The organism is Paenibacillus sp. J5C2022, from assembly GCF_025567625.1.
In the GTDB taxonomy this organism is placed as follows: domain Bacteria; phylum Bacillota; class Bacilli; order Paenibacillales; family Paenibacillaceae; genus Pristimantibacillus.
Genome location: NZ_JAOQJC010000005.1, coordinates 115,343 through 230,685, shown reverse-complemented (window position 1 = coordinate 230,685; position 115,343 = coordinate 115,343). Strand labels below are relative to the sequence as shown.

Below are 115,343 nucleotides of genomic sequence, written 5' to 3'. Positions count from 1 at the left end.
AAGATATGGAGGGAATTGCAGTGGGCATTTCTTTTTTCTGGAGCCGGGCATTTCTGTTGGACCGCCGCTTTTTATGGCTGCTGTTCATCGTCAATTTGCTCGGAACGATATATGGATACATTTGGTATGGCCATCAGCTGCAGGTAACGGCAGCAACGAAGCCGGCATGGATGCTGCCGTTTGTGCCGGATTCGCCTACCGCAAGCTTGTTTTTTACTTTGGCTTTGCTTTACTTGCTGTTTCCTCCCGCTCGGCTGTCCAAGCTTGCTTCTGCCGGCAGGCTCATCATTGAAGCGCTGGCCATCGTCTGTTCCGTGAAATACGGAGTATGGGCAGTTGTCATGATATTTGCGGGTCAAGCGCAAGGGGATGTGCTGAACTGGCAGCATTATATGCTGGTCGCTTCCCATCTCGGCATGGCTGCAGAGGCATTATTGTACTTTCGATTTATGAAGGCGCGGCTAGGCGCATTGGCTGTAGCCGCATGCTGGCTGTTCCTTAATGATACGGTAGATTACACCTATGGCGTATATCCCTACTTGCCGAACGAACTAGAGGATGATGTGACGACAGTGAAGTGGTTTACAGTGGGTCTGTCTGCAGCCAGCTTCCTCTGCGCATGGCTGTCTCTGGCATTCAGGAAGCCGTCATAACTTGTCCATGCCGCTCATACAGTATGGTATGGGGGGATGAACATGTTGGTACGTATCCTATTGCCTTTCCTGTCGACCGTCATTATGGCTCTGGGGGCTACAGGTATGCTTGGCGGCTATGCAGCTTCCGATATTTCCGTACATGCTGGTCAGGATGCGCGATTCGACAAGCTGATGAAGCTGGATGCGATCGCAGCATCATTATATACGGCGTCATACTCGCATAATCGTCAAGCGGCTTATTCGCATCTGTTGAAGCTGAGACGATATATGGAAGACGAGATGATTCACGGGTATGGCGCAGAAGAAGGCTGGATATTGTTGAATGAGGATGCCGATAATGTAGAGCGCGCACTGACAGAAGGGCAGGCCGACATGAGCTGGCTCGACAATGTGGCGCGTATCCGACTTGCAGTCGATGCGATGGCAAGACCCGACAGAGCGCTATGGCGGCCATATGAGCAGCTTCTGCGCGATGACGTAAGCTCGATTCGCCAGGCGTGGCACAGAGGCGACGGGGCAGAGGGAGCGGCCGCGGCAGCGATGCTCCAGCGCATGCATGGGCATGCCATTCGGATAGAAACGGCGGCGAACATGGCGGGTCAGCAGTTGAGAATGCGTGAGCTGATGGAACGCATTCAATACGGCAATCGCGTATTAAGCACAATGAATGCGCACGGGGCGGGAATGTGGACGATCTCCAATCGGGAAGTAGAACGTACATTACAGACGATGGAGAACGTCATTTCTGCCATATATAGCGGGGATGACGGGACGTCTTACCCTGCCATAGCTTCGCCAGCAGAGGGGACTCCGATAAGATGGATCTTTATGATCGGCACGCTAATCTCGGCTGTACTTACTTATGCGGGCTGGCGCAAGTACAGATCAAGACCGTATGGCATCAAACCTTTGCCATAGACCGGACGCAGCCCCATGCGATCCGGTTTTTTTGTTTTCCGGCAGCCGGAACGAAAAACGTTGATTTATGGAACGCGCTTACGGTAACATAGATAGCATATATACAGCCTGAGACAAGGAGTGGAATGTGAGGTCATGGAGGAGAAGTCATTAGCGGAAATACAACGAGAAGTCGACGCATACATCTCCCAGTTCAAAGAAGGTTATTTCAGTCCGCTCGCACTGATGGCGAGATTGTCCGAAGAAGTCGGCGAGCTGGCGAGGGAAGTGAATCATGCTTACGGCGAGAAGCCCAAGAAGCCGGAAGAAGCAGATAACTCCGTAGAGATGGAGCTTGGCGACATCCTGTTCATTTTGAACTGCTTTGCCAATTCGCTCAACATCGATTTGACGGAAGCGCATAACAAGGTGATGAACAAGTTCAATACGCGCGATGCGGATAGATGGACCAGGATTAGCGACGAACCGTAAGCAATCTCCTTACATATGCTGTACCATCGAGCCCCCGTACAAGGAGGATGGGCATATGGATGGTGCAAGCAGTGTGAAGAAAGCCTATGAGCTCATTTTGCAAAATGACTTTGAAGGTGCAATTTACTGGTTCGAGCAAGCGATTGCTGCCGATCCCGGCAATGCAAGCTATTACCACCGATGCGCTGTATCATGTGCCAGAAGCGAGAAGTGGCAGCAAGCAAAAGTATATGCCGATACCGCAGAGCAGATGGAGCCGGACAACGAAGAGTACCGCTATCACGCAAGGGTGGTGCAAGCGAAGCTGCTTATCATAGAAGTGAATCATCTGCTGGCTACAGAGCCGCCTTCCTGGAAGGACGCGGAAGACTTGCTTATGCAGGCGATATCGCTGGACCCTATATGCTTCGAAGGCTATTATACGTTGGCGCTGGTATACGGTGAGCTTGGCCGTCTGGATGAAGCGGCAGCCAATGCGCGAGAAGCGCTTCGACTGGAGCCCCAGCACGCCGCCGCCAGAAGATTGTTCGCCGATCTCAACCGCAAGCGGCGCATGCAGCGAAATCGGACTATTAATAGAAGAAAATAAGGAACAGGTGATGAATTATGTCGAATGAACAAATAAAAGTTGCAGTAACCGGTGCGGGAGGAAGAATGGGGAAAGAAGTCGTTAAAATGGTGCTGGAGGATGAAGCGTTGCAGCTTGTGGCAGCGATTGATCCTTCCGCAGGCCCCCTAGATGCAGGCGCGCTTGTTGGCGCTGGAGTGACAGGCGTGACGGTTAGCTCTACGCTGGCGGAAGCTCTGGATGCCGTGCAAGCGGATGTGCTTGTCGATTTCACTGTTCCGCAAGCGGCGTATAGCAATACGAGAACGGCGATCGAATATGGCGTTCGTCCCGTTATCGGGACAACGGGGTTCACGCCTGAGCAGATCGCAGAGCTGGACGAGCTATGCCAGAAGCAAGGAATCGGAGCACTTATCGCGCCGAACTTCTCGATCGGCGCAATTCTTATGATGAAATTCGCAGCGGAAGCGGCCAAATATATGCCGCACGTCGAGATTATAGAATATCACGGCGATCAGAAGCTTGACGCACCGTCGGGCACGTCGATCAAGACCGCTGAGCTGATCTCCGAGACGCGTAAGGAGCTTCGTCAGGGCAATCCCAAGGAAGAAGAGACGATCGAAGGGGCAAGAGGCGGCTACTATAACGGTTTCCGCATACATAGCGTACGTCTTCCAGGCGTATTCGCCCAACAGGAGGTTATCTTCGGCGGTCACGGCCAGACTTTGAAGATCAGACACGATTCTTACGAGCGTGCCGGCTATATGCCAGGCGTCAATCTTGCCGTCAAGAAGGTTATGACTTACAGCGGCTTGATTTATGGGTTCGAACATGTAATGGATTAACATAGGATTGACAGCCAACGGAAAGAGGAGATCTCACATGTTGAATATCGCATTTATAGCGCATGATCGAAAGAAAGATGAAATGGTTAATTTCGTAACCGCCTACGAGCATGTATTTCAACCGCATTCGCTGTATTCCACGGGAACGACAGGAATGCGAATTATGGAGCAGACGTCTCTGAACATACACCGCTTTATGTCCGGTCCGCTTGGCGGCGACCAGCAGATCGGTGCAATGGTCGCGCAAAATGAGATGGATCTGATCGTTTTCTTGCGCGATCCCTTAATGGCCCAGCCTCACGAACCGGATATCATCGCTTTGCTTCGCTTGTGCGATGTGCAGGGGATACCGGTGGCTACGAATATTGCGACAGCCGAGCTGCTGGTGAAAGCGGTAGAGCGAGGAGACTTTGCATGGCGAGAGCTGGTGCACAAGTACAAGCCGGGGGCTGAGCTGTAATGGAACCGCTGGATATTCTCGTATTCGGCGCACATCCGGACGATGCAGAGATAGGCATGGGCGGGACGATTGCGAAGCATACCGCCGCAGGCGATCGCGTCGGCATATGCGACTTGACCGAAGCGGAGTTGTCTTCCAACGGAACGGTGCAGCTGCGCAAGAAGGAAGCCGAAGCGGCATCTGCTGAGCTCCGTTTAAGTTATCGGAGTAATCTGGGACTGCCTGACCGCGGAATCGTTCAGACAGCGGATCAGCTGGACCGGATTGTGATGGAAATAAGGAAGTGCAAGCCGCGGCTTGTCTTCGCTCCCTATTGGATCGACCGGCATCCTGATCACATCGCATGCAGCCGGATTGTTGAGGAGGCTGTGTTTAATGCGAAGCTTCGCAATTACAAGCCCGAGCTTGGCAAGGCTGTAACAGTCCAAGAGCTTCTATTTTATTATATTAACGATTGTCAAGACGTAACCTTGCTTGTGGATGTATCGGACCATTATGAGCAGAAGCGGCAAGCGTTGCGGGCCTATCGTTCCCAATTCGATCTATCTGCCACGGACAATGCAGTAGAGACACCTTTGACCGGCGGTTATCTGGAACGTGTAGAGGCGCGCGATGCGTTGCTTGGCGGACCCAAGGGGATGGTTTTCGGAGAAGGATTTGCGACGAAAAAACCGTATCCCGTCAATTTGTTTTGACAAGTTGAACGACCCTATGGGAATACAATAGCTTGACGATCATTCCCGGATAGGAGATGCGATTGCCATGACGAGAAAATTGAAAATTGGCATTACCTGTTACCCGACGCTTGGCGGCTCAGGTGTCGTTGCCACCGAGCTTGGCAAGCTGCTGGCGGAGCGAGGGCATGAAATTCATTTTATTACACATAGCATGCCGTTCCGACTAGGCAAATATCATAAAAATATTTTTTTTCACGAAGTGGAAGTCAACGATTACTATGTGTTTCGATATCCGCCGTACGATTTGTCGCTTGCCAGCAAGATGGCTCAAGTAGCGACGATGCAGCAGCTGGATCTGCTGCATGTGCATTATGCCATTCCCCATGCCGTATGCGCCTACCTGGCGAAGCAAATGATGAACAATGGCCTGAAAACAGTGACAACGCTGCATGGAACGGATATTACCGTTCTTGCGCAGGATGAATCGCTCAAGGATCTGATCAGATTGGCCATACATCAGAGCGACGCAGTCACGGCAGTGTCGAATGACCTGATCCAAGAAACGAGACGGTTGCTGGATATTGTTACGCCGATTGATCTCACTTATAATTTCGTGGACAAGAGGGTGTATTATCCGCGTGACGTGGGCAGTCTGAGAGGAGACTATGCGGAGCCGCACGAAAAAATACTGATGCATATATCCAACTTCAGGCCCGTAAAACGCGTGGCTGACGTGATCGATATATTCCATCGCGTGCAAGATGCCGTGCCTGCGAAGCTTCTGCTGGTAGGCGAAGGTCCGGAACTGTCCAAAATGCAATGCAAAATCAAAAATATGGGCTTGGAAGATTCCGTTGTCTTCCTGGGCAAGCAGGAAGACGTCGCCCAGGTGATCTCGCTTGCGGATGTACTCCTTCTTCCGTCGGAGAAAGAAAGCTTCGGTCTGGTCGCATTGGAAGCGATGGCTTGCGGCGTGCCGACGATCGGTTCTCGAGCCGGCGGTATACCCGAGCTTGTCGTACACGGGGAGACCGGCTTCCTGTCGGATATCGGCGACGTGACGGATATGTCGCGGAATGCCATTGCTTTGCTGAAGGACGAGAAGATGCACCAGAGGTTCAAAGCCGCCTGTATGGAACGGGCGCGCCATGAATTTTGCAATGATCTGATTACGATGCAATATGAGGATATTTATTATCGCGTGCTCGGTATTGCCCGAGAGTCCGATCCAGCTCAGCAGTCTGTCGCAATATGCAATGACCAGGGCTAAGCAAAACTTGGTGATTGCTGCAGACAGCAAATTTATGATGAATGTTCAATAACAGAAAGGTGCTATTGTTATGTTGCAATTGCCGCCGACAATGACGGCTGCGCTGCCGTTGCTTCACCGATTACATGACCATCAATTCGAAGCCGTATTCGTAGGAGGGGCGGTCCGGGACACTGTTCTGGGCTTGCCCCTTCAAGACATTGACATTGCGACTTCGGCATCCCCCGAGCAAGTGATGGCCATATTTCCGAAGTGCATTCCTACAGGTCTGACGCATGGCACCGTTACTGTCGTGCATGACGGAATAGGATACGAGGTCACAACTTATCGAATCGAGTCGGCATATACGGATCGCCGGAAGCCGGATCAAGTGGCGTTCGTCGACAATCTGGATGAGGATTTAATACGGCGCGACTTTACGATGAATGCGATGGCGATTCGGCAAGATGGCGCCTTATACGATCCATATGGAGGATTGGAAGATCTTCGTCGTCATCGACTTCGACCCGTTGGCTCCGGGGAGGAGCGATTCCAGGAGGATGCGCTTCGCATGCTGAGAGCCATACGCTTCCTGGCGGTGTATAGGCTTCATCCCACGGCAAGCTTGTGGCGCGCTCTGATCAGACATCGGGAGTTGATGCGCCATATTGCGATGGAGAGAGTGCAAGCGGAGCTGGACAAGATGATCGGCAGCGATGCGCCAGCAAGAGCGATTGGCTGGTTGGGTGCCAGCGGGCTGCTGCACTATACGAAGGAAGAACTCCCTCGGACGCCGCAAGACCATGAGGCTGTAAGGTCTTCAAGGCTGGACTTGCTGGACAGTATTGATGAACGCTGGGCTTCCATATTCATCGTTCTGTCTTATACCGCAGAGAAGGTCAAGTCTGCTTTGAAGTCGCTGCGCTTCGGCAATCGCAGAATCGACTTCATCTGCAGCATAGTCCATGTCGATGGCATAATGGCAGCGACAGCGGGAGAGAGCGAGCGAAGAAGCGCGTGGCTGAATGCCGTTCTCGCGAATGGAGAAGCAATCGCTCTCAGCTGGCTTCGCTGTGCGCAGGCGGCCGGCTGTCTTCCGCTGCATAGAGATACCGAGCAACTGGAAGAATTGCGGCGGCAACTTCAGGAGATGCCTGTGAAGACGTTGAAGGAGCTGCAGGTGAACGGCAACGATCTATGCCGCTCGTTGGGCATGCGCAAGGGTCCATGGGTGCGGGAGCTTCTACAGCGATTACTGAGCGAGGCGGCATCCGGCGAATTGCCGAATATGGAAGCTGAATTACTCGAAAGAGCTAATATATGGAAAATCGAGGTAAACATTGATGAGCAATAAAACCCATGAGACGATGCTGGAGATGTTCAGGCAATCTCGGGATGAGTTCATATCCGGTATGATGTTAAGCGAGAAGCTTCAAGTCAGCCGCACGGCGATATGGAAGCATATTCGCAAGCTGGAGGCGGCAGGTTATGAATTCGAAGCGTCGACCAAGCTCGGCTACCGGCTGACTTTCGAACCGGATTATTGGAATTTGGAGTGTCTCAAGCATGTATTGTCGAGATCGTCAGAGAGGAAGCGGGATATTACTCTGCTTGACGAGGTCGCTTCCACGCAAAATGTAGCCAAAGCGCTTGCTGAGGAAGGAGCGCCGGAAGGTACTCTTGTCATTGCCGAGCAGCAGCTGAACGGAAGAGGCCGCATGGGCCGCAGCTGGGTATCCCCGAAAGGAAAAGGGATTTGGATGAGCATGGTGCTGAGGCCATCCATGCCTATTCATTGTGCGCCACAATTGACTTTACTGACTGCAGTGGCGCTATGTCAAGGCTTGCGTGAGGCGACCTCTCTGCCCATTGGCATCAAGTGGCCAAATGACCTGTTGATCGAGGGCAAAAAAATTAGCGGAATTTTGCTGGAATCTTCTGCCGAGGACGAGCGCTTGAAATATGTCATTGCTGGAATTGGCATAAGCGTCAATTTGAACGCAGCGGATTACGGGGACGAATCGCTGCTGGAGCGGGCCACATCCTTGCGGCTGGCAGCCGGAGAGCCGCTTGACAGAGAGCGGATGATTACCGCATTTATTGCCCGATGGGAACACTTATATGAGCTCTACAAGAGGGAAGGCTTCGAGCCTATCCGCGAATTATGGCAATCGCTGTCCGTCTCCATCGGCAAGCCGGTGAGATTGACCACGCCAATGGAATCGTTCCTCGGGACGCCGCTGGAGCTGCTGCCAAGCGGTGCTTTATCCGTCAAGCGCGAGGATGGCTCCATCATTCCGGTATTCTCCGCGGAGATGGGAGAACCGCATTAAATCTCGTTTACGAATGGAAACAATTTTGATAAACTACAATTACAGGCGGTATTCAGCAATGAAACTGCACTGGAGCAAGGCAATGCCTCATGACAAGAGTAACATCATTTGGAAATGCCCACTCTGCTCTGAGCCGTAGGGACCGAGACAGAAGGAAGCATATCTGCACTTCGTTTCCTTTTTACGTTCGGGAACCTTTTTAGCGGCGGCTAAAAGGTTTTTTTGTGTTCACAATAACCGTAAGGAGGAAAACGGATGAAAAAAAGACTAACGATTGCAAGCATGCAAAAAATGAAACAAAAACAAGAGCCAATCACGATGCTGACTGCCTACGATTATCCCTCTGCGAGGCTTGCCCAGGAAGCGGGCATTGATATGATTCTGGTGGGAGATTCGCTCGGCAACGTCGTGCTTGGATACGATACGACAATTCCCGTAACGATTGATGATATTGTATATCACACACGTGCAGTGGCAAGAGGTGCAGCAGACACGTTCATCGTATCGGATATGCCATTCATGACTTACGGAGTCAGCAGGGAAGCAACATTGAATAACGCCGCGGTCATTATGCAGAAGGGCGGCGCACAGGCAGTCAAGCTGGAAGGCGGCGCGGAAATTGCCGATGATGTCAGAGCATTGGTGAAGGCAGGCATTCCTGTCATGGGCCATATCGGTCTTACGCCGCAATCCGTTCATCAGTTGAGCGGATACAGAGTGCAGGGCAAAGTGGAGCAAGAAGCGAAAGCATTGATGGAAGACGCGCTGGCGCTGGAGCAGGCAGGAGCGTTCAGCATCGTGCTGGAGCTGATAACAGAGCCGATCGCCGCTGCCATTGGAGAAGCGCTGACGATTCCTGTCATAGGGATCGGAGCCGGTCGTGGTTGCGACGGGCAAGTGATCGTCTATCACGACTTGCTGCAATATGCTTCCCCTTATATCGAGAAGAGATTCGTGAAGCCTTATGCCGACGTTGCGTCAACGGTAAGGCAAGCGATCGAACAATATGTCGATGAAGTGAAGACGGGACAATTTCCTGCGGAAGAGCATGTGTTCCAGCCGCAGACGCAATCGCCGTCAGCTTCATCCGCTTCCCAGGAAGCGTCGCAAGCGCTGTACGGCGGGAGGAGCCAATAAATATGATCATAGCCCGTACGAAAGAAGATTTGCGGCACGCTATGCGGGAGATGGCAGGCGACGGACGATCGATAGGATTTGTTCCTACGATGGGGTACCTGCATGAAGGCCATGCCAGTCTCTTGACAGCGGCCCGGGAGCAGTGTGAGGTGACGGTGCTGAGCATATTCGTCAATCCGCTGCAATTCGGCGTCAATGAAGATCTGGAAGTGTACCCCAGAGATGAAGCAAGAGATGTAGCGATAGCGGAGTCATGCCATACCGATATCGTATTCATCCCGTCGGTTCAGGAGATGTATCCGACGCGGCCGCTGACAAGCGTGAAGGTGAGCGAAATAACCGAGGAGCTATGCGGCGCTTCCCGACCGGGTCACTTCGACGGCGTTGGCATTGTCATCGCCAAGCTGTTCCATCTCGTGAAGCCGCATCGCGCTTACTTCGGCATGAAGGACGCGCAGCAAGTTGCCGTAATTGAGCAGATGGTGCATGATCTGGACTTCGATGTCGAGATCGTTCGGATGCCGACGGTAAGAGAAGCGGACGGTCTGGCGATGAGCTCCAGGAATGTGCGCTTGTCAGCGGAGCAGCGGCATCAGGCGCTAGTCCTGTCCAACGTGCTGAAGGATGCCGGGTTCTGGCTGAAACAGCCGGAGATGACGGTTGACAGCTTGCTGGAGGCTGTCAGAACGGAGATCGGGAAGATGGACGAAGCGGAGATCGATTACGTCGAGCTGATGCAGTATCCTTCCCTGCAGAGGGTGCCTGCGAATCAACGCTTGCTGGAAGCAAGCGGTACAGTTATTTTGGCGTTGGCCGTCAAGTTCGGAGCGACGAGACTGATCGACAATGCTTTGTATACTATCGGCGAGAGGTGAGAAGCCATGTTTAGAACGATGATGAAATCCAAGCTTCACCGTGCGACGGTGACGGAAGCGAATTTAAACTATGTAGGCAGCATTACGATAGATGAAGACTTGATGGATGCGGCCGATCTGCTGGAAAATGAGAAGGTTCAAATTGTCAATAACAACAACGGCGCCAGGTTTGAAACTTATGTAATTACAGGAGAACGCGGTTCTGGCGTTATCTGCTTGAACGGCGCTGCTGCAAGGCTGGTTCAGCCCGGGGATCAGGTTATCATCATCTCGTATGCTGCGATGTCGGATGAGCAAGCACGAAGCTATAAGCCGGTTGTCACTATTCTTGATGAGAACAACAAACCTGTGCAAGTGCTCTCTCAAGAGCTGCACGCCACCGTGTTGTAATAACTGGCACCTAATCGCTAGTCGCGAATTCCTGCATTATGTAACGGCTGGATGACGGTATGAAAAGCCTGCCGAAAACAAAAAATGACCGTGACACTCCTTAATTCAAAACGAAGGCGGGATGCGGTATGTTCCAGCATATGTTCATGACGATGCACAAGCAGCTCGACGGCATTATGAGACAGTATCCCACTGCGTCGGAGCAGGAGCGACAGCAATTTGAGCTTCAGCTCAGTGAGTTGAAGAAAGCCAGCGATTGCTTTATTGAATTGTGGCTGAATTTCGAGGAGAAGCTTTCCCAGTTCCAACAAAAAAAAGCGAATGATGGCGGCAATGCGGTAAGCGTCGCTGCTGCAAGCGCACAGCAAGGTTCTGACGTTGCGGCAGACGAAAGCCAGCATGAAGCTGCTGCTCACGCTCCCGGCTTTGAAAGCATGACCTGCAGCGCAGCGGATCTGTATATTCCCGATGACATTGCAGGTGATGTGAGCAAAGGCCAGGGTTACTATAAGCTGTTTATGTTTCCGCAAGCGGCAACGATCTTTCATGACGTTCTTGCACAAGCTCCGGAATGCAATCTGGCACGGCTTTACTTGGGGATGAGCTTGATGCATACGCGAAGCTGGAATGAGGCGCAGCGGCAATTTCAACTGCTCATTGTGCTGTCGGACTTTCCGAAGTGGCTCGCTTTAGGCTATAATGCTCTTGGATGCATTCAGGCGATCCACATGAATTTGGCACAAGCGGAGAAGCTGTTCAAGAAAGCCTATGAAGTTTATCCCGGCTTCGCCGACTCTTTAAGCAATTTGAAGTCGTGTCAGGAAACGCCTAAGCAATTATCCCTATATTTTGGTAGCACGGAGCTGTGCTGTATGTGAAAGGTCGGGGAAGCAAATGAAATATGCCGTATTGGATTTGGAGACGACTGGACATGGCACAGAAGATCAAATTATTCAGGTGGGGCTTGTCATCGTCAATGATGAGCTGCAAATAACGGATAAGTTCAGCACTTTTGTCAAACCAAGGATTGCCATCCCGGAATTTATTACGAATTTAACCGGTATTGATCATGCCATGACGAAGCATTCACCGGAATGGGATGAAGTTGCACTGAAGCTGCTGCCTTTTCTGGAGGACGCGGTTCTTGTCGCTCATAATGTAGGCTTCGATGCTTCCTTCCTGGATCGGGCTCTGCAGGAGAGCGGGTATATGCCTTTCCTGGGACGAAAGCTGGATACGATCGAGCTTCTTCGCATCCTGTATCCGTCGCTTACGTCCTATCAGCTCGGCATGGTGACGGAGCAGTTCGGCATTGCGCACGATCATCATCATCGGGCGGATAGCGATGCGGCGGCTACAGCGGAGATATTCATCACATGTGCCAGGAAGTTAAGATCCTTGCCGCTGCTTACTGTGCAGCGGCTGTCTTCATTAATTGATGAGAGCAAGGATATGCAGTGGTTTCTAGCGGAGCAAGCCGCTCGCATGGAGCAGCATACCGTATTCGAAGCAAGCGATTACGATTATTATCGGCAATTTGCGCTTCAGGCAGGGGAATGGAGCGAGGAGAAGGCTCCGCGGCAAGAAGAAGGCACGGATGCCGAATGGCTCGCTGACACGTCCTTCGAGCAATACTTGAACGATGTGAAGAGGCGATTCCAGGAGCTGTTCCCCGGCTATGAGGAGCGAGAAGCGCAATCCCGCATGTTCCAGGAGGTGCATCAGTCCTTCGAAGAAGGGAAGCACTTGCTGATAGAGGCAGGCACAGGCACGGGCAAGTCGCTCGGTTATCTGATTCCGGCATTATATTACAGTATTCGCCATCATACGAAGATGGTGGTCAGCACCCATACGATCAACTTGCAGGAGCAGCTGCGCCATCGCGATCTGCCGTTGCTCGCTCAAGTGCTGCCTTTTCCATTCAAGGCATCCATCTTGAAGGGGCGCGGCAACTATCTCTGTATGCGCAAGTTCGAACATAAATTGAATGCGAGAGATTATATGGCCAAGGGAGAAGACGGGATAACCGCCGCCTCCATGGTCGTATGGTTGAGCGAGACTGAGACAGGCGATCAGGAAGAGCTGAACTTCAGCGGCAGAGGAGCTGAGTTCTGGTCGACTGTAGCCAGTGACGCCAATTCCTGTCTGAACCGTGCATGTCCCTGGTTCAAGAGATGCTATTATCATCGCGCCAAGCACGAATCCAACATCGCCGATGTCTGCATTACGAACCATTCCATGCTGTTCACCGATGTGCAAGCCGACCACCGTCTCCTTCCAGCTTACAACCACCTGGTCATCGACGAAGCTCATCATGTGGAAGAGGTGGCAGGCAAGCATCTGGGAACGCAAGTGAACTATTTCACGCTCATTAGCTCATTAACTCGCATGCAGAAGGATGCCCGCTCCGGGATTCTACATACGCTTCGGCATAAGCTTAGAGATGATGGAGACGATCATGCGGAAGCTTGGGTAGAAACGATTGACGATTGCATTCCCAAGCTTGGCGAGTTGAAGGAGCAATGGGACAAACTGTTCGAATTCCTGTTCAACGATATAGCTTCCGTTCAGGCCGAAGGCGACGGTACGCTTGTGAAGCGGTTAAGTACGGGCGAGACCTCGGAACACTGGCAGGAAGCGGTCGCAATTGAAGGCAATATCCATGTCGAGCTTGCACGAATGATCAAGACGCTTGAGAAGCTTATTGGCGATGTAAAAGAGCGAAGCGAAGAACAGAGTGTGCAAGGCGTATTGACGGACCTGAACGGCTGCCTGCGGGACTTAAGCAGATTGAAGGACGAATTGCGGATGATGACGAAGCTGGAACAAGAAGATTTCGTGTTCTGGCTCGAAGGTAACAGCGCTTACCGGCACCGCTCCATTCAATTGTATGCCGCACCGATCGATGTCAGCCGCAAGCTGCAGCAGTACTTTTTCGATACGAAAGAAAGCATTGTACTGACTTCGGCGACGCTGACGGTCAAGAAGACATTTCAATATGCGGAGGAACAGCTTGGACTTGCCGGCTACGAGGAGAAGGGCAAGCTTCGAGCCGTTCAGCTGCCGTCGCCGTTCCAATATCGCGAGCAAGCGCTGGTCATCGTTCCGAGAGACTTCCCGCTGCTGAAGGGAGCTTCCTACAACGACGACTATCTGAATAAGCTCGTGCGATCGTTAAGGGATGTGGCAAGCGGAACAAGGGGCAGAATGCTGGTGCTGTTCACTTCTTACCGGATGCTGCGCAGTGTATATGACCCCCTTAAGGAATCTCTCGCCGAAGCAGGCATTAATGTGCTGGGTCAAGGGATTGACAGCAGCAACCGCACGAAGCTGACACGGCGATTCCTGCAGCAGCCGGAATCGGTTCTGCTTGGCACGAGCAGCTTCTGGGAAGGGGTGGACATTCCCGGCGAATCCTTGATCTGTCTTGCCATTGTGAGGTTGCCCTTTCAGCCGCCGAGTCATCCTGTACTGGAAGCGAAAGCCGAGTTGCTGCAGCGGCGGAACCAGAATCCCTTCATGAAGCTGTCCATTCCGGGTGCGGTTATCAAGTTCAAGCAAGGCTTCGGACGATTGGTCCGCTCTTCGCAAGACAAGGGCATCGTCATTATATACGACACAAGAGTAATCGAAACGTTCTACGGCAAGCACTTCCTGTACTCCTTGCCCGGACCGAAAATAGAGACGATGCATGCGGACCAGATGGTGCCCAGAATGGAAGAGTGGCTGTCGGACCGGATTGTTGCGGCGGATAGCGAAGCGAGAATCGTGCCAGCGATGGAGGAGGAATAGCAGAAATGAAGCAAACCAGAATATCCGAAGCTGTAGTCAGACGGCTCCCGTTGTACTTGCAAGTGTTGAACGAGCTTCATGCTCGTGAGGTGCAGACGGTGTCTTCACAGGAGTTGGGAGTGAAGCTTGACCTGAATCCCGCTCAAATTCGCAAAGATCTGGCTTACTTCGGGGAGTTCGGCAGGAAAGGCGTTGGTTACGACGTCGTCTACTTGATCGAGAAAATCCGCCAAATATTAAAGGTGAACCAGACGATAAAGGTCGCATTGATTGGCGCAGGCAATCTGGGTCTCGCACTCTGCAACTACACGAAATACTCCAAAGACAATATGCACATTGCCGCGGTGTTCGACAATCATCCCGCGAAGGTGGGAAGCAGCATCGGAAGTTTGACCGTACAGCCGATGAGCAAGCTTGCCGAATCCATTAAGGAGCATAATATCCGAATCGGCATTATTACCGTTCCCGCCCATGAGGCGCAAAATGTGGCGAATGAGCTGACGAATGCGGGGATTGAAGGCATACTGAATTTCGCGCCGGCTATTCTTCGCGTCCCAGATGAAATCCGCATTCACCATGCGGACTTTACGAAGGAATTGTTGAGCCTGGCTTACTACTTGAATCATGAAGGAGATGAGAACGATGAGTCAGCTATGGATACAGAATAGTCTGTTCGTCACGATGGACGATGATAAGCCTGTTATTAAACGGGGGCACATGTTGGTATCGGACGATCGCATCGCTTATATCGGCGAAGAGGAGCCGCAGACGCAATGGCTGCAATCCGATGTGAAGAAGTTCGATGGAAGCCGCCACGCCATCATGCCTGGCCTCATTAATACGCACGGCCATTCACCGATGACGCTGCTGCGGGGGTATTCGGACGATGAGGCGCTGCAAGTGTGGCTCGAGCAAAAAATGTGGCCGATGGAAGCGCGTTACAGAATCGAAGATGCGCGTATCGGAAGCGGCCTTGCAATCGCCGAGATGCTGCTGAGCGGCACGACGACGTTCGTCGATATGTACGACCGGATGGAGCAGGTGGCGCTTATGACGGAGCAGGCCGGCATGCGCGGCGTGCTGATGCGGGGCGTCATAGGATTGTGCTCGGAGGAAGAGCAGCGCACGAAGCTGATGGAGTCTGTCCAATTCGCGAAGGAATGGAACGGGGGAGCGGGGGGCCGCATCACGACGATGCTGTCGCCGCATGCGCCATACACATGTCCCCCGGCATTCATAGAGCAATTCGTGCAGGCTGCGCACGATTATAACTTGCCGCTGCACACCCATATGTCAGAGACGGCTGCAGAGGTGGAGCAGAACGTTCGCGATTACGGGATCAGGCCGGTGGAGCATCTGGATTCGCTTGGCTTCTTCTCGCGTCCAGCGCTTCTTGCCCATGCCGTACATCTGAACGATGAGGAGATCGCGCTTCTCGCGGAGAGAGGCGCCTCAATATCCCATAATCCTGTCAGCAATCTGAAGCTGGCCAGCGGCATTGCCAGAGTGCCGGATCTGATGAAGGCCGGCGTGAAGGTGTCTCTCGGCACCGATAGCGTCGCAAGCAACAATAACCTGGACCTGTTCCAGGAGATAGCTATGGCGGCCCTGCTTCATAAGGGAGTGTCCGGCGATCCCACTGCCGTGCCTGCCATGGAAGCTCTCAAGCTGGGAACGGTGTACGGCGCGAAGGCGCTGTGGCGCGAAGATATCGGCGTGCTTAGGGAAGGGATGAAGGCGGACTTTATCGCTCTTGATATCGATCAGCCTCACTACTATCCGCTGACGGATATCGTCTCCCACCTGGTGTATGCGGGAAGCGGACGTGATGTGACCGATGTGTGGGTTGACGGCAAGCAGGTCGTTGCCGGACGGAAGTGTCTGTTCCTGGACGAGGAGAAGCTGCGACGCGATGCGCAGGCCAGCTTCGAGCGGTTGCTGCAAGCAACATGAGGGTGATTGACAGGAAGTCACCGCCGCTGATGAATAAGAAGCGATGGCTGGTATTGATTACGGCGTGCCTGCTGGCACTCGCTGTATGGGGCGTATTCTATTATCGCAGCGTTCAAATGCCGAATTGGACCGTAACGCGGGAAGTGAGGCAAGCTGTGACGGAAACGGCAGGCCTGGAGCATATCGATTCTTTGACCAAGCATATCTGGGATGAGGTAACCTGGATCGCGCAAGGGTCGGACGCTTCCGGGCAGTCCGTAATTGTATTTCTGCAGAACGGCGAAGTTATCTTCCGAACGGAAGAAGAGAATGCGATGACGAAGGAAGACATGCTGCAATTATTCGATAGACAGCATGCGGATGCGAAGCTGGTCGCCATTAAGCCGGGATGGTTCAGGGATCAGCCTGCTTGGGAAATGCAATATAAGCAGCAAGGGAGTAATGGCGTGTTTTATCACTTTTATTCCCTTCGAAATGGAGAAGCGCTGGATCATTTTTTCATAGCGACTTACTAGGGCGTGTCTGAAAACCCGCTCAGTGGCACCTTTCACCGCCTTTCCGCCCCCTGCTTCGTTCCGTTTGCTTGACGTACCCCGGGTACGCCTTCACAAACGCGCCTTGCATGGAACGGAAATTCGGCAAAATTTGCTGTCCTCAGAGTTCTCAGACACGCCCTAGACAGAAGCGGAGCGATTATGCTCCGCTTCCTGTTTTTACACCCACTTGATCCCCTCAAGATGTGATATACTTTGATATATCGTCGTTGTATATATTATTATCTATCAAATAGAGACATCGGGAGGGGAAAGCCTTGCAAAAACCGCGTTTGATACCTGTAGTGCTGACAGCGGCTGCTACTGCAGTTCTCCTGTTCGGCGGATGGGGAATATATAAGCAAGTAGCGGTATCTGCTCCCTTGCATGATATGCTGCATGAAGTGAATGGCATTGCTTATGCAGCGGAACCCGTCATTGACAAGGATAAGGTAGCCGTTACTGTGCAATTGTCGGAAGACGCAAGCTTGCGGGAAGTGTACGGGGATATCGCTCGCGAAGTGAAAGATATCGCCGGAGACAAGCAGCTTGAAGTGACGATCAGAGATGAAGCCGATGAAGAGCTGGAACGATTATGGCACGCCTCCTTGTTCGATATTGCAGAGGCGATGGAGACGAAGACCTATTCCGCGATTCCTGCAGCCATGGAGAAGGTCGTACAAGGATCAAATCATATTGAAGTGGATACAGAGATGGACAATAGCAATGTATATATTACAATGAAGAACGGAGCGGCAACCAAGCATGTTGTCTTGCCGCGTACGCCGCAGAAGCTTGGGGTGTGGCCGAATGCGTAAAAGATGGCTAGAGCTTGTCATAGGCGCCGTTCCCGTTGCGATTCTGTTCATGGCTTTCATGGGAGTTAATGTGCTGCCGCTGTTGTTCGCCCTAATGATTGGAGCCGTTCTGTTCCTGGCGATTAGCGGCAAGGGCAAGCTTGCCGCGATGCCGGGCGGAGCCGGCCGAAGCGAATCCAGGATTGCGCCGCTGTCGTTCGATGAGATCGGTGGACAGGAACGAGCGAAGAAAGAGCTTGTCGAAGCGCTTGACTTCCTGGTCAAGCGGGAACAGATCGAGAAGCTCGGAATCCGTCCGCTCAAGGGGATATTGCTGTCCGGGCCTCCCGGAACGGGCAAGACGCTGCTGGCGAAAGCGGCTGCGCAGCATACGGATTCGGTGTATGTCGCCGCATCGGGCAGTGAATTCGTCGAGATGTACGTCGGCGTAGGAGCGGGCCGCATCCGCGAGCTGTTCAAGGATGCCAGAGCGAAGGCGAAGAAGGAGAACAAGGGCAGCGCCATTATCTTCATCGATGAGATTGAAGTGATCGGCGGGAAGCGCGACGGCGGTCAGCATCGCGAATACGATCAGACGTTGAATCAGTTGCTCACGGAGATGGATGGCATCTACGGCAATGAATCGCCGCGTATCTTGCTAATTGCCGCTACTAACCGGAAGGAGATGCTGGATAGCGCCTTGCTGAGGCCCGGAAGATTCGACAGGCATATCGAAGTTACACTGCCTGACAAGAAGGGCAGGCTGCATATTCTGAACATTCATGCGAAGAACAAGCCGCTTCACGAAGGAAGCGATCTCTCGTCTGTCGCTTCACAGGCGTTCAATTTCTCCGGTGCACAGCTGGAGTCGGTCATGAACGAAGCTGCTATCTATGCCATGCGTGAGAACGAAGCGTTCATTACGAACAAGCATTTGACGATGGCGATCGACAAGGTGATGCTTGGCGAACGCACCGATCGCGAGACGACGCATGAAGAGAAGGAACGGGTAGCGCTGCATGAGCTGGGCCATGCGATTATGGCCGAGCTGCTGCGGCCGGGCAGCGTATCGCAAGTCGCCTTGTCGCCCAGAGGCGGAGCGCTCGGTTACGTCCGCCAGCATCCGCAGGATGATCAATATTTGTACACGAAGCGATTCCTGGAATCGCAAATTATGATTGCATTAGGCGGCGCAGCAGCCGAGGAAATCTTCTATGGCGAGCGAAGCACCGGCTCGCGAGGCGACTTCGAGCAAGCGCTGGATCTGGTGAAAACGCTGGTGGAATCCGGCCTGACGGATCTGGGCATCGTAGATGCGGGCATGATTACCAAAATGCAATGGAGCAAGGTGACCGGCGGGATTCTTGACGATTTAATGCAGCGGACGAAGGACATGCTCCAGAAGAAGCAAGATGTCTTCCGTACCTCCTTGCATATTCTGATGGAAGAGGAACAACTATCCGGAGACGAATTCCGGAGCCTGCTGAGCCGACATTCCGCCGCGTAAGCGTTCAACTTTCTAACAATTTGAAGGCAGTGACAGTGACTGCCTTCTTTTTTTATTGAAAACCGTTATAATAAAGGTGCGTGTGAAATTTATGACTTGAAGGAGCATTATCACTACATGATTAAAAAGGTTGGCGTAATCGGCGTAGGCACGATGGGACAAGGCATCGCGGAAATGCTTGCCGCGAACGGACTGGATGTTGTGCTCGTGGAGCAGACTCCGGAGCGTCTCGCTTACGGATTACAAATGATTGAAGTAAGCTTGGATAAGCAAATTGAAAAATGGGCGCTGACGGCTTCCGAAAAGAAGCTGATCTTGTCACGCATTCATACAGAAGGCGGTTACGATGCGTTAGCGAATTGCGAGCTCGTTATCGAGACGATCTCGGAGGATCTGGAAGCCAAGAAAGAAGTATTCCGCCACATTGACGGCATTTGCGCGCAGAATGCCATCTTGGCGAGCAATACCTCGACGCTGAGCTTGACGGAATTGGCCAGTGTAACGAAGCGTCCCGATCGGGTAATCGGCATTCATTTCATATATCCTGTATTCAAGATTGATCTGGTGGAAATTGTGCGTGGACTGAAAACCTCTGACGAAACGTTCAAGGAAACGAAGCATTTCGTAGAGGAGATTATTCAGAAGAAAGGTGTCATGGTATTCGAATCGCCCGGCTTCGTCACGACAAGGCTCATCTGTCTATTCATTAATGAGGCGCTGCATGTGCTGGAAGAAGGCGTCGCCTATGCCGAAGATATCGACGATGCGATGCGAATCGGCTATTCGTTCCAGCACGGGCCGCTGGAGATGGCTGACCGGTTCGGCCTCGATTCCGTCCTCGCTGCGCTGGAGCGTATGTTCAGGGAATATGGCGAGCTGAAGTACCGTCCTTCGATCGTGTTAAAGAAGATGGTGCGTGCAGGCCAGTTGGGCGTGAAGTCCGGCTCTGGATTTTTCAAATACGATAAGGATGGGGACCGGATCTCATGAAAGTACTCGTAATTAACGCAGGAAGCTCTTCATTGAAATATCAGCTGTACGACATGTCGGACGAGTCCGTACTCGCAAGCGGACGGGTTGAACGGATCGGGATGGACTCCTCGATCGTCACGCATGAGCCTGTCGGCGCTCCCGAGGTTCGCGACGTCAGCGAAATACTGGATCATGTAACGGCAGTGAAGCGGGTTATCGATATGCTCACGCACAAGGAGCATGGCGTCGTCACTTCCATGTCGGAGATCGAGGCGGTCGGCCATCGGATCGTGCACGGCGGCGAGGTGTTCAAGAGCTCTGCTCTCGTCACGACGGAAGTGAAGAAGGAGATTAAACGGCTGTTCGATCTTGCACCGCTTCACAATCCGGCTCATATGATGGGCATTACTGCTGTCGAGAATGTATTGCCCGGGGTGCCGCAAGCGGTCGTCTTCGATACGGCGTTCCATCAGACGATGCCGGACACCTCCTATCTGTATCCGATTCCGACCGTATTGTATCGCAGACACGGCGTTCGCCGCTACGGCTTCCACGGCACTTCGCACGCCTACGTGAGCAATAAAGCGGCTCGCGTGCTGAATAAGCCGCTGGAATCGATCAAGATGGTTACCTGCCATATCGGCAACGGTGCCAGCTGCACCGCGATTATGGACGGCAAGTCGATGGATACCAGCATGGGCATGACGCCGTTGGAAGGGCTAATGATGGGGACGCGCAGCGGCGATATCGATCCCGCCATCGTGCCCTACGTCATGAACAAGGAGGAGCTGACGCTGAACGAAGCCAGCTCCATGCTGAACAAGCACAGCGGCATGCTGGCGATATCCGGACTTAGCAGCGACATGAGAGAAGTGACGGAAGCAATGAACGAAGGGGACAAGAATGCGAAGCTGGCATTCGATATGTATGTCTACCGCGTGAAGAAATATATCGGCGCATATGCTGCAGCCATGAACGGAATGGACGTGCTCGTATTCACAGCAGGGGTCGGCGAGAACTCCGCTGTATTGCGTCAAGCCGTTGTGGAAGGATTGACATTCCTCGGAATGGAGCTGGATGAAGAGCGGAATGCCGTACGAAGCAAGGAAGCGCGCGAAATATCGACGGACAATTCCAGGGTGAAGGTGCTGGTCGTGCCGACGAATGAGGAATTGCTCATTGCCCGGGACACCTATGCGCTTGTGAAAGCAGCTCAATAGCAGCAATGGCATGCATGCTTGTATCTTCTGCAGGGGATGCAAGCATGTATTGCATTCGGGGGCCGAAGTGAGATGAGAAGAGGAGAGTGCTGGAATTGAGTGACGAGCTATGGAAGGCCTATTCTCACGGCATGGCGGCCGCAATGGGAGATGGCGGCGCTTACTTGCCGTCCGTTCTGCTGCGCAGCTACAAGGAGCTGGGGCTGTCGGACACGGAGGTTATATTGCTGCTGCAGCTGATGATGTTCCGCGAAGCGGAGCATAATGATTTCCCGACGCCGGAGCAGCTGGCAGTACGGATGGGTGCCAGCGAGAAGAACGTTAGTGCCTGGATCGGAAGACTGATGAAGGACGGCTTCCTCACGATCGACGAATACATAGACGAGACGAATGGGATGCAAGCGGAGCGGTATAATTGGAACGGCTGGCTGCTGAAGGCCGCAGAATGGTCGTCTGATCGGAAGCGTCAATCCAAGCGGGCCGACTACAAGCCGAACGCTTCGCACGTGAAGCGTCAGCTGGAGAACGATCTGTTCACCGTATTCGAGCAAGAGCTGGGCAGGCTGCTGTCGCCGATGGAATGCGAGACGATCAGCAGCTGGCTGGATGTGGACGGCTATACGGAGGAGATTATCCGATTCGCATTGAAGGAAGCGGTATTCGCAGGCAAGCTGAACTTGCGCTATATCGACCGTATTCTGTTCGAGTGGAGCCGCAATCGTGTGACCAATCCCGACGAGGCCAGAGCCCACGCGAAGCAGCACTACGGAACAAGCAAGCAGTAAGAGCGTAATTCGATTAATTATGTGGTTCAACTTTGATCCAGAAACAAAAGCTGACGAAAGATTTCTATATTTCAAGAATGTTATAAGATGATTTCTGTATGTATCAGAGGTCATCTTTTTTCTTCGGCATGAGTGCTGTATCTACAGGGTGAAGTTCCTCATGTGATAGGCACTACCTGAAAGATGGCGGTATAATTCCATGAATCTCATATAAGGCTAACGTTTGTTGGAGAAGTATACTATTCAACGCAAAGTTCTTATTGCAGAAGGCGGAGAGAGCCAATTAGGCAAATGATTGAAGAGAAAGATTACTTTCCAACTGACCGTTTTTTCTTTTTCAGACATTTATAAATCTAGTGCAACCTGATGGGTCATTTCCGGGTTTCTATTTATAAGTTAGGAATGATCAGGGTACTTTTTTAGTTTTTTATGTAGCTGCATTTTCGTAATTTAGGTTGAAAAAATAGTTCTGTTCGCCTAGTGACATTTAATAGAGTTTGAACTAATATTAATTTGGGTACCCAAAAATAAACAAAAAAGTAAATTGATGGAGGGAAAATTTAAAATGAAGAAAAAAGGTAAACTGATGGCTATCGCCACACTAGCATTTTCCGTAGTGTTTGCAACTTCAGCTTTTGCTGTCACAGCTACTTTCACGGGCAGTCTACCTGCTAATCAAGGCGATACTGAGATTAGTACCGCAGCGAGAGCTAATGATGCTACTGCTGTGAAGTATTTCAGCATCAAAATCACAAAATTAGACAGCGGAACAGCCGTGAGAGCATGGACAGAAAAGGAAGGTGCTTGGGGAAGTCACCCTAATCTTTCAGATCCATATAATCAAGTAGCTTACGATAAGGCATATCACACGATAAGCTATGACACAGTACCTGCTAAAGGTACTAACGTAATTTTAAACCTCGACAACCCTATCGTTACATCTTCTTCAGTTGCTGTTGAGGGTGAATGGAGTCCTAACTAATAGGATCGATTTATGTTTTTGAGATTTGGAACAAACATGGGGACATGTAATTTATGTTGCCATGTTTGTTCATTTTACAACTTGGGGGGGACTCCTCATAAAACGATCTTGTCGAAGGAGAGGAAAAATCGAGTGAGGAATTCGCTTGTGAATTATCTGAAAATTGATTTCAAAAGACTGATAACAGATAAAAAAATAGTAATCACAGTTTTGATATTGCTTATTATTGCTGTGATTGATCCCATCACAGTAGCTAGACATTTTTCTAATAATGCTCAAGCAGCTCAGACAATTGGGCAGAACCCGTTCCAATTCTGGATGTTAATGAATTCTGTAAGTTGGGGGAATCATATATACAATACTGCATTTTGGATATTTGCTGTGCTATTTACCGGGTTAATCTATCATGAAGATAAGAACACTTCATTGTATATGTATCAAATTACTAGAGGAGGTAAAGGTGCGTATTTTATTTCAAAGTTCATTTCAACGAGTACACTGTCGTTCCTTGCAGTATTCGTTACTTTGGAGATTAATGTTTTAATGACCTATACGCTATTCCCTGACACAGTCCATAAGACAGAGCAATATAGTTTCTCCATTCCGCAAAAAGGAAGCTTTGTATATGATGCTTTTTTGTCGAATCCAATGAATATGGTTCAAATTTATACATTGATGAATGCCTTAGCCATCTCTATGTTCGTTGTGTTTTCACTTTGCATTAGTATGTTATTAAATTTAAAGAATAGGTACGTTATACTTATCATTCCTGTCATTATCCTATATGGCATTAGCTATATCGCTGATTCCTACCCGAGTCTATCCCTCTATAACATTCGGATCATATTGCAGCCTCTAGCGGCAGTTGGGATAACAGGGATAAACTGGCAAGTTGTGATCTTCGTTATTGGAGGATGGATGTTGGTGAATGTATTGTTAATGGGTGCAGTTTTTTATAAAACGAGAAATTGTTATGATTAGATTTCTATTTGTCTGCGCGTTCACCATCTATATCGCAATGAGCGGAATCGTATTCTTGTTTAAATTGCCTGCTGGTCATATTTGGTTCAATCAATGGATATTTGATAAGTTCTATGTGTTTCAATTTATTTCTGTCATTACTGTTGGCTTGGCTATTGAAGGCAGCTACTTTAATCAGTTATCGTATGTCCGAATGGAAAATAGAAGACAAATACTCAAAAGAGAATTGCTCGGATATTATACATTAGGGTTGCTCTGTCTAAGTATTATGTTCCTGTTTATTATACTCGGAGCATTGTTACTTAGAGAACAGAGTTTTATGCTGCAGCTGACAGACTGGTATTTCAGATATTTATTAGGGGTTATCATATTTGCAAATATAATGTCTTGTTTGAAGTGTACTAACAACAGGAGTTTGAGAAGACATTGCACAATAATGGTGTTTTCATGGATGGCTTTAGAACTTCTGGTGTTTATACCATTTATCGAGAAATTCTCTTCACTAGATACAGGCTTGTTATTTTCATGGGTCTTTCACAAAGGATCGGCATCTTATTACTGGATGATAGGTATAGTTTTGATTACACTACTATTAAACATCAGGATTAATGAGAAGAGGGATTTTATATGATCAGCGTGTTCAGGCATGTAAAACCATTCTCTCTTATTACTTTAGTGGGAAGCATTCTGATTAGTTACGGTTATTTGAAAAGTACTGGCATCAGTGATCCTGCAACAATGTTTCAAACTGTGTTTGGAGGTAAGCCTTTAAATGAAATATTATTAAAAAGCTTATTCGTTATGATAGTTTTATTATTGCAGGTTACACTTATTGACTATATTGCCTTTTATGTTGATAATTCTGACAACTTATTAGTTCGATATGGGAATAAAAACGCTTGGTTAAAAGCTTTATTAAAAGGAGCTTTAATGATTACCGCAGCATTTGTTATACTGTTTTATTTGATAGCATTGCTTTTTGACATCGTTTCAAATGATTTCAAAGGGTTTCAAACCATCAATATGAATACGGTTGAGGTTATAGCGCGAGTCTACTTGTTTTGTGTAATTATAGCTTTTGCTCAGGTATATCTATTACTGAAGTTTACGAAAGCAAATACGTTTATGATAATGGTGAGCATTTTAATTTTTTTAGCTTTGACCAATCATTATCAGGACGCTTTTTTTTATATTTTGCCTCGATCCAGTAGCCCAATGACTACAATATTACATGTTCTTGAAAGTATAGTCCTTGTTATCGTGCTAGTTGTCCTTATTCAAAGAAATATGATTACGAAGGAGTTGTCCTTTCATGAAGATTGAAACAACCAATTTCACCAAGGTAATCGGTAAAGTTAATGTTCTTGACAATATAAATGTGTCTTTAGAAAGTGGAAATATATACGGAGTAGTGGGTAGGAACGGAAGCGGTAAAACCATGCTTTTGAGAATGGTCGCTGGCCTAATACTGCCCACTAATGGAGAGGTTAGAATAGATGGGAAAGTGTTGGGGAAGGATATTTCATTTCCTGATAAGTTAGGCATATTACTTGAAAAACCAAGCTTCCTAGGTCATCTAACGGGATATGCGAATTTACAAATGTTAGCTAAAATAAGAAATGTAACTAAAAATGAAGATATCCAATATTATATGAACATGCTTGGATTAGATTGGGAAAATGATAAAAAATTCAAAAAGTACTCATTAGGAATGAAGCAAAAATTAGGGATTATTCAGGCTATCATGGAAAACCAACAAATTATCATATTAGATGAACCTTTTAATGCCTTGGACGAAACTTCTGTGGGAACATTAAGAGAGGTGTTAGAGAAGCTGAGAGCAGAGCAAAAGCTAATCGTAATGACATCTCATAACAAAGAAGATATCCAATTATTATGTGACCACACCTTTACGATCTCTGATGGAAAAATAATAAGTACTCATAAAAATATAAAACACGAGAATGATCTGATCACTGCTAGAGACGCATAATGGTTCCCCGCTTTTACATTTTCACAGCAATAATAATGTGAATCGACTCCGTTATATGCCGGGAGACAACATCATAATGATGCTGCTTTAGCCAGCCCGTCAGCTCAGACAGAGTGGAAGGTGTGATGGCATGAGCAGCTTCTTCGTGATTCGGGCTTTTAGGCTTATCTGCCTGTTGACTCCCGCTTTCAATCGCCATTAATCCCGAAATGACCAGTCTTCCGCCGACCAGCAGCACACGGTCCATCTCTTGGAGTGCAAGCAGCTGCTGCTGGCGGTCAAGATATTGCATGGCAAAGCTGGTTGCGATGAAGTTGTAATGGCTTGAAGCAACAGGTAAGCTGAGCATATTGCCGCGCCGTGCCGTAACTTGTGGCACTCGCTGGCGTAAAATGGCTAGCATCCCCACCGATTGCTCCACAATTGTCAACTGCGCTCCCGATTCGGCCAGCAGCATCGTTAAATTGCCGCTGCCCGCTCCCAGCTCAAGTCCCTTTTCTTCCATTTGCGGATCAAGCCATTCCAGTGTTTGCGCCAGTGCTGCGTCATAAGCGGACGGGCTGATGAAATGTTGCAGGACGGTCAGAGGAGCATGCGTACCGTATTGCCGCGCAATGCCGTCAAAGTCCCACTTATCGCTCCACTTATCGCGCAGGCTGCGGATGGAGCGAATGTTCTCAGCGGCTGCTTCTGCTTCATCTAACGATATGTTTTCCTTTTGATGCCATCGCGCTAATGTTTCATCGAAGGCACGCAGCATTTGCGAAGCAGCAAGCCATTCTTCGTAAAGCTTTCCCCGGGCGGCATCCACTTTCTCCAAAAAGGCACTCGGCTTATCGATTGAAGCAAGCGCATTTTTAATTTGGGCGATGGATAATCCAAGCTCTCTCAGCGCGACAATCCACCGCAGCCGATCCACATCGGTATCCTTGTATATTCTGTAGCCGTTATTGTCTTGTTTGACCGGGGCAATGAGACCCTTCTCTTCATAGAAGCGCAAAGCCCGGGGGCTTGCTCCTACCTTGGCGGCCGCTTCATGCACTCTCACCTGTCACACCTCCTGTCCTTCATTGTGAACGTTGACGCTGCGTCAAGGTCAAGCGGATAAGCAAAACTCCTCATCTCCGGGATTCGCCGGGATGAGGAGTTCTGCTGTCTTATTACTGGCCGCTTCGCTTCAGCAGCTCCCAGCGATACACATATTCGAAAATGAATTCAAATGCCTCCAGATGCCGCTTCGCTTCGAAAGCGTTGGCGCCCCAGGCGTAAATGCCGTGCTTCCTGAGCAGAATGCCGGGAATATGCTTCTGGATGCGTTCCGTCACCTCAGGAATGATGGAAGGGATATGGGCGAAATTGGATACGATCGGAATGTCAATATGCGCTTCCTCGTCCCAAATATTAAAGCCCTTGATCAGCTCTACGCCATCGACTGGCACGGAATTCCGGTCCCAGAAGTATTCGGAGATGACGTTGTTCCATACGGTGTGCACATGGAATATGGCACCAGCGCCCGTCAGACGATAGATTTCGCAATGAATGAGCGTCTCGGCGGATGGCTTAAGCGAGGTCTGCTCGCATGGCTTGCCGTGCTGATCCACGAACAGGTAGTCTTCGGGCGTATGCACTGTCTTGTCCTTGCCGCTTGCCGTAATCGCGAATTGGAAATTATTGGGCTGATAGTCGCCCACCCGAATGGACAGATTGCCGCTCGTACCCGGGAACCAGCCGCGGGATGCGAATAGCTCCTTCACTTCACGAAGCTCCAGCAGCGCGCGTTGCTTGTCTTCTAACGCAATTTGTTCAAAGCTCATGTTACATTAATCCTTTCTGCTTCCAAGGCGTGAATGATATCGTGGAATGTCTCATATTCGTTATGCGGTATGCCGAGCTCCCGGCATTTCTCGGTCAGATGAGAGCGGGAGAAGACGATATCCGCCTGCTTGGCGCCTTCGAAATCCGTGACGCTGTCTCCGATAATAATCCGCTCGTACCGGCTTGCCGGATAACGGCGCATAATCGTCGTCTTGCACATGCCGCAATCGTTCGCACAGTGCTCATCGCATGGATGCGGCCACAGGATCTCCGTCTGCGCGCTGCTGAAGTCGCTGCCGTTGCAGAATATATGCTCCTTCGGAATGCCGAACGGCTCCAGCAAAGGAAAGACAAAGAAATCAATCCCCCCGCTCGTCACGAGCACTTGGATATCATTCGAATTACAGTAATCGAGAAATGTCTGGAAACCTTCTCGAATGCGTGCGTTGGATATACTGTATTGAATCATCTCTTCTTTCATGGAAGAGGGGAGGAGACGGAACATATGTCCTACCCCTTCTTTGATCGAGAGCTCGGTAGCGATAGTACGGCTAGCGATGTCTTCCCAGCCTGGCGGATTGAAATGCTTGATAAGCGCGATGATGTTGTCATTGACGGTGATGGTTCCGTCGAAGTCGCAAAATACGATGCGTTTCTTGTCTGTTTTTTGCTTGATGCTCATGATGTCTTGATCCCCCATGCTTCAATTGCTGCCTTCAAAGGCTCATGGCCCGCTTGACTCGCGGCTTCTACCAGCGGCACGCCGTTCATGGCGGCTGCAATCGCTTGACGGAATGCGGCACCGCCGGCTTCCGTACCCATAGGATGACCGTGAATGCCGCCGCCGGCATTGACTACGACTTCATGGCCGAAGTCCTGCAGGATAAGCGGCACGAGACCGGGATGAATGCCGGCAGATGGAACGGGGAGGCTTGTCCGCAAGTTGTGCAGCGGCTGCAACAAGGCTTCCTTAATAGCCAGATTCTCCTCCTTCGGCATGACGACAGAGCCGTAAGGGGAAGGGAACAGCACCAGATCGGCACCGGACAATCGCATCAGCTTGCCGAGCAAGAGCGAAGCGCTCATTCCGTAATGGGGCGAAGGATAGATCGCCCCGGCCATTGCGGGATGGGCCGCAATGGGAACGGAGATGGAAGGATCGCTGCTCAGCTCGTGCAATACGTCGTAGCCGTATGCCAGTACGTTGAACAGCAGCGCGTTCGCGCCTGCTGCAATCGCTCTGCGGGCGTTGTCCGCCAGCTTGGAGGTCGGTCCGGTCAAATTGACGGCATATAGCAGCTTTTGGCCCGTCTGTTCCTCGGTTTGCCGCGCCGCTGCCATACAGGCTTCCACGCGCTTCTCCAGCGGGGTAAGCGGGTTCTCGAATAATATTTCGTCATCCTTGATCAAGTCGACACCGCCCATTGCCTGCCGGTAAAACTGCTCCTTCAAATTCGCCAGATCGTGACCGACGACCGATTTGAAGATGCTCATCAGCAGAGGGCGGTCATGCACGCCAAGCAGTTGTCTGACGCCTTGCAGTCCGAGCTTGGGGCCCGGGAACGCGGATGCGAACGATTCCGACACGTCAAGATCCATGAGCTTGATGCGTCCATCCATGCTCAGCTTGCCGAATACGGTGACGAGCAGCGCCGGCAGATCCCTGCTGAAGTTCAGGTCCGGATAAGCGATGGCAATATCGGCATAGCGACTGCCGGGGACCATATCTTCAGGCTCGTGTACGGTAACGGACACCACCTTTCCCAGATGCTTCTCCATTTCCGCTTTTTTCGCTTGCGGCAGCTCCGTCCAGCTTCCCACCGTAAGACCGACCGCGATGGACTGGGCTTTCTTGTGGAAATCGGCCTTGTCGTCATAAGCTCTGTAAGTTGCAATACATACGCTGCTTGTTGTCATTGCGCAATACTCCTTTCAATCGCTTCGCCCAGCTCGTCGGCTCTGTCCGCGCTGCGGCGCATCCCGCTGACGACCGTGTGCGCCAGCTGGCCTTCCGCCATCACGCGAAGCGCCGCTTCTGTCGTCCCGTTCGGCGACGTAACCTTCCTGCGCAGCTCGGCAGGATGCTCTCCGGTCGTCCGGGCCATCTGGGCTGCGCCAAGTACGGTCTGTATGACGAGCTCGCGCGCCGCATCCTCCGTCAAGCCGAGCTCGCTGGCGCCTTGCATCATCGCTTCCATGAAGGCGTACACATACGCGGGTCCGCTGCCGGATACGCCGGTGATGGCGGACTGAAGCGATTCCGCCACTACGGTAATGATGCCTATGGATTGGAATATCGCTTCTGCGATTCCTCGCTGTTGTTCCGACACCGCTGTCGAATAGCTAATGCCTGTCGCGCCCAGCCCGATCGTGCTGGAGGTGTTGGGCATCGCTCTGACAATTGGCTGATCGCCGCCAAGCAGCTGTTCCATCGATGCGATAGACAGTCCGGCGATGACGGATACAACGAGCTGGCGCGGCGACAGGAGAGGCTTCAGCTCATCCAGCGCCTCCGCCGCATCCTTGGGCTTCATGGCCAGGAAGATAATGTCGGCTTCGCGAAGGCTGCCTTCGTGGGAACAACCCTGCAGCTTCGTTCGTACGCCGTACTGTTGATGGAGCTCCGCCAGACGGTCTTCATTGCTCCGGTTCAGCATCGTAATGCGATCGGCTTGAATCAGTTCATTGCTAATGACGCCGCGGGCGATCGCTTCCGCCATGGAGCCAGCGCCGTAGAAGCATATTTGCATGGAGGCAATGCTGCCTTGTGTAAGTGTAGACATGATGATTTCCCTCCTTGGTAGCTTTATGTGGTTATCCTCTTATTTGGCCGGAGCCGGCAATCCGGTATTTCATGGACGTCAAGGCAGGCAAGCCCATAGGTCCGCGCGCATGCAGCTTCTGCGTGCTGATGCCTATCTCTGCGCCGAACCCGAATTCGAAGCCGTCGGTGAAGCGAGTGGAGGCGTTGTGGTATACAGCCGCCGCATCCACTTCCTGCATGAACCGCTCTGCATGCTCTGCATTCTCTGTCACGATGCATTCGGAATGCTTCGTGCCGAATTGGCGAATATGGGCCAGCGCTTCGTCCAGGTTCTCCACAATCCGTATGTTCAAAATATAGTCGTTGTATTCCGTCGCGTAATCGGATTCCTCCGCAGTCGAGAGGCCATCAACGATCGCTTGCGACTTGCTGCAGCCCTTCAGTTCAACACCTGCTTCACGCAGCCGCGCTGCGAGAGCGGGAAGGTGCTTGCCGGCATGGCTGCTGTGTACAAGCAGCGTCTCCATCGCATTGCAGACGGAGGGGCGCTGCACCTTGGCGTTGAAGGCAATGTCGGACCCCATGTCGGGCAGGGCGGATTCGTCGATATAAGTATGGCAGATGCCGGCTCCCGTCTCAATGACCGGGACAGTCGCATTCTCCACGACGTTGCGAATGAGCGATGCGCCTCCGCGGGGAATCACGACGTCGAGCAGACCGTTCAATTTCAGCATTTCGTTGACGGAAGCGCGATCGGAATCTTCAATGAGAGCAATTGCATCCTGTGGCAATCCCGCCGCTTCAAGCGCCTGCTTTAATATAGCCACGATCGCGCGATTGGATTCCAGCGCGGCTGAGCCGCCTCGCAGCACGACGCAGTTGCCCGTCTTCAAGCAGAGACCCGCAGCATCGACAGTCACATTGGGGCGCGCTTCGTAGATCATCCCGATGACGCCTAGCGGCACACGCACGGCTCGGATGGATAATCCGTTAGGTCGCTGGAAGTCGTCCAGCACAGTTCCTACCGGATCGGGCAGCGCGGCAATCTGACGCAATCCCTCGGCAATTCCGGCGATACGAGCGCTGTCCAGCGCCAGCCGGTCGAGCAGGGAGACGCTTGTGCCGTTGTCGCGGCCGCGGGACAAGTCTTGCCCGTTCGCGGCAATAATGTGTTCCTGATGCTCCAGCAGGGCATCGGCCATCATGAGCAGAGCCTTGTTCTTCTGTTCCGTTGTCATACGATTCATTATGGCAGCTGCTTCTTGCGCCAGCATCGCCTTCTCTCTTACCTCGCTTACAGTCATGTGATAGCCTCCTGTCATTACATGAAATAAAACGCAAATGAACTAAAGCGTTACCCACTCGTCGCGATGAATAACTTCCAGCCTAGCTACCTCTACGCGGCGCGACACATCATCGGAGCATAATCCGGCTGCCGCCTGCAGCTGCCAGGTGGCATAATTAACGACGCCTCTGCCGATCGGGTTCCCGCTGCTGCTCCGGACCTCGACGACATCGCCGGGATGGAAGTCTCCTTCACAGCTCGTTACGCCTGCGGGCAGCAAGCTTCTGCCCGCAGTGAGCAGCGCTTGCTCGGCTCCTTCATCCACTGTGATCACACCGGTGGGTATGGAATGGAAGCCCAGCCACTGCTTCTTCATCGGCAAGCTGTGCAGCTTCGTGTCGAAGTAGGTGCCTCGTCCTTGTCCGTTGACGGCGAGTCTCAATTCGCCATCCTGCTGCACTTTGCCGATGAAGGCGGAGACGCCGCCCCGCATGGCGATACGCGCGGCTTCAATCTTGGACCGCATGCCGCCTGTGCCGATCGCTGAACCGGCACCGCCGGCTAGCTTGAGGATATCTTCCGATATCCGGTCGACTCGCTCAATCTTGACCGCTTGCGGGTTTTTGCGAGGGTCTTCCGTATACAGGCCGTCCATATCGGTAATGATGACCAGCTTGGCAGCGCGGGTCATGGCCGCGACAAGCGCGGACAAATGATCGTTGTCTCCAAATTTTAGCACAAGTTCATCCGTAGCAACGGTATCGTTTTCGTTAATAATAGGAATAATGCGCTGCTTCAGCAATTCATCAACCGTCATTAAGGCATTGTTCATTCTGCGGCGGTTGGAGAAGTCGGCCCGCGTCAGCAGGATCTGGGCAGCGACAAGCTCGTAGCGGGCCAGCTCCTCCTGATAAGCCTGCATGAGCAGCGCCTGACCGACTGCGGCAGCGGCTTGCTTCTCATGTACGGCCTTCGGACGAGCCGTATAACCGATTCTCCGGAATCCGGCCGCCACGGCTCCGGAGGTGACGAGCAGCACTTCGCAGCCCTGCCTGTGAAGCGAGGCCAGCTCTCTGGCGAAGTAGGCAATTCGCTCCCGGTTCAATCCGCCTTCTTCCGTGTTAAGCGAGCTGCTTCCGATTTTAACCACTATTCGTTCCATCATCATCGATCCCGTCCCAATCCATAATCAGATGTATATTCCTTGCGCAGCAAAAAAAAAAAGACCCCCGTCCCCATAAAAGGACGAAAGTCTCGGCTTCCGCGGTACCACCTTTGTTGATGAGCGCTCTTAAAAAGGCATTCATCCAGCTCTGGCCTGATAACAGTAGGCGCTGTCCGGCTTGTCGCCGGCCGTTCGGGGATAGGCTTCGGCAATGGCCTCTCGGTAAATTCTCGCAGCCAATGGAATTTACTCTCTGCACGCGGCTCAACTTGCTTACTGGTCCCGTCGTTACGTTATGTGTTCAATTGTAATAAGAATATCACGATCTCAGGGTGCTGTAAAGAAAGGCAAACGCACGATTGCCGCGGATCCGTGACCGCTGCACGCCGACTGTAACAGGTAACGAACAATGAGGCAGAAAGGACGGTCAGAACAAGCCGAGCTTGCCGATCCGCCGAACAGCCTCGCGCAAACGCGCTTCGTCGGCCAGCAGCCCCAGCCGGACGTAGCCTTCGCCATGCACGCCGAAGCCGTTCCCGGGAGCGACGACCACGTTCGCTTCCTGCAGCAGCTTGTCGGCGAAGCTCTCCGACGTGTAGCCTTGCGGCACCGGCAGCCAGCAGAAGAAGGAGCCGCTTGGCTTCTTCGCACGCCAGCCGATACTGTCCAGCTCCTGGAACAGGGCATCGCGGCGCTGCTCGTAGCGAGCGGTCAAGTCGGAGACGCATTGCTGCGGTCCGGTCAATGCCAGCGCGGCGGCCTCCTGAATACCGCCGAACAGACTGCAATAATAATGATCCTGAATCGTGTTGATGAGGGCGATGATGTCGCGATTGCCCAGCGCGAATCCGACGCGCCAGCCGGCCATATTGTATGTCTTCGACAACGTGTAGAATTCAATGCCGACTTCCTTGGCCCCCGGTGTCTGCAGGAAGCTGACCGGTCTGGCTCCGTCGTAGCCGATTGCTCCGTAAGCGAAGTCGCTGGCCGCCACGATTCCGTGCTTCCGTGCGAACGCCACGACCTCCTCATAGAAGGAAGCGTCTGCAGTCGCTCCTGTGGGATTGTTCGGATAGTTCATGAACATCAGCTTGGCCTTGCGAGCCGTCTCTTCATCAACGGCGTGAAGATCGGGCAGGAAGGCATGTGCTTCCTTCAAGGGCATGAAGAACATCTCTGCACCTGCAAGCGCTACGCCGGACCAGTAATCGGGATAGCCGGGATCGGGGACGAGACAGACGTCGCCCGGGTTCAGCAGGCATTGGCTGATTTCGACCAATCCCGTCTTGCCGCCGAACAGAATGGCCACTTCGGTCTGCGGGTCCAGTTCGACGTTGTAATCCGCCTTGTAACGCTCCGCCACCGCATTCTTCAAGAACGGGTAACCGCTGAAGGGAGGGTATTTATGGTAGAGCGGATTGGCAGCCGCCTCTTGCAGCCTGGCGACAATATGGGCGGGAGTCGGCTGATCGGGATTGCCTTGCCCCAGATTGATTACGTCATGCCCTTCCGCAATTCGGTCATTGGCCTTTGCGACCAGATTGGCGAAAAATTGCTTCGGCAGTGCCGACATTCTGTCGGCTGGCGCCGCTTTCCATTGCATATCCATCAAAACATCATCACTCTCCGCGCACGCTACTTTTTGTGTTCAAATATAAATAATGTAGCATGAACGCGACAAGATTTGAAGAACAACCCCGCAAAATCGGCTCTAGCCGGCAGGTATGCCTATCTTCTTGATAAAAGGAGCGATATCTGCATTGAACAGGAACAGATAGGGCCGTTTGTTTTGGTCAAACAATAGCAGGGTCGGCGGTTTGTCCTTACAATAGAACAGGAACAAGTCATTCGACACGATAGAGATGTCTCCTGCCTTCACTGTCGCGGGGGATGACAGAGGCAAGCGGTATACATAACTGCAGCTGTCATCGGCCGTTAGTTGGGGAGCAAGACCCGTTACGGATTTCAGCCAGGACATCGCCATCTCCTGGAACTCGCTGTCGTTAGGCACGCTTTTGATGACTTTCCCTGCAGCTACGTCGAACGCTTGCACAGGCAATAGCGGAGCTGCGGTCATTTCCTTCGCGGATACCGGTACCGCGCAGCATGCAAGCAATATTGCGGCAGATAAGAGCATTCCATATATTTTGCGCAATGGATAACGCCTCCTTATAATTAAATTTCGCCATGACTGATGGCATTCATTGCTTCTTCTGTTACGTTGCCCATCTTGACAGGGAACCATGAGCCGGTATGATTAGGGAAATAAACCAACTGGGGAGGAACTGCATCATGAGTAAAAAATTGCGGCTCGCGATGATACAAATGGGTATTAATGCCGGAAATCCGGAAGCCAACTTCGCATCGCTGGAACGAAAGCTGAACGAGGCGGTGGGAGCCGATCATAAACCGGACGTTATCCTGTTCCCGGAAATGTGGAATACGGGTTACGCCTTGACTGAAATCAGACAATTGGCCGACCCGGAAGGTAAGCGGACGAGGGAATTGCTATCGGAATTCAGCAAGCGGCACAGCGTCTATATCGTAGGGGGATCGGTCGCAGAGCTGCGTGACGGCGAAGTATTCAATACGATCTATGCATTCGATCGCGAGGGAGAGCAGATTGGCGATTACTCCAAAATGCATCTGTTCCGTCTTATGGATGAAGAGAAATACTTGGCTGCGGGGGACAAGCACGGCAAACTGACGATCGATGGAGAACAGGCAGGCATGATGATCTGCTATGACATCAGATTCCCGGAGCTGGCGCGCGGACTTGCGCTCGAAGGCGCCAAGCTGCTGTTCGTGCCCGCGGAATGGCCGAATCCGAGGCTCCATCACTGGAGAACGCTGTTGACCGCGCGCGCAATCGAGAATCAAATGTACGTCATTGCCTGCAATCGTATGGGGCAGAGCGGAGATACGACTTTCTTCGGCCATTCCATCGTTGTCGACCCGTGGGGGGAGATCGTGGCCGAGGCAGGGGAAGAAGAGACCATATTGCATGCCGAGATCGACATGTCGCTCGTGGATTCCGTTCGCGCTACGATTCCTGTATTTGAGGATAGACGTCCGGCGTTGTATTCGAAAAACTGAATGTAAAAGACGATGGGCAGCTGCCATGCTATACATGGTAGCTGCCCATCGTCTTGTTGAGCGTCTCGATGAAGGCTTGTGCTGCTTTGGACAGGTAACGCCCTTTTCGGCTTGCTACCACAAGTGTCCTGGTCGGCTTGGCGCCGAGCGGCAAGTATACGGGGGCGAACTCCTCTCCGCGGGAGCGCGTCAGCATCTTCGGTACGAAGCCGATACCCATACCGCCCGCTACAAGCGATTGAACAGTCTCGATATTGCTGCTTTCGAATACGATGCGGGGGGTGAAGCCGGCCTGCTGGCACAGCTCCACCGTAATCTGCCTGAAGCCCTGGCCTCGCTTCAATCCGATGAACGGCTCATCGGCGAGCCGCGAGATGTCCACCGGACTCTTCTCTGCCGCGAGAGCATGCTGCGGGGGGACAGCCAGACAGATTTCTTCCTCCAGATACGGCGTCCAAGCCAGCGAGCTGTCGATGAGCGGCAAGGACAGCAGGCTCAGGTCCGTTCCGCCGCTGGCGGTCAGCTGCTCCAGCTTCGCTGTAGTATCCTCTACCAGCGAGACTTCAATCTGGGGATACATGGCTCCGAAGACGGGCAGCACGAGCGGCAGCACATGGGAGCCGGTGATGGGCAGTGTGCCGACGATCAGCCTGCCGCGGCGCATCTCGCCCATGTCATCCATCTCTTGCTTGAGCTGCTCCACGGCATCCAATATATGCTGTGCCTTCTGAACGAATACTTCGCCTGCATGCGTCAGCTCGACGGAGTTGGTCGTGCGCCGGAATAGCATCAGTCCCAGCTCCTGCTCCAGCTTGGACAGCTGCTGGCTTAGCGAGGGCTGTGCAATATGCAGCTTGTCGGCGGCCCGGGAGAAGTTTTTCTCCTGGGCGATATGAATGACATAATTCAGTTGACGGAGTTCCAACACGACGCCTCCCTTTCGTATGAGATAAAGGTCAGGCTTTTTGAACAACTTCTAATAGGAATTATCTATAGCCATTATAGATATTATATCTTAGATCAATCAAGAAAGACATGGTATGATGGCAATAATTCAAATGAAACGCTGAAACAGAAAAGAATTCATGGGGTGAGCATAATGTCGAAAAAGACAATGTTTGAAAAAATTTGGGACAATCACGTCATTCATCAGGAAGAAGGCAAGCCAAGCATTATCTATATTGACTTGCATCTCGTTCACGAAGTAACCTCTCCGCAAGCGTTCGAAGGGCTTCGCTTGTCCGGCCGCCAAGTGCGCCGTCCGGAGCTGACGTTCGCTACGATGGACCACAACGTTCCGACGAAGGACCGTTACAACATTACGGACCCGATCTCCAAGCAGCAGATCGATACCTTGACGCAGAATTGTAAAGACTTCGGCGTGAAGCTGTACGATCTGGACAATATCGATCAAGGCGTCGTGCACGTTATGGGACCTGAGCTCGGCCTTACCCATCCCGGCAAAACGATTGTGTGCGGCGACAGCCATACTTCAACGCACGGCGCGTTCGGCGCACTGGCATTCGGCATCGGCACGAGCGAAGTGGAGCATGTGCTTGCTACGCAATGTCTGCAGCAATCCAAGCCGAAGACAATGGAAGTACGCTTCAGCGGCAAGCGCAAGCCGGGCGTAACCGCGAAAGACTTGATCCTTGGCGTTATTGCCAAGTACGGCACGGACTTCGCTACGGGTTATGTCATTGAATATACAGGGGAAGCGATCAAGAGCTTGACGATGGAGGAGCGCATGACGGTGTGCAACATGTCCATTGAAGCGGGCGCCCGCGCAGGTCTGATCGCGCCGGACGAGACAACTTACAACTACCTGAAGGGCCGCGAGTACGCGCCAGCCGATTACGAGGCGGCGGTTGCAGCGTGGTCGAATCTGACGACAGATGAAGGCGCGGCGTTCGACAAGATCGTACCGTTCGACGTCGATTCCCTTATTCCGCAAGTGACCTGGGGAACAAGCCCGGGCATGGGTACGGACATTACGGCAGCTGTTCCCAATCCGGTCGACATGACGACGGACAATGAGCGCAAGGCGGCGGAGAAGGCTCTTGAGTATATGGACTTGAAGCCGGGAACGCCAATGACGGATATCGCGATCGACTATGTGTTCATCGGCTCTTGCACGAACGGCCGCATCGAGGATCTTCGCGCCGCTGCGGAGATTGCGAGAGGCTACAAGGTGAACGAGAACGTAACGGCGATTGTCGTGCCGGGCTCCGGACGCGTCAAGATGCAGGCGGAGAAGGAAGGGCTGCATGAAGTATTCATCGAAGCGGGCTTCGAATGGCGCGAGGCGGGCTGCTCCATGTGTCTGGCGATGAATCCGGACGTCCTGCAGCCGGGACAACGATGCGCATCCACATCCAACCGCAACTTCGAGGGCCGTCAAGGCCGCGGCGGCAGAACGCATCTGGTATCTCCTGCGATGGCTGCGGCTGCAGCCGTGAAGGGACGCTTCACCGATGTGCGGGAATGGGAGCTTAAAGCCGAGGTTGTCAACTAATTGCGATAAATAGAGGATACAATACAGGTTTAGTCTGATTTGATCAAAGAGAGGGGATCTACTCACATGGAACCATTTTTGCAGCATTCGGGCATTGTAGCTCCAGTCGACCGTGTCAACGTGGACACGGATGCCATTATACCGAAACAATTTCTTAAGCGGATTGAGCGCAGCGGCTTCGGCCAGTTCCTGTTCTACGAATGGCGCTTTCACGAGAACGGAGAAGTGAACGAGAGCTTCGAACCGAACAAGCCGCGTTACGAGGGAGCTTCCGTGCTGATCTCCCGCGCCAATTTCGGCTGCGGCTCGTCTCGCGAGCATGCGCCTTGGGCGATTCTGGATTACGGCTACAAGGTTGTCATTGCGCCTTCTTTTGCCGACATTTTCTACAACAACTGCTTCAAGAACGGCATTCTGCCCATCAAGCTCAGCGAAGAGCAAGTGGAGGAGCTGTTCCAGCGCACCGCCGGCACAGAAGGCTACAGCCTGACGGTGGACCTGGAGAACAAGCTGCTGACGGATAATGCGGGCCTTTCCATCGCTTTCTATCTGGATGAGCACCGCCGCCAATTCCTGCTGCAAGGTCTCGACGATATCGGCCTCACGCTTCAGCACGAGGACAAAATCGCAGCTTACGAGCAGGAGCGCGCCGCCAAGCTGGCCTAGTCATAATCTACTACAGAGGACATTTCCTGCGAAAGGCGGATAATGTCCTCTTTTTCCATTCCGTTCGCAACTTTTTCCGACAGAATGCGTCTATTACTTAGCCTGTCCATGTCGATGACTAGCAATGGATTCATTCGGCTGCGGGCAATTCAGTCATCGAGGTGGGAAATGAAGAAAAGGTTATCCATTCTGTTGTTAATGTCCATGTTGTTTACGTTGTTCGCTTCCGTCGGACATGCTGCTTCACCCCCGCCAAAACTATTTCTGAACGGCAAGCCGATTATTTCCGATGTAGAGCCGCGAATCGTGGAAGGAAGCACGCTGGTGCCTCTGGCCGTGCTCTCGGAAGATCTGGGCTATGAGGTGGACTGGGACGGCACGATACGGAAAGTGACCGTGAAGGATGACAGCACCCAGATCGAAATGATTATCGGGGAATCGGCTGTCCTCGTCAATGGCGACATTGTCGAGACGAACGTGAAGCCTCAACTCATCAATTGGCGCACGATGGTGCCGGTCCGGTTCGTTGGACAGCTGCTTGGTCTGGACTTCGAGTGGAAAGAGACCGAGCGCGAAGTACATATGTTCGATAAGCAGCCGGAGCAGCCGAAGCCCGATCCGGAACAGCCTGGAACCGATCAACCCGGAACGGAACAGCCGGGTGAAGAGGGAACGAATGGGGAAGGCTCGGAGACGGATACGCCGGATACGGGCGAGACGGACAAGCCTGACGAGGGAGAGTCGACAGATCCGGAGCAAGAGCCGCAGTTGGAGACGGGATACATATCATCGATTTCATTGCGTGAAGACAATGTCATTCACATTACGAATTCAGGCATTCATCTGCCGAAAGCTCCGCTGCAGCTGGAGGAACCGCGCCGCCTGGTATTTGACTTCCCGGCCACTTCCTATATCCCGGACTTAATGGCCGGATTCGTGAACGGACAGACCGGAGTCAAGGTGGAAGACAATCCGCATATTACCGGGTACCGCTTCTCGCAGTTCAGTGCAGATCCGCTTACAGCCAGGCTGGTATTGGAAATAGGCGAAGATACCGGCTACGTCGTCAAGGAATCTCGCGGTCTGGTAGAGATCGCATTAATGCCTGCCGATCAGGTGCCGGTCCCGGAACCTGAGCCAGATCCGGAACCGAATCTGCCGGAGCCGGACGACGGCGTGTTCGATATTGTGATCGACGCCGGACACGGAGGCAGCGATCCCGGCTCGGAGAGCAAATCGTTGAACCGCTGGGAGAAGGAATTCAATCTGACGGTTGCCCTGATGCTGCAAGCCGAGCTGGAGAAGCTGGACAACGTTCGCGTGCATATGACGCGTACGGACGACACCTATATAGCACTGCTTGACCGTGTCGCCTTCGCGGAGGAGAAGAAAGCGGACATGTTCATCTCCATTCACGCCAACAGCTATACGAAGACTTCGGTCAGCGGGACGGAGACGTATTTCGAGCGCGAGAACAGCAAGGGACTTGCGGAGATTATGCACAAGCATTTGCTTGGCGCAACAGGCTTTAACGACCGCGGCGTAAGACAAGCGGCTTACAAGGTTATCAAGGAGACGACGATGCCTGCCGTCCTGCTGGAATCCGGCTATTTATCCAATCCGGAAGAAGCGAAGAAGCTGTTCGATAAAAATAAGCAAAAGGATATAGTGCAAGCAATCGTAAAAGGCGTTAAAGAGTACTGGAATCTGAAGTAGAGAGGGGCGTGCGACGCGTCATGAAAGCCAAAACCACCATTAGCTTGCTGCTAGCGACCGGCCTGATGCTTGCAGCCCTGAGCGGCTGCGGTGCGCAGTCGAAACCGGAGGATGCCTCCCAAGGAGCGAAGCCGGATGCAAATGCCGCCGAAGGCTCCGCCAACGACAACAAACAAACGTCGGATGACGAATCGAAAGGCGAGCTTCAGGAGGAAGCTGTGCAGGAGGAAGCTTCGCAAGAGACGGAAGTTGTCATATACGGCTCGGACGACGAACTGCTGCAGCTGACGGAACGCAAGGCGACGATCGAATCCGAAGACGGCCAGGACTTGATCGTGAAGGCTGTAGCCGAGCTTCAGAAGGATGGGGAAGACGGTCAGTTGTCGTTGTGGTCGCGCATCGTGATCAAGGAAATCCAGTTGGACGACGACGGGGCAGTGACAATTGACATACACATCCCCGATGAAGCAAGGCTTGGAGCCCCTGGCGAGAGGCTGCTGGTGGACTCGCTCCTCAATACGCTGTTCCAGTTCCCGGAGGTGCATACGATTGAGTTGCTTGTCGATGGAGAAGTCATGGAGAGCTTGATGGGACATGTCGAGCTGACGCATCCGTTCGCCAGACCATAATCCAAGCGAAGTTGAAGAGACTATATTATAGATAAGGGGAATTATTACTATGCCAATGCACATGACCTGGAAGAAAATCATGACAGGAGCGCTTGCATTCTCCATCGCTGCAGGCAGCGGAACGATGGCGCTCACTTCCTCCCCGGCTGTCGTCAGCGCGGAACAGCAGCGGGCAACGAAGTTCCAGGATGTTGAAGGGGGACATTGGGCGGAGAAGCATATTGCCAAGCTGGCATTGCAGGGTATTATTACGGGATACAAGATGGATGACGAGACCTTCACATTCGAACCCGCCAAGAGCGTATCCCAGCAGGAAGCGGTATTAATGGCGATTCGCTTCGCTGGGCTATATGATTATGTGGATCGGAGCACGCAAGTCGTATTCGGCGATTCCTTCAAAGTGGGCGAGTTCTATATTCCGATCATCGAGCTGGCTTTCCGCGAAGGTCTGCTGGACAAGAAAGAAGAGTTCGAACTGGCTGCAGCCGACCCGGATGTGGAATGGGGCAAGAAGCCTGCGAGCCGCGAATGGGTGACGAAGCTGATCGTGAAGGCGATCGGTGAAGAAGAAGCGGCAAGGGAGCTAATGGAGGAGCCATCCTCCTTCCACGATGCCGCGGATATCGACGACCGTTATCTGGGCTTCGTGAATGCAGCCGTGGAGATGGGGCTTGTTACCGGGAAGACGCCGACAAGGTTCGATCCCGTTGCTCCGGTCAACCGGGCAAGCCTGGCGACCTTATTCAGCAGGGCGCAGGGACAGTATCCCGTCGCCTTCGAGAACCAGCATGAAGGTGTCGTAACGTCATACACCGAAGATGCCATTACGATCTATCACGATGGGGAAGAGATGACGTTCGGCATGGACGAGAATACGAATTACTTTCATTACGCCTCCGATTCCCCGGTAGATCTGGACAGTATTCTGGAGTACGGCGACATTATGATCATCGAAGAAGATGGAGTCGCTCGCTACGTAGAAGTGCAAGGAGATGTTCAGCATATTGAGACGATCGAAGGCACTTTCGAACGGTATAATGCGGACGATCAGCAATTCTACATATGGCAGGGCAACGAGCTGGTGAAGATTAACAACCATGAAGGCGTCATTATCGAGGATACGGAAGGCATGCCGCTCACGATAGAGGATCTGCGAAGCGACGCGAAGCTAAGCATTGTGCAAGATAACTTCCGCGCGCAGCCTGTAGCCTTGAAGATTATTACCGAGGCTCCTCCGGAGACGACGACGGTGGAAGGGCAGCTTATTAGCGCTGACACCAGGCTGATTACGATTCAAATAGACGGTAAGCCGATGGCTTATTATATGACGCCTAATGCTGCCATTCAGATCGAAGGACTGTCCGGCGCAATGGTAGAGGATCTGGTGAAGGAACAAGATCGGCTGCAGCTTACATTGAATATGGAGGAGAAGGTTGTAGGCGTTAAAGTGCTGAACAGGCAGGTGCAGACGCTCGCCGGCGTCGAGATTGAAGGCTATAACGAAGATCGGAATTATATTACGATATACGATTATACGAATAACAAGTCCCAGCTGCTTACGCTGACCGACAAGACGAGATTCGACTATCTTGGCACAAAGCTTGATACGAAAAGTGCGATGGCGATGATGGAGCAAAATAAAAACGTCATTATTCGCTATACGGACGGTAATGTCGTATCGATTCAGTTCGTCATGAATTATACGGGTACGGTGTACGAGATTGATACAAAAAACAAACAGATTACAATTCGTCTTCAGGAAGGCGAGCTGGTGAAGGTACCTTATATGAGCGAGAATGCCGTAAGCACGATCGTTCGCCCGTTAGCCAGCCATCTGGATCTGAGAATTGGCGATACGGTTACGCTGAACATGCGGATGGACAAAGTGGAAGCTACGCTTATTCAGCTTCATGAACAGCTGCAATATGAAATCGTGTCGATCGATTCCGTTAAGAAGACGATTAAAGTGAAAAACGCCTCTGTCAAATCGGACGACTTGAAGGTAGATAAAGCAGAGCTTCTTCATGCGGACGGAAGCAAAGCGTTGCTGAAGGACTTGAAAGTCGGCTCGTGGATTACCGTCGATTTCGTCGGCACAAATCCGGTGAAGATTCAAGCGAATACGAATAACTCCAACGGTTAACGGCTTGTTCTGACATAAAGAAGGAATGTTTTGTGAAAAACTGCCCCTCGGGGCAGTTTTTTTTGGAATTATTCCGAATAATAGTTGCGCAGCGTGACAAATTTCGCTACACTTTGAACGACAGTAATGAAGTGGAGGCTAATGGATGAATGCGAAGCAGAAGATGCGTCATATATTGGATACAATAGCCGACATGTTTCCTGATGCAGAATGCGAGCTCGTTCACAGCAATCCGTTCGAGCTGACCATAGCCGTACTGCTGTCCGCGCAATGCACGGATGCAACCGTGAATAAGGTAACGGCTACCCTGTTCCAGAAGTACAAATCGCCTCAGGATTATTTGAGCGTGCCTTTGGAGGAGCTGGAAGGGGATATTAGAAGAATCGGCCTCTTCAGAAGCAAAGCATCCAATATTCAGAAGCTATGCCGTATTCTTATGGATAAATACGATGGTGAAGTGCCCGCAAGTCACAAGCAGCTGACAGAGCTGCCGGGAGTAGGGCGCAAGACGGCCAACGTTGTCATGTCGGTAGCGTTCGGCGTGCCGGCCATCGCCGTCGATACGCATGTGGAACGTGTGTCGAAGCGGCTAGGCATCGCGAAGCCGGACGATTCCGTGCTGAAGGTCGAGGAGACGCTGATGCGCCGTATTCCGAAAGAGGAATGGAGCGACACTCATCACCGGCTCATCTTCTTCGGACGTTACCATTGCAAGGCGCAAAGCCCGCAATGTCCGATCTGTCCGCTGCTGGATGTATGCAAGGAAGGCAAGCAACGTATGAAGCCTGCCGCCAGAACCAAAAATAGTAAAAGCAAAACCAAAATTGCGAACGAAGGATGATGAAAGATGAAATGTATTTCCGTGTACACGAATAGCTTCGAGCTGTTCTCCGACATCTATGAGCAAGTGCTGCAAACTCCGCCACAGGAGAATGAGGATATCGTCATTGAGGGCGTTACCGTAAGCGGCTCCGGCCACGTGCCGGACCAGTATATCGAAAGAATGCGCGTGAAGCCCGAAGTTGTGGTCATGAAGGAGAAATCCCGCAATATTATGATTTTGCAGCATGGCGACGTATTCGAAATATGCCTTCCTTCCGACGAAGAGGAAGCTGTATAGGAGCAGTATGGAATGACAATAAAAACGATGCACAGCATGACAGGAACATTGGAAGAGATTGCAAGTGTCATGTCCGCAGCGGGCGATGCCATCCGTTCCGAGCAGATGAAGGAGCTAAGCAGTAAGCTGACCGAAGGTCGGCTTACTGTTGCATTATGCGGACATTTCTCGGCTGGCAAGTCAACGCTTATCAATACGCTATGCGGCGCGCGGCTGCTCCCGTCCAGCCCGATTCCCACGAGCGCGAATGTCGTTACGATTAAAGGCGGCGAGCCGGCTCGCGCGTCCGTGGAGATGGTCAGAGACGGCAGGCAGCATAATGCGGAAGTTGAACTGGATGAGCTGGACCGCTATTGCGTCGATGGCGAACAGTTCTCGTCCGTCACAATCACGTATCCCAGTCCGTTGCTGGGCAGCCGGATTGTGCTGCTGGATACGCCAGGAATCGATTCTACCGACGATGCCCACCGGATGGCTACGGAATCCGCCCTTCACCTTGCGGATGTCGTGTTCTACGTAATGGATTACAATCATGTCCAATCCGAGATCAATTTCTCCTTCGCCAAGGAGCTGAAGGATTGGGGCAAGCCCTTATATCTTATCGTTAATCAGATCGACAAGCACAGAGAGCGGGAATTGAGCTTCCAAGCATACAGGCAAAGCGTGGAGGAGGCGTTCCAGGCATGGCATCTTCAGCCGTCCGGCATTCTCTATCTGTCGCTGCGTCAGCCGGAGCACCCGCACCATGAATGGAACAAGCTGACGGGACTTCTGCAGGAGCTGGCTGAGCGAAGAGAGGAGCTATGCGCATACAGCGTAGATCAGTCTCTCAGACATATGATGGAAGGCCATCTGGCTTGGCGGCATGAGCAGCAAGAGCCTGAGAGAGCAGCGCTGCAAGAGCAAGCGGGAGGGGAAAGCGCAGCCGCAGCCAATGAAATTGCAGAGATCAAGCGGGATATCGACCGCATCCGGCAAGAGAGCGAGGGCTGGATCGTCGGCAGACGGGCGGAGCTGCAGACTATGCTGGACAACGCCAATATTACGCCGGCCGCGCTTCGGGATCTGGCACAGCACTTCCTGGAGAGCCGCAAGCCCGGCTTCAAGGCAGGTCTGTTGTTCGCTGCGGCGAAGACGGCTGCGGAGCAAGAGAAGCGATTGAAAGCGTTCCACGACGAGCTGGCTACGCTCATTCGCGCTTCAATCGAATGGCATGCCAAGGCGATGCTGAGGAAAGCCGGCGAGGAAGTCCGCTACGACAGCGAGCAGCTGGAAGCGCTGCTGGAGCAAGGGCTAAGCTGGTCTCCCGATGAAGCATGGCTTGTGAACCGTGTCAATGCAAAGGCGGAATTCGGCAATGCCTATACGATAGTCTATTGCCGGGAACTGGCGCAAGACGTGAAGGGAGAGTTCAGACGCAGAGCGATGGAACTGATCGAGCGCCTTGCGGCGCAGAGAGCCGCCGAAGGCCAGTCGATTGTGGCGGAGAAGCAGCATCGTCTTGACGAGCTTGCAGAGGCGGCGATTGCGCTGGAGCAACTGGAAGCGCTGGAGCGTCAGGATGCAGGTTATCGGAGCAAGCTTCAGGCTATGCTGTCACAGCGGCCGGAAGCTCCGATGCTGCCCAAGCCGTCATCCATTGCTTCTGGCGCTGATGCGTCGGCATTGTCGGGCAATTATACGACGGCTGGGCAAGCGGAAGCGCACTCGAAGCCGGAGAAGCCGAGTAAAGTAAGCGGCGACGAGACCGACATATCGTCTTCGATACAGGAAGCGTCGAAGGATACGCTGGACATGACGCAGCAATATGAGGCGGCTGCCCGGCTGAAGCGGGCTGCATCGCTTCTGGAGCCGTATCCGTCGATGCGGGACACGATCGCGTCGATGCTGGAGAAGTCAGATAGGCTAAGCGATAGCTCGTTCACGATCGCGCTGTTCGGCGCCTTCAGCGCGGGCAAGTCTTCGCTTGCGAATGCCTTGATCGGGGAAGACATACTGCCGGTATCGCCGAATCCGACTACCGCGGCGATCAACCGGCTCGTGCCGCCCAGTGCTCTGAACCCCCATAATACGGCGCTCATTACGATGAAAGAACGCGAGGCCATTACGGCCGATCTCCGCTACTCGCTGGCGCTCCTGGGGCTGGAAGCTTCCAGGGAGAAGCTGCCGGACAGCGAGACCTTGCTGCGCGTAATCGGCAAGCTGAGTCCGGAATCGATACCGGCGGGCGGGCGTCCGCATTACAGCTTCCTGAAGGCGGCAGCCGCAGGATGGCAGCTTCACGAAGCACACCTGGGCAAGCAATTGACTGTTGATGCGGAACAATATCGGGCTTATGTGGCGGATGAGACGCGATCCTGCTTCGTTAGCGAGATTGACTTCCATTACGATTGTCCGCTGACGAAGCAAGGAATCGTGCTGGTGGATACGCCCGGCGCAGATTCCGTTAACGCGAGACATACGGGCGTCGCTTTCAACTATATCAAAAATGCGGATGCCGTACTGTTCGTCACTTATTACAATCATGCGTTCTCACAGGCGGATCGGCAGTTCCTGGATCAGTTGGGCCGCGTGAAGGATCAATTCGAGCTGGATAAAATGTTCTTCCTTGTGAACGCCGCCGATCTGGCCGCGAGTGAAGAGGAACTGCAAGGCGTACAGGAGCATGTGAAGGCCAATCTGCAGCAGCATGGCATTCTGAAGCCGCGTCTATATGCCGTATCCAGCTTGCAGGCGCTTGACGGCAAGCTGGACCACGATCATGCGTTGCTGATGTCGTCAGGAATGCCGGTCTTCGAGAAGGCGTTCTTCTCCTTCATCCGTCACGACCTCGGCGGATTGGCGATTGAGGCGGCTGCAGGCGAGCTGCAGCGTGCTGAAGGCATGGTGTCGCAATGGCTGCGCAGCGCACAGGGAGACAAGGCGACGAAGGACAGAGAGCTGAAGCAACTGGACGCGGCGATGGAAGCGGCGTATGGATCGCTGCAGGAGCTGGCAGACAGCGGCATGCCGGACGAGTTGAAGCAAGAGCTGAAGGAGCTACTGTTCTATGTCGTGCAGAGAGTGCAGTTCCGCTTCGGCGACTTCTATAACTACGCGTTCAATCCTGCGTCGTTGAAGGACGACGGCAGCGACTTGAAGCGAGCGCTATGGGCAGCCTGGCTGGAGCTTCAGCGCATTATACAGCGGGAGCTGTCTCAGGAACTGCTCGCAACATCACTGCGCATGGAGAAGGGATTGCTTGCCGTATGGAAGAAGCCGTACGGACGTTGCGTGCAGTGGTTGGCCGAGCTACTGGACGGATATGCCGGCAAGTCGCCTGCGGAGGCTGCCTTGACAACCCCGGAGGAGTCGGCTGTCTGGGAAGGAAGCGGAGTGGACGCCAAGTGGCTCTGGAGCCGATTCAAGTCTCCGCGCCACTTCTTCGAGGGTGAGGGGAAATCCGTATTGCGGAAGGAACTGGAGACGATGCTGCCGCCCGGCATGCAGCAATGGATGGACAATGTTGCACTGGACTGGATGAAGCATTATGAAGAGCTGTGGGCCGAGCATGCGGCGACGGACAGCGCATTGCTGCGCAGCGATGCGGAAGCTTATGCGGAAGGCAAGCGGAATTCGCTGCGTGAGGGCGCCGATATAAGGGCAATGACGGAGCTTCATGAGCAATTGCAGGAGCTGTGTGCGAAGCCGAAGCTGTCCGGATCATAAGCGGATCGGCAATCGATACTTTTTTTCAATCATAACGGACTGAATTCATCTCACATGCAGCTGAATGCTTCCAGGTTGGCGTTAACCGCCTGCTTGGAAGCTTTTTTTGTACATCAAGCGTATAGGTTCCGGTATCCCCGCATAGTACCTGACAAAGCTTCGAAGCCACCCCCCCCCCCCTTTTTGCGGGGTTATTTTGTATAGGCAGATGGAGGATTATATTTTGCGGATTTTTTTTGTTTTTTGTGTGTTTCTGTGCAAAAACGGAGGAATACACACATGTAGATGTTCAACCGAGATGATTATGAAGCAATTCCCCCTTCCCATTCAACTTTTCCCTTATTTCGCGAAAACGGTGTGTTTTTGACCGGATTATCGTGTTTGCTCCTCTATAGCGATGCTGATAATATTCATTCATAACTTATGAAATCAAAATATTGGGGATAGGGAGAGGGATTTCGTTGGACGTTCTGAGGCGGCTTAAAGCCTTCTACATGCCGGAGAGGAAGAAACTGATTGCATCGATTTTCTTCCTGATGTGCGCCACAGCGCTGGGATTGGTATACCCCAATCTATTGCGCTATCTAATTGATGAGGTGATTACGCCGAAGCGATTCGAGCAGGTGCCGATGCTTGCGCTCGCTGTCGTCGGCGTCATATCGCTGAAGGCGCTTAATCAATTTCTGCACGGCTTCTTCGGTGGCCGATTGGGCAATCAGGTTGCGTACAGCATGCGCAATGAGCTGTACAACAAGCTGCAGCATTTATCTTTTCAGTATTACGACAGAGCAAAGACAGGAGATCTGATGTCCAGGCTGACCGCGGATCTGGAAGCGATCCGCAACTTTATCGGCTTCGGCTTCGCCCAAATACTCAATATGATTCTGATGGTGCTGTTCGGCGGAATTATGATGCTGTCCATCCATTGGCAGCTAACCTTGTTCACGTTGCTGACGATTCCGCTCCTGGGGTATCTGGCCATTCGCTTCGAGCGTCATATTCATCCCGCATTCCGTGAGATGCGCCAGGCGATGAGCAACTTGACGACTGCTGTACAGGAGAATATCACCGGAGTACGCACCGTGAAGTCGTATGCCAGAGAAGAGCATGAAGTGTCCAAATTCTCGGTTCGAAGCGAAGCCTATCAGAGTAATCAGATCGGGGCAGCGGCCATCTGGGCACGTTACTTCCCGGTGATGGAGCTGGTGGCCAACATGAGCGCAGTCATTCTGCTAGTAGCAGGCGGACTGCTCGTCATTCAGAAGTCGCTGCTGCTGGGGGAATTCGTTGCCTTCTTTAGCTTGATCTGGTTCATTATCGGACCGATGTGGGGCCTTGGCTTCCACATTAACAACTACACACAATTCAAGGCTTCCGGGGAACGGGTGCTCGGATTGCTGGATGAGCATGTTCATATCAAAAATGAAGCTGACGCGCTTGTGCTGGACGAATCGGCAGTGAAAGGACATGTCAAATTCAACGATGTCGTGTTCCATTATCCAGACAAATCGCCTGCGCTGACGAATATCGATATTGATGCCTCTCCAGGCAGCGTGATCGGTCTGCTGGGAGCCACCGGCTCAGGGAAATCGACGATCATCCAGCTGCTTATGCGGGCTTACGATGTGAAGAAGGGCAGCATTACGCTCGACGGCATCGACATACGCCACCTGGACGTGGCATCGCTGCGGCGCCAGATTGCGCCGGTCTTCCAGGAGACATTCCTGTTCTCCGCTTCCATTCGCGACAACATTGCTTACGGCGTCGCAGGCATCAGCGACGAGGAGATTGTCCAGGCGGCGAAGCTGGCGAAAGCCCATGATTTCATCATGGAGATGCCCCTCGGCTACGATACGATCGTAGGCGAGCGGGGGATGGGCTTATCGGGCGGTCAGAAGCAGCGGATAGCGATAGCAAGAGCGTTTATTAAAAATCCGCGCATTCTCGTACTGGATGATGCCACAAGCGCAGTCGACATGGAGACGGAGCAGGAGATTCAGGCGGGCTTCAAGCAGCTGATGGCAGGCAGAACGACGTTCATTATCGCCCACCGCATCTCATCGCTTAAGCATGCGGACGAGATCATTGTACTGGACGGCGGACATATCGCCCAGCGCGGCAAGCACGAGCAATTGATTCGCGAGCCTGGATTATACCGGGAAACCTACAATATCCAATATGCCGATTTCCTCAACGATGAAGCTGCATTCGTCGGAAGCGAATCGGCGCGAAGAAGGAGTATGACGTCATGAGTGCGGGAACGAATGTGAAAGGCCGCAGCCGGAATGAACGCTTTGTGTATCAAGACGACGAGGCGATTGAAAAGCCGTTTAATTGGTCACAGCTGCGCCGATTGTTCGCATATATGAAGCCTTACAGGAAGCAACTGATGCCTGTCATCGCCATGATGATTGTCGGAACGTTGACCAGGCTGTCCATCCCGTTCCTGATGATGCTGGTCATCGACAGGATCATCGATCCGGTGAAGGGCTCCGGCAGCAAGCTGGAACTGGTGCTGATGGGAGCGGCCATGCTGCTCCTCTACGGCATCCAGTGGGCGGCCAATACGTATCGGATCAAGCATACGAGCATTATCGGACAGAAGGTCATATTCGATCTGCGGCAGCATCTGTTCCAGCACATTCAGCAGCTGTCGTTCCGCTTCTACGACAAGCGCCCGGCGGGCTCGGTCCTCGTCAGAGTCACGAACGATGTGAACGCACTGCAGGATCTGTTCACGAACGGCGTCGTCAACCTGCTGATGGACTGCATTCAGCTTGTCGGCATCGTAATCATCTTGCTTATGCTTAATGTGAAGCTGGGGCTTGCCATCATGATTACCGTCCCGCTCATGTTCATTGTGTCGACCTCGCTGCGCAAGCGCATCCGGTTCGCCTGGCAGGATGTCAGAATGAAGCAGTCCCGTATCAACGCCCATCTCAACGAGAGCATTCAAGGGATGAAGGTGACGCAAGCGTTCGTGCAGGAGAAGGACAATATGAACTTCTTCACGGGGATGAATGGAATCAACCTGAAGTCGTGGAACAAGGCGTCTGCGCTCAATCAGACCTTCGGGCCGGTTATTGAGGTGACGGCGGCGATCGGCACATGCATTCTGTTCTGGTACGGTTCGACGCTAGTGCAGAGTACGGCTATCACGGTCGGCTTGCTGGTCGCCTTCGCGAATTATATGGGCAACTTCTGGGAGCCTATTAACCGCCTTGGCCAAATGTATGCGCAGTTGTTGATCGCTATGGCTTCGTCGGAACGCATCTTCGAATTTATCGATGAGAGGCCAACTGTCGCGGAAGAGGAGAAGGCCTTCCCGCTTCCATCTATTCGCGGAGACGTCCACTTCGACAATATCGTATTCGAATACGAGAAGGGCAGACCTGCTCTGAAGGGGATCAGCCTGCAGGCGAAGGCGGGACAGTCGATTGCGCTCGTCGGGCATACCGGCTCCGGGAAAAGCACGATCATCAACTTGCTGTGCCGCTTCTACGATCCCGTCCAAGGGAAAGTGCGGATCGACGGCACGGATATTCGCGACGTGACGATCAGCAGCTTGCGGTCGCAGGTGGGCATCGTCATGCAGGATACGTTCATCTTCGCGGGTTCCATACGCGACAATATTCGTTACGGCCGGCTGGACGCAACGCATGAGGAGATTGTCGCAGCGGCGAAAGCCGTGAATGCCCATGACTTCATTATGGGTCTGCCGGACGGCTATGACACGCAAGTGGAGGAGCGGGGCAACGTGCTGTCGATGGGGCAGCGGCAGTTGCTCTCCTTCGCCCGGGCGCTGCTGGCCGATCCGAAGATTCTTATACTGGATGAAGCGACAGCCAGCATTGATACCGAGACGGAGCTGAAAATCCAGGAAGCGCTCAAGACGCTGCTGGAGGGACGAACTTCGTTCATGATTGCACACCGCTTGTCAACGATTCGCCATGCCGATGAAATCGTCGTGCTGGACCATGGCGAGATTGTGGAGCAGGGCAATCATGAGGCATTGATGTCCCGGCGGGGTGTCTATTACGGCTTAATAGAGGCGCAGTATCGTTTCTGATCGTTCAAGTCTTGATTTTTATCGAAAGAACCTCCACAATGAAAGAAAAAAGGGAGGTTCTTTCTTTACGATGTATGGATCACCGCTAACGCCGCAAGGGCGCAAATTGTTGTTGCTGGGTTCAGGAGAGCTGGGGAAAGAAGTCATCATGGAAGCGCAGCGGCTAGGGGTGGAGACGGTTGCCGTCGATCGCTATGCGAATGCACCGGCAATGGGTGTCGCGCACCGCAGTTATGTAACGGACATGCTGGACGGAGCTGCGCTTCGCCGCATTATTGAAGAGGAGCGCCCTCATTATATCGTACCCGAGATTGAAGCGATCGCGACGGATATGCTGGTGGAACTGGAGAGCGAAGGTTACCATGTCGTACCGACGGCGCGCGCAGCGAGATTGACGATGGATCGCGAAGGCATTCGCAGATTGGCGGCGGAGGAGCTGGGCTTGCCGACGGCGCCGTACCGCTTCGCCGATTCACTGGAGCAGCTGGAGGCCGCAGCGGAGGAACTGGGTTATCCCTGCGTCATCAAGCCGATTATGAGCTCGTCGGGGAAAGGGCAGAGCGTCTGCCGCTCCCGCGAAGAGCTGGCGGACTGCTGGAACTATGCGATGGATGGCGGCCGCGCGAAGAAGAGCCGCATCATCGTGGAGGGCTTCGTCCGATTCCAATCGGAGATTACGCTGCTGACGGTCCGTTCCGTATCTGGCACAGCTTATTGTGCCCCAATCGGACATACGCAGAAGGACGGAGACTATATTGAATCCTGGCAGCCGCATGAGATGAGCCAGGAGCATATTCGGGAGGCCGAGAGTATAGCGGAAGCGATCACCAATGAGCTGGGAGGTTACGGCATCTACGGCGTGGAGCTGTTCATTACGGACGAAGGTGTCTTGTTCAGCGAGGTGTCGCCACGTCCGCATGATACAGGGATGGTCACGATGGTGACGCAGGACTTGTCCGAATTCGCCTTGCATGTTCGCGCCATATTGGGCTTTCCCATCCCTTCCATTGCGCTGTTAACGCCAGGAGCTTCCCATACGTTGAAAGCGGACAGGGAGTGCGCATCCTTCTCTATCGGCGGCATGGAAGAAGCCCTGGCGCTGCCGCGGACTCAAGTGAGGCTGTTCGGCAAGCCGGAGACGAAGCCGGGCAGACGAATGGCCGTCGCATTAAGCGCCGCATCCGATACGGAGAAGGCAAGAGGAGTTGCGCGTCAGGCTGCGGAGAGCTTATACGTGCAATACGAGCAACAATAGATGGGGGCAGGTGAACAGGAGATGGCCAAGAAAGGAAGGCAATCCGCCGGAGCGGCCAAGAGCCGTTCAGCTTCTTCGAATGGCGACGGGACCGGCACTACGTTGAAGGAGCTGCTGGGCGCAGATGTGCTGGACAAACTGCAAGCGAAGGCCGGCGAGCTGAAGCAGGAGCAAGCGAAGCGGGAGGATCAGGAACGCAAGGAGAAGGAAGAAGCGCGACGGCAGGAGCAGAAGCGGCTGGAGAACGACTTCTCCTATTTGCTGAACAACAGCGATTCGGACTGGAGCAAGTATAAGTGAACAGCGGCATCGGAATAAGGGCGAAAGCCCTTTTTTCAATTCTACAGCGTGTATAAAGTTCGAGTCGAATACCCAAGTCGAGTGGATCAGACTCGTCCTAGCCGGATCTTCCTTACGGAGAATTTGCGCCGATATGGCATAAGCGGAGGCACAATTGCAAACCATGGTAACAGGCCGCCTATTCTGGAAAATCGCACAAAAATGCAATGGCTTGGTCCTGGCCAGCAAGCGATTACCATTGCTATGATCCACATATTATGTTACTTTATATCGGGCTGCATCCTGCAAACTGTCTTTACTAAAGGGGATATTTTGCTTTAAAATAGCTTGAGGCATGTCAAAGAGGACTTTGATTGGGGGAAGCTCATGACTGAACAATTGGATTTATTCGCGAACGCGCCAGCCAAGGAACGAAATTACGAGGCTGATGACATACAGGTATTGGAAGGGTTGACCGCTGTAAGGAAGCGGCCGGGCATGTACATAGGCAGCACAAGCACCTCTGGCCTTCACCATCTCGTATGGGAAATCGTCGACAACGCAGTGGACGAGCATCTGGCCAAATTCTGCAATGCGATCGATGTGACGCTCCATAAGAATGGTTCCATTACGGTGTATGACAATGGACGGGGCATTCCTACGGGACTGCACAAGACGGGCATTCCGACACCGCAGGTCGTCTTCACGATTCTTCATGCCGGAGGCAAGTTCGGCGGTGGCGGGTACAAGAAGTCAGGCGGCTTGCACGGCGTTGGCGCTTCCGTAACGAACGCACTGTCGGAGTGGCTCGAGGTGGAAATATTCCGCGACGGCAAGACGCACAAGCAGCGCTACGAGTATTGGATTGACGACGCCGGCAAGGAGCATGTAGGCGAGCCGGTAACGGGTCTGGAAGTGACAGGGAATACGAATCGCACAGGAACCAAGGTTACCTTCAAGCCTGACATTCGGGTGTTCCAGAACGGAACGACTTTTAATTTCGACACTCTCGCTGAGCGCCTTCAGGAAATTGCTTTCCTGAATTCCGGCTTGAAGGTAACGATCAAGGACGAGCGTCACGGCAAGGAAGACGTGTTCCACTACGAAGGCGGAGCCAGCCAATTCGTCCAGTTTTTGAACGAGGACAAGAACGTGCTTCACGACGTGATTCATTTCACAGGGGAGCGCGAGGATATTGAGGTGGAGGTGGCGCTTCAATACAATGACGGCTATACGGAGACGTTGGCTTCGTTCGTCAACTCCATTCCGACCCGCGGCGGCGGCACGCATGAGACGGGCTTCAAGACAGCTTATACTCGCGTCATGAACGAATATGCACGCAAGACGGGGTTGCTGAAGGAAAAGGATAAAAATCTGGATGGCAACGATCTGCGGGAAGGCATGATGGCCGTCATAAACATTAAAATGTCCGAGGTGGAATTCGTCGGCCAGACAAAAGATCAGCTCGGCAGCTCGTCGGCGCGCGGTGCGGTGGATGCGGTAGTGGCTGACAATATGGGCGTCTTCCTGGAGGAAAATCCGCAGGTCGGACAATCGCTTCTGAAGAAGGCGGTTCAGGCTTCCAAGGCAAGGGAAGCGGCACGCAAGGCGCGTGAGGAAATCCGCAGCGGCAAGAAGCGGAGCGAAAGCTCCAATCTGGGCGGCAAGTTGACGCCGGCCCAATCCAAGGATTATACCCGCAACGAGCTGTTCATCGTCGAAGGGGACTCTGCCGGAGGTTCGGCCAAGCAAGGCCGCGATTCCAAGCATCAGGCGATTCTGCCGCTTAAGGGTAAGCCGATGAATCCGGAGAAGGCGAAGCTGGTCGACATCTTGAAGAACGAGGAATACAAGGCGATCATTGCCGCGATCGGAGCGGGCGTCGGGCCTGAATTCGAAGCGGAGGAGAGCAATTACAACAAAATCATTATTATGACGGATGCCGATACGGACGGCGCACACATCCAGGTGCTGCTGCTCACCTTCTTCTACCGGTATATGAAGCCGCTTATCGACAGCAGCCGAATCTATATCGCTCAGCCGCCTCTGTACAAAATGACCAAAAAGTCAGGCAAGCTGGAGACGGTCCGTTATGCATGGAGCGACGAGCAGCTGCAAAATTATATGAAGGAATTCGGCAAAGGCGTCGAGCTGCAGCGTTACAAAGGATTGGGCGAAATGAATCCGGATCAGCTGTGGGAGACGACGATGAACCCGGAATCCAGAACGCTGCTGCAGGTCGGCATCGAGGATGCGGCCAAAGCGGAGCGCAGAGTGTCCACGCTGATGGGCGACAAGGTTGATCCGCGCAAGCGCTGGATAATCGAAAATGTCGATTTTACGGAATACGAAGAATAGGGAGAGAAGTGAATGAGTATTCTGGAGCAATTTTTGCCGGCGTATCTGGAGGAGGTCGTAGGCGACCGATTCGGGCGCTATTCCAAATATATTATTCAGGACCGGGCCATTCCGGACGTGCGGGACGGACTGAAGCCGGTGCAGCGGCGCATTCTGTATGCGATGTACGATGCGGGTAATACACCGGACAAGCCGTACAGGAAATCGGCGAAGACGGTTGGCGATGTGATGGGCAACTATCATCCACACGGCGATTCGTCCATCTACGAAGGGATGGTGCGCATGGCGCAGCCGTGGAAGATGGGGCATCCCCTCGTGGACGGACACGGCAACTGGGGCTCGTTGGACGACGATCCCGCAGCGGCGATGCGCTATACGGAGGCTAGGCTGTCCAAGATCGCGATGGAGCTGCTTCGCGATATTGACAAGCGGACCGTCTTGTTCAAGGATAACTTCGACAACACGACGAAGGAGCCTGTCGTGCTTCCGGCAAGATATCCCAATCTGCTCGTCAATGGCGTCAGCGGCATCTCGTCAGGCTTCGCAACGGAGATTCCGCCTCATAATCTGCGAGAAGTCATCGACGCTTGCATCGCTTATATGAAATCGCCCGCGATCACGCTGGAGGAACTGATGAACATCGTGAAGGGCCCTGACTTCCCTACCGGCGGACTTATTATGGGCGGCGAAGGCATTCGTGAAGCGTACGAGAGCGGAAAAGGGCGGATACATGTCCGTTCCAAAACGGCGATTGAGGACCTTCGCGGCGGCAAGCAGCAAATTGTCGTGACGGAAATTCCGTACCAGGTCGTGAAATCGCGCCTTGTCACGGCGATGGAAAATATCCGGCTGGAGAAGAAGGTCGAGGGCATCGCCGAAGTGAGGGACGAGAGCGGCCGCAATGGCTTGCGAATCGTCGTCGAGCTGAAGAAAGATGCCGATGCCGCGGGCATATTGGCTTATCTGCTGAAGAAAACGGATCTGCAAGTGACCTACAACTTCAATATGGTGGCGATTGTGAGCAAAGCGCCGCAGCAGCTGGGCTTGAAGGCGATGCTGGCCGCTTACGTGGAGCACCAGAAGGAAGTGGTGACATGCCGCACCAGCTACGAGCTGGAGAAGGCGGAGGACCGTGCGCATGTATTGGAAGGACTCGTGAAGGCGCTCAATATTCTGGACGACGTCATCGCGGCGATTAAGGCTTCCAAAAACCGCTCCGATGCACAGAACAATCTGATTGCCAAGTTCGGATTTACGGAGCGCCAAGCGGATGCGATTCTGACGCTTCAATTATACCGTCTGACCAATCTGGAAATCACTTCTCTGGAGAAGGAGCATCGTGAGACGATGAAGCGCATCCAGTACTTGCGGTCGATTCTGGACAGTGAGCGGAAGCTGCTCGGCGTCATTCGCGATGAGCTGACCGAGATTCGCGACAAGTACGGCATCGAACGCCGCTCTGATATTCAGGGCGAGGTGGAAGAGCTGAAGGTGAATCTGGAGGTGCTTGTACAGCCGGAGGAAGTGCTCGTCACGTTAAGCCAGGACGGCTACATGAAGCGGACGAGCATGCTGTCCTTCACCCGCTCCGGCGGCGAGCTGGACAGCGCAGGCGTGAAGGAAGGCGACGTCATCACGACGCTGATGCAGGTCAATACGATTGACAATCTGCTGCTGTTCACGAAGAAAGGCCAATACTTCTCCTTGCCTGTCCATGCCATTCCGGAGTTCAAGTGGAAGGATACGGGCACGGCTGTCGTCAATATCGTGCCACTGCAGAAGGATGACTCCATCATCAGCGTTATCCCGGTGAAGGACTTCTCCGCTCCGCTGTCGCTCGTGTTCGTCAGCAAGCGCGGCCAAGTGAAGCGAACGGAGCTGAAGGAGTATATGACTAGCCGCTCCACGGCGGTAGCGGCTTGCAAGGTCGCAGCTGGCGACGAGATTATAAGCGTATCGACGAGTGACAATTCAGGACAGCTGCTGCTTGTATCCCGAGGCGGCATGAGCATCCGATTCATGGAGTCGGAAGTGAACGCTATGGGCAGAGTGGCAACCGGCGTGAGAGGCATGCAGCTGAAGGACGACGAGCTGGTCGCCGCCTTATGGGTCAACGATGATGAAGGCGAGATTCTGGTCGTCTCCGACATCGGATACGGCAAGCGTTCGTTGCTGCTTGATTATCCGATCCAGGGGCGGGGCGGAAGAGGCGTGCAGACGTTCGAGTTCAAGGAAGGCAAGCGCGTCCGTTCCAACGGCACTGCCATTGCAGCCGCTTACTACTGCCGCGAACCGCTGGATATTGTAGCGATTACGGCGAAGGGCGGCAAGGAGCTGGCGAATTCCGAGAAGGCACCGATCGATGAGCGGAAATCCGTAGGCAAGCAGATTTATGCGATTGAGAAGGAAGACCGTATCGTCTCCACCTTCATTCGCACCGTACCGGACATTAGTCAAAAGGCCGATTAGGCGGATCCAGCCGCTCAATTAGTTCAAGCATAGCTTCAAGCATGACCCACAATGGCACGAGCTCATCCGGGCGGTCCAGCCATTGCGGGTCTTTTATGATGCCATACGCTTTAATCCGGGCGATAACCTCAGCTTTTCTTTCCTCCATTGGAATCACGCTCCCCGCTATCGAATCGCCCATGGCATTGGGCTGTCGTCTCAGTATATGTCTATGTCTGTCAAATGGTTCGAGATTGTATCGATTAATCGCGCAAACTATTAATTGCATTAACCTTTTATTCGACATTTTCGATTGCTATAATGAAGGGAGAAAAATAAATTGATAGAGGGCAGGTGGAATAATGATCGCGGAGGATTTCACCCGGTTGTGGACAAAGCTGTCCCGGGATTGGAGAATTCATCTGGAGCAATCGCTCGCTCCGCTGACGGAGAGCCAGCTGAACGTGCTTGAGCTGCTGCTGCAATCGACGGATCCGATGAAGCCGTCGGACCTGATTCAGCACTTGTCCATCTCGCCGGCAGCAATTACGACGCTGCTGGATCGCATGGAGCGGAACGAGCTGCTGGTTCGGAAGCGGGATGAAGCGGATCGGCGGCTCGTATGGATCGCTGTCTCGGATAAGGGGATTACGGAAGCGGCGCGGGGGAAAGCGATCCGTAACGGATTGATCGAGCAGTCGCTGGATCGCATTTCGTCCCATAACCAACAGCTTCTTGTCTATTTGCTAGGGAAGGTCGCAAGCTCATAATTTATTTATTTCATACTGTCCAGTCTTTCCTTCAATACAGCCAAGTCCTTCTGGAGCGTGGCATACTGCTCGGGGGCGAGCAGCTCGTCGGTTGCCTCGGCAACCGTCTCTTCTACAGGCAGAATACGATAGCGGTAGGCATGATCCGGCTTGTACCGATGCACCCACGTAGGAATCGCTTCAACTTCGCGGAGCTGGATGATGCCTTCCGGCAGCTGCTTACGAACATGAACTTTGAAGATAACGCCATAATCCTTCCAGTCACCCCGCTGATTGGAGATAAAGTTGCCCATGGAATAAATGATGAGTGATTGCCGCTTGCGCCCCTGTTCATCGAAAGCGTCGACGATTTCATATGGCTGCACGACATGGGGATGAGATCCGGCAACAATATCCGCGCCGGCAGCCGCCAGCGAGCGGGCCAGCGTTTTTTGCGTTTCGTTCGGCTGTGTCTGATATTCCGATCCGAAATGAAGTGCTACCGTAACCAGATCGGCGCCGTTATCGCGCAGTCTCTTAATATCCCCTTTTATTCTCTCCTCATCGATTAGCGCCACCAGATAAGGCTTGCCCTCCGGTACAGGGATGCCATTCGTGCCGTATGTGTAAGCGAGCAGCCCCATCTTGATGCCATTCTTCTCTGAGATGACAAGCGTATCGGCTTCTTCCTGGGAAGCGGCCGTGCCTACATGCTGCAAGTCGAGCTCTCTCAGATTGTCCAATGTTGCCAGCAGTCCCTTCTCGCCTTTGTCCAGTGAATGGTTGTTGGCTGTCGAGAGCAGGTTGAAGCCGGCATTGTACAGCGCTTCCGCCAGCTCGACCGGCGCATTGAAGGAGGGATAGCCGGTATAACCGAAGGAAGCGCCGGCTATCGGCGTCTCCAGATTGGCCATTACCCAGTCGCCTTGCTCCAATATCGGCTTTACTTCTGTAAAATAGGGATCGAAGTTGTATGTTTTCGATGTTGCATCGTAAGCGCCGGGAAGCTGGGGCGTATGACTCATGACGTCGCCGACGCCGATCCATACGGCATCCAGAAATTCTGGGGTAGGCTCAGGAGTCGGAGGAGGAGAAGCCGTTGGCGCAGGGTCTTCAGTAGAATGAGCAGACAGTTCTTGCTTCCGTCCGTCATCTCCTTCTGTGGCATGACGGCGGAGCGGCTGACCGGGATCGGAATAAGCGAGCAGCAAGTAGAGCACGCCCAATAATGTAAGCGTCATAAGGACGGCGATGGCCGTCCATAATTTGGCTTTCCTGCTAAGCCTCATGTGTATCGTCCTCTCTTAGGGAATGGAAGCGCCATTCACCCCGAAGCAGGCGGCGGCGATTTCCAGCTGTTCGTTCGTATACCGCTTCCATATCCCGACGGAATCCGGCACGGAGCGGAAGGTCACTCGTTCCTTGGTGACAGGATGGGGGAAGGATACGGACGTCGACCATAGCGCAATATTGCCGGAGAATGCACCTCTTGCAGCGCCGTATTTCAGATCTCCGGCAAGCGGACAACCGATATGCGCCAGCTGCGCTCTTATTTGATGGGGTCGGCCGGTGTGGAGCTTGACGGCAATGAGGCTGCCGCCTTCCCCGGCTGCAACGACGCGATACGTAAGTCGGGCGTCCTTCGCTTCAGGAGCCGGCTTATCGAAGACGGCGACTTGGTTGCGCTTCTGATCCTTGCGGATGTAATGGAGCAGTTCAGCCTCAGCCTTATCAGGCGTCTCCAGCGTTATGCACATATAGGTTTTGCCGAAATGGCGGCTTCGAACGGCTTCGGACAATCGGGATGCGCCTTTGGATGTTTTGGCGAACACCATTACACCGCCGACGGGGCGGTCCAAGCGATGTACGAGTCCCAGGAAGACGTTGCCGGGCTTGTTGTACCGCTCCTTCAAATCCTGCTTGAGCAGCGTCAGCATATCGGGGTCTCCCGATTCATCCTCCTGTGAGGGAATGCCAGGAGGCTTGGCGACGACGAGCAAGTGATTATCTTCATACAGGATGGGAATGCGTATCATGATTCCCATCTGCCCAGTATGCCGCATGGCAAGTGCAAGCCCGATCTCGTAATCGGCAGCCCGATCTCGCCGCAGCTGATTGACCCGCCGTAGCGCTGCTTCATCGTTGCGTGCAGCAGATTATGAAGCACCGTAGGCGAAAGCCCAGTCGTATAGGAATTGATGAGCATGAACAGCGGATTGTCGCTCAATATGGTCGTGCAGGACTGCAGGAACGGGTAAAGGCTCTCCTCCAGCTTCCAGGTCTCGCCCTTCGGTCCGCGTCCGTATGATGGAGGGTCCATAATGATGGCGTCGTATTGGCGGCCTCGGCGTTGCTCCCTCTGCACGAATTTGAAGACGTCATCCGTAATGTACCGAATCGGCGCATCTTCCAGACCCGACAGCTGTGCATTCTCCTTGGCCCACTGCACCATTCCCTTGGCCGCGTCGACATGGCACACCTCGGCACCCGCCGAAGCCGCAGCTACAGTCGCCCCGCCGGAATAAGCGAACAGGTTCAGAACGCGGATCGGTCGTCCCGCTGCACGAATTTTGTCCATCATCCAGCTCCAGTTCACAGCTTGCTCCGGGAACAATCCGGTATGCTTGAAGCTGGTCGGCTTAATATGGAAGCGGAGATCCCCGTAAGAGATCGTCCATCTCTCCGGCAAGTCCGGGCGCATCTCCCACTTGCCGCCCCCGGAAGAGCTGCGGAAGTAACGCCCGTCCGCCTTCAGCCACTGTCCGCTCTCGTCGGCTATCGGCCATATAATTTGCGGATCGGGCCTGCGTAGAAGGTGACTTCCCCACCGTTCCAGCTTCTCTCCGTCTCCCGTATCGATCACTTCAAAGTCTGTCCATTGGTCTGCTATGTACATTCGTAATGTTCCTTCCCTAATAACATCATGTTAATCGTACTTGTATCGCAACATGTCATCGATTATTATAACGAAGCAAGGGAAAGTAAGCAATGAATGGCATTGGCGAAAGCAACCGGGTACGGATGAGGTCAAGCAAAACGTGATTGGATTGGCTGATGTGCTGCGGGTCAATTGAGTGGAGGAGTGTAGAAGGCATGATGCAATTGGAATGTATTTGCGGCAACAAAGCCGTATTTTTTACAGCGGGTGACCGGGATGAAGCGGGAAGAGAGTATTTGGAACTGGAGGATGACGATACGTTGTCGGTGACAGTGGGAGAAGATAGCGTCGTTTTCCAATGCAAATTTTGCGGACACCGTTATCGCTTGCAGCAAACGTGGCAGGGGTAGTCGCAGAGAGGAACAGAACAGCAGCAATTGCTTAAAAGGTTGGGTGGAACGATTGGTGATATCGGCTTAAAGCTGGACAAAAAGGTTTGACTATGATAATCGTTATCGTTTATAGTGGGGGTTGAACAACCCATTCTAAAGGAGACATGATTTATGCTCATACAAATTCGAACGATTGTCGTACAGTCAGGCCATGCCGATAAAGTCGTGGAGCGATTCAGCCAGCCGGGGCATATCGAGACGATGAAAGGACTTATCGACCGCACAGTTATGGTCAATAAACGAAATAAGGACTCCGAGGAAGTGGTGGCGATGATTCGCTGGGAATCCGAGGAAGCGTGGAAAAATTGGGAGAAGGACCCCGTTCACATCGCTGGCCATAAAGCGGCACGGAACGATGAGAAGCCGAGTTACCTGATCCGCTCTACGGTGAAGATGTACGATGTGAAGACGGTCAGACCGGGTACTTACGATCAGCAAGGGGAATAGAGACAAAGAAATGATCGGACATATGAGGAAGCCTCCAGCTCCACCTAATAGTGGATGGAGGCTCTTTTTATAAATCATTTGCTTGCTCGAACTTGCGTCGTTCTAATTCTGATAGAAGTAATTGGGCAGCTTGATCTCGTCGTCGAAGGATGAGTGGAACAGGTGCGTAGTCGCAGGAGAGAGCGGCGGGATGAGCCATGACCAGCGTCCGGTCACATCCCTGTCGTTATCGTTCTCATTCTTCTGGAATCGCTTGAACTGTCCCGCCGCCGTATGGTGATCGACGATGGTAACGCCATGTTCCCTGAAGGAATGCAGCACGGCAATATTCAATTCCACAAGTGCCCGGTCCTTCCACAGCGTGAATGCGCTGGTCGTGTCCAGCCCCATGGCTGCCGCGATGTCGGGCAGCATGTTGTATCGGTCGTCATCCGCCAGATTGCGTGCGCCGATCTCTGTTCCCATATACCAGCCGTTGAACGGCGCGGCCGTATAATGAATGCCTCCGATCTCCAGGCGCATATCTGCAACGAACGGCACAGCATACCACTTCAAGCCGAGCTCACCGATTCCTTCAATATGAGGATGGGCTATCGGCACTTCCTTTACCAGCTCTTCCGGAATAGGGTACAGGCTGGGCTCCCCGTCCTCCAGACTGAGAACTAGGGGAAGGACGTCGAAGGCGCTTCCCGCTCCCCGCCAGCCGAGGGACAAGCAGGTTGTGGTGAAAGCGACGGATGCAGGGTCGCCAATAACACCGCTCTCTGTCTCGTAACCGGCATAGCGGACCAGCTGATGATTCCATATTCGGGGAGGCTTCACTGCTCGACTGGAAGCGGGCGGGAAGATGGAGATCATCGGCTTGATGCGTCCTTCGTTCGTCGCCTCCCGGATGTGACGGAACAGCACTTGGGCCATCTCGTCCGTATTCGTCACATGCCGGGCGTCAATGACGGTCAACGACTCCCAGAACAGTCTGCCGATGCAGCGGTTGCTGTTCCGCCAAGCCAGCTTTGCACCGTAAGTCAGTTCTTCGATGGTATGGTTATAAGTGCCGATCTCGTTAATCTCATCGCGAATGTCGGATAGCCGGGCGAGCATCTGAGATTGGGGAACGCTCCTCTCATGGTAGCTTTCCCGAATGTATTGCTCCGCTTGCTTATATAGGAGTCCTTCTGTTGCGATTTCGCTCATGTTCATTCTCCTGTTGCTTCAATAGTTGCCATTATTATAGCAAGTTCGGCCGCTTGGCAAACTGTCCAGTTGTGAACAAATCGAAAAAGATTCGGAATCGGTCTGATACATCTACATCCAGAAAGTAGGGTAACGACGAGCGGTATGCAGATTGTTGATAACAAGCGCCATCGCAACAATGAGCAATGATCCGATGAGAACGGGGGAGAGCAGATAAGAAAAGCTGTAGCCGCCAATAATGATAACCAGCGGATCTGCTCCAGCAGGAGGGTGCGTCGTCTTCGTCAGCATCATGAGTGCAATGGAGAGGCCAACGGCAAGTCCGATAACCCAAGGATCGTCCCCTATCCAATGATAGGCGACTAGCCCTGTGAAGGAGCTGATGAGATGTCCTCCAATAATATTTCTGGGCTGAGAGAGCGGAGCGTTCCAGACGCTGAACGCAAGCACGCAGCTTGCGCCGAAAGGTGCCATTAGCCAGAGGGTATCCGTTACATTCGTCAGTGCCCCGAGCAGCAGAATCGTAAGAAAGCCTCCTGCGAATCCCGTCCAAGTGTCGATCATACTCACCTTCAGCGGACTTCTCCCTTCCCCCCTCATTTTTGAGAAGTATACTGTCAATGTTCTTTTCGTCACGATTCTTCTTCCTCTCCTAAACAAGGTGCAATAATCATAACGTATATCAAAATAACCTGTCAAATCAATTTTTAATGGTTAGTATAAGAGCCGACTAGCCAAAAAAGGCTGTCCCAACGATGGGACAACCTCCATTCAATATATTTAGGAAACCAAAGGGCCCCGAAAAACGTGCCTCGAGCCGCTTCGAGTAACGGCTATCGCTCAAAATGGCATGTGTACCTTGCTCATTTCTCTCCGGCTTGTCTTCTCTGAAAGCTGGCCGCCTTATGCCGATTGCCGCATATCGACATGGAACACCATTTTCTTCTGCCGCTGTCGTCAACGAAGAGAAGGATGCAGTCCGGGTTGGAACACCGCTTCAGAGCTTCTGGGTGACGTTCACTAATGAATAGCAGCGCATCATAGGCGATGAGCGAACTCAGCGCAAATTCGGCTTGACCGGTTGGCAGCAGTGCCGGCTCGCCAGCTTGCAGCTTGAAGGCTAACGGTGCCTGCGCAATGGATTGCTCCAGTCTGTCGACAAGCTTATCGGATATGTTGCCTCCATCCGCCGCGTATTCGAAATCTGTTCGAAGCCACTCGCGCAGCTGCATGACGTGGGGCCGGATGACGATCTTATGCTGCTCCACAATGCCGTGTACTTCCGATGCCCAGCGTGACCCATATGCAGCAATGGCTTCGCACCAGTGCAAGAGGTCCGCAGGAGAGGACAGCAGCTCGATCCGCTTTCCCCGTCTGACGACTTCCGTATTGACCAGATCCAGTGAGGGACGCCCCGTCAATAGAGGAAAGCGGTTCAGCCTGCTCACGACCCGCTCGCTCCCGGCCCGGCCGTCTTGCGCATGCCGAGGAAGCTTAATGCGCCGTCATCTTCTTCCTTAAAGCTATAAGGCCAATGCCCCCACTTATGATGGAACTGATGCTCTCCGATGGGATAGAAGGGTACGCGATGTCTGTCGTTCCATAGGAAATACAGCTCTTCGCCATCACGATCCACTACAGCCTTGCAGCCGAAATCCTCATACGTGCCCCGGTATCGCTGGAATTGCGTCTCAGAAAGCGGCACCGCCGGTGGATAGTCCGGAACAGACGCATCTTCGCCAAGCAAAATGTCGGACATCGTATCAGCCAGATATGTTGCAGGCACGATGTCATAATTCGTCAGTACAATGACCGTAAGCTCATCGTCGGGATAGCGGTGAAGCTCGCTGCGGAAGCCGCGGTACGCTCCGCCATGGAACACTCTGCGCCTGCCGCCCCGCTCCTTCAGAAACCAGCCCATCCCGTACTTCGCCTCCGAATTGCCGAACGCTTCCCGGTACGTCCGCGGAGACAGCAGCTTCTCCTCATGGATAGCCCGGGCCCATTTGAACAGATCGCCTGTGGTGGAGAACATGCCTCCCGCCGAGGAGACGTTGCCCATATCTATGAACTCTCCCGGGGCCATCCCATCACCCGAAGAGGTGTAAGGGGAAGCCATGGCGGGAATCAGCTTGTCCCCCGTATCAATGCCCGTCTCCATCATGTCAAGCGGGTGCAGTATATGCTTCGTCACATAATTCTCGAACGACTGGCCTGACACGCGTTCAATAACGACGCCAAGCAGATAATAGCCGGTATTGTTGTACGAGAACGAGCTTCCTGGCTCGAAGTCCAGCGGATAGCGGTTGAGCAGCTCGAAGAAATCTGCTTCGGCAAGCTTGATTTTGTTGAGCTGGCTGTTGAATTCCGGCACCATGGTGAAGTTTCTCAGTCCGGACTCGTGCTGGAGCGCATGGCGGATCGTAATGGCGTCATGCCTGCTTAATTCCGGCAAGTATCGATACAGGGGATCGTCAAGTGACAGCTTGCCTTGCTCGTACAACTGCATAATCGCCATGGCGGTAAATGATTTTGTAACGGACCATATGCGGAACTTCGTATGTATGTCAATGGGAACGTCCAGCTCCAGACTGGCTCTGCCGTATGCGCGATGAACGACCACATCGCTGCCCCTTGCGGCCAGAATGACGCCGCTGAATGGCCATCTGGCGATGTATTTCTCCATAAATTGTTCAATATTATGGACTGAGTCAGTTGTCATTGCATGTCTCCTCCTTCGCTTCGAACGAGTTCATTATAGCATGCATATGCGGCTTCGTTCACTGGTTATAGTTCATTAGTCATGTTTTGATCGCACAGTTCCCGAAAATTTGGAATGGGCTAGTGCCATGCATTATACTAGATTCGACGGCAATCTATTATTATACCAAAATAAGGGAAATACGTGGGAGGGACCATGATGTCCGAAGTGAAATTGGTCGTTGATTACGATGCTTACGAAGAAGGCGTGAAAATGAGCAGCTTGATTGAGCAGCTGTCTCTCAGCGAGAAAGCTGCATCGTTGGAGAGTCTGATTATCGGGGATTGGGGCGGCTCTTACGAGAATGACTCCAGCGATGCGGTGGAAGCTCTCGTGAAATTCAAGGATCATTTTCCCAGCCTGCGCAAGCTGTTCATTGGCGATATGGATTATGAAGAATGTGAAGTGTCATGGATTATGCAGTCGAATATGGGACCGCTTCTGGAAGCTTTCCCTGAGCTGCGCTCTCTGAAAATTATGGGCAGTACGGATCTGTCGATCAATCCCGCGAGGCACGAGAAGCTGCAGGAGCTCGTAATCATCTGCGGCGGACTCGGGAAGGATGTGCTGGCACAGATAGAGGGCTCGCAATTCCCCAACTTGCTGAAGCTGGAGTTGTATCTTGGGGTGGAGGATTACGGATTCGACGCTTCGCTCGACGATGTGCTCCGCTTGGCCGACCGAGAGAAGTTCCCGTTGCTTACATACCTGGGATTGAAAAATAGTGAGCTGCAGGACGAGATTGCCATCGCCCTGGCGGAGTCGCCGATGCTGATCGGGCTGCACACGCTTGATGTATCGGATGGCACCTTGTCGGACAAGGGGGCGGAAGCGCTGCTGAACAGTCAGCTTGTGAAGTCGCTGAGCTATGTGGACATGAAGCATCATTATATGTCGAAGGATATGATGCAGCGCTGGATGCAATCGCGTTCCGACTTGACATTCAATATTCAAGATCAGCAAGACGAAGATGAAGATTACCGCTATCCTTCCATAACGGAGTAACGATGAGGGAATTGATCGTAATCGGTCATCCCGGCAGCCGTCGCACCCAGGGCATCGTTGAAGCCAGGAGACGACTTGGACAAACCCCGCCGCTCATTCTCTCTTACAGAGGTCTGCTTCAGGGGAAGGAGAGCTTGACAGCTGTAATGGATCGGCTCGAGACGAGAAGTTACCTGCCGATATTAAGGCTGGATTCGCCTGGTGAATGCTTCGAGACAGAGCGCGGGCTGCTTGCGCTGGGAGCGCCTGACGCATCATCTGCTGAGCGCCTGGATAAGGAATTGTATCCCTACGGCGAAGCCGCTCTGCCGGAGCCGATGTCCGTCCGAGTGGCGAGCGCGCTGCGCGAGCAGCGAGGCAGAGTAGTTCACCCTTCGCAGTGGTATCGCGGTTATTGCCGGCTGTTGGGAATCCTCACCCTGCAAGCGGAGGAGCTTGGGCTGTCAGGCTGCTGGTGGAACCATCCCGCAGACATTGCGGTAATGCTGGACAAGCGGCTGACGCAGCAGCGGCTGGCGGGGAGGGATGTCCCCGTACCGGAGCAGCTGGGGCCTCCAAGCGGCTTCTGCGACGTCGAAGCGCTAAGAGAGACGATGAAGCGGGAGCGAGTCTACCGCGTGTTCATCAAGATGGCCACGGGCGCTGGCGCATCGGGCGTCGTGGCTTATCAGCTTCATCCTCGTACGGGTGCGGAGGTGGCGACGACTACGCTGGGATGCGAGACGTTCGCCGCCAGACCGCCCGTCTTCTACAACTCTCGCAAGCTGCTGCGCTATACGGACAGCCGCTCTATTGAGCGTGTCGTTAACTGGCTATTCCGGCATGGCGCGCAAGTGGAGCGCTGGATTCCAAAGGCGAAGTATCAGGGACAAGTGTTCGATATTAGGCAGCTTGTGATGGGGGGGAGGGCTTGTCACCGCATTGCCAGACTGAGCAGCACGCCCATCACGAACCTGCACTTGCGTGCGGAACGAATGGAAGCGGACGCGCTTGGCCTGCCGGAAGGGGTGCTGGCAGCGGTCGCCGAGACGGCCGAGCATGTGATGCAGGTATTTCCCCGTTCGCTGCTGTCAGGCATCGATATTGTGCTTGGCCGACACGACAGTTCCCCATATGTGGTCGATGTCAATCCTTACGGCGATCTGCTGTATCATGTTCGGTACAAGGGAGATGACACCTACACTTGGGAGCTGAGAGAAGCGGAGCGACTATTGCTGACGCGGCGACCGCGAGCGGAAGCGACAACTTGTCAGACATGGAGGTAATGCAATGTGCTGGATATGAATGAAATCGTCGGCAGTCATGACATTCTCATGATCACGCTGGATACGCTGCGATACGATGTGGCCATGCTGGAGCGGAACAACTGTCCCAATCTGTGCGGGGATGGGGCATGGGAGAAGCGCCATTCGCCGGGGAGCTTTACTTATGCGGCCCATCACGCCTTCTTCGGCGGCTTCCTGCCCACTCCGGCTACGACGAACAAGAAGGAGCATGTCAGGCTGTTCCATTCCCAAAATACGGGGCTTCGTACGCATCCCGGCACTTGGCTGTTCGACACGCCGGATATCGTATCAGGTCTTGCGGAGGAGGGGTATCGTACCGTCTGTATCGGCGGCGTCATTTTCTTCTCCAAGAAGGTGCCGCTGGCCCGCGTCCTTCCCGACTACTTCCAGAAGAGCTATTGGCGTATGAACTTCGGCGTGACGAATCCGCGCTCGACGGAGCATCAGGTCAATCATGCCCTGAAGCTGCTTGAAGCCACTCCACAGCAGGAGAGGCTGTTCCTGTTCATGAATGTGTCGGCGATTCATGGTCCCAATCATTACTTCGTGCCCGGCGCGAAGGAGGATTCCGTCGAGACGCAGCGCGCCGCCTTGCGCTATGTCGACGGAGAGCTGGGCCGATTGTTCGCAGCGATGCGAGCAAGACAGCGTCCGGCATTATGCCTTGTCTTCTCGGACCATGGGACGGCCTACGGGGAGGATGGCTATTACGGGCATCGACTAGCGCATGAAGTGGTGTGGACGGTACCGTACCGCGAGTTTATTTTGAAGTAAATGGAAGGAAGTGACGACAAGGATGGCTACGACAACACGAGTGAACGAAGAAGCGGCCGAGGAGGCTCGAAGACTGGGCATGCGGTTAAGTGCCAATCCTTACAGTTCTTACCTGTATTCTTATCCGCATAAGATGGCTTATCGGAAGCTGGAACAGAAGCAATCTCTGGCTGACATATGGTCTGGAGAAGTCGCGGAAACGTACTTTCTGTATATGCACATCCCGTTCTGCGGGGCGCGCTGCGGCTTCTGCAATCTGTTCACGCTGCCGGACAAGCGAAGCGACGTTCATGAGCAATACGTGGATGCATTGGAGCGTCAGGCGAAGCAATGGGTGCCGCATGTGACGGACAAGCCGTTCGCCCGGTTCGCCATCGGCGGCGGAACGCCTACGCTGTTGCATCCGCAGCAGCTCGACCGCTTGTTCCGCATTGTGGAGGAGACGATGGGGCTCGACCCGTCGAAGGCGTCGATCTCAGTGGAGACTTCCCCGGAGACGGTGTCGCGGGAGAGGCTTCAGGTGTTGAAGGACCGGCAGACGGACAGAATCAGCATGGGCATTCAGAGCTTCGTGGAGGCGGAAGCGGCGGCGATCTACCGCCCTCAGAAGCCGGCGGAGGTGGAGCGGGCGCTGGAGCTGCTGGGACAATTTCACTTCCCGGTGCTGAACCTGGACTTGATCTATGGCCTGCCCGGGCAGACGGTGGACAGCTGGCTGTATTCCTTGCAGCGCGCGCTAGCCTATGAGCCGGAGGAGATATTCATCTATCCGTTGTATACGCGCGAGCATACCATCGTAAAGCCCAACGATGTTCGCAGCAGCGGAGACGATATTCGGATGGCCTGTTATACGGCGGCCAGAGACCGACTGGTCGAAGCGGGCTATACGCAGTATTCCATGCGCCGATTCGCCAGAGAAGCAGCAGGCTCGGACAAGCAGCTGCTTCCTTACGGCTGCCAGGAGGAGGGCATGGTCGGTCTCGGCTGCGGCGCCCGCTCCTATACCCGGCAAGTTCATTATGCGACGCGGTACGGTGTGGGCAGACGGGAGACGGAGAGCATTATCGCCGAATATGTGGCGGCAGAGAGGCATGACGAGATCGGCTACGGCTTCGTGCTGAACGGGCAAGAGGAGAGGCGCCGATTCCTGCTGAAGGCGCTGCTGCATATGGAAGGCTTGTCTCTTCAAGACTACGAAGCGCGATTCGGCAGCGACTTGTTCGAGGATTGCGATGAACTGGCTCTGCTGCTGATGAACGGCTTGGCCGCTCGGTCCGGAGATACGCTGCGGCTGACGGAAGAGGGGATGGCGTTGTCCGATGCGATCGGCGATTGGCTGATCACACCGGATGTCAGGCGGCTTATGGAAGGATACGTCGTGAGATGAAGGCTACTATTTATTATCGGGGCAGCTTGACATCCTGCAATTACGATTGTCCCTATTGTCCGTTCAGCAAGAACAAGGACAGCGCGGCTACGCTGGCGAAGGACAAGGAGCAGCTGCTCCGATTCATCGCTTGGGTGAGGGAGCAGGAGCTAGCCGGTCATGAGCTGTATATCTTCTTCAATCCTTATGGAGAAGGGCTTATCCATCGCTGGTACCGTGAAGGAATGGCCGCGCTGTCCCATATGCCGCATGTGCGGAAGGTCGTGATTCAGACGAATCTGTCCGCGAATGTGAACTGGACGGATACGCTCCATCGGGAGAAGGCCGCCTTCTGGGTGACTTATCATCCCGGCCAGTGCAAGGAAGAAGCGTTCGTAGCCCAATGCACGGAGCTGTATAAGCAGGGAATCTCCTTCAGCGTCGGCACGGTCGGCGTACGGTCCGCCTTCGAAGCAATCGCTTCCATCAGACGCAGGCTGCCGCAGGATGTATATGTATGGGTGAATGCCTTCAAGGATGTGCCGGACTATTACACCGTGGAGGAAGCGGAGGAGCTTCGGCGGCTTGACCCGCTGTTCGATCTGAACAGAGCAGATTACGACAGCTTGGGCAAGCGGTGCATGGCTGGCGAAGACGTGTTCTATGTGCTGGGGTCCGGCAGAGTGAAGCGCTGCTACAAGGACCGGGCGGTCATCGGCGATCTGTACCGCGACGGGCTGGAGGGGCTGTCGAAGCAGCGGCTTTGCCGAATGAAGCAGTGCGGTTGTTACATCGGCTACAAGCATATGCCGGAGCTGGCGATGGCGGACTGGTACGGGGACGGGCTGCTGGAGCGCGTACCGACACAATATGCAAGCATAGCGCACAAGCTTGATGGGCAAGCGGCAAGGGAACAGGAGGAACAGCGATGGAAGACACATCCGGCTTCCCGGGATTGACGATATGGATGACGGGACTGCCTTGCTCCGGCAAATCGACAACGGCTCATGCCTTCCGGCAAAAGCTTGAAGAGAACGGCTATCCATGCGAATGGCTGGACGGAGATGCCGTGCGGCAAGCTATCGGCAAAGAACTGGGCTTCAGCAAAGAGGACCGTATGGAAAATATTAGACGTATGGTCTACTTATGCGGCATGCTCAATCGCCATGGCGTTCATACGATTGTATCGGTGATCAGTCCCTATCGCGAAATGCGGGAATACGCCCGCGCGGCGTTGCCCCGCTTCATGGAGGTGTTCGTCGACTGCCCGTTATCGGAGTGCGAGCGGCGCGATGTGAAAGGGATGTATGCGCGGGCGCGAAGCGGGGAGATTAGCGGCTTCACCGGCATCTCGGACCCCTATGAGCCGCCTCTGTCCCCTGAAGTGATCATCCGCACAGACCGTGTTCGACTTGACGATAATGTAGCCGTCATAATGGATGACTTCCATATGAGAGTATAACCTCGGCCCAGTACCCCGGAAGAGATGGTGCGTGCGGAAGGCCTCGTCTTATAACGTCCGCACCATCTTATATTGTCCGGGCTCCGCCCTGAACCCCATCAAGTCGCGGTTAATCCGCAGCATGGGAGCGTTCATGGAATCATTGTGCGTTCTCAGGTAAGGGGCGCCGGACGCAAGCGCCGTCTGCACACCGAGCATCTTCAAGGCGAGTGCGATCCGGCGTCCTCTGTACGCAGGCAGCACTCCTGTATATTCCTGATACAACGCTCCCGTCTGTTCGTTCAGCTGCAAGGTGACGACGCCGATATATTCCTCGCCATCCTTGGCGATATGCACCCATGCCGGCTTAACGGAGGCATGCCCGATGCTCCACTTGCGCCATTCCTCGAACCAGGGGAATTCGCCGGTATAACCGGGAATATGAAATGTCGTTGTCTTGTACAGCTCATACACCTTTCTCTCACTTGCTTCCCCGGGCTCATCCGCTAAAGTAGCAAATCGAATGCCTCCCACTTCCGCCTGGGAAATGGATTGCATCAACTCACCACCGTCATAACCGCCCAGCTCCAGCATGGATTCAAATACATGGCGCTCCTTCACATAGCCGCGGCGCACCGCGAAAGCGATCGATCCTTCATCGGCTTCGTTCAAGTAATCGATGAGCCTTGAAGCTTTTACTCCCACAGCCCATTCATAGATCGTATTGTACATCGCCTTGCCAACACCCCTTCCACGGCAATCCGGGCGTACGACGATCGTGTGCATCAATGAGCCCGGCTCAGTCCATGGGGAGCGCCAGACCAAGCCGTAAGCGAGGACATCCCCGCACTCGTCTTCCGCAACCCATCTGGGCCGATCCCATCCCATTAGCTCGCCCGCTTCGTTATAGTGCAGTTGCCCCGGAGGAATTTGATCCTCATCCGCTTTCAGCCTCTCTGGCGTTGTCGGCTCCGACCAGATCAGATTGACTAACGGTGCGACGTGGGCATAGTCCTCGGGTATGTTCATTTTTCGGATAGCATACGTCTTCATTTCCACATACCTCCACATCTTTCGTATACGATTGATTTCGCCTTCCTTCGGCATTTGCAAGGAGCCAGTACGGATCTCTCACAATCTCTCACAATTACACTTTCATTATGTCTTCCTGCAGAGCAAGAATCACGAGAAAAAATATGTATAAGCAAATATTCTGCCAATCATCTAGGGCGTGTCTGAGAACTCTGAGGACAGCAAATTTTGCCGAATTTTCGTTCCATGCAAGGCGCGTTTGTGAAGGCGTACCCGGGGGTACGTCAAGCAAACGGAACGAAGCAGGGGGCGGAAAGGCGGTGAAAGGTGCTACTGAGCGGGTTTTCAGACACGCCCTAGTCCAGCATCTTGAAATCTCCCTGGATCGTAAGTAATATTCCGTTTTGCGGTAGCCGCCAAAGCTAGTGTAGATATCCTGGCACGGGGGCTTGCCAAAGCCTCCTTTTTTTGATAGCTTAATTAACGAACGTTCGTTAATCGGCAATCGAGGTGAAGAGAAGCATGAGTCAAGCGCTGAAAGAAGCGGCGTTGAGAATATTTTCGGACTACGGTTACGAAGGTGCGTCATTGGCAGGCATTGCGGATGAAGTGGGCCTCAAAAAGCAGTCGATCTATGCCCATTTCAAGGGCAAGGACGATCTGTTCCTGCAAGTATTCAGACACTCCTTCACGGACGAGTTGGACCGACTGAGGCGGGAACTGCAGCATAGCGGCTGCCTGTCGCTTCATGATTGCTTATACGGAATATTGCAAAGCTATATCGTTACTTATCAGTCCGAGAGAAGATTGAAATTTTGCTTGAGAGTATCCTTTTATCCTCCCCCTCATCTCTATGAAGAAATTGACCGCTATACGGGGGAACACCTTCAACAGATCCATGAGTTGTTCCTGGAACGATTCCGCGAGGCGGCACGTGCCGGCGATATCGGTCAGCGGGACCCCGAGACGGCCAATCTGGCCTTCATGGCTCTGGTCGATGCGATCTGTATCGAGCTTGTCTATAGCGATAAGGAGAAAGCGGAGAGGAGAATGGAAGCGGCATGGAGCATTTTCTGGGACGGGCTCAGGGCAATCCCGACGACAGAGTAGATTCGATACGGTTACCGGCAATTCAGTCACAATTGGAGGAAGCAATACTATGTATCACGCTGAAACATGGAAGGGAAAAATAAAGCTTTTTTCACGAATCTTATGGCCGATCATGATTACGCAGATCAGTCTGTATGCCATGAACCTGGTCGATACGATGATGTCCAGCCAGGTTAGCACGGCCGATCTGGCGGGAGTCGCAATGGGATCAAGTCTGTGGATGCCGATAATGACAGGCATTAACGGTATATTAATGGCAGTATCTCCTATCGTGGCCCAACTGGTCGGAAGCGGAAGAAGGGAAGAGATTGGACGCACCGTCACACAAGCGCTGTACGTATCTGTAGTGATCGCTCTCGCAGTAGTCGCTGGAGGAGGTGCGGTCATCGATCCGCTGTTGGGCAGAATGGGGCTTGAGCCGGATGTAGAGCATATTGCGCTGCACTATCTTATCGGTCTATCGCTTGGCATTATTCCGCTATTTGCCTCCAATGTGCTTCGATTCTTTTTCGATGCGCAAGGCTTCACTCGGATTTCGATGATCATCATATTGCTGGCAGTGCCGTTCAACATGCTGCTCAATTACGGGTTCATATTCGGCAACTTCGGCTTGCCCGCTCTTGGCGGAATAGGCGCAGCTTATGCAACGGCCATTACTTACTGGATCGTGTTCACGATCAGCATGTGGATGACGTTCAAAGTAAAGGCGCTGCAAGGCTTCAGGCTGTTCCTGGATTGGGCCAAGCCCTCCTGGAAAGTGTGGAAGGAGCTGCTCGGAGTGGGCATTCCGATAGGCTTGTCCATCTTCTTCGAGACAAGCATCTTCGCTGTCGTCACGCTCATGATGGGCATTATGTTCGATACGAATACGATCGCCGCCCACCAGATTGCCTTCAGCGTCACATCGCTTATCTTCATGATTCCGCTCAGCATCGGCATGGCGCTGACTATCGTCGTAGGTTATTCCGTCGGCGGAGGAAAGCTGAAAGCCGCGAGACGATACTCGTTGCTAGGTGTGGCGGGAGGCGTTGCCATTATCGCGATATGCTCCGTGATTCTGTTCTTTACACGAATGCCTGTCGCGCAATTGTACGATCCAGAGCCGGATGTGGCCGCCATGGCCGTCGTCTTCCTGATCATCGCCATCTTCTATCAGCTGTCGGATACGCTCCAGATCACATTGCAGAGTGTGCTGAGGGGTTATAAGGATGTTCAGAAGCCGTTCCTGATCGCGTTCGTGTCCTACTGGATCGTAGGCATTCCGGCCGGCTATGCTCTCTCGTCATATACAGAGCTTGGTCCATACGGATTCTGGGCAGGCATCATCATTGGACTTACCTGTGCCGCAGCGGGCTTCGCGGTCAGGCTGTTCAAGGTGCAGAAGCGGCATAACGGTGAAGATACTTTGGCATTGAAGGAAGCTTAATAAGGAAGTAATGAGTCGGTCGCTCGCTACTTGATAACAGGACAACCTGGCGTTGGCGATGCCAGAGCTATCCGGCATCGCCTTTGCCGTTATGGTCGTCTGATCAGTCGGTAAACGTATCTGAACAGCTGCCAAGTGGCGCCGTAACGAATCGTTATTGTGTCGGTACGTCCGCTGGATTGTCCATCCATGCTCATATGCCATTCACCTCCGAATCCGTATTTCGCATGTTCGGTTATGCTGGAATTAGAATATTCAGCTCTAGTATGACCATATTACCAGCAACTATTTCATGGAAAATGAAGACCGGTATAGGTTTATTCCGGGATAAGGGCATTATCCAGAATGATGATTCTGCCGGTAATGACTCCGTCATCGTCTTTGTCGAATAGCAGTACCAGATAACGATCGCCATCTCCGCTTATGCTGAATTGATGCGAGTAACCGCTTTGTCCTTCCCGGAACCATTCTCCCACCGATGTCGTAATTGTCCAATCATCATGCGTGTAAGTGAAATTTCCAGAGCTGTCGTAAGTGACCTCTTTTACTGAATCAGGAATCGTTTCACCGATTGTCTCTCCGTTCAGCAATTTGGCTCTTACCCGATGCATCATCGCTATTGCCTTCTGATGCTCCGTTAACGCTGGATTTGTCTGTGAATCTTGCTGCTTCTGAGAGACAGGATTCAGCAGTGATTCCAAATAGGCTTCGGCCTTGTTATGATCCGTTTTAGAGGGATCGAGAGGGAGATCGAACAGCACTGCCGCTCCGGGATAATCATCTCTGGCCCGGATTTCCCCCGTTACTTCGTCGTAATGGAACGCCTCATTGCTATAAAACACCTTGCCGCTGCTGATCGCCAAATACACGCCTCTGTCGGCGAAAATGTCCACATAATCCAGTTCGATCATTCGATACATGACGCCGTCTATGACGGTCTCGCTGTATCCGCCGTTCATGGAAGCGATATTAACGGTCCATGGCTTCACTCCTTTGATCAACGGCGATATGAAAAACGGATCTTGGCCATACCGGGGATCAGCGGTATCCGGCATCGGCTGTCCGTCCTCTCTGGCGATGGATACAACCGCATAGGTTCGGTCAGGATAGATGTCCACTGAAGCATCCTTGAATGTGCTCAACCCTGCTCCCGACACGAGGCCATGCAGCGTGAACCGATAGTCGCCGGAAGAGGCGGATTGGTCGATAGACACGGCGTCTTCGCTTTCGAAGGCGTCCGCGAGCAGTTGATAGCCCAACTGTTCGACGACCTCCCTGGCGCTGAATAACTGTGTTGCTGCATATACCGAAACGGAAAGAGCGAGTAAAAGAACAGCTGCCAATAGTCCTGCGGAAAACATTTTTCTTTTCGTATTTTTCATATTTCTACGCTCCATAAGTTGATTAATGATGCTTTGATTTAATTTCTCTTCCGGCTCTGCTTCTGAAGCCAAAGCATGTCCGAGCCATTTCTCCCAATCTGCTTCTTTCATGGCGAATCAACCTCCAATGCTTCTCTCATCGTCTTGCGAGCCTTATGCAGTCTGCTCTTCACCGTTCCAGGCGGAATGCGCAGCGCCACAGCAATTTCCTCAACCGTCATATCCGCCGTGTAATACATATACAAGGGGAGCTTCAGCTTGTCGTTCAGCCGGTGAGCGGCGTCTTGGATCATGGTGCGCAGCTCAAGCGACAGTACGACGTCTTCCGGCGATGCTTCGCCTGTCAGTAAAATGAACTGACTATTTGCCGCTTCAAGATTGGCAGCGGGAGCGATTCGTTGTCTCCAGGCCAGCTTGCGTCGTTGATTCCTGTGCAGCCGTACGGCAATCGATATGAGGAAGGCTTTGGGATTTCGGGTGGCGTCCATTTTATGTCGAAGCTCCATTGCCTTCAGGAAAGTATCCTGGTACAAATCGTCGGTATCCACTTTGGTCCCCGTCAGCTTGTAGCAAAAGCCGTAAATCGATTTGCCATGCAGCTTCACGAGCTCGATTAAATCTTCAATGTTCAATTAACTGCTCCTTCCTGAATGGCCATTCACCTATATATTGTCATACCCCGGTAGTTGGTTCATTTTCCAGGCACAATTGCTGCAAGATGATGCTGCCTGCAAGATGCCGACATCTGATTTGACTATACCATGTATCCGTTTTCTTGTATGATGGACGTTAGAGGTGATTGTCAGCATGCACGGCCGCAAGGTGGCGCATGCCCGCATACCCATTTGCGAGGCAACGCTATCTCGGTAAGAATTGGAGGAAGAATGTCATGGAAAGAACGATGAGGAGCACAAGCGAATTTCCTAATATTCTGTTTATTTTATCCGATGATCAAGGGCCGTGGGCAATGGGCTGTGCGGGGAATGACGAGATTATAACGCCCCACTTGGACCGACTTGCGAAGGAAGGCATGCGATTCGAAAATTTCTTCTGCACATCGCCGGTATGCTCTCCCGCGCGCGCCTCGCTATTAACAGGGCGCATTCCTTCCCAGCACGGCGTACATGACTGGATTGCGGAAGGCAATGGAGGCGAGCGTCCGACGGAGTATTTGCAGGGAATGACCGGTTATACGGAGCTGCTCGCGGAAGCGGGCTATGAATGTGCGCTCAGCGGGAAGTGGCACCTTGGAGACAGCATGACGCCGCAGAAGGGGTTCGACCATTGGTATGTACATCAGACTGGCGGCGGCCCGTATTACGGAGCGCCTATGATCAGGGACGGCAAGCTGGAGACGGAAGAACGATACGTGACGGATGTCATTACAGATGAAGCGATTGCATTCCTGAAGAAGCGCGATCGAAGGAAGCCCTTCTATCTAGGGGTGCATTATACGGCGCCGCATCACCCATGGATCGGCTGTCATCCGGAGGAGTATATGAAGCTGTACGATGATTGCGAGTTCCTGTCTTGTCCACAGGGGGAGCCGCATCCTGACATTATCAAGTATAAAGTGGATTCCGGCAATCCGCGGGCAAGCCTTCAGGGCTACTTTGCCGCCGTGACCGCTATGGACGCAGCGATTGGCCGCATACTGGAGCAGTTGGATGCCACGGGGGACCGCGGCAATACGCTAATATGCTTCCTGAGCGATAACGGCTTCAACTGCGGGCATCATGGCATATGGGGGAAAGGGAACGGCACCTTCCCGCTGAATATGTACGATACTTCCGTGAAGGTGCCGGCCATCTTCAGCCATCCACGAGCCATTCCCGGAAGCAAGGTATGCGACGAGCTCGTCAGCGGCTACGACTTTATGCCGACGCTGCTGGATTACCTTGGCTTGCGTAATCCGGAAGAGGATGAATTGCCGGGCAGAAGCTTCGCCCGACTGTTGCGAGGCGAGGAGAGCGATGGAGACGGGCATGTCGTCATATTCGACGAATATGGTCCGGTCCGAATGATTCGCGAGAAGGAATGGAAGTACGTACATCGTTACCCGTACGGTCCCCACGAGCTGTATGATATGGTGAAGGACCCCGGAGAACGGTGCAACCTGATCCATGAGCAAGCTTACCGGCACGAAGCCCAGAGACTTAGAGGGAAGCTGGATGCATGGTTCCACCAATATGTCGAGCCTGGCATCGATGGAGCCCGCGAGCCGGTGACCGGCAACGGCCAGATCGGACTGGCAGGCATTCGGAATGAAGGGCGCAGAAGCTATCACGATTAAGGGAGTGGATGAGGTCGGCCTGCATTTCTTGGTGCGACAGTATAGAATAACACGATGAAACCGTTACTTGGCGAATGGAGGTCATACGACCATTTCGCCAAGTAACGGTTTTTGTTGTTTATTTTTCCACAGACCTGCCAATTCTACCTGTAGGTTTCACTGCTTGTTGAGGCTGAAGGAATGGAGTTATTTGACGGATACCAAGTATTCCGACAAGCGGTCCCAAGTTTGTGTGAAGCCTTCCTTCATGCCCATCTCCATTAACGTTTTAATTTGTTCAGCGGAATCATAGCGGGTTTTGCTAACGACTCTTGTTTTTCCTTCTTCTTCAAGGAATTGAACCGTAATGAGCGCTGCCGGCATTTCGGCATTTTCATTGCCTTCCGCATCGGAGAAGTAATCGTTATAGACGAAGCTGTTCCCGTGATCGATTTCACGGTATATGCCTTTGCCCCACGATTCCATCCCGAAGAAATCGCCCTGATTTTTGTCCTCGCACTTCATGCAATAGTGCCATACACCGCCTACCCGGAAGTCGACATGGCATACCGGAACGGTCCAACCTTGCGGTCCCCACCAATTTTTGAGGTGCTCGGCTTCCGTATACACTTGGAATACGAGCTCGCGTGGCGCATTGAATACGCGCTCCGCTACGATTTCATTACCTTCTGCTTTGAACGTCATTTCATTGGACATTATAATTCCTCCCCGGATTGTTTTTGCTGCGATTGCAGCTGTTGCAAGTACCGATCCAACTTGTCATACCGTTGTTCCCACATGTTGCGGTAGGCGCTTAGCCAGTTGTCCATGTCTTGAAGAGGAGCCGTGCGAAGCCTGTAATTGCGGCGATTGGCTTCAGCTTGCACTTCAACCAGACCGGATTCCAGAAGCACCTTCAGATGCTTAGAGGCTTGCGGCTGCCTGATTCCGAGCTGAGCGGCGACTTCACCTACATTCATGGGGCCGTTGCGAAGCAGCTCCACAATTCTGAGCCGGCTAGGTTCCGCAAGCGCGCTGAATATGACGGTATCCATAGCCTCCTCACCTCGCTTCAAGTGATGCTGTTGATCTTGTTGTTAACTGAATATTACTACATAGGAATATTCCCGTCAAGGAATATTATAAAAAAACGTGAATTTTATTCTGGTGCTTGACGAAATAAAGGATAGGGGGTACCAAAAAGCCAAAATCATGAAGAAATTATGAATGTTGAAAGGGATGCTATACTTTAAGGCTGCATTTGGTATATATTATAAGGTAGATAGGACATATGTACTATTCATACTGCGGCCATGGTTATATGTTCTATGCTAACTGAATACGGGTAAACCTGTCGAAAGACATGGGACACAAAGCTATAGGGGCTACAGCGGTTAACCGCCATGCCAGCCAGTTGCCGATTGCGATAATGATCGCTTCTTAAACTCGGCTTGCGGATAGCCGGGTTTTTTGTTTCGAATGTAAGCAAGAAGATTGAAGAAAAGGAACGATGAAAATGCCTGAGTTGAAATTGAAAGAGTCAGTATTGACCGAATGGAAGACGTATATGAGTCAGATGGAAGAACGCACCATGCTGCGAGTTCCTTCCACGAATCCTTCAAGTCGACTGGAGAAGTACAGCTATTCATGGCCTGAGATGTCGGGACGTGATATTCAACTGGCATGTTCATTGGCGCAGATTGCCCCGCAATCTTTAATCGCTGCCGCGTGGGGAATGCTCCTTATGAAGTATTTGCGAACGGAGGAAGCGGCCTTTGTCGTTGTGCATTCCGCGGAACACACCTATCCGCTGAAACTGTCGGCAGATGGCGCGACGGCGCTGGAAACCGTCGTGCAGCAGGCCGATGCCGTCATGGCCGACAATCGCCGGCGGGCGATCAGCATGCAAGACGTATCGGACTTATGCGGTCTGGGGGGAGAGATGCCGCTATGCAATACGGCTGTAGTGACAGGCGGCATCGAAGTTGCGGACCAGCTTCAAGGCCGCTTCGACTATGTATTGTCCTATAGCGAGGAAGACGGCGGTTCGCTGACGGTCATGTGGGACGGAAGCAAGTCCGGCATCTTCGCCAGAAGAATGGTTCACCATATGCGGAGATTCGTGGAGGGCTGGCTGCAGAAGCCGAAGCACTCCTTCGGCCATATTCAACTGCTGACGGACGAAGAGGAGCGGCTGCTTGCCGAATGGAATGATTCCCCGCAGCTATCCATGACAGACGACACTGTACATGGCCTGATCGAGAGGCAGGCGAACAAGACGCCGCAGCATCCCGCCATTATACATAATGATCAATCGATAACTTACGAACAATTAAATGCTAGAGCGAACGCTCTTGCGGGGACGCTTGCCGCTCGTGGGGCCAGACGCGGGGAAGTGGTCGGCATCGTCGCAACTCCGTCGCTTGAGATGGCGATCGGCGTGCTTGCGATTCTAAAGACTGGCGCGGCATATATGCCGATCGATCCTGCTTACCCGGCGGATCGCATCCAATACATGTTGGAGGACAGCGGAGCCGGTCTGCTGGTGACTGAACCCAATGTCAAGCTTGACGAGGGCATAGCATTCAGCGGAGAGATTCTCTGTGCCGCCGAGGCGAGCAGGGAGGAGTGGCATATAGCCGATTGGAGGCAAGACGACGACTTCTCGGCGCGGGCCGAGGATTTGGCGTACATGATTTATACATCCGGCTCTACAGGCCGCCCGAAAGGCGTAATGATCGAGCATCGTTCGCTGATCAACCTTTGTAACTGGCATGTGGCTGCTTTCGGAGTAACCGAACGTGACCGGGCAACCAAGTATGCGGGCTTCGGATTCGACGCATCCGTATGGGAAGTGTTCCCTTACTTATTGTCGGGAGCGTCGCTGTATATGATTCCCGACGATATCCGGCTTGACGCTTCGAAGCTTCACGCCTTCTTCGTGGAGCACGAAATATCGATCAGCTTCCTGCCGACCCAATTCTGCGAACAGTTCATGACGAGGGAGATGCCGTCGCTCCGCATATTGCTTACTGGCGGAGATAAGCTGAAGTCATTCCATAAGCAGGGCTACAAGCTGTACAATTGCTACGGCCCGACCGAGAACACGGTCGTCACAACGGCGCATGAAGTGACTGAGCTGAACGAGAATATACCGATCGGCAAGCCGATAACGGGCTCGCAAGTCCATATTCTGGACCGGTACGGCTATTCTCAGCCGATCGGCATCCCGGGCGAGCTGTGCGTGACCGGCTGCGGTCTGGCACGCGGATACCGGAATCAGCCGGAGCTTACCGCAGAGAAGTTCGTGGACAGAAGCGTCGATGGCTTGGGCCTATTGTATCGGACAGGCGATTTGGCCAGATGGACGGAAGCGGGAGAGATCGAATTTCTGGGCAGAATCGACTATCAAGTGAAGATAAGAGGCTTCCGAATCGAGATCGGAGAGATCGAGCATACGTTGCTGCAGCATCCCGTGATCGAAGAGACGATCGTAGTAGACTTGGAGGATGCGTCCGGCTCGAAATATTTATGCGCTTATATCGTCGGCAAGCAAGACGTGGACTACCGGGACATGGCCCGACATCTGGGTGCCAGCTTGCCTGGCTATATGATACCGGCGCAGCTGGTACAGCTACCGGAGCTGCCGCTGACCGCCAACGGCAAGGTGGACAGGAGAGCGCTGCCTGCCCCTGAAGCGACGCAGGCTGCCAGCATCGTTCCCCCCGAAGGTAAGTGGGAGATAGCGATTGCCGAGCTGTGGCACGAAGTGCTTCAGCTAAGCCCGATTGGCGCATGCGATTCCTTCTTCCTGTCGGGTGGGGACTCCTTGAAGCTGGTTGCGCTTCAGACCAGGCTGGAGCGCCGATTCGAAGTGTCCGTCCCTATTGCGGAATTGTTCCAGCAAGATACGGTCCGCGGTCAAGCGGAGTGGCTTAAGGAAGCAGCGGGAGAACGATCGTTCGGCGAAGCGGGGGGGATTGGTGAGCGGAAGGCGGAAATCGTCATCGCACAAGCGGCAGAACGAAGCGCCTACCCGCTGTCATCCGCACAGAAACGTCTGTATTTCATCGAGCAGATGGAAGGAGTGGGAACGGCGTACAACGCTCCTTTCGTGTTCCGGATAGACGGGAAGATGGATGTGCATCGTCTGGAGGGAGCGCTCCGCAGCATGCTGGATCGGCACGCATCCTTGCGTACGACGTACCATGTGGACGGCGACACCATCGTACAACGGGTGCAGTCTCATGCTCCATTCCGGCTAAGCGAGGTGGAGACTGCACCGGGAAGATTGAACGAGGCGATACGCGCATTCGTTCAGCCGTTCGATCTGAGCCGGGCGCCTCTTATGCGCGCCGCGCTCGTGTCGGGCGACGGGCTGCCGGCGCTCGTCGTCGATTTCCATCATATCGCGGTCGACGGCGTATCCGCGAATGTATGGTTCCGCGAGCTGTCGCAAGCTTATCGCGGTGAAGAACTGCCGGAGCTCGCCGTCTCGTTCACAGACTTCGCTGTATGGGAGAGTGAACGCAGCCTTCCGGAAGAAGGAGCTGCATACTGGCAGAGGTCGCTGGCCGGCGAACTGCCGATTCTGCAGCTGCAGACCGACAAGGCAAGGCCGGATAAGCTGACTTATATTGGAGAGACCCTCTCCTGGCGACTGGATGAACGGCGGACTGGCGCATTGAAGTCATTCGCAGCGAAGACGGGAACAACGCCGTTCATGGTCTTGTTCGCCGGCTATAAGGCGCTGTTGGCACGCTACAGCAATCAGGAGGACATTGTGACGGGCGTTCCCGTTGCCGGCCGACTGCTGGAGGAACTGCAAGGCGTTGTGGGGATGTTCGTCAATACGCTGCCTGTCCGTGTCTTCCCAGAGAAGGGGAAGACGTTCTCCCAACTGCTTCAAGAAGTGAAGGCGATATTGCTGGGAGCCTTCCAGCATCAGGATTGCGAGCTGGAGGAGCTTGTCCGTTCCTTGAACATTCCGCGAGACACCAGCCGCAATCTGCTGTTCGATACGCTGTTCGTCATGCAGAATACCGGGAAGCTGGAGCTTCGGCTGGATGGGGCAAAGGTTGATCAACAGCCGTACTTCCATCCCGTGGCGAAGTATGACCTTATGGTCGACATTACGGAAGAGCGGACGGAGCTCCGCATCGACGTACAGTACAATACGGCATTGTTCGAGCAAGAGGCGATGAGCCGATTCGGCGAACGCTATATTCGTCTTCTGGTCGACGCGATTGGCCATCCTGACAGGAAGCTTGGCGAGCTCAGAATGCTGAGCGAGGAAGAGACGGATCAGGTAGTACGCGGACTGAACGATACGGTGTCAGCATATGCCGGCGGGATGACGATTCATGGCTTGTTCGAAGAGCAGGCATTGCGCACGCCGGATAAGCAGGCGCTAGTATTCGGGGAGCAGTCGATGACATACCGCGAGTTGAACGAGCGTGCGAACGCTCTGGCGCATACGCTGCGCAGGAAGGGCGTTCGGCGCGACGAGGTGGTCGGACTGATGGCGGAGCGGTCATTCGAGATGATCATCGGGCTTGTCGCTATTCTGAAGGCGGGCGGGGCTTATGTACCGATTGACCCGGAGTATCCGCAGGATCGTGTCCAATATATGCTGGCCAACAGCAACACGAGGCTTCTGCTGACGCAGCGCAAGATGATGGACGGGATTGCGTTCGAAGGAGAGGTGCTCTGTCTGGACGATGAGGGCGTCTATAACGCCGATATCTCCAATCCGCCGCATGTGAACGAACCGCAGGATCTGCTCTATGTCATCTACACGTCGGGCACGACCGGCAAGCCGAAGGGCGTCATGATCGAGCATCGCAATATTGTGAATTTGCTGCACGATCAGTATACCGCATCCAATGTAGACTATAGCGCCAACGTGCTTCAATTCACGACGATCAGCTTCGATGTCTGCTCGCAGGAGATATGGTCCACGCTGGCCGCGGGCGGCACGTTGCATCTCATTACAAGCGAGCTGCGGATGAATGTAGGCGAGCTGTTGGCTACGATCGGCCGTGACCATATCGAGACGTTGTTCATGCCGGTATCGTTCCTGAAGTTCATACTGAACGAGAAGGAGTATGCCGAATCGTTCCCATCGACTGTGAAGCATATCATCACTGCCGGGGAGCAGTTGATCGTGCCGGAGAAATTCCGTTCGTATCTGACCCGCCACGGCGTCCATCTGCACAATCATTACGGGCCTTCCGAGACGCATGTCGTGACGACGTACACGATCGATCCGCATGGGCATATACCGGAGCTGCCGCCGATCGGCAAGCCGATTGCCAATACGCAGATCTATATTGTCAACGAGGCGATGCAGCCGCAGCCGATAGGCGTTGCTGGCGAACTGTACATCTCGGGATATAACGTGGGCCGCGGCTACTACAATAACGAGGATATGACACGCGAGCGTTATGTGGCCAATCCGTTCAGGCCGGGCGAGCGGATGTACAAGACTGGCGATCTGGCGCGCTGGACGAAGGCGGGAACGATCGAATTTCTGGGAAGACTGGATCACCAGGTGAAAATACGCGGCTTCCGGATCGAGCTTGGCGAGGTGGAGAACATCCTCTTGAATCATTCCGCCGTAGCCGAGGCGATTGTCGTCGCCAGGGAGGACGGAAAGGGCGGACTTTATCTGTGCGCATACTTTACGGCATCGCGGGATATGACCGTAAGCGAGCTGAGGGAGCATCTGGGCCGCACATTGCCGGACTATATGATACCTTCTTACTTCATGCAGCTAATGGCGATGCCGCTAACGCCGAACGGCAAGATTGACCGCAAGGCGCTGCCGCAGCCTGAGGCGGGCCACGCCCGCAGCCGTGAGCTTGTCGCTCCGCGTACAGAGACGGAGCAGGCGGTATTGGAAGTGTGGCGGGAAGTGCTGCAGACGGATGCGATCGGCGTGCACGACAATTTCTTCGAGCTGGGCGGCCACTCCTTGAAGGCGACCGTCGTCGTAGCAAGGCTGCAGAAGAAATACGAGCTCGGCATGAATGACATCTTCGAGCATCAGAGTATAGCTAAGCTCGCAGCCAAGCTGAAGCCGAAGCAACATCATCTGCGCGAACGACTGAATGAGATCAAATCGGCTAATCTGGAGCTGGACCAAGTGGACACAACGGAACAAAGGGCGTCCTACATGGCCAGATTCAGCGAGTACAAGGATCTCGACATCGCGGTCACCAACAGTTACGAAGCCGTCCTGCTGACCGGCGCAACGGGCTATCTGGGCGCTCATATGCTCTACGAGATGATCATGGGCAAGGCTTGGCATGTGTATGCTGTCGTAAGGGGAGCGAACGACGAAGAAGCGAGAAAGCGGCTAATCGGCAAGTGCACCTATTACTTCGGCCCGGACTGGTATCCGAAGCACGAAGGGCGCATTCATGTGTACGCGGGGGATATTTCGAAGAAGGGATTCGGCTTGTCCGGCGACGTATATCGGCAGCTGGCGGACAAGATCGACGCCATCTTCCATGCGGCTGCGAACGTGAAGCATTACGGCGCATACGCCGAATTCTACGAGCAGAATGTGAAGGCGACGGAGCTGCTTCTGTCATTCGCCGAAGCGGGCAAGCGGAAGCACATGCACCATATGTCCACGCTCGGCGTTGCGACCGGCAGCGTGAGCGATATGCGGCATGTCTGCTTCAGTGAATACGAGCTGGATATCGGCCAGCAATTCGAGAACTACTATGCGAAGACGAAGTTCGAGGCGGAATGTCTTGTGGCAGAGGCTCGACGTCGGGGCATTCAGACCTGCATTTATCGGCTTGGCAACATCGTCTTTCATTCCGTAACAGGCCGCTTCCAGGAGAATATAGCGGACAACGCCTTCTATACGACGATGAAGTCGATGCTGGCGTTGGGCGTGGCACCAGGCACGCATACCGATGTGGATTTCTCCTATGTGGATGAGATGAGCAGAGCGATCGTGACGCTTGCCGATTGCGGCTCCCTGCGCAATGAAATCTATCATTTGGCCAATCCTCATGAGGTGAATATCGGGCATGTTGTGAAAAGTGGAGAATTGTCGGTTAATGTCGAAATAATTCCGTTTTCTTCCTTTGCAGACTACCTGTTCGAGCATTACGAGGATGAACAACTTGGCGAGTCGGTAGAAAATATTATGCTGCATTACGGTTGGATGGATGAGACGATATTGCAAACCTTTTTCCATATTTTTTCTGATAAGACGCTATATGTGCTGGAGAAGCTGGGGTTCCGCTGGTCGCCGCTTACGCAAGGGATGATCACGAGCATGTTCCATCACAGCAAGGAAAAAGGTTACATTTGATTCGTCATAATTCTACAATTTTCGCCAAATTCTTCTTTACAAAATGCTGATTATTGTATATTCTTTGACTGAATCAATTTATTACAAAAAGAGATGGGAGAATTTAAATGTATTCTATTAACTACGATGCAAGTAAAAACCGAGTCATTGTAAAAGTAACAGAAATCACTCAGGATAATGTAAAACAGTATTTTCAAGATTATATTAAAGTCTTGAATGACGTGAAGCCCGGCTTTACAGGCCTGACGGACCTGAGCGGCGGCAAGCTGTTCTCCATGGACGTGGCTGGAGAGCTTAGCCCGCTGGGTCAAATGTCGGTGGAAAAAGGCTTGACCAAATGGGCTTACTATACAGGCTCCGCCATCTCCAAAATGCAAATGAAGCGCATGTTCGGCGACGTTGTGGAATCTTTCGAAAAGCTGGAAGATGCGGAAGCTTTCCTGGACAGCTAAAATTGCATGAACCTGTACCCGGTGTTTGCGAACATCGGGTATATTTCCATCTTGAAAAGAGGTGCATGATGAAAGGGCTTATGGAAAAGCTGGTTAATCGTTCAAGCTCACAGACTTCTGAACAATTAATCGATATGGCTAATTACTTTCAAGGAGCGGCACAAGGAGAGAAGAGCTCTGAACAGCTGCCCGCTTATGACGATGAAGTGCTGTCGGCCATCTGTGAGAGCTTCCGTACGGTACTGGCTCGGAATGAGCGGCTAAAGGCTGAGAGAAGCACGCATATCGCCAAGCTGTCCGAGACGATCGGCACTGTGAAGTCGAACTCGGAGATGGGCTTCTACGTATCGGATATGATCAAGGAAGCTACGCTTGGTGTATCCCGCGATGCAGTGGAACAGACCGAGATGGTGCGGACGAGCTCCAGTACGGTGGCCGACATCGTCGAAGCGATACGATACATTGCCGGTAATGCAGATGAAGCGTCCATCGCAGCCAATGAGACCGCATTATCGACCGCGAACGGGCAAGAAGCGATCGTTGTAGCGATTGATCAGATCGGTACGGCGAATTCGACAGTCGGCCATCTGCTCGGCATCATGAAGAAGCTGGACGAGAGCTCCCAGAAGATCGGATCATTCACTACGATCATTACGGAGATTGCGGAGCAGACGCATCTGCTAGCGCTTAATGCCGCAATTGAAGCAGCGAGGTTCGGAGACGAGGGCAGAGGCTTCTCGGTCATCGCCAGCGAGGTGCGCAAGCTGGCGGAGCAATCGGCGCAATCGGCGAAGAAGGTGACGGCGGCTGTGGCGATGATCAGGGAAGAGACCGGCCAGGCGGTTACATCGACGGAGGAAGTGGTCGAGCAGGTCAATACCGGACTCGTCTCGCTGAGCGATGCAGGCAGTTCCTTCTCGCTCATCAAGCAATCCATCAGCGAAGTGGCGGGGCAGATTCAGGAGGTCTCGTCGGCGGTGGAGGAGATCGCAACCAGCACGGAGCAGTTGTTCGAGACGATGAAATCGACGGAGAAGATCGCTGCGAAGACTTCGGCGGAGATGAACAATGTGACGCAAGCGATCGAGGAGCACCATTCGCTTATGGAAGGCATCGCCCAGGCGACGGATTCGCTAAGCAGCTTGTCGCAGGCGCTGGCGGCCGAAGCGAAGCAATAAATGGCGGCAGCCCCCTTAGGGAGAGCGGGGGCTGCGAAGAGTATTCACGGTATTAGGCTGCGCCACAGATAGAAGACGGCATATGCCTCCCAATTGCGCCAGCGGGAGAAGATATCGGCAATCTCCTTCAGACCAGGCTTCTCCGATCTGCCCAGCAGACGCTTCAGCGCATTGTGAAGCCCGGCATCGCCAATCGGGAAGGCGGACGGATCGCGGAAGCAGCGCATGAGCACGTAATGGGCAGTCCATGGTCCGATTCCCCTAATATTCAGCAGCAGCTTCTGAATCGCTTGAAAATCGTTGCCTGTTGCTGCAAGCAATCCTTCCTTGGACAGACTGCCTTCATCCATTAGGCTGGCGACATGGACGATGTACTCCGCTTTCCTGGCGGTCAGTTGCAGCTTCGTCAGCTCATGGGGCGATAGCGCGGCAATATCCCGCGGCTTCGGGAACAGCCAATGGGCATGACCGTTCCATGTAAGGCACGATCCGTATGCAGAGACGAAGCGCTGCTTGAGTGTATAGGCGAACGCGAGATTAATCTGCTGTCCCATAATCGCCCAGCACAATGCTTCGAACAGATCGGGTATCCCCACGATTCGCAGTCCGGCATACTGCTCCGTAAGTTTTCCGAGCATCGGGTCGTCCTTCATGAGCGAATAGAAGGGAGTCATATCCCGCTCCAGATCCAGCCACTCCCGCAAGCCGCGCGCCAACTCTAACCAGATCGTTGTATCTTCAATCCGCCTGTTCAAGCAGGCGATGCGGAGATAATCGCCGGAATCGCTAATTCGCAGAAGGAAGGGCTGATCGTCAATGGACATCAGCTTGAGAATGTCCCCCTCTTCCACCCGATGCATGCACTCTGTCGACGATCTCGTCAGATGCTGCAAGCACTCCGAGAAGCTGAAGACAGGGGGCAAGGCCAGTCTGATCTCTCCCGCTTCTTCGTCAAAACTGAAATCTGGCGTGTCCGGCAGCTTTATAATCATAGTACCCCTCCAATCGCAGCAGCTCCTCTTTCATATGCAAGCCGCCCCTGAAGCCAGTTAGCGCATTGTTCTTGCCGATGACCCGATGGCACGGGACGATAACAGGCACAGGATTCGCTCCGTTCGCCGAGCCGACGGCTCGTACGGCCGAAGGCTTGCCTATCGCCGCCGCTATCGCCGAGTAGCTTCTTGTCTCTCCGTACGGTATGGCGGTCAGCGCCTTCCAGACTTCTCTCTGGAAAGCCGTCCCCCGCATATCCAGCGGCAAGTCGAAGCCGGTTCTCTCACCACGGAAATATTCCTGAAGCTGAGCAGCATACAAGCTCATTCGTTCATCGTCCTTGATAAGCCGGGTGTTCGGCATATGCTTCGCCGCCCAAGCGGTCACGTCGTCCATCGATTCATGAGGCCATGTCAACCGGCAAATGCCGAGCTCCGTCGCTACGGCATAGAGCGGCAGAGATGGATAAGCGGGATGAACGACAGAAGTCCAGAATAAGGTGGATTGCGGTATCGTCGTCATTTCTATTTCTCCTTTCGTCGTTTCTGGTAATCCATCGGCGTGCAGCCGACTGAAGAATGGAATAGGCGGGTAAAGTGCGAAGCGCTTCGGTAGCCTGTCGCAGCTGCGACGCCGGCGATCGTCATCTTGCCTTCCGCAAGCTTTCGCTTGGCTTCTTCCAATCGAATATGCTGCAGACGCTTGGCCGGCGTCGCGCCAGTCGTGCGCTTATATACGCGCTGCAGATGATACGGGCTGATCTGCAGTTGTCCGGCTAAGCTGTCCAAGGTGACATTCCCGCCGAATTGTTGCTTCATAAGCGAATCTGCGGCATGGACGAGTTCCGCATCAGGGCCGTGAGGTCCGGGACGCTCTGGCCGGCATCGCTTGCAGGGGCGGTACCCGGCTTCCAACGCTTCTTTGACGCTAGTATACAATTGCACATTTTCCGGCTTCGGCGTACGCGATCTGCAGGAAGGCCTGCAGACGATGCCTGTCGTTCTTATGGCAGTATAATAAACGCCGTCATAGCGCGTATCGCGCTCCAATATCGTCTCATATACCGATTGAAAAATAGATTCGTCCATAGCCTTCATTCCTTTCGACATCTTCCCTCATTATAAACGGTAAAGCGGGCTATGATAATAGAATGGAAATAGGATAGCAAGATTTCGATATAACAGGCTGCAAGCGAATTGACAGATTGGAGCTTCGGTGTTATTCTCCAGAATATACCGAGATATTTAGCAAGGAATCAAATGACGGAACGGGTAGCTCTTCGCAAGAAGAGTTTTTCCTTTTTTAAATAGAAAAGAGATGGCGATTATGCTGCGTAAACTGCAGGAACGTATGACATTATTGTTGCATAAGCACTTCTCGGGCGAAGCTATGGATTATCGGCAAGTATCCGCCCTCTTTTTGCCTATTCTGATTGATCAGGCATTCATTATCGGGTTAAGCGTTGTCAATACGGCGATGATCAGCTCATCCGGCGTGGCGGCGATTAGCGCCGTCAACATGGTCGATGCGCTGCATATTCTGCTGATCAATATATTCGTAGCGGTTGCTACCGGCGGAACGGTGGTCGTGGCGCAATACAAGGGCAGCCGCAATCCGCTCATGGTGTCACGCGCCACCGCTGCCAGCGTCACTGCCGTCACGCTGCTCGCAGCGGCTATTGCCCTGCTGCTGGTGAGCTTGCATCAGCCCATTCTTCGCGTATTGTTCGGGACGGCTTCCCCCGATGTGATGGAGAGCGCTCGTGTGTATCTGATCGGCAGCAGCATCTCTTACGTCGGACTTGCCGTCGTTCAAGCGGTATGCGGCTCGCTTCGCGGCGTAGGGAAGACCAGGGCGGCACTGGCGCTGTCTCTTATCATGAACGCGCTCTATGTTTTGCTTAATCTGCTGTTCATTCAAATGTTGGATATGGGCGTGCAGGGCATGACCATCGCCATTAACATTGCCCGATATGCCGGAGCTGTCTGCGCATTGTACTACCTGTTCAAAATAGATGCCACTTTACATATTCGACTGGTCGATCTGTTCCATATTCCAATCTCCATGCTGCGCAAAATATTGTTCATCGGGCTTCCTTTCGCGGCGGAACAAGTGTTCTTCAACGGCGGCAAGCTGCTGACGCAAGTGTTCATCGTCTCGCTCGGCACATACGCCATCGCTACGAACGCCATCGCGAGCTCCTTGGCGGGATTTATACAAATTCCCGGCGCCGCTCTGTCGCTAACGATCGTAACGGTCGTCGGACAATGCATCGGCAGCGGCAATATTGCGGATGCCCGCAAGTTTATCCGTTCCTTTCTGTGGCTGGGGTCAGGCATGCTGGCAGTGGCGGGGCTGCTGATTTTGCCGTTGTTTCATCCGCTTATCGGATTGTTCGAGCCGCCGTCCGAGATCGTAGGAGATATCTTCTTGCTGCTGGTCGTTATCGTCATTGCCCAAGTGCCGTTATGGTCGGTCAGCTTTATATTGCCGGCTGCGCTGCGGGCTGCGGGCGATGCCCGCTTCACATCCATGACGTCCATGCTTACGATGTGGCTGTTCCGCCTATCTCTGGGCTACGTGCTGGGCATTACGTTGGGGATGGGCATTCTCGGCATCTGGATAGCCATGATATTGGAATGGGGTGTGCGAGGAGCCGTATTCGCGTGGCGTCTGCGGGGGGAGAAGTGGCATACGCATAGATTAATCAAGGAAACGGAAAAAGGGTAGCGGCTCATTGCATCGATTGCCGGTATCTCGCAGATAATGAAGTGTAATAAGTGTTGGAAAGGAGACAGAATAGATAGAATGGAACATCAACCGAATGAAGCAGGCTGGCGGTTCGATAACAGCTACAGCCGCTTGCCGGACATGCTGTTCTCCGAAGTGCGGCCGACTCCGGTCCGTTCGCCGGGAATCGTGAAGCTGAATGCCGCATATGCGGAGCAGCTGGGTCTGGATGCCGAAGCGCTGAATAGCGAGCATGGAGCGGCCGTGCTTGCCGGCAATGCCATACCGGAAGGAGCGCTCCCGATTGCCCAAGCTTATGCGGGACATCAGTTCGGCCATTTCACGATGCTGGGAGACGGTCGGGCGATACTGTTGGGCGAGCATATTGCCCCTGACGGGAAGCGGGTGGATATACAATGGAAAGGGTCGGGAAGAACGCCGTATTCCCGCAGCGGCGACGGTCGTGCCGCGCTGGGACCGATGCTGAGGGAATATATCATAAGTGAAGCGATGCATGCGCTAGGTATTCCGACTACACGCAGTCTGGCGGTCGTCGCTACAGGCGAACCGGTGTTCAGGGAGGCTGCTCTGCCGGGAGCGATACTTGTCCGGACTGCGGCAAGCCATATTCGCGTGGGCACCTTCCAATATGTCGCCAACTGGGGCGATAAGGAGCAATTGCGTCTGCTGGCCGATTATGCGATTGGCAGGCATTATCCGAACTGCGCGGCGGACAACGAACGATACTTGTCGATGCTGCGTGAAGTCATCGAGCGCCAAGCGCAATTGATTGTCAAGTGGCAGATGGCAGGATTCATACACGGCGTCATGAATACCGACAATATGGCAATAAGCGGCGAGACAATCGATTACGGGCCGTGCGCATTCATGGACGCTTATGACGAAGCTGCGGTTTTCAGCTCCATCGACAGACAGGGCCGTTACGCTTACCGCAATCAACCGGGCATCGCCGCATGGAATTTGGCTCGATTGGCCGAAACGCTGCTGCCGTTGATCCATGATAAGGAAGACAAGGCGATAGAACTGGCGGAGGAAGCTCTCGCACAATTCGGCGAGCGGTATCAATCGTTGTGGCTGGCCGGGATGAGGGCGAAGCTAGGCCTCGTGCAGGAAGAAGAGCGAGATCTCTCCTTGGCCAACGATTGGCTGGCTCTCCTGCAGCGGCATAGCGCCGATTATACGAACGCATTCCTGGCGTTAACCTATAATCGCAAGCAGACCAAGGCGTTGGAAGAAGACGACAGCTACAAGCAATGGCTCTCGGCCTGGCACAATCGGCGGGAGCAGGAAGAGAATGAAGCTGCGTCACAGCAAGTCATGACCGGAAGCAATCCCGTGGTCATCCCACGCAATCACCGGGTGGAGGAAGCGCTGACTGCTGCGATGCAAGGCGATTACGGCGTGATGGATGACCTTCTTGACAAGTTGGCGAATCCATATGAACTAACGCCGGAGAAGGAGGCGTTCTGCCAGACGCCGGATCCTTCGCCAATTCCGTACAGAACTTATTGCGGCACTTGAAGCCGCTGGCCCAAGCTTCAACAATATCAGTGAGTGAATGCACCCCTTTGCGAGCCGCGCATAGGGGTGTTTTTTTTGCTTTACAACTTCTTAAGCTGAAGTTGATATTGTCATGACAATTTCGCTTTATTGTTGTGGTATCTTCTTTTATTCATTCTGATTATGTGGGATTTGGAGGCTGGAAAGGTTCATGAAGCGGATAGCGATTGATATGGATGAAGTGATTGCCGACACGGCGGTCGATCACTTGGAGCAATTTAATGACAGGTATAACGACAACGTCACGCTGGAAGAGCTGGAGGGCACAACTTTAGTGAAGATCAGGCCGCATCGCAAGGCCGAGATCGAAAGCTACTTCGCCAGCGAGACGTTCTTCCGCAATCTGAAGGTTATCGAACATAGCCAGGATGTGATCCGCGAGCTGCAAGAGCGCTATGAGATCTATATTGCTACCGCCGCGATGGAAGTTCCGGCTTCCTTCATGGCCAAATACGAATGGCTGCAAGAAAATTTCCCCTTCATCTCGGACCAGCAATTCGTGTTCTGCGGCGACAAGAGTGTCATTCATGCAGATTACCTGATCGATGACAATGTAAAGCAGCTGAGGAAATTTACTGGTCAAGGCATTCTGTACACAGCTGCGCATAACAAGTATGAATCCGGCTTCCATCGCGTGCATGATTGGCACGAGGTGCGCGAGTTGTTCCTGGGCGCTTCTCAGGTAGCGCGCATATGAACCATGGCCGAATGATACAAGCGAAGCCGGAAAGCAGTCAGGCAATGCCTCTGGCGCATTGGAGATTCTCTCCCGATCACGTGACTGACGGAAGCTTGACCGGAGGGGATCTTGTAATCAGCGACTTGAGCGGCAACAGCAATCATCTGTTACTGGCTGCCATGAATCCGGAAGCCGGGAGGGAAGCGAGTTCGGTTCTTTCATGGGTGAATGGGGAAGAGGGCTACAGTCTACGCTTCTCCAATGACGGTTCCGAGCGAACAGAAGGTTATTACTTCCGCACGTTGGAGGCAGCTCCTCTCAATGCCGATACATTGTCGAACGGGTATACGATTGAGGCTGTCATCGCGATGCCCGATCCGTTCCATGAACAGAAGCACAGCTGGATGGGCGTGCTGACCAGACAAGGGCAAGGAGCCGATCTTGGCCGCAGGGGGGAGAAGGAGCTGCTGGCAACGCTCTCCGTCTCCAGCTGCAAGGAAATGCAATGGGTATGCCATGCCGATAATCTGGATACTTCGGCGACGAATTGGTCCCGGTATTTGCGGGAAGGGGAATGGCTGCATGTCGCGATCGTCAACGATACCCGCCGTACGCTTCTGTATGTGAACGGAATATGCGATTACAGCAGCCCGGCAGAGCCGATTAGGGGCATTGCCGCATTACCCGGTAAAGGCTGGAGCGTCGGGGTATCGGAATGGGAGGGACGTCCCGATAAGCTGTTCTCGGGACTGATGCAGGAGATTCGGATAACGGGAGAGCCGCTGCATCCCAATCGTTGGCTGCGAGACAGCAAGCCGGCAGAGCATTGGCAAGGCGTCTACAACGGTGAAGCTGCACTTACGACCGATAGCTGCTACCACTTCGCCTTCGTGCCCGATCCGCAAATGCAAACTTACATGAATCCGGAAATGGTGCAGGCGCAAGGAGAGTGGCTGGCCGGTCAATCTCGCGAGCTGAACATCGCTATGACTGCATTCGTAGGAGATATGGTCCATAACCGCGGAGCCATCGCCGAGTGGGAGCGCGCATCGCAAGCAGTAATGCCGCTGGATCGGGCTGAAGCTCCCTATATGGTGACGGCAGGCAATCATGACTACGACGACACCGACACGTACCTGCGTTACTTCGGACCCGGGCGCTTCAGCGATAAAACGTACTATCGCGGGCATTCGGCTTCAATGTACAGCTCTTATGCGATATTGCCTGCGGGAAGCTACCGGTACTTATGGCTCATGGTCGATATGAAGCATCTGCGGCAAGACCTGGGCTGGTGCCGTGAAGTGCTGCGCGAGCATGAAGGATTGCCAACGATACTGGTATCCCACGATCTGATCTACGCCTCGCAGCAAGGCGCGCAGCGCAAGCCCCATCAGTCGGCTAATGGCTTGCTCGTATGGCAAGAACTGGTGTACCCGTTCAACCAAGTATTCATGACCGTGAACGGCCATTACAACGGCTGTGTGCATCAGGTTCGCCGGAATAAGGCGGGCAATGACGTCATCAGCTTGCTTGTCAATTATCAGGATGGTTACCGAGGCGGCAATGGCTGGCTAAGACTGGCCGAGGTAGACGAGGCGGCGAACGTCATCTCGTTCCGCACATATTCGCCATGGGTGGCATGTCTGGCTGAAGCGGAACCGCTCCAATATCCGGATTATTTGTTTCTGACAGGGCCATTCGACCAGTTTCAGTTTCCGATCATGTTCAAAGAGCGGTTTTCATTCGCCTATTGACAATTACGGCAGTATTGAGGAGGTAGATATAACGTGTCGTTGCTAGCGGAAGAACGCAAAAATTTCATTATGGAACAATTGGATGCGTTAGGCAAGGTTCGTGTAACCGTGCTTTCGGAGCAGCTCCAAGTGTCGCAAGAAACCGTAAGGCGCGACCTGTTCGTGCTGGAGGAAGAAGGGAAGCTGCGCCGCGTATACGGCGGCGGCGTCAAGGTGCAATATGAACACGGCGAGCCTCCCTATCAGCAGCGGCAGGTGATGAATCTCGAGGCGAAGCAAGCGATCAGCCACAGAGCTGTAGAGCTCATTCAGGACGGCAATACGATCTATATGGATACGGGAACGACGATACATGAATTGGCTCGCGCGATTAAAGGCAAGCACCGGATTACGGTCATTACGAATTCATTGGCCGTTGCCGTGCAGCTTCGGGATTCGATTGTGCAAGGATTGTTCAGCGGACGCATCATCCTGCTTGGCGGCGAGATATCTCCCGAACAGCAATCGATCAACGGGCATCTCTGCCAGGAGATGCTGAAGAGCTTCTACGTCGACCGGGCTTTCATCTCCGTGGGCGGCATGACGATCGAGAGCGGCATAAGCGATTACGACATTAACGATTCCATCATCTCGAAGCTGGTCATCGCAAGTGCCAAGGAGGTCATCGTATTGCTGGATCACAGCAAAGTGGGCATTCAGGCGTTCTGCCATATTGCGCCTCTTGACGCGATAGATGTCGTCATATGCGATAAGCAATATCCCGTATTATGGCAGCAAGAGCTGGAGCGCCAAGGAATCGCCTGGATCACTGTCAACGGTTAATAAAACATTAAAACGGTTCTGATACAACGAAAACAAAAGCGCTTTATGATCAAGATGTCACAACATCAGAAGTGATATAGATTGAATAACGCAACAAACCGCAACAAAATGGCGACAGAAACGGATGTGAGAAAAAGTGCAAAACACTTCGCCGGCAGCTGCCCAATCCGCTTATCCAGCGGGCATGAAAGCGAAGGAGCAGCCTGACAGAGGCTGGCCGCGATTGTGGAAGAGAATGATGAGGCATTATCAGCTTTATCTCATGCTTCTGCCCTGTATTTTGTTTTTTGTTGTTTTTTCGTATGTTCCGATGGGCGGGCTTGTGTTGGCTTTCAAGGAATACCAATTCAACAGGGGCATATTCGGCAGCCCATGGATTGGATTCACTTATTTCGAGATGTTTTTTCAAGATCCGCAAAGCTTGCTCATCTTGCGAAATACGCTCATGATCAGCGCGATGAAAGTTTTTCTTGCTCTGCCGTTTCCCATCTTGCTTGCTTTAATGTTCAACGAAGTCGGGAACGGGAAGCTGCGCAATCTGTTCCAGGGTATAGCGTACTTGCCGCACTTCCTGTCATGGGTCATCGTGGTAGGCATCCTGCAGCGGTTACTGGCTCCGGATACGGGACTGGTCAACGAGTTCATCGCTTGGCTTGGCGGCGACGGCGGCACCTTCTTCTTAATGGAAGAACACGCGTTTTATCCCATTATGTTCTGGAGTTATATATGGAAGGATGTAGGCTGGAGCTCGATCATCTATTTCGCGGCAATTATGGGCATCAACCCTGCGTTGTACGAGGCGGCCAAAATAGATGGGGCCAGCAAGTGGCGGCAAATATGGCATATTACGCTGCCAGGCATCAGGCCGACGGTTATCATTGTGTTTATTTTATCGCTTGGCAATATTTTGTCGGCAGGCTTTGACCAGATCTATTTGCTGAAAACGCCGGGAAATATGAATCTGTCGGAAATTCTGGACACTTACATCATTTATATGGGGCTGGAGAGCGGTCAGTTCGGCTTCGGCACCGCAATGGGACTTATGCAAGGCGTCATCGGATTGATTCTCGTGTTATCTGTCAATCGCGTGGCCAGAAAGTGGTTCGGTTCTTCATTATGGTGAATGGACAATTGCGCAGCGATTGTCTTCACAATATAGAATTCAAACAGGAGAGGGAGAAAAAAATGAGAAAATTGCAGAGCTGGTCCAAGTTGGTGCTGCTGATGATGGTGTGCGCTATGGTGTTGTCCGCATGCGGAACGAACAATGAGCCGTCAGCATCGGAGGATACGGCAACAAATAAGGAGACTCCGGCAGACAAGCCTTCCACCTGGATCGCAGATCGTAAAATAAAAGGGCTGATCTTCATGGGCAGCGACGTAACGGAAGAGATGAATCCGGAAGTGATGAACAAGCTGAAGGAAATGACGGGGATCGAGCTGGAGTTGCAAGCCGTCGGTCATGACGGCTCTCAGAAAGCTCTGGCTGCGGGTCTGGCGGCAGGTGATCTGCCTGACTTCATTGGCTATTACTTGAATCATAGCGGCCGTCCTGAGATGGAAATGATCAACAAAGCCGCTCGCGAGGATATGTTCCATGACGTCAGCTCATTGTTGAAGGAATCCAGCGTATATAGCAAATATTACGAGGACGACTACTTGCCTCTCGATACGAAGTACGGCGTTATGTTCCGTCCGGAGTACGAAGGAGCGGCTTACAGCGTTCATATCAATGTTCCGCGTGAAGGCGGCTACAACGTTCGCAAATATGTGTCCGGTCCGTATATTCGCAAAGATATTGCCGATAAGCTGGGTATTGATCCGCGCGAAGTGACGACATCGGAACAGCTCTATGACTTGGCGAAGAAAATAAAGGAAGGCGGCTTTACGGACAACAACGGCAATGAGGTGTATCCCATCGGACCGACGGTATGGGGCGGCATCGATCGCGCTGTGCTGTACAATGATCTGGTATGGACAGGCTTTAACGGCGAAGGGTTCAAACGCAATGAAGATGGCTCCATCCAGCATGAGAGCCAAACGGATTATGCGATGAAGCGCATCGCATTCGTACAGAAGCTTCTGCAGGAAGAGCTTATGCACCCCGAATATTATACGATGGAAGAGACTCGCGCTAAGGAAGGCGTACTGAACAATTCTTTCGCTATTGTAGGCGATATGCACAACTATGTGGCGGAGAACAAAGATAACCGCTATATCCCGATCGGCCCGCTTAACCTGGTTGACGGCGACTATCGGATGCAGTTGACGTTCAAAGGCGGATATGGCGCGTGGTCGATTCCGAAAACGACGAAAAATCCGGAAGACATCGTCAAGCTTGCCGACTTCCTGGCAAGCCGCGAAGGCAAGCTGCTGTGGAAATACGGCTTGGAAGGCCGCGATTACGATCTGGACAGCAACGGCAATCCGGTACCAAAGCAAGAAGTGCTCGATCTTCTGGAGCAAGATCCGGTGAAAGCAAAATCGCTCGGCTTCGCCGGCGTAGGCAACGACTGGGGATGGTATCTGGGCGGTACTGACCTGAACGATCTGGAAGACTTCGGCGAGGAAAGCTACGGCGTTTCGCAAAATAAAGATTTGAATAAAGGCCCGCTTGAAATCGCAGATTACTGGGGCTACGACGAGAAAAAGGCAAATGCCGATATCCGGGACGGATATGCCGCCCTCGCCTTCATCGGCGAATTCCAAAAAGGCAGCCAGTTGAGCATGGCGCTCGACAAGTACAAGGAGTCCGTCATTCGTGCCTATTATGCCAAAAATAGGGATGAAGCCAAGAAGATTATGGATGGCGCAGCTCAATTGCTGAAGTCGGCCGGCATTGACGATTACATCAAATTGCTGGAAGAGAAACAGAAAGATCCTATGACGAAGCTGCAATTCTAGAAAGAGGTCTATGCGATGAAAAGATCGATGAGAGCATCCAGTACGCTGGAAAAGGGAATGGGTTGGTTGAACTACGGCGTTTTGATTGCACTCAGCCTGAGCATTTTGTTGCCGATTGTCAACGTGCTGGCATTATCCTTCAATGTCGGCACGGATGCGGCGAAGGGCGGTATAACCTTTTGGCCGAGACTGTTTACGCTGGACAACTACAAGGAAGTGTTCAGCCAGTCCAACATCATTAACGGCTTCATGATTTCATTTTTCCGGACGCTGCTGGGCACCTTGCTGAGCGTTTTGTTGACGGCTATGGCCGCGTTCGCACTGAAGAGCCGTACGTTGCCGGGACATAAGTGGCTTACGTTTCTCATCTTTTTCACAATGCTGTTCAGCGGAGGCCTGATTCCTTATTATATCGTATTGAAGGAGCTGCATCTGACGAACAGCATATGGGTATATGTCATTCCGGCCCTGTACTCCGTTTGGAATATGATGATCATGCGTGCGTTTTTTCAACAGACTCCGGAGGGGCTGGAGGAAGCGGCCCGTATTGACGGCTGCGGCGACTTCAGTATCTTCTTCCGGATCATTATGCCGGTCAGCAAGCCGGTATTCGCCGCAATCGCCTTGTTCAACGCAGTAGGGCATTGGAACGACTGGTTCACGGGCGCGTTCTATGTGCGCGACCCGGATATGAAGCCGCTGTCCACAGTACTCCAGGAAATGCTGACCAAGCAGCAGGCGTTGACCGATACGTTGCTAAGCGCAGGCAACGCGATGCAGATGCAGATGATGGATAAAATACAGGTGACAGGCACGTCGCTCAAGATGGCAACGATCATTATAGTAATAACGCCAATCCTGATCGTCTACCCTCTCCTGCAGAAGTACTTTGCACAAGGGGTCATGATCGGATCTCTGAAGGAGTAGGCGAGATGGATAGGAAACGCCCCGCGGTTTATTGGGAAACCGCGGGGCGTTCGTATAGGAGTCCATTATTTCTCGCGAAGCATCTGCGTCCACAGGCCGCTGTCTTCATAACCCAAGCGCCATACGGCTACACCGGCCAGATCGTATTTCTTGGCGATCCCGATGCGCTGGAGCACGGTCTCTTCCGTCTCTGCCCAGAACACATGGGTGTAACCATCATTCTCATACGTGTACATGTATTGGCCCGAAGCTTCATGGAACTGGCCAATTGCGTCATTTTCCTTTATTACTCTCGGCAGCTCCTTCATCAGAATGGCGCGGTTGTCCACGAGCTCGCCGTCACTGTCCAGGCGCCATTCTCTCACGTAGAACGGAATGCCCAGCATCAGCTTGCTGCGCGGTATGCCGTAGTCGAGGAATTGCTTGACTCCTTCTTCCGCCCAGCCCAGACTGGACACGGACCCCGGCGTCTCGCTGCCTCTCCAATGCTCATCGTAAGCCATAATGATGACCGTATCGACAATGCCGCCGAGAGCCGCATGGTCGTAGGCCGTCTTATGATTCCAGCTGACGCTGCCGCGCGGAAGATCAATCGATACTTTCAGACCTTTGGCATGCGCCGCCTCGGTGAGAGCTTTCACGAATGCGGTGTAAGCGGCACGATCGGCTCCCGCCACTTCCTCGAAGTCGACATTCACGCCGTACACGTCCAGTTCCGACAATCTGGCGACAAGTGCGGAGATGAATTTTTTCTGCGCTTCGCCATCCTTCAGAAATTCGGAAGTCATGGTGCGATTGAAGCCGTTATGGATAAGCGGCATGACGAGAATGCCGCGCTCCTTCAGCGTCTTCATGACGGAAGCGTCCGATTTGTCGGTCAATGAACCGTCGGCTGACGCAAGCTCGAACCATGTGGGCGAATCAATATCAAGTCCTTGCGTATTCTCGACGTGGCTTATAATCGTCGTGCTTGAGCCGGAGCCGTTCCAGCCAAGATACTGGAGAGCTTTCGCATTGCTCCATAACATTCGACCGTCCGGCGTCTGTACGGAGCTGTTCGCATACCGCTTGGCGTAATCAAGCGCAGAGCCCATTTGATGGAACGCATGAATTTGTTTATTGCCTTGATAGACGGATAGATAAGGAAGGGCGGACCAAAGCACCGTGCCATTGTACCGGACTTCCGAGCCTGCCAATGTTTTTGCATAGGCAACTGCGTCCTGCAGACCGGGGAACGATTTGATTTCCTTGCCGTTTTGCAGCACATGATAGCTATACGCATTGTTATGTACGATTTTTCCGGTGGCTTCATTCAGCACCGCACTGTTCTTGTAAGCTGCCGCTGCTTTCACCGCATCCTTCAAGAAGGCGTAAGGTTCGAAGCTTTGAATGATTTTGCCGTTTTGCATGAGACGGTAGTGCGCCTTCGCTTCGCTTTGCTGCTTGATCTGCTCCTCCGTCAGGTTGTCCCACACCCACTTGTTACTGTTCAGATCGATGACATGGGCGTTGCTCCACTTCCGAGCTTCCTTCTTGGCTTCCTCCAGCGTGCGGAACGACCATTGCGGAAGGGTGTTGTCGCCTTGATACAACCGATAGCGGTCATAATTCTCGTACACCCAGCCCGTATTCTCCAAGGCTCTTATATGGGCGTTTTCCAGCGATTGCGCAGTGGCAATCGCTTGGTCATACGTTCGGAATTCCAGCGTGGAATCGGATTGTCCGCCATTATAGTACACCTTGTACTCAGGGAAGTTGTCCCATACCCATCCTCTGTCCGGAATGGTCTCTACATGACTGTAGCTGAACCGTTCGGCATAGCGGATCGCATCCCCGCGTCCCGCGAATTCCTTCAGCGGCTTGTCATACTGGTAGACGCGATATTGGGTCATTTTGCCGGAAGAGGCAGCGTTTGCGGATTGACCCGCCGGCATCAGGAACGTTCCCAGCAGCAGCAGCGCCGACGTCAGCAGGAGTAATCCTCTTCTCATCATTATTCTCTCATCACTCTCCTATCTATTCTCATCTATTAGACGCAAGGAGAGTGGGAGAGTTGCAGGATGGAATCTATGAAATATGTGGAAGTAGCGGGCGTACAAAAAAAAGAACGACGGTGCAGAGTCGCTGCACCGCCGTATCCCGGATTATTTAAAATTGTGATAGCAATCCCGTTAATCGTTCATCTGCGCCCAGAATTCTCCAGAGTCCTCGTCTACTCCCAGCTCGATATCGGAAGGGAATACGCGCCGGTTATATTCCGTGAACATATACTGACCGATCGCCTCCCGCATGTTCGACTCGATGAGATATTGGCTGCGGCCGCCCACCCATACTTCGGCGGTGTAGCCGTATTCCTCGTCCCAAGCCAGTTGCACCTCGATATCGGTTGGACGGACGCCTCTGCGCTCCGCAAGATGCAGACAGACGGCATTGATGATTTCGTCCGTGTAAATTCTCACTTTAGTACGGTCTCCGCTCGCTAGGCGGGCTAGGCGGGTTGTTGCGCTTGCTCCGCAAATAGACGAAGGCGACTCTGATAAGCATGATGATGGCAAAGATGGCAAGCAGGTTGACCATCAAGCCCAAAATTTCGCCGAATGCGCCCATGCCGCCGAACAATCCGCCGAACAGCATGCCGGCCAAACCGCCGATCATCAGGCCCTTCATCAGGCTGCTGCCGCCGAACAGGCCGCCGGACTTCTTTGTAGCAGCTGTGGAGCCAGCCGTTCCCGCTTTGGAGCCGGAATTGCTTTGGTTCACATTATCGGTTTTTTTCGGGTTTTGCGTGAAGCTTTGCTTGTTCGATTTGATGCCGCCGCGCTTGGCGTCTGCCACTTGTCCAAAACCAAGGGTTAGAAACAAGGTTAACGCCATCATAATGAGTAGTCCTTTCTTCATTTCACTTTCTCCTCCTGATTTCATTGGCCTATTGATTGCTATCCTCTACTTTTACGGCTAATATAAACTTGGGTTTCAACATAATTTCACAAAAAAATGAATGGATTACGCGAGGTGGCATTATGAATCATTATCCTCAATCTTATATTGCTTATTTGACGGAATTTCATGCGACGAGAGATTATTTCGAATGCCATGAATTGCTGGAGGAGTATTGGAAGGCGCATCCCGACGACGGCCGGTCCGAACTGTGGGTCGGTCTTATTCAGCTGGCAGTAGGGCAGTATCATGAACGAAGGGGCAATCTCAGAGGCGCCGTCAAAATGTACGAATCCGCTTATCGGAAGCTGGATAACGATGACATTCGCTTGCTAGGGCTTGAACGTGCAAGCTTGTTGGCTCGGCTGATGCAGAGAATAGCTGCGGCAGCCGAGCCGGATTCTCCATTCGAAGACATGAATCTTCCGATAGAGGATAACGAATTGTACAATCAGTGTCTCGTCCATAGCTCCGGCCTGGGGGTCGAATGGGGAGCTCCCAGCAGGATGGAAGACGAATCTCTTATTGACCGTCATCGGCTCAGAGACCGAACGGATGTGATCCGGGCACGGACGGAAGCGCTTCGGGAGCAGAGGGAGCGCAGGGAGCGCGGCTTGTGAATGATCGAATGCATCTAGTTAGATCGCTTATAGCGATAGGGACTAATCCCGACATGCTTCTTGAACAAATTGCAGAAGTAGGAGCTTCCCGACAGTCCGATCGCCCGCCCGATCTCTTGCATCGGCATATCGGACGACTTCAGCAGCAGACACGCTTGCCGGATTCGCCTGGCTGTCAAATATTCCGTTATGCTTGTCCCCGTCGTCTGACGGAAGACGCCGGATACGTAATTCGGCGAAAGATGGAGCGCTGCCGCCAGCCGCTTCAATTCGAACGCTTCCATATAATGCTTCTCCATCCATTGCATGACTTGCTCCGCGACCGAAGATGTAAGGGGGCGGGACAAGTCTTCTTCTTTCATCGGGCCTTGATGGCTTCTCAGCATATGCAGCAGCGCGACGAGGAACAGCATTTGCTCCTCCAGCAGCAGCTCCTCCGGCGCTTTCCGAATCCGCCCCTTGTAGTCTTCGAACATCCCATCGACATAATGCCGGGGAAGCCCCGTGAATAGCTGCGGCGCCTGCTGCGGTTCCTTCCAGATCCGATGGAAGAACGACCTGAGTGAAGGGAATGCGGCAAGCGTCGGCTCCAGCGATGACGGTTCGAATACGAACAGGGATCGGACATATCGCGATTCCGGTCCAATTCGCATTTGAATACGGTGCAGCTGGAACGGTTGAAAACAGACGAGGCAGCCCGGCGACAGCTGCAAAATTTGCTGGTTGACGATGACCTGGCCATGACCCTCGTGGACATACAGCAGCTCAAGCCCTTGATGGGCATGATAGATTTCCAGAAATTCTTCCGTTCGGTCTCTTTGGAAGGAGAGCTGGACCGGATGATTGTACAAATTCATATAGTTAATAATTCTCATCGCATGCCTCCGAACAGCGCTATCGTAATCTAGCAACATTTTATCATAAGACAGAACAACTTGACGGCCCCTTTTTTTGCTACGATAGAAGCAGATGGCCAGACATTGGGAGGGGATTCGCATGAGCGGGAATGGATTGGGTGTAGTGCAAGGGAATTCGCTGGAGCAGGAGCTGCCATCCATATGGCAAGCGCTGCAGGAGAAAGTGGACCGGATGATCGGTCAGTTGGGAGACAAATCTCCGCATGTGGCTCCGGCCGACAGCGGACGATATGACGATATGCGGCTGGATTGGTGGACAGCTGGCTTCTGGCCCGGCATCTTGTGGGTTATGTACGATATGACGGGCAAGGAGCATTATAAGAAAGCTGCATGGAGCTGGGACGAGAAGTTCGAGCGCAAGTCGATTGCGGCGAATAACTTTCATCATGACGTTGGATTTCAATATTTGCCTTCGGCAGTCATCAAGTACAAGTTGACGGGCGACGATGACGGCAGGCGGCGCGGACTGGCTGCGGCCAACTTCCTGGCGGGCCGCTTCAATCTGGCAGGGAATTTCTTGCGGGCGTGGAACCAGGACAAAACAGGCTGGTCAATCGTCGATTCCGCAATGAATCTGTCCATATTGTTCTGGGCGGCGGAAGAAATACAAGACCCCAGATTCCGGCAAATAGCGGTTGCGCATGCGAACACGATCGTTCGGCATTTCATTCGGGCAGACGGCTCTGTCAATCACATCGTCAGCTTCGATCCCGAGACCGGGGAGGCGATCGAGTCGTTGGGCGGGCAAGGGGCTGCACCGAATTCCGCATGGAGCAGGGGAGCCGCATGGGCGCTGTACGGCATGGCGAACGCATACCGTTATACCGGAGATGCCGCTTATTTGCACGCTTCGCAGCGCGTCGCCCACTTCTTCCTGGCCATGCTGCCCGACGATTATGTGGCGCATTGGGACTTCCGCGCTTCGGAGACGTTGGAGGGCGAGCCTCGCGATACCTCTGCGGCAGCCTGCGCGGCATCCGGACTGCTGGAGCTTGCGAATGCGCTGCCGAAGGCGCACGGACGGCGATATCGCGAAGCGGCCGAGCGGATATTGCTGTCGCTTACGCGCAATTACGGCACTTGGGACCGTCCGGAGCATGAGGCGATCCTGCTGTCGGGGACGGGCAATAAGCCTGCCGGCACCAATGTGGACGTATCGCTTATTTACGGCGATTACTACTATGTGGAAGCCATCGCCAAGTTAATGGGATGGAACAGCCGCATTTTTTGACGGGAGGCATGCGGAGCATGAGCAATAACGAGCAACTTCAGTTATGGTACAGGGAGCCGGCCCGAGACTGGGTGCAAGCGCTTCCGCTTGGGAACGGACGTCTTGGCGCCATGGTGTACGGCAGAGTGGCGGATGAGACGATCGGCTTGAACGAGGATACCGTCTGGTACGGAGGGCCGCAGCCACGGAGCAATCCGGATGCCGCGGCGAACATACCGGAGATCCGGAAGCTTCTGTTCGCGGGCAAGGTGCAGGAGGCTCAGCGGCTTGCGAAGCTGGCGTTGACGTCGACGCCGAAGTACTTCGGTCCTTACCAGCCGCTGGGCAATCTGCAGCTCGACTTCGCCGGTCACGAGGAGGAGGCGGCAGGCTACAGGCGCGAGCTGGATCTGGATAGCGGCGTCGTGACGGTCTATTACGAGACTGGCGGGGTTCGCTATAAGCGGGAGCTGTTCTGCAGCGAGCCGGACCAGGCGCTTGTCGTCCGTCTGACCTGCGACAAGCCGGGCGGAATAACGGTAGCCGCGCACATGATGCGGCGGCCGTTCGACGGCGGCTCGACGGCACAGGACGGCAGCTCCGTAGCGATGACCGGGCAATGCGGACCGGAAGGAGTCCGCTTCTGTTCTTACCTGAAGGCTGTGGCGGAAGATGGAGCCGTTCGCACGATCGGCGATTTCGTCTCCGTTGAGGGCGCCACAGCCGTTACATTCCTGTTGACGGCCGGCACGACGTTCCGCGACCGAGACCCCTTGCACGCCTGCAAGGCGAAGGCGGAAGCCGCAGCGCTGCGCTCGTTCGCAGACTTGCGATGCCGGCATATCGCAGACCACCAGCCGTTGTTTCGTAGAATGTCGATCTCGCTGGGCGGTGTTCCGGATAGGAATCTGCTGCAGCTGCCGACGGATGAACGACTGCGACGGGTGCAGGCAGGAGGGGAGGATAACAGTCTGATCTCCCTGTATTGCCAATACGGCAGATATTTGCTCATCGCCTGCTCCAGACCGGGCAGCATGGCCGCGAATTTGCAAGGCATATGGAATCACGATTACACTCCGCCATGGGAGTCGAAGTATACGATCAATATAAATATTCAAATGAACTATTGGCCGGCGGAAATCGGCAACTTGGCGGAATGCCATGAGGCGCTGTTCGAATTAATGGAGCGGATGCTGCCGTCAGGCAGAAGAACGGCCCGCGAAGTGTACCGCGTCGAAGGCTTCGTCTCCCATCATAATACGGGATTATGGGGCGATACGGCGATCGACGGCGTCATGGTCAGATCGGCCGTATGGCCGATGGGCGGTGCTTGGCTGGCTCTGCATCTATGGGAGCATTACCGGTACGGGATGGACGAAGCGTTCCTGCGGGAGAGAGCTTATCCCGTCATGAAGGAGGCTGCCGTATTCCTGCTGGACTATATGGTAGAGGACGGGGAAGGGCGTCTCGTCACCGGTCCTTCCACATCGCCGGAGAACGTCTATCGCACAGAGCAAGGCGAATTGGGATACTTGTGCATGGGGCCGGCAATGGATATGCAGATCGTTCACGCGCTATTCCGCTCGTGTCTGGATGCGGGGAAGCTGCTGGGAGAGAGCGGCGACTTCCGGCGAAGGCTGGAGACGGCGATGGAGAAGGTGCCGCAGCCGCGAATCGGCCGGCATGGCGGCATTATGGAGTGGCAGGAGGATTACGAAGAACCGGAGCCGGGTCACCGTCACATCTCGCAGCTGTTCGCGCTCCATCCCGGGGAGCAGATTACGGAGGAGACGCCGGAGTGGTTCGAAGCGGCGAAGCGGACAATTCGTCGCCGGCTGTCCCATGGCGGAGGCCATACCGGCTGGAGCCGGGCGTGGATTATCAATATGTGGGCCAGGCTTCTGGACGGCAACGAAGCCTACAGTCATCTGATGGAGCTGCTTCGAAGCTCGACGCATCCCAATCTGTTCGACGATCACCCGCCATTCCAGATCGACGGCAACTTTGGCGGCTGCGCGGGAGCCATGGAGATGCTGCTGCAGTCGCACGGCGGCGCCGTTCATCTTCTTCCCGCACTGCCGGATGGCTGGAGCGAGGGGGCAGTTCGGGGGCTACGAGCCAGAGGCGGCTTGACGCTTGACTTCCAATGGAGCGGGGGCAAGCTCGAATGGCTGACCGTCGCTTGCAGCCGTTCCGGCACATTGACGCTGAGAACGCCTAATGCCATAGGCTGTCAAGAGATTGCGGATATGGAGCTGAGAGAACGGAATGGCGGCTGCTTACTGCGCTTCCAAGCGGAACAGGGCACGACATACCAATTCCAGGCCGTTGGCCGTTAACTTCAATGGGCAGAGGTGAATGATGAGAACGATCTATCGACTTAACGATAACTGGGAGCATTATTGCGGAAGTCTGGGTGGAATATGGGAAGTATGGCGGGAGCGCAAGTGGGCTACGTCGCTGTATCATCTGCCCTGGACGCAAGTCGAGCTGCCGCACTGCTATAATGCGGAGGATGCGGTGCATCCCGACGTCAAGTACTATCAGGGACCGGCATGGTATCGCACACTGCTGGATGTGGACAATCCTTATCCGGAGGGCAGGACGATTATCGAATTCGAAGGCGCGGGACAGAAGTCCGACGTGTATATAGGGACTGAACGTGCAGGATCGCATAATGGCGGCTATGATGAATTCCGGTTCGATGTGACGGATGCCGCCATCGCGGCGAAGGAGAATGACTTGTACGGAGGCAAAGTTCCGCTTGCGGTCATGACGGACAATTCCCGGGATCTGCAGAGCATTCCTTCCGACATAAGCGACTTTAACCTGTACGGCGGCTTGTACCGGCATGTACATCTCCGCTATGTGCCGAAGCTGTCGCTGGAGCGGGTGCACGTCCAGGTGGAACAGGCTTCACGGGAGGAAGCGTCGATTCGGCTGAAGGCCAGACTGTACAATCCGACGGGCGCAGAAGATGAGGTAAGGTTTACAGCTGTCTTCCGGGACCCGTCCGGGAGGGAAGTCGGAAGGGTGGAGACAGATGCTGCGCCTTGGGCGGGGATGGAGACGGTCGGCGAGCTGGGACTGCAAGCTCCGGCATTATGGAGTCCTGATGACCCCCGGTTGTATACGTGCGAGGTGACGCTTGCAAGCGCACACGGCTCCATGCAGCTGACGGAGCGGTTCGGCGTCAGGCATTATGAATTCCTTGAGAATGGGCCGTTCATGCTGAATGGGGAACGGCTGCTTATTCGCGGCACCCATCGGCATGACGATCACGCAGGGCTGGGCGCGGCAATGACGGACGAGCTTGTCCGAGCGGAGCTGAAGCTGGCGAAGGAGATGGGAGCGAACTTCCTCCGTCTCGGCCATTACCAGCAGTCCAGACTGGTGCTGGAGCTATGCGACGAGCTGGGCATTCTCGTATGGGAGGAAATTCCCTGGTGCAGAGGCGGCTTGGGAGAAGAGTCGTATCAGGAGCAATGCCGGCAGATGCTGGCCGCTATGATCGACCAGCATTACAATCATCCTTCCGTAATCATCTGGGGGCTCGGCAACGAGAACGATTGGGCAGGCGACTTCGAGCAGTTCGATCAAGAGCATATCCGTTCGTTCATGAAGGAGCTGCACCAGTTGTCGCATCGGCTTGATCCCGAACGCGTCACCGGCATCAGAAGGTGCGAATTCTGCAAGGATATCGTGGACGTCTATTCGCCATCGATATGGGCGGGCTGGTATAGGGGGATATATCCCAAGTATGAGGAGTACAGCCTGCACGGCTTCCGCAATACTTCTCGCTTTATTCATATGGAATGGGGAGCGGATGCGATGGCCGGCCGTCATGTCGAGCAGCCGTATACCGGCTTCCAGGATATTCAGGCGGGCGATACGGCAGAGGAACGCGACGGGGACTTTCTCGCGGCAGGCGGCGATCCGCGCGTATCGGTTCTTGGTGACTGGTCCGAGACATACTTCTGCGATTTAATCGACTGGCACTTGAAGTCGCAGGAGCGCATGGGGTGGCTGACCGGAACCGCACAGTGGGTGTTCAAGGATTTTTCGACCCCCCTTCGGCCTGACAACCCTGTACCATATGTGAATCAGAAAGGCGTTGTGGAACGCGACCATACGAAGAAGGAAGCGTATTACGTGTTCCAATCCTACTGGAGCAAAGAGCCGATGGTTCGTCTGTACGGTCATTCCTGGCACACCCGATGGGGCTATGAAGGGGAATCGAAGCGGATACGCGTCTACTCCAACTGCCCGGAAGCGGAGTTGTTCCTGAATGGCGAGAGCTTGGGGAGAAGACGGCGTGATTCTCAGAATTATCCCTGCGCCGGACTGCGCTGGAATGCCGTCTTCCGGCAAGGGGTGAATCAACTTCGTGTAGAGGCGGAGAAGGATGGCAAGATAGTAGTCGATCAATTGACATTCACCTATCAGACAGAGCGCTGGGGGCAGCCTGTCAGTCTGCAGATGCGATTGGCGGACAGAAGGGAAGGACGGGCAAGGATAGAGGTGCGCGCATTCGATGCGAACGGCGTATTCTGTCCGGATGCGGCAATGTTCGTCCGCTTCTCCCTTGCAGGAGAAGGGAAGCTGATCGCGAATCTGGGGACGGCAAGCGGCAGCAGCTACGTCCAGCTGGCGAACGGCCAGGCGGTCATTGTAGCAGAATGCAGAGAAGAGGGCAAGGCGGTCGTATGCGCTGTATCGGATGGATTGAAGACGGCGATGCTCCCGCTATCGAATTAGAACGATGACATGATGAAGGAGGTTCGTTCGGCATGAGTACTGCATTATGGCAAGAGAATATCGACTGGCCGTCGTTCCTGGGCCGGCACGATCTGACCTGGTCGGTGAAGCCCGTCTCCTGGGATCAAGGGGCTTTCATCGGCAATGGCTGGATCGGCGCCATGATCTATTGCGAAGAGCATCGGCTGAAGCGTCATGTGCTGCGCTTCGTTCTGGGACGGACAGACGTCACTGCGAAGGACGGCGACAGCCCATTCCCGCCGCGTGTTCCGGTAGGCGAGCTGCACCTGGAGCTGGCCGGCTGGATATACCAGCCGATCAGTCTAAGGCTGCACTTATGGGATGCGGAGCTTAGAGCGGACATCACGACTACAGCCGGTCATGTTCGGCTGAGGGCGCTCGCGCATCGTACAGAGATGACGATCGGGGTAGAGCTTGAGACGTCGGACGGCGAGCGGGATACCGCATTCAACTGGTACGCTCATCACGAGGTAGACCGGATATTCAAGCATGCGGACGGCATTAATCTGAATCAGTATATTCCGGAGTCTGAAGTCGTCCGAGCCGTCACAGACGGTGTTCATACGGCAGCTGAGACCTTCCTGCCCGAAGGCTCGGGCGGCTGCGCAACAGCCTGGAGTGAAAGGGAGGAGACGTCGGTCGATGGGAGCGGCAGGAGGCTGTTCTATCTGTCGATTCAGAACGGCGCAGACGCCGGGGCGATCGAGCGGGCCGTACAGGCTGTGAACAAGGCAAGCGGGCAGTCATGGGATGTATGGCTGGATAAGCACCGCAGCTGGTGGCACGACTATTACCGGCAAAGCTTCTTGTCCATTCCCGACACGATGCTGGAAGGATTCTACTGGATACAGATGTACAAGCTGGCATCCGCGACGAGTGAGGACGGCATGCTGCTGGACAATCAAGGGCCATGGATGACGGCTACTCCGTGGCCGGGGGTATGGTTCAATATGAATGTCCAAATGGCGTACTCCCCCGTCTATGCCTCCAACCGGCTGGAGCTGGGGCAATCGCTCGTTCAGGCGATGCGCAATCGATTCCAGCAGCTGATCGGCAACGTGCCGGAAGCAATGCGGGCGGATTCAGCCGGACTGGGACGAAGCTGCAGCTACGATCTGGATTGCCCGGTTGACGACGAGAAGGGCAATCTCATCTGGGTGTGCCACAACATATGGCGGCAATACCGCTATTCGATGGATATAGAGCTTATGCAGGAGCTGCTGTTCCCGCTGCTCAAGCGGGCTGTGCAGCATCATATTCATCTGTTGGAGGAAGGGGAGGACGGCAAGCTTCATCTGCCGCCGACCATCTCTCCGGAATATGGCTCATTCCTGCAGCTGACCGTTCCGGATTGTCACTACGATCTGGCGCTGCTCATGTGGGGCTGCCGCACGCTGCTGCGGATGAGCGAGTGTTCGGAGATCATCGGCAGCTGCGATGAAAGCGAGCTTCAAGATGACTGCAAGCGCTGGCGGAGCGTGCTTGACCGATTAGCTCCGCTGCCTGTCGACGAGACAGGCTTTATGGTAGGAGGCGGCCAGCCGCTGGAATTCGGTCACCGACACTTCAGCCATCTGATGGCGGCTTTTCCGCTTCAGCTGGTCTCAGCGGACTCGCCGGACGAGCGGGAGCTGATCGCTGCCTCCTTGCGCCATTGGTTCTCGATGGAAGGCGACTTGCGCGGATTCTCCTTTACAGGGGCGGCTTCCATAGCGGCGGCTCTGGGCTGGGGCGATGAAGCTCACGCTTACTTGCAGTCGCTCATACATCTGCTCAAGCCCAATACGATGTACAAGGAAGCGGGTCCGGTCATCGAATCTCCGCT

At 53.5% G+C, this 115,343-nt stretch carries 100 protein-coding genes and 1 riboswitch (1 of these 101 cut by a window edge); of the genes, 70 read left to right on the top strand and 30 right to left on the bottom strand.

Annotated features, from left to right (window positions below; genetic code table 11):
• Positions 1–20: 20 nt before the first annotated feature.
• From M6D81_RS06295 to M6D81_RS06165, 27 genes are all read left to right on the top strand, one after another.
• Positions 21–653, top strand: coding sequence for a DUF1405 domain-containing protein (locus M6D81_RS06295; RefSeq protein WP_262675972.1), 633 nt, complete (start codon positions 21–23; stop codon positions 651–653).
• Between the two features lie 42 nt (positions 654–695).
• Complete coding sequence (locus M6D81_RS06290; protein ID WP_262675971.1) at positions 696–1,574, top strand: sporulation protein YpjB; 879 nt, start codon at positions 696–698, stop codon at positions 1,572–1,574.
• 135 nt (positions 1,575–1,709) lie between these two features.
• The gene (locus M6D81_RS06285; protein ID WP_262675970.1) at positions 1,710–2,045 is read left to right on the top strand and encodes a nucleotide pyrophosphohydrolase; all 336 of its coding nucleotides are present in this window, start codon (positions 1,710–1,712) and stop codon (positions 2,043–2,045) included.
• Positions 2,046–2,100: 55 nt separating this feature from the next.
• A complete protein-coding gene (locus M6D81_RS06280) occupies positions 2,101–2,634 on the top strand; it encodes a tetratricopeptide repeat protein (RefSeq protein WP_262675969.1) in 534 nt (177 codons plus the stop codon).
• Between the two features lie 17 nt (positions 2,635–2,651).
• Complete coding sequence (gene dapB, locus M6D81_RS06275; RefSeq protein WP_262675968.1) at positions 2,652–3,458, top strand: 4-hydroxy-tetrahydrodipicolinate reductase; 807 nt, start codon at positions 2,652–2,654, stop codon at positions 3,456–3,458.
• A gap of 37 nt (positions 3,459–3,495) precedes the next feature.
• Positions 3,496–3,918 carry a methylglyoxal synthase gene (locus tag M6D81_RS06270; RefSeq protein ID WP_262675967.1) on the top strand — a complete coding sequence of 141 codons (423 nt, stop codon included), beginning with the start codon at positions 3,496–3,498 and terminating at the stop codon, positions 3,916–3,918.
• Positions 3,918–4,613, top strand: a complete 696-nt coding sequence (bshB1, locus tag M6D81_RS06265) for a bacillithiol biosynthesis deacetylase BshB1 (protein WP_262675966.1) — start codon at positions 3,918–3,920, stop codon at positions 4,611–4,613. The genes M6D81_RS06270 and bshB1 overlap by 1 nt, the downstream gene beginning before the upstream one ends.
• A gap of 67 nt (positions 4,614–4,680) precedes the next feature.
• Positions 4,681–5,865 (top strand): N-acetyl-alpha-D-glucosaminyl L-malate synthase BshA, encoded by a 1,185-nt coding sequence (bshA, locus tag M6D81_RS06260; protein ID WP_262675965.1) that lies wholly within the window; start codon positions 4,681–4,683, stop codon positions 5,863–5,865.
• 70 nt (positions 5,866–5,935) lie between these two features.
• Entirely contained in the window at positions 5,936–7,198 is a 1,263-nt protein-coding gene (locus M6D81_RS06255; protein ID WP_262675964.1) for a CCA tRNA nucleotidyltransferase, read from the top strand.
• Positions 7,188–8,177 carry a biotin--[acetyl-CoA-carboxylase] ligase gene (locus M6D81_RS06250; RefSeq protein ID WP_262675963.1) on the top strand — a complete coding sequence of 330 codons (990 nt, stop codon included), beginning with the start codon at positions 7,188–7,190 and terminating at the stop codon, positions 8,175–8,177. The genes M6D81_RS06255 and M6D81_RS06250 overlap by 11 nt, the downstream gene beginning before the upstream one ends.
• A gap of 255 nt (positions 8,178–8,432) precedes the next feature.
• Entirely contained in the window at positions 8,433–9,314 is an 882-nt protein-coding gene (gene panB, locus M6D81_RS06245; RefSeq protein ID WP_262675962.1) for a 3-methyl-2-oxobutanoate hydroxymethyltransferase, read from the top strand.
• A 2-nt stretch (positions 9,315–9,316) separates the two neighbouring features.
• The gene (panC, locus tag M6D81_RS06240) at positions 9,317–10,189 is read left to right on the top strand and encodes a pantoate--beta-alanine ligase (RefSeq protein WP_262675961.1); all 873 of its coding nucleotides are present in this window, start codon (positions 9,317–9,319) and stop codon (positions 10,187–10,189) included.
• A gap of 6 nt (positions 10,190–10,195) precedes the next feature.
• Positions 10,196–10,579 (top strand): aspartate 1-decarboxylase, encoded by a 384-nt coding sequence (panD, locus tag M6D81_RS06235; RefSeq protein WP_262675960.1) that lies wholly within the window; start codon positions 10,196–10,198, stop codon positions 10,577–10,579.
• A 128-nt stretch (positions 10,580–10,707) separates the two neighbouring features.
• Positions 10,708–11,457, top strand: coding sequence for a hypothetical protein (locus M6D81_RS06230; protein WP_262675959.1), 750 nt, complete (start codon positions 10,708–10,710; stop codon positions 11,455–11,457).
• Between the two features lie 16 nt (positions 11,458–11,473).
• A complete protein-coding gene (gene dinG, locus M6D81_RS06225) occupies positions 11,474–14,371 on the top strand; it encodes an ATP-dependent DNA helicase DinG (protein WP_262675958.1) in 2,898 nt (965 codons plus the stop codon).
• A 5-nt stretch (positions 14,372–14,376) separates the two neighbouring features.
• Positions 14,377–15,039, top strand: coding sequence for a redox-sensing transcriptional repressor Rex (locus M6D81_RS06220; RefSeq protein WP_262675957.1), 663 nt, complete (start codon positions 14,377–14,379; stop codon positions 15,037–15,039).
• Positions 15,014–16,324, top strand: coding sequence for an amidohydrolase (locus tag M6D81_RS06215; protein ID WP_262675956.1), 1,311 nt, complete (start codon positions 15,014–15,016; stop codon positions 16,322–16,324). Before M6D81_RS06220 ends, M6D81_RS06215 begins: the two co-directional genes overlap by 26 nt.
• A 29-nt stretch (positions 16,325–16,353) precedes the next feature.
• The gene (locus tag M6D81_RS06210; protein ID WP_262675955.1) at positions 16,354–16,839 is read left to right on the top strand and encodes a hypothetical protein; all 486 of its coding nucleotides are present in this window, start codon (positions 16,354–16,356) and stop codon (positions 16,837–16,839) included.
• Positions 16,840–17,135: 296 nt separating this feature from the next.
• Complete coding sequence (locus M6D81_RS06205; RefSeq protein WP_262675954.1) at positions 17,136–17,675, top strand: hypothetical protein; 540 nt, start codon at positions 17,136–17,138, stop codon at positions 17,673–17,675.
• Positions 17,668–19,161: an AAA family ATPase gene (locus M6D81_RS06200; RefSeq protein WP_262675953.1), complete on the top strand. Its 1,494-nt coding sequence runs from the start codon at positions 17,668–17,670 to the stop codon at positions 19,159–19,161. The genes M6D81_RS06205 and M6D81_RS06200 overlap by 8 nt, the downstream gene beginning before the upstream one ends.
• A gap of 117 nt (positions 19,162–19,278) precedes the next feature.
• Positions 19,279–20,151, top strand: a complete 873-nt coding sequence (locus M6D81_RS06195) for a 3-hydroxyacyl-CoA dehydrogenase family protein (protein ID WP_262675952.1) — start codon at positions 19,279–19,281, stop codon at positions 20,149–20,151.
• Positions 20,148–21,353 carry an acetate kinase gene (locus tag M6D81_RS06190; RefSeq protein ID WP_262675951.1) on the top strand — a complete coding sequence of 402 codons (1,206 nt, stop codon included), beginning with the start codon at positions 20,148–20,150 and terminating at the stop codon, positions 21,351–21,353. The genes M6D81_RS06195 and M6D81_RS06190 overlap by 4 nt, the downstream gene beginning before the upstream one ends.
• Positions 21,354–21,448: 95 nt before the next feature.
• The gene (locus M6D81_RS06185) at positions 21,449–22,138 is read left to right on the top strand and encodes a DnaD domain protein (RefSeq protein WP_262675950.1); all 690 of its coding nucleotides are present in this window, start codon (positions 21,449–21,451) and stop codon (positions 22,136–22,138) included.
• Positions 22,139–22,703: 565 nt separating this feature from the next.
• On the top strand, positions 22,704–23,120 hold the full coding sequence (locus tag M6D81_RS06180; protein WP_262675949.1) for a hypothetical protein: 417 nt from the start codon (positions 22,704–22,706) through the stop codon (positions 23,118–23,120).
• Positions 23,121–23,267: 147 nt separating this feature from the next.
• Positions 23,268–24,101: a hypothetical protein gene (locus M6D81_RS06175; protein WP_262675948.1), complete on the top strand. Its 834-nt coding sequence runs from the start codon at positions 23,268–23,270 to the stop codon at positions 24,099–24,101.
• Positions 24,102–24,728: 627 nt separating this feature from the next.
• The gene (locus tag M6D81_RS06170) at positions 24,729–25,424 is read left to right on the top strand and encodes a hypothetical protein (RefSeq protein ID WP_262675947.1); all 696 of its coding nucleotides are present in this window, start codon (positions 24,729–24,731) and stop codon (positions 25,422–25,424) included.
• On the top strand, positions 25,414–26,094 hold the full coding sequence (locus tag M6D81_RS06165; RefSeq protein WP_262675946.1) for an ABC transporter ATP-binding protein: 681 nt from the start codon (positions 25,414–25,416) through the stop codon (positions 26,092–26,094). The genes M6D81_RS06170 and M6D81_RS06165 overlap by 11 nt, the downstream gene beginning before the upstream one ends.
• Before the next feature lie 13 nt (positions 26,095–26,107).
• On the opposite strand, the gene M6D81_RS06160 is transcribed toward M6D81_RS06165, so the two are convergent.
• The 9 genes from M6D81_RS06160 to M6D81_RS06120 all read right to left on the bottom strand — a co-directional run bounded on the left by M6D81_RS06160 (position 26,108) and on the right by M6D81_RS06120 (position 35,278).
• Positions 26,108–27,142 (bottom strand): MerR family transcriptional regulator, encoded by a 1,035-nt coding sequence (locus M6D81_RS06160; protein WP_262675945.1) that lies wholly within the window; start codon positions 27,140–27,142, stop codon positions 26,108–26,110.
• 112 nt (positions 27,143–27,254) lie between these two features.
• On the bottom strand, positions 27,255–27,908 hold the full coding sequence (gene mtnB / locus M6D81_RS06155) for a methylthioribulose 1-phosphate dehydratase (RefSeq protein WP_262675944.1): 654 nt from the start codon (positions 27,906–27,908) through the stop codon (positions 27,255–27,257).
• Positions 27,905–28,591, bottom strand: a complete 687-nt coding sequence (locus M6D81_RS06150; RefSeq protein ID WP_262675943.1) for a 2-hydroxy-3-keto-5-methylthiopentenyl-1-phosphate phosphatase — start codon at positions 28,589–28,591, stop codon at positions 27,905–27,907. The genes mtnB and M6D81_RS06150 overlap by 4 nt, the downstream gene beginning before the upstream one ends.
• Entirely contained in the window at positions 28,588–29,826 is a 1,239-nt protein-coding gene (locus M6D81_RS06145; RefSeq protein ID WP_262675942.1) for a 2,3-diketo-5-methylthiopentyl-1-phosphate enolase, read from the bottom strand. The genes M6D81_RS06150 and M6D81_RS06145 overlap by 4 nt, the downstream gene beginning before the upstream one ends.
• Complete coding sequence (gene proC, locus M6D81_RS06140) at positions 29,823–30,692, bottom strand: pyrroline-5-carboxylate reductase (protein WP_262675941.1); 870 nt, start codon at positions 30,690–30,692, stop codon at positions 29,823–29,825. The genes M6D81_RS06145 and proC overlap by 4 nt, the downstream gene beginning before the upstream one ends.
• 31 nt (positions 30,693–30,723) lie before the next feature.
• A complete protein-coding gene (locus M6D81_RS06135; RefSeq protein ID WP_262675940.1) occupies positions 30,724–31,977 on the bottom strand; it encodes a glutamate-5-semialdehyde dehydrogenase in 1,254 nt (417 codons plus the stop codon).
• Between the two features lie 42 nt (positions 31,978–32,019).
• Complete coding sequence (proB, locus tag M6D81_RS06130; RefSeq protein ID WP_262676019.1) at positions 32,020–33,123, bottom strand: glutamate 5-kinase; 1,104 nt, start codon at positions 33,121–33,123, stop codon at positions 32,020–32,022.
• Positions 33,124–33,550: 427 nt separating this feature from the next.
• Entirely contained in the window at positions 33,551–34,732 is a 1,182-nt protein-coding gene (locus M6D81_RS06125; protein WP_317259097.1) for a pyridoxal phosphate-dependent aminotransferase, read from the bottom strand.
• Positions 34,733–34,834: 102 nt separating this feature from the next.
• Positions 34,835–35,278, bottom strand: coding sequence for a hypothetical protein (locus M6D81_RS06120; RefSeq protein ID WP_262675939.1), 444 nt, complete (start codon positions 35,276–35,278; stop codon positions 34,835–34,837).
• Positions 35,279–35,415: 137 nt separating this feature from the next.
• Here M6D81_RS06120 and M6D81_RS06115 point away from each other — a divergent pair, with 137 nt between their 5' ends.
• Entirely contained in the window at positions 35,416–36,219 is an 804-nt protein-coding gene (locus tag M6D81_RS06115; protein WP_262675938.1) for a carbon-nitrogen family hydrolase, read from the top strand.
• A gap of 28 nt (positions 36,220–36,247) precedes the next feature.
• Here M6D81_RS06115 and M6D81_RS06110 read toward each other — a convergent pair whose 3' ends face one another.
• Positions 36,248–37,144: a LysR family transcriptional regulator gene (locus tag M6D81_RS06110; RefSeq protein ID WP_262675937.1), complete on the bottom strand. Its 897-nt coding sequence runs from the start codon at positions 37,142–37,144 to the stop codon at positions 36,248–36,250.
• Positions 37,145–37,318: 174 nt separating this feature from the next.
• Between M6D81_RS06110 and leuC the strand changes: the two genes are divergently transcribed.
• The 14 genes from leuC (at position 37,319) to gyrA (ending at position 59,146) form a co-directional block, all read left to right on the top strand.
• Positions 37,319–38,734 carry a 3-isopropylmalate dehydratase large subunit gene (gene leuC / locus M6D81_RS06105; protein ID WP_262675936.1) on the top strand — a complete coding sequence of 472 codons (1,416 nt, stop codon included), beginning with the start codon at positions 37,319–37,321 and terminating at the stop codon, positions 38,732–38,734.
• Between the two features lie 66 nt (positions 38,735–38,800).
• Positions 38,801–39,400 (top strand): 3-isopropylmalate dehydratase small subunit, encoded by a 600-nt coding sequence (gene leuD, locus M6D81_RS06100; protein WP_262675935.1) that lies wholly within the window; start codon positions 38,801–38,803, stop codon positions 39,398–39,400.
• Between the two features lie 168 nt (positions 39,401–39,568).
• Positions 39,569–41,116 (top strand): N-acetylmuramoyl-L-alanine amidase, encoded by a 1,548-nt coding sequence (locus M6D81_RS06095; protein ID WP_262675934.1) that lies wholly within the window; start codon positions 39,569–39,571, stop codon positions 41,114–41,116.
• Positions 41,117–41,136: 20 nt separating this feature from the next.
• On the top strand, positions 41,137–41,745 hold the full coding sequence (locus tag M6D81_RS06090; RefSeq protein ID WP_262675933.1) for a GerMN domain-containing protein: 609 nt from the start codon (positions 41,137–41,139) through the stop codon (positions 41,743–41,745).
• Positions 41,746–41,794: 49 nt separating this feature from the next.
• Positions 41,795–43,888 (top strand): S-layer homology domain-containing protein, encoded by a 2,094-nt coding sequence (locus M6D81_RS06085; protein WP_262675932.1) that lies wholly within the window; start codon positions 41,795–41,797, stop codon positions 43,886–43,888.
• Positions 43,889–44,033: 145 nt separating this feature from the next.
• Positions 44,034–44,729, top strand: a complete 696-nt coding sequence (gene nth / locus M6D81_RS06080; RefSeq protein ID WP_262675931.1) for an endonuclease III — start codon at positions 44,034–44,036, stop codon at positions 44,727–44,729.
• A gap of 6 nt (positions 44,730–44,735) precedes the next feature.
• A complete protein-coding gene (locus M6D81_RS06075; RefSeq protein ID WP_262675930.1) occupies positions 44,736–45,008 on the top strand; it encodes an NAD/NADP transhydrogenase alpha subunit in 273 nt (90 codons plus the stop codon).
• A gap of 12 nt (positions 45,009–45,020) precedes the next feature.
• Positions 45,021–48,716 (top strand): dynamin family protein, encoded by a 3,696-nt coding sequence (locus M6D81_RS06070; RefSeq protein ID WP_262675929.1) that lies wholly within the window; start codon positions 45,021–45,023, stop codon positions 48,714–48,716.
• Between the two features lie 461 nt (positions 48,717–49,177).
• On the top strand, positions 49,178–50,968 hold the full coding sequence (locus M6D81_RS06065) for an ABC transporter ATP-binding protein (RefSeq protein WP_262675928.1): 1,791 nt from the start codon (positions 49,178–49,180) through the stop codon (positions 50,966–50,968).
• Complete coding sequence (locus M6D81_RS06060; protein ID WP_262675927.1) at positions 50,965–52,785, top strand: ABC transporter ATP-binding protein; 1,821 nt, start codon at positions 50,965–50,967, stop codon at positions 52,783–52,785. Before M6D81_RS06065 ends, M6D81_RS06060 begins: the two co-directional genes overlap by 4 nt.
• A 70-nt stretch (positions 52,786–52,855) precedes the next feature.
• Positions 52,856–54,040 carry a formate-dependent phosphoribosylglycinamide formyltransferase gene (gene purT / locus M6D81_RS06055; protein ID WP_262675926.1) on the top strand — a complete coding sequence of 395 codons (1,185 nt, stop codon included), beginning with the start codon at positions 52,856–52,858 and terminating at the stop codon, positions 54,038–54,040.
• A 21-nt stretch (positions 54,041–54,061) separates the two neighbouring features.
• The gene (locus M6D81_RS06050; RefSeq protein WP_262675925.1) at positions 54,062–54,340 is read left to right on the top strand and encodes a YqkE family protein; all 279 of its coding nucleotides are present in this window, start codon (positions 54,062–54,064) and stop codon (positions 54,338–54,340) included.
• Positions 54,341–54,706: 366 nt separating this feature from the next.
• Positions 54,707–56,677, top strand: a complete 1,971-nt coding sequence (parE, locus tag M6D81_RS06045; protein ID WP_262675924.1) for a DNA topoisomerase IV subunit B — start codon at positions 54,707–54,709, stop codon at positions 56,675–56,677.
• Between the two features lie 12 nt (positions 56,678–56,689).
• A complete protein-coding gene (gene gyrA / locus M6D81_RS06040; RefSeq protein ID WP_262675923.1) occupies positions 56,690–59,146 on the top strand; it encodes a DNA gyrase subunit A in 2,457 nt (818 codons plus the stop codon).
• Here the strand turns inward: gyrA and M6D81_RS06035 are convergent.
• Positions 59,127–59,294 carry a hypothetical protein gene (locus tag M6D81_RS06035; RefSeq protein WP_262675922.1) on the bottom strand — a complete coding sequence of 56 codons (168 nt, stop codon included), beginning with the start codon at positions 59,292–59,294 and terminating at the stop codon, positions 59,127–59,129. The two genes, gyrA and M6D81_RS06035, sit on opposite strands and share 20 nt — an antisense overlap.
• A 193-nt stretch (positions 59,295–59,487) precedes the next feature.
• Between M6D81_RS06035 and M6D81_RS06030 the strand changes: the two genes are divergently transcribed.
• A complete protein-coding gene (locus tag M6D81_RS06030; RefSeq protein WP_262675921.1) occupies positions 59,488–59,895 on the top strand; it encodes a MarR family winged helix-turn-helix transcriptional regulator in 408 nt (135 codons plus the stop codon).
• 5 nt (positions 59,896–59,900) lie between these two features.
• Here the strand turns inward: M6D81_RS06030 and M6D81_RS06025 are convergent, their stop codons facing one another.
• Genes M6D81_RS06025 through M6D81_RS06015 form a run of 3 tightly spaced genes read right to left on the bottom strand, consistent with a single transcriptional unit; the run spans position 59,901 to position 62,770 of the window.
• Positions 59,901–61,163, bottom strand: coding sequence for a CapA family protein (locus M6D81_RS06025; RefSeq protein WP_262675920.1), 1,263 nt, complete (start codon positions 61,161–61,163; stop codon positions 59,901–59,903).
• A 15-nt stretch (positions 61,164–61,178) separates the two neighbouring features.
• Positions 61,179–61,910 (bottom strand): RluA family pseudouridine synthase, encoded by a 732-nt coding sequence (locus M6D81_RS06020; protein WP_262675919.1) that lies wholly within the window; start codon positions 61,908–61,910, stop codon positions 61,179–61,181.
• Positions 61,907–62,770: a class I SAM-dependent methyltransferase gene (locus M6D81_RS06015; RefSeq protein ID WP_262675918.1), complete on the bottom strand. Its 864-nt coding sequence runs from the start codon at positions 62,768–62,770 to the stop codon at positions 61,907–61,909. Before M6D81_RS06015 ends, M6D81_RS06020 begins: the two co-directional genes overlap by 4 nt.
• Positions 62,771–62,967: 197 nt before the next feature.
• Between M6D81_RS06015 and M6D81_RS06010 the strand changes: the two genes are divergently transcribed.
• Complete coding sequence (locus M6D81_RS06010; RefSeq protein ID WP_262675917.1) at positions 62,968–63,162, top strand: hypothetical protein; 195 nt, start codon at positions 62,968–62,970, stop codon at positions 63,160–63,162.
• 153 nt (positions 63,163–63,315) lie between these two features.
• The gene (locus M6D81_RS06005) at positions 63,316–63,651 is read left to right on the top strand and encodes an antibiotic biosynthesis monooxygenase (protein WP_262675916.1); all 336 of its coding nucleotides are present in this window, start codon (positions 63,316–63,318) and stop codon (positions 63,649–63,651) included.
• A gap of 102 nt (positions 63,652–63,753) precedes the next feature.
• On the opposite strand, the gene M6D81_RS06000 is transcribed toward M6D81_RS06005, so the two are convergent.
• The 4 genes from M6D81_RS06000 to M6D81_RS05985 form a co-directional block, all read right to left on the bottom strand.
• Positions 63,754–64,851: a nitric oxide synthase oxygenase gene (locus M6D81_RS06000; protein ID WP_410795697.1), complete on the bottom strand. Its 1,098-nt coding sequence runs from the start codon at positions 64,849–64,851 to the stop codon at positions 63,754–63,756.
• 105 nt (positions 64,852–64,956) lie between these two features.
• Positions 64,957–65,445, bottom strand: a complete 489-nt coding sequence (locus tag M6D81_RS05995; RefSeq protein WP_410795700.1) for an HPP family protein — start codon at positions 65,443–65,445, stop codon at positions 64,957–64,959.
• A 263-nt stretch (positions 65,446–65,708) separates the two neighbouring features.
• Positions 65,709–66,293 carry a CGNR zinc finger domain-containing protein gene (locus M6D81_RS05990; protein WP_262675914.1) on the bottom strand — a complete coding sequence of 195 codons (585 nt, stop codon included), beginning with the start codon at positions 66,291–66,293 and terminating at the stop codon, positions 65,709–65,711.
• The gene (locus tag M6D81_RS05985) at positions 66,290–67,567 is read right to left on the bottom strand and encodes a serine hydrolase domain-containing protein (RefSeq protein WP_262675913.1); all 1,278 of its coding nucleotides are present in this window, start codon (positions 67,565–67,567) and stop codon (positions 66,290–66,292) included. The genes M6D81_RS05990 and M6D81_RS05985 overlap by 4 nt, the downstream gene beginning before the upstream one ends.
• A 198-nt stretch (positions 67,568–67,765) precedes the next feature.
• Between M6D81_RS05985 and M6D81_RS05980 the strand changes: the two genes are divergently transcribed.
• The 6 genes from M6D81_RS05980 to cysC all read left to right on the top strand — a co-directional run bounded on the left by M6D81_RS05980 (position 67,766) and on the right by cysC (position 73,499).
• Positions 67,766–68,611 (top strand): STM4015 family protein, encoded by an 846-nt coding sequence (locus M6D81_RS05980; protein ID WP_262676016.1) that lies wholly within the window; start codon positions 67,766–67,768, stop codon positions 68,609–68,611.
• 2 nt (positions 68,612–68,613) lie between these two features.
• Complete coding sequence (locus M6D81_RS05975) at positions 68,614–69,876, top strand: STM4014 family protein (RefSeq protein ID WP_262675912.1); 1,263 nt, start codon at positions 68,614–68,616, stop codon at positions 69,874–69,876.
• 6 nt (positions 69,877–69,882) lie between these two features.
• Positions 69,883–70,671, top strand: coding sequence for an STM4013/SEN3800 family hydrolase (locus M6D81_RS05970; protein ID WP_262675911.1), 789 nt, complete (start codon positions 69,883–69,885; stop codon positions 70,669–70,671).
• Positions 70,672–70,750: 79 nt separating this feature from the next.
• Positions 70,751–72,058 (top strand): STM4012 family radical SAM protein, encoded by a 1,308-nt coding sequence (locus tag M6D81_RS05965; protein ID WP_262676015.1) that lies wholly within the window; start codon positions 70,751–70,753, stop codon positions 72,056–72,058.
• Positions 72,055–72,996, top strand: coding sequence for an STM4011 family radical SAM protein (locus M6D81_RS05960; protein ID WP_262675910.1), 942 nt, complete (start codon positions 72,055–72,057; stop codon positions 72,994–72,996). The genes M6D81_RS05965 and M6D81_RS05960 overlap by 4 nt, the downstream gene beginning before the upstream one ends.
• On the top strand, positions 72,966–73,499 hold the full coding sequence (cysC, locus tag M6D81_RS05955; protein WP_262675909.1) for an adenylyl-sulfate kinase: 534 nt from the start codon (positions 72,966–72,968) through the stop codon (positions 73,497–73,499). The genes M6D81_RS05960 and cysC overlap by 31 nt, the downstream gene beginning before the upstream one ends.
• A gap of 48 nt (positions 73,500–73,547) precedes the next feature.
• On the opposite strand, the gene M6D81_RS05950 is transcribed toward cysC, so the two are convergent.
• A complete protein-coding gene (locus tag M6D81_RS05950) occupies positions 73,548–74,531 on the bottom strand; it encodes a GNAT family N-acetyltransferase (RefSeq protein WP_262675908.1) in 984 nt (327 codons plus the stop codon).
• Positions 74,532–75,032: 501 nt separating this feature from the next.
• Here M6D81_RS05950 and M6D81_RS05945 point away from each other — a divergent pair.
• On the top strand, positions 75,033–75,620 hold the full coding sequence (locus M6D81_RS05945) for a TetR/AcrR family transcriptional regulator (RefSeq protein ID WP_262675907.1): 588 nt from the start codon (positions 75,033–75,035) through the stop codon (positions 75,618–75,620).
• A gap of 49 nt (positions 75,621–75,669) precedes the next feature.
• Positions 75,670–77,046: an MATE family efflux transporter gene (locus M6D81_RS05940; RefSeq protein ID WP_262675906.1), complete on the top strand. Its 1,377-nt coding sequence runs from the start codon at positions 75,670–75,672 to the stop codon at positions 77,044–77,046.
• Between the two features lie 317 nt (positions 77,047–77,363).
• Here the strand turns inward: M6D81_RS05940 and M6D81_RS05935 are convergent, their stop codons facing one another.
• Both M6D81_RS05935 and M6D81_RS05930 read right to left on the bottom strand, forming a co-directional pair.
• A complete protein-coding gene (locus M6D81_RS05935; RefSeq protein WP_262675905.1) occupies positions 77,364–78,539 on the bottom strand; it encodes a hypothetical protein in 1,176 nt (391 codons plus the stop codon).
• On the bottom strand, positions 78,536–79,060 hold the full coding sequence (locus tag M6D81_RS05930) for an RNA polymerase sigma factor (RefSeq protein WP_262675904.1): 525 nt from the start codon (positions 79,058–79,060) through the stop codon (positions 78,536–78,538). Before M6D81_RS05930 ends, M6D81_RS05935 begins: the two co-directional genes overlap by 4 nt.
• A 257-nt stretch (positions 79,061–79,317) precedes the next feature.
• Here M6D81_RS05930 and M6D81_RS05925 point away from each other — a divergent pair, with 257 nt between their 5' ends.
• Positions 79,318–80,721 carry a sulfatase family protein gene (locus tag M6D81_RS05925; RefSeq protein WP_262675903.1) on the top strand — a complete coding sequence of 468 codons (1,404 nt, stop codon included), beginning with the start codon at positions 79,318–79,320 and terminating at the stop codon, positions 80,719–80,721.
• A gap of 186 nt (positions 80,722–80,907) precedes the next feature.
• Here M6D81_RS05925 and M6D81_RS05920 read toward each other — a convergent pair whose 3' ends face one another.
• Both M6D81_RS05920 and M6D81_RS05915 read right to left on the bottom strand, forming a co-directional pair.
• Positions 80,908–81,417 carry an SRPBCC domain-containing protein gene (locus M6D81_RS05920; RefSeq protein WP_262675902.1) on the bottom strand — a complete coding sequence of 170 codons (510 nt, stop codon included), beginning with the start codon at positions 81,415–81,417 and terminating at the stop codon, positions 80,908–80,910.
• Entirely contained in the window at positions 81,417–81,755 is a 339-nt protein-coding gene (locus M6D81_RS05915; protein ID WP_262675901.1) for an ArsR/SmtB family transcription factor, read from the bottom strand. The genes M6D81_RS05920 and M6D81_RS05915 overlap by 1 nt, the downstream gene beginning before the upstream one ends.
• A 279-nt stretch (positions 81,756–82,034) precedes the next feature.
• Positions 82,035–82,122: riboswitch (cyclic di-GMP riboswitch) on the top strand.
• A gap of 94 nt (positions 82,123–82,216) precedes the next feature.
• Here M6D81_RS05915 and M6D81_RS05910 point away from each other — a divergent pair.
• From M6D81_RS05910 to M6D81_RS05900, 3 genes are all read left to right on the top strand, one after another.
• A complete protein-coding gene (locus M6D81_RS05910; protein ID WP_262675900.1) occupies positions 82,217–89,035 on the top strand; it encodes a non-ribosomal peptide synthetase in 6,819 nt (2,272 codons plus the stop codon).
• Positions 89,036–89,142: 107 nt separating this feature from the next.
• Complete coding sequence (locus M6D81_RS05905; protein ID WP_262675899.1) at positions 89,143–89,487, top strand: hypothetical protein; 345 nt, start codon at positions 89,143–89,145, stop codon at positions 89,485–89,487.
• A 65-nt stretch (positions 89,488–89,552) separates the two neighbouring features.
• Positions 89,553–90,665 carry a methyl-accepting chemotaxis protein gene (locus M6D81_RS05900; RefSeq protein WP_262675898.1) on the top strand — a complete coding sequence of 371 codons (1,113 nt, stop codon included), beginning with the start codon at positions 89,553–89,555 and terminating at the stop codon, positions 90,663–90,665.
• 44 nt (positions 90,666–90,709) lie between these two features.
• Here M6D81_RS05900 and M6D81_RS05895 read toward each other — a convergent pair whose 3' ends face one another.
• Genes M6D81_RS05895 through M6D81_RS05885 form a run of 3 tightly spaced genes read right to left on the bottom strand, consistent with a single transcriptional unit; the run spans position 90,710 to position 92,746 of the window.
• Positions 90,710–91,657, bottom strand: coding sequence for a DNA-3-methyladenine glycosylase family protein (locus tag M6D81_RS05895; RefSeq protein WP_262675897.1), 948 nt, complete (start codon positions 91,655–91,657; stop codon positions 90,710–90,712).
• The gene (locus M6D81_RS05890; protein ID WP_262675896.1) at positions 91,617–92,180 is read right to left on the bottom strand and encodes a methylated-DNA--[protein]-cysteine S-methyltransferase; all 564 of its coding nucleotides are present in this window, start codon (positions 92,178–92,180) and stop codon (positions 91,617–91,619) included. The genes M6D81_RS05895 and M6D81_RS05890 overlap by 41 nt, the downstream gene beginning before the upstream one ends.
• A gap of 2 nt (positions 92,181–92,182) precedes the next feature.
• A complete protein-coding gene (locus tag M6D81_RS05885) occupies positions 92,183–92,746 on the bottom strand; it encodes a bifunctional transcriptional activator/DNA repair enzyme AdaA (RefSeq protein WP_262675895.1) in 564 nt (187 codons plus the stop codon).
• A gap of 238 nt (positions 92,747–92,984) precedes the next feature.
• Between M6D81_RS05885 and M6D81_RS05880 the strand changes: the two genes are divergently transcribed.
• From M6D81_RS05880 to M6D81_RS05845, 8 genes are all read left to right on the top strand, one after another.
• Positions 92,985–94,388 carry an MATE family efflux transporter gene (locus M6D81_RS05880; RefSeq protein ID WP_262675894.1) on the top strand — a complete coding sequence of 468 codons (1,404 nt, stop codon included), beginning with the start codon at positions 92,985–92,987 and terminating at the stop codon, positions 94,386–94,388.
• A gap of 78 nt (positions 94,389–94,466) precedes the next feature.
• Complete coding sequence (locus M6D81_RS05875) at positions 94,467–95,930, top strand: protein adenylyltransferase SelO (protein ID WP_262675892.1); 1,464 nt, start codon at positions 94,467–94,469, stop codon at positions 95,928–95,930.
• Between the two features lie 190 nt (positions 95,931–96,120).
• Positions 96,121–96,666: a 5' nucleotidase, NT5C type gene (locus M6D81_RS05870; protein ID WP_262675891.1), complete on the top strand. Its 546-nt coding sequence runs from the start codon at positions 96,121–96,123 to the stop codon at positions 96,664–96,666.
• Positions 96,663–98,402: a LamG-like jellyroll fold domain-containing protein gene (locus M6D81_RS05865; protein WP_262675890.1), complete on the top strand. Its 1,740-nt coding sequence runs from the start codon at positions 96,663–96,665 to the stop codon at positions 98,400–98,402. The genes M6D81_RS05870 and M6D81_RS05865 overlap by 4 nt, the downstream gene beginning before the upstream one ends.
• Before the next feature lie 33 nt (positions 98,403–98,435).
• Complete coding sequence (locus M6D81_RS05860; RefSeq protein WP_262675889.1) at positions 98,436–99,224, top strand: DeoR/GlpR family DNA-binding transcription regulator; 789 nt, start codon at positions 98,436–98,438, stop codon at positions 99,222–99,224.
• A 184-nt stretch (positions 99,225–99,408) separates the two neighbouring features.
• Entirely contained in the window at positions 99,409–100,347 is a 939-nt protein-coding gene (locus M6D81_RS05855; protein ID WP_262676014.1) for an ABC transporter permease, read from the top strand.
• A gap of 62 nt (positions 100,348–100,409) precedes the next feature.
• On the top strand, positions 100,410–102,128 hold the full coding sequence (locus M6D81_RS05850) for an extracellular solute-binding protein (RefSeq protein WP_262675888.1): 1,719 nt from the start codon (positions 100,410–100,412) through the stop codon (positions 102,126–102,128).
• A gap of 27 nt (positions 102,129–102,155) precedes the next feature.
• Positions 102,156–103,055, top strand: a complete 900-nt coding sequence (locus M6D81_RS05845; RefSeq protein WP_410795699.1) for a carbohydrate ABC transporter permease — start codon at positions 102,156–102,158, stop codon at positions 103,053–103,055.
• Between the two features lie 65 nt (positions 103,056–103,120).
• Here M6D81_RS05845 and M6D81_RS05840 read toward each other — a convergent pair whose 3' ends face one another.
• The 3 genes from M6D81_RS05840 to M6D81_RS05830 form a co-directional block, all read right to left on the bottom strand.
• Positions 103,121–105,049, bottom strand: a complete 1,929-nt coding sequence (locus M6D81_RS05840) for a glycosyl hydrolase family 18 protein (protein WP_262675886.1) — start codon at positions 105,047–105,049, stop codon at positions 103,121–103,123.
• Positions 105,050–105,226: 177 nt separating this feature from the next.
• Positions 105,227–105,514 (bottom strand): YxcD family protein, encoded by a 288-nt coding sequence (locus tag M6D81_RS05835; RefSeq protein WP_262675885.1) that lies wholly within the window; start codon positions 105,512–105,514, stop codon positions 105,227–105,229.
• A 1-nt stretch (position 105,515) separates the two neighbouring features.
• Positions 105,516–105,953 (bottom strand): hypothetical protein, encoded by a 438-nt coding sequence (locus M6D81_RS05830; protein WP_262675884.1) that lies wholly within the window; start codon positions 105,951–105,953, stop codon positions 105,516–105,518.
• A gap of 122 nt (positions 105,954–106,075) precedes the next feature.
• On the opposite strand from M6D81_RS05830, the gene M6D81_RS05825 reads away from it, so the two are divergent.
• Positions 106,076–106,612: a DUF309 domain-containing protein gene (locus M6D81_RS05825; RefSeq protein ID WP_262675883.1), complete on the top strand. Its 537-nt coding sequence runs from the start codon at positions 106,076–106,078 to the stop codon at positions 106,610–106,612.
• Between the two features lie 14 nt (positions 106,613–106,626).
• Here M6D81_RS05825 and M6D81_RS05820 read toward each other — a convergent pair whose 3' ends face one another.
• Positions 106,627–107,487, bottom strand: a complete 861-nt coding sequence (locus M6D81_RS05820; protein WP_262675882.1) for an AraC family transcriptional regulator — start codon at positions 107,485–107,487, stop codon at positions 106,627–106,629.
• 121 nt (positions 107,488–107,608) lie between these two features.
• Here M6D81_RS05820 and M6D81_RS05815 point away from each other — a divergent pair, with 121 nt between their 5' ends.
• The 4 genes in view from M6D81_RS05815 to M6D81_RS05800 are tightly spaced (at most 32 nt apart) and all read left to right on the top strand, a layout consistent with a single transcriptional unit that may run on beyond the window.
• Complete coding sequence (locus tag M6D81_RS05815) at positions 107,609–108,760, top strand: glycoside hydrolase family 88 protein (protein ID WP_262675881.1); 1,152 nt, start codon at positions 107,609–107,611, stop codon at positions 108,758–108,760.
• A gap of 17 nt (positions 108,761–108,777) precedes the next feature.
• Complete coding sequence (locus M6D81_RS05810) at positions 108,778–111,078, top strand: glycoside hydrolase family 95 protein (protein ID WP_262675880.1); 2,301 nt, start codon at positions 108,778–108,780, stop codon at positions 111,076–111,078.
• A 19-nt stretch (positions 111,079–111,097) separates the two neighbouring features.
• Entirely contained in the window at positions 111,098–113,497 is a 2,400-nt protein-coding gene (locus M6D81_RS05805; protein WP_262675879.1) for a glycoside hydrolase family 2 protein, read from the top strand.
• Between the two features lie 32 nt (positions 113,498–113,529).
• Positions 113,530–115,343 carry the 5' portion of a glycosyl hydrolase family 95 catalytic domain-containing protein gene (locus M6D81_RS05800; protein ID WP_262675878.1) on the top strand. It continues 436 nt past the right edge of the window, so 1,814 of the gene's 2,250 nt are visible here — the first part of the coding sequence; the start codon lies at positions 113,530–113,532; its stop codon lies off the right edge, out of view.

Excerpts from the sequence above, each read along its gene's own strand:
- M6D81_RS06290 (WP_262675971.1), top strand. The coding sequence starts at position 696 with ATGTTGGTACGTATCCTATTGCCTTTCCTGTCGACCGTCATTATGGCT.
- M6D81_RS06285 (WP_262675970.1), top strand. The coding sequence starts at position 1,710 with ATGGAGGAGAAGTCATTAGCGGAAATACAACGAGAAGTCGACGCATAC.
- M6D81_RS06280 (WP_262675969.1), top strand. The coding sequence starts at position 2,101 with ATGGATGGTGCAAGCAGTGTGAAGAAAGCCTATGAGCTCATTTTGCAA.
- dapB (WP_262675968.1), top strand. The coding sequence starts at position 2,652 with ATGTCGAATGAACAAATAAAAGTTGCAGTAACCGGTGCGGGAGGAAGA.
- M6D81_RS06270 (WP_262675967.1), top strand. The coding sequence starts at position 3,496 with ATGTTGAATATCGCATTTATAGCGCATGATCGAAAGAAAGATGAAATG.
- bshB1 (WP_262675966.1), top strand. The coding sequence starts at position 3,918 with ATGGAACCGCTGGATATTCTCGTATTCGGCGCACATCCGGACGATGCA.
- bshA (WP_262675965.1), top strand. The coding sequence starts at position 4,681 with ATGACGAGAAAATTGAAAATTGGCATTACCTGTTACCCGACGCTTGGC.
- M6D81_RS06255 (WP_262675964.1), top strand. The coding sequence starts at position 5,936 with ATGTTGCAATTGCCGCCGACAATGACGGCTGCGCTGCCGTTGCTTCAC.
- M6D81_RS06250 (WP_262675963.1), top strand. The coding sequence starts at position 7,188 with ATGAGCAATAAAACCCATGAGACGATGCTGGAGATGTTCAGGCAATCT.
- panB (WP_262675962.1), top strand. The coding sequence starts at position 8,433 with ATGAAAAAAAGACTAACGATTGCAAGCATGCAAAAAATGAAACAAAAA.
- panC (WP_262675961.1), top strand. The coding sequence starts at position 9,317 with ATGATCATAGCCCGTACGAAAGAAGATTTGCGGCACGCTATGCGGGAG.
- panD (WP_262675960.1), top strand. The coding sequence starts at position 10,196 with ATGTTTAGAACGATGATGAAATCCAAGCTTCACCGTGCGACGGTGACG.
- M6D81_RS06230 (WP_262675959.1), top strand. The coding sequence starts at position 10,708 with ATGTTCCAGCATATGTTCATGACGATGCACAAGCAGCTCGACGGCATT.
- dinG (WP_262675958.1), top strand. The coding sequence starts at position 11,474 with ATGAAATATGCCGTATTGGATTTGGAGACGACTGGACATGGCACAGAA.
- M6D81_RS06220 (WP_262675957.1), top strand. The coding sequence starts at position 14,377 with ATGAAGCAAACCAGAATATCCGAAGCTGTAGTCAGACGGCTCCCGTTG.
- M6D81_RS06215 (WP_262675956.1), top strand. The coding sequence starts at position 15,014 with ATGAGTCAGCTATGGATACAGAATAGTCTGTTCGTCACGATGGACGAT.
- M6D81_RS06210 (WP_262675955.1), top strand. The coding sequence starts at position 16,354 with ATGAATAAGAAGCGATGGCTGGTATTGATTACGGCGTGCCTGCTGGCA.
- M6D81_RS06200 (WP_262675953.1), top strand. The coding sequence starts at position 17,668 with ATGCGTAAAAGATGGCTAGAGCTTGTCATAGGCGCCGTTCCCGTTGCG.
- M6D81_RS06195 (WP_262675952.1), top strand. The coding sequence starts at position 19,279 with ATGATTAAAAAGGTTGGCGTAATCGGCGTAGGCACGATGGGACAAGGC.
- M6D81_RS06190 (WP_262675951.1), top strand. The coding sequence starts at position 20,148 with ATGAAAGTACTCGTAATTAACGCAGGAAGCTCTTCATTGAAATATCAG.
- M6D81_RS06180 (WP_262675949.1), top strand. The coding sequence starts at position 22,704 with ATGAAGAAAAAAGGTAAACTGATGGCTATCGCCACACTAGCATTTTCC.
- M6D81_RS06170 (WP_262675947.1), top strand. The coding sequence starts at position 24,729 with ATGATCAGCGTGTTCAGGCATGTAAAACCATTCTCTCTTATTACTTTA.
- M6D81_RS06165 (WP_262675946.1), top strand. The coding sequence starts at position 25,414 with ATGAAGATTGAAACAACCAATTTCACCAAGGTAATCGGTAAAGTTAAT.
- mtnB (WP_262675944.1), bottom strand. The coding sequence starts at position 27,908 with ATGAGCTTTGAACAAATTGCGTTAGAAGACAAGCAACGCGCGCTGCTG.
- M6D81_RS06150 (WP_262675943.1), bottom strand. The coding sequence starts at position 28,591 with ATGAGCATCAAGCAAAAAACAGACAAGAAACGCATCGTATTTTGCGAC.
- M6D81_RS06145 (WP_262675942.1), bottom strand. The coding sequence starts at position 29,826 with ATGACAACAAGCAGCGTATGTATTGCAACTTACAGAGCTTATGACGAC.
- proC (WP_262675941.1), bottom strand. The coding sequence starts at position 30,692 with ATGTCTACACTTACACAAGGCAGCATTGCCTCCATGCAAATATGCTTC.
- M6D81_RS06135 (WP_262675940.1), bottom strand. The coding sequence starts at position 31,977 with ATGACTGTAAGCGAGGTAAGAGAGAAGGCGATGCTGGCGCAAGAAGCA.
- proB (WP_262676019.1), bottom strand. The coding sequence starts at position 33,123 with ATGATGGAACGAATAGTGGTTAAAATCGGAAGCAGCTCGCTTAACACG.
- M6D81_RS06125 (WP_317259097.1), bottom strand. The coding sequence starts at position 34,732 with ATGGATATGCAATGGAAAGCGGCGCCAGCCGACAGAATGTCGGCACTG.
- M6D81_RS06115 (WP_262675938.1), top strand. The coding sequence starts at position 35,416 with ATGAGTAAAAAATTGCGGCTCGCGATGATACAAATGGGTATTAATGCC.
- leuC (WP_262675936.1), top strand. The coding sequence starts at position 37,319 with ATGTCGAAAAAGACAATGTTTGAAAAAATTTGGGACAATCACGTCATT.
- leuD (WP_262675935.1), top strand. The coding sequence starts at position 38,801 with ATGGAACCATTTTTGCAGCATTCGGGCATTGTAGCTCCAGTCGACCGT.
- M6D81_RS06095 (WP_262675934.1), top strand. The coding sequence starts at position 39,569 with ATGAAGAAAAGGTTATCCATTCTGTTGTTAATGTCCATGTTGTTTACG.
- M6D81_RS06090 (WP_262675933.1), top strand. The coding sequence starts at position 41,137 with ATGAAAGCCAAAACCACCATTAGCTTGCTGCTAGCGACCGGCCTGATG.
- M6D81_RS06085 (WP_262675932.1), top strand. The coding sequence starts at position 41,795 with ATGCCAATGCACATGACCTGGAAGAAAATCATGACAGGAGCGCTTGCA.
- nth (WP_262675931.1), top strand. The coding sequence starts at position 44,034 with ATGAATGCGAAGCAGAAGATGCGTCATATATTGGATACAATAGCCGAC.
- M6D81_RS06075 (WP_262675930.1), top strand. The coding sequence starts at position 44,736 with ATGAAATGTATTTCCGTGTACACGAATAGCTTCGAGCTGTTCTCCGAC.
- M6D81_RS06070 (WP_262675929.1), top strand. The coding sequence starts at position 45,021 with ATGACAATAAAAACGATGCACAGCATGACAGGAACATTGGAAGAGATT.
- M6D81_RS06060 (WP_262675927.1), top strand. The coding sequence starts at position 50,965 with ATGAGTGCGGGAACGAATGTGAAAGGCCGCAGCCGGAATGAACGCTTT.
- purT (WP_262675926.1), top strand. The coding sequence starts at position 52,856 with ATGTATGGATCACCGCTAACGCCGCAAGGGCGCAAATTGTTGTTGCTG.
- M6D81_RS06050 (WP_262675925.1), top strand. The coding sequence starts at position 54,062 with ATGGCCAAGAAAGGAAGGCAATCCGCCGGAGCGGCCAAGAGCCGTTCA.
- parE (WP_262675924.1), top strand. The coding sequence starts at position 54,707 with ATGACTGAACAATTGGATTTATTCGCGAACGCGCCAGCCAAGGAACGA.
- gyrA (WP_262675923.1), top strand. The coding sequence starts at position 56,690 with ATGAGTATTCTGGAGCAATTTTTGCCGGCGTATCTGGAGGAGGTCGTA.
- M6D81_RS06035 (WP_262675922.1), bottom strand. The coding sequence starts at position 59,294 with ATGGAGGAAAGAAAAGCTGAGGTTATCGCCCGGATTAAAGCGTATGGC.
- M6D81_RS06030 (WP_262675921.1), top strand. The coding sequence starts at position 59,488 with ATGATCGCGGAGGATTTCACCCGGTTGTGGACAAAGCTGTCCCGGGAT.
- M6D81_RS06025 (WP_262675920.1), bottom strand. The coding sequence starts at position 61,163 with ATGAGGCTTAGCAGGAAAGCCAAATTATGGACGGCCATCGCCGTCCTT.
- M6D81_RS06020 (WP_262675919.1), bottom strand. The coding sequence starts at position 61,910 with ATGATACGCATTCCCATCCTGTATGAAGATAATCACTTGCTCGTCGTC.
- M6D81_RS06015 (WP_262675918.1), bottom strand. The coding sequence starts at position 62,770 with ATGTACATAGCAGACCAATGGACAGACTTTGAAGTGATCGATACGGGA.
- M6D81_RS06010 (WP_262675917.1), top strand. The coding sequence starts at position 62,968 with ATGATGCAATTGGAATGTATTTGCGGCAACAAAGCCGTATTTTTTACA.
- M6D81_RS06005 (WP_262675916.1), top strand. The coding sequence starts at position 63,316 with ATGCTCATACAAATTCGAACGATTGTCGTACAGTCAGGCCATGCCGAT.
- M6D81_RS06000 (WP_410795697.1), bottom strand. The coding sequence starts at position 64,851 with ATGAACATGAGCGAAATCGCAACAGAAGGACTCCTATATAAGCAAGCG.
- M6D81_RS05995 (WP_410795700.1), bottom strand. The coding sequence starts at position 65,445 with ATGAGGGGGGAAGGGAGAAGTCCGCTGAAGGTGAGTATGATCGACACT.
- M6D81_RS05985 (WP_262675913.1), bottom strand. The coding sequence starts at position 67,567 with ATGACAACTGACTCAGTCCATAATATTGAACAATTTATGGAGAAATAC.
- M6D81_RS05980 (WP_262676016.1), top strand. The coding sequence starts at position 67,766 with ATGTCCGAAGTGAAATTGGTCGTTGATTACGATGCTTACGAAGAAGGC.
- M6D81_RS05975 (WP_262675912.1), top strand. The coding sequence starts at position 68,614 with ATGAGGGAATTGATCGTAATCGGTCATCCCGGCAGCCGTCGCACCCAG.
- M6D81_RS05965 (WP_262676015.1), top strand. The coding sequence starts at position 70,751 with ATGCGGTTAAGTGCCAATCCTTACAGTTCTTACCTGTATTCTTATCCG.
- M6D81_RS05960 (WP_262675910.1), top strand. The coding sequence starts at position 72,055 with ATGAAGGCTACTATTTATTATCGGGGCAGCTTGACATCCTGCAATTAC.
- cysC (WP_262675909.1), top strand. The coding sequence starts at position 72,966 with ATGGAAGACACATCCGGCTTCCCGGGATTGACGATATGGATGACGGGA.
- M6D81_RS05950 (WP_262675908.1), bottom strand. The coding sequence starts at position 74,531 with ATGAAGACGTATGCTATCCGAAAAATGAACATACCCGAGGACTATGCC.
- M6D81_RS05945 (WP_262675907.1), top strand. The coding sequence starts at position 75,033 with ATGAGTCAAGCGCTGAAAGAAGCGGCGTTGAGAATATTTTCGGACTAC.
- M6D81_RS05940 (WP_262675906.1), top strand. The coding sequence starts at position 75,670 with ATGTATCACGCTGAAACATGGAAGGGAAAAATAAAGCTTTTTTCACGA.
- M6D81_RS05935 (WP_262675905.1), bottom strand. The coding sequence starts at position 78,539 with ATGAAAGAAGCAGATTGGGAGAAATGGCTCGGACATGCTTTGGCTTCA.
- M6D81_RS05925 (WP_262675903.1), top strand. The coding sequence starts at position 79,318 with ATGGAAAGAACGATGAGGAGCACAAGCGAATTTCCTAATATTCTGTTT.
- M6D81_RS05920 (WP_262675902.1), bottom strand. The coding sequence starts at position 81,417 with ATGTCCAATGAAATGACGTTCAAAGCAGAAGGTAATGAAATCGTAGCG.
- M6D81_RS05915 (WP_262675901.1), bottom strand. The coding sequence starts at position 81,755 with ATGGATACCGTCATATTCAGCGCGCTTGCGGAACCTAGCCGGCTCAGA.
- M6D81_RS05910 (WP_262675900.1), top strand. The coding sequence starts at position 82,217 with ATGCCTGAGTTGAAATTGAAAGAGTCAGTATTGACCGAATGGAAGACG.
- M6D81_RS05905 (WP_262675899.1), top strand. The coding sequence starts at position 89,143 with ATGTATTCTATTAACTACGATGCAAGTAAAAACCGAGTCATTGTAAAA.
- M6D81_RS05900 (WP_262675898.1), top strand. The coding sequence starts at position 89,553 with ATGATGAAAGGGCTTATGGAAAAGCTGGTTAATCGTTCAAGCTCACAG.
- M6D81_RS05895 (WP_262675897.1), bottom strand. The coding sequence starts at position 91,657 with ATGATTATAAAGCTGCCGGACACGCCAGATTTCAGTTTTGACGAAGAA.
- M6D81_RS05890 (WP_262675896.1), bottom strand. The coding sequence starts at position 92,180 with ATGACGACGATACCGCAATCCACCTTATTCTGGACTTCTGTCGTTCAT.
- M6D81_RS05885 (WP_262675895.1), bottom strand. The coding sequence starts at position 92,746 with ATGGACGAATCTATTTTTCAATCGGTATATGAGACGATATTGGAGCGC.
- M6D81_RS05880 (WP_262675894.1), top strand. The coding sequence starts at position 92,985 with ATGCTGCGTAAACTGCAGGAACGTATGACATTATTGTTGCATAAGCAC.
- M6D81_RS05875 (WP_262675892.1), top strand. The coding sequence starts at position 94,467 with ATGGAACATCAACCGAATGAAGCAGGCTGGCGGTTCGATAACAGCTAC.
- M6D81_RS05870 (WP_262675891.1), top strand. The coding sequence starts at position 96,121 with ATGAAGCGGATAGCGATTGATATGGATGAAGTGATTGCCGACACGGCG.
- M6D81_RS05865 (WP_262675890.1), top strand. The coding sequence starts at position 96,663 with ATGAACCATGGCCGAATGATACAAGCGAAGCCGGAAAGCAGTCAGGCA.
- M6D81_RS05855 (WP_262676014.1), top strand. The coding sequence starts at position 99,409 with ATGAAAGCGAAGGAGCAGCCTGACAGAGGCTGGCCGCGATTGTGGAAG.
- M6D81_RS05850 (WP_262675888.1), top strand. The coding sequence starts at position 100,410 with ATGAGAAAATTGCAGAGCTGGTCCAAGTTGGTGCTGCTGATGATGGTG.
- M6D81_RS05845 (WP_410795699.1), top strand. The coding sequence starts at position 102,156 with ATGAGAGCATCCAGTACGCTGGAAAAGGGAATGGGTTGGTTGAACTAC.
- M6D81_RS05840 (WP_262675886.1), bottom strand. The coding sequence starts at position 105,049 with ATGATGAGAAGAGGATTACTCCTGCTGACGTCGGCGCTGCTGCTGCTG.
- M6D81_RS05830 (WP_262675884.1), bottom strand. The coding sequence starts at position 105,953 with ATGAAGAAAGGACTACTCATTATGATGGCGTTAACCTTGTTTCTAACC.
- M6D81_RS05825 (WP_262675883.1), top strand. The coding sequence starts at position 106,076 with ATGAATCATTATCCTCAATCTTATATTGCTTATTTGACGGAATTTCAT.
- M6D81_RS05820 (WP_262675882.1), bottom strand. The coding sequence starts at position 107,487 with ATGAGAATTATTAACTATATGAATTTGTACAATCATCCGGTCCAGCTC.
- M6D81_RS05815 (WP_262675881.1), top strand. The coding sequence starts at position 107,609 with ATGAGCGGGAATGGATTGGGTGTAGTGCAAGGGAATTCGCTGGAGCAG.
- M6D81_RS05810 (WP_262675880.1), top strand. The coding sequence starts at position 108,778 with ATGAGCAATAACGAGCAACTTCAGTTATGGTACAGGGAGCCGGCCCGA.
- M6D81_RS05805 (WP_262675879.1), top strand. The coding sequence starts at position 111,098 with ATGATGAGAACGATCTATCGACTTAACGATAACTGGGAGCATTATTGC.